Annotated in this window: 102 protein-coding genes, 5 tRNA genes, 2 pseudogenes and 1 riboswitch (1 of these 110 running past the window's edge); of the genes and pseudogenes, 62 read left to right on the top strand and 47 right to left on the bottom strand. The window is 65.3% G+C overall.

Annotated features, from left to right (window positions below; translation table 11 throughout):
* Nucleotides 1-231: hypothetical protein (locus Mspo_RS19700; protein WP_210252807.1), on the top strand; the 231-nt coding region annotated here is incomplete at its 5' end.
* Between the two features lie 30 nt (nt 232-261).
* On the opposite strand, the gene Mspo_RS04745 is transcribed toward Mspo_RS19700, so the two are convergent.
* The 5 genes from Mspo_RS04745 to Mspo_RS04725 form a co-directional block, all read right to left on the bottom strand.
* Nucleotides 262-3,435, bottom strand: a complete 3,174-nt coding sequence (locus Mspo_RS04745; protein ID WP_244613136.1) for an efflux RND transporter permease subunit — start codon at nt 3,433-3,435, stop codon at nt 262-264.
* Nucleotides 3,432-4,973, bottom strand: a complete 1,542-nt coding sequence (locus Mspo_RS04740) for an efflux RND transporter periplasmic adaptor subunit (RefSeq protein ID WP_159727317.1) — start codon at nt 4,971-4,973, stop codon at nt 3,432-3,434. Before Mspo_RS04740 ends, Mspo_RS04745 begins: the two co-directional genes overlap by 4 nt.
* A gap of 100 nt (nt 4,974-5,073) precedes the next feature.
* Complete coding sequence (locus Mspo_RS04735; RefSeq protein ID WP_159727315.1) at nt 5,074-5,400, bottom strand: hypothetical protein; 327 nt, start codon at nt 5,398-5,400, stop codon at nt 5,074-5,076.
* Between the two features lie 78 nt (nt 5,401-5,478).
* Nucleotides 5,479-5,555 (bottom strand) — tRNA-Arg (locus Mspo_RS04730).
* Nucleotides 5,556-5,648: 93 nt separating this feature from the next.
* Complete coding sequence (locus Mspo_RS04725) at nt 5,649-6,263, bottom strand: PilZ domain-containing protein (protein ID WP_244613134.1); 615 nt, start codon at nt 6,261-6,263, stop codon at nt 5,649-5,651.
* Between the two features lie 246 nt (nt 6,264-6,509).
* On the opposite strand from Mspo_RS04725, the gene crcB reads away from it, so the two are divergent.
* The 24 genes from crcB to Mspo_RS04605 all read left to right on the top strand — a co-directional run bounded on the left by crcB (nt 6,510) and on the right by Mspo_RS04605 (nt 29,004).
* Entirely contained in the window at nt 6,510-6,893 is a 384-nt protein-coding gene (gene crcB, locus Mspo_RS04720; RefSeq protein ID WP_159727313.1) for a fluoride efflux transporter CrcB, read from the top strand.
* A 35-nt stretch (nt 6,894-6,928) separates the two neighbouring features.
* Nucleotides 6,929-7,987 carry an RluA family pseudouridine synthase gene (locus Mspo_RS04715; protein WP_159727353.1) on the top strand — a complete coding sequence of 353 codons (1,059 nt, stop codon included), beginning with the start codon at nt 6,929-6,931 and terminating at the stop codon, nt 7,985-7,987.
* Nucleotides 7,988-8,016: 29 nt separating this feature from the next.
* Nucleotides 8,017-8,835: an ATP12 family chaperone protein gene (locus tag Mspo_RS04710; RefSeq protein ID WP_159727311.1), complete on the top strand. Its 819-nt coding sequence runs from the start codon at nt 8,017-8,019 to the stop codon at nt 8,833-8,835.
* A gap of 198 nt (nt 8,836-9,033) precedes the next feature.
* The gene (locus tag Mspo_RS04705; protein ID WP_159727309.1) at nt 9,034-9,399 is read left to right on the top strand and encodes an NADH-quinone oxidoreductase subunit A; all 366 of its coding nucleotides are present in this window, start codon (nt 9,034-9,036) and stop codon (nt 9,397-9,399) included.
* Entirely contained in the window at nt 9,390-9,986 is a 597-nt protein-coding gene (locus Mspo_RS04700; protein WP_159727308.1) for an NADH-quinone oxidoreductase subunit B family protein, read from the top strand. The genes Mspo_RS04705 and Mspo_RS04700 overlap by 10 nt, the downstream gene beginning before the upstream one ends.
* Nucleotides 9,987-10,085: 99 nt before the next feature.
* The gene (locus tag Mspo_RS04695) at nt 10,086-10,688 is read left to right on the top strand and encodes an NADH-quinone oxidoreductase subunit C (protein ID WP_159727306.1); all 603 of its coding nucleotides are present in this window, start codon (nt 10,086-10,088) and stop codon (nt 10,686-10,688) included.
* Nucleotides 10,689-10,761: 73 nt separating this feature from the next.
* Nucleotides 10,762-11,952 (top strand): NADH-quinone oxidoreductase subunit D, encoded by a 1,191-nt coding sequence (locus Mspo_RS04690; protein ID WP_159727304.1) that lies wholly within the window; start codon nt 10,762-10,764, stop codon nt 11,950-11,952.
* A complete protein-coding gene (nuoE, locus tag Mspo_RS04685; RefSeq protein ID WP_159727302.1) occupies nt 11,953-12,579 on the top strand; it encodes an NADH-quinone oxidoreductase subunit NuoE in 627 nt (208 codons plus the stop codon).
* 7 nt (nt 12,580-12,586) lie between these two features.
* Nucleotides 12,587-13,891: an NADH-quinone oxidoreductase subunit NuoF gene (nuoF, locus tag Mspo_RS04680; protein ID WP_159727300.1), complete on the top strand. Its 1,305-nt coding sequence runs from the start codon at nt 12,587-12,589 to the stop codon at nt 13,889-13,891.
* A 6-nt stretch (nt 13,892-13,897) separates the two neighbouring features.
* On the top strand, nt 13,898-14,209 hold the full coding sequence (locus Mspo_RS04675) for a hypothetical protein (protein WP_159727298.1): 312 nt from the start codon (nt 13,898-13,900) through the stop codon (nt 14,207-14,209).
* A complete protein-coding gene (gene nuoG / locus Mspo_RS04670; RefSeq protein WP_159727296.1) occupies nt 14,206-16,269 on the top strand; it encodes an NADH-quinone oxidoreductase subunit NuoG in 2,064 nt (687 codons plus the stop codon). Before Mspo_RS04675 ends, nuoG begins: the two co-directional genes overlap by 4 nt.
* 10 nt (nt 16,270-16,279) lie before the next feature.
* Nucleotides 16,280-17,299: an NADH-quinone oxidoreductase subunit NuoH gene (gene nuoH / locus Mspo_RS04665; RefSeq protein ID WP_159727294.1), complete on the top strand. Its 1,020-nt coding sequence runs from the start codon at nt 16,280-16,282 to the stop codon at nt 17,297-17,299.
* Between the two features lie 12 nt (nt 17,300-17,311).
* The gene (gene nuoI / locus Mspo_RS04660) at nt 17,312-17,800 is read left to right on the top strand and encodes an NADH-quinone oxidoreductase subunit NuoI (protein WP_024879553.1); all 489 of its coding nucleotides are present in this window, start codon (nt 17,312-17,314) and stop codon (nt 17,798-17,800) included.
* 49 nt (nt 17,801-17,849) lie between these two features.
* Nucleotides 17,850-18,452 carry an NADH-quinone oxidoreductase subunit J gene (locus tag Mspo_RS04655; RefSeq protein WP_159727292.1) on the top strand — a complete coding sequence of 201 codons (603 nt, stop codon included), beginning with the start codon at nt 17,850-17,852 and terminating at the stop codon, nt 18,450-18,452.
* Nucleotides 18,453-18,464: 12 nt separating this feature from the next.
* Nucleotides 18,465-18,773, top strand: coding sequence for an NADH-quinone oxidoreductase subunit NuoK (gene nuoK / locus Mspo_RS04650; RefSeq protein WP_159727290.1), 309 nt, complete (start codon nt 18,465-18,467; stop codon nt 18,771-18,773).
* Between the two features lie 6 nt (nt 18,774-18,779).
* Nucleotides 18,780-20,822: an NADH-quinone oxidoreductase subunit L gene (nuoL, locus tag Mspo_RS04645; RefSeq protein WP_159727288.1), complete on the top strand. Its 2,043-nt coding sequence runs from the start codon at nt 18,780-18,782 to the stop codon at nt 20,820-20,822.
* On the top strand, nt 20,822-22,333 hold the full coding sequence (locus Mspo_RS04640) for an NADH-quinone oxidoreductase subunit M (RefSeq protein ID WP_159727286.1): 1,512 nt from the start codon (nt 20,822-20,824) through the stop codon (nt 22,331-22,333). The genes nuoL and Mspo_RS04640 overlap by 1 nt, the downstream gene beginning before the upstream one ends.
* Nucleotides 22,334-22,346: 13 nt before the next feature.
* On the top strand, nt 22,347-23,780 hold the full coding sequence (gene nuoN / locus Mspo_RS04635; protein WP_159727284.1) for an NADH-quinone oxidoreductase subunit NuoN: 1,434 nt from the start codon (nt 22,347-22,349) through the stop codon (nt 23,778-23,780).
* 7 nt (nt 23,781-23,787) lie between these two features.
* Nucleotides 23,788-24,597 (top strand): biotin--[acetyl-CoA-carboxylase] ligase, encoded by an 810-nt coding sequence (locus Mspo_RS04630; protein ID WP_159727282.1) that lies wholly within the window; start codon nt 23,788-23,790, stop codon nt 24,595-24,597.
* On the top strand, nt 24,594-26,264 hold the full coding sequence (locus Mspo_RS04625) for a ribonuclease J (RefSeq protein WP_159727280.1): 1,671 nt from the start codon (nt 24,594-24,596) through the stop codon (nt 26,262-26,264). Before Mspo_RS04630 ends, Mspo_RS04625 begins: the two co-directional genes overlap by 4 nt.
* Before the next feature lie 206 nt (nt 26,265-26,470).
* Entirely contained in the window at nt 26,471-26,875 is a 405-nt protein-coding gene (gene mce / locus Mspo_RS04620; RefSeq protein WP_159727278.1) for a methylmalonyl-CoA epimerase, read from the top strand.
* 40 nt (nt 26,876-26,915) lie between these two features.
* Nucleotides 26,916-27,149, top strand: a complete 234-nt coding sequence (locus tag Mspo_RS04615; RefSeq protein WP_159727276.1) for a DUF1467 family protein — start codon at nt 26,916-26,918, stop codon at nt 27,147-27,149.
* Nucleotides 27,150-27,265: 116 nt separating this feature from the next.
* Nucleotides 27,266-27,341, top strand: a tRNA-Lys gene (locus tag Mspo_RS04610).
* A gap of 451 nt (nt 27,342-27,792) precedes the next feature.
* Entirely contained in the window at nt 27,793-29,004 is a 1,212-nt protein-coding gene (locus tag Mspo_RS04605) for an outer membrane protein (RefSeq protein ID WP_159727274.1), read from the top strand.
* Between the two features lie 169 nt (nt 29,005-29,173).
* Here the strand turns inward: Mspo_RS04605 and Mspo_RS04600 are convergent, their stop codons facing one another.
* Nucleotides 29,174-30,130 carry a GDP-L-fucose synthase gene (locus Mspo_RS04600; protein WP_159727272.1) on the bottom strand — a complete coding sequence of 319 codons (957 nt, stop codon included), beginning with the start codon at nt 30,128-30,130 and terminating at the stop codon, nt 29,174-29,176.
* Nucleotides 30,131-30,622: 492 nt separating this feature from the next.
* Here Mspo_RS04600 and Mspo_RS04595 point away from each other — a divergent pair, with 492 nt between their 5' ends.
* Nucleotides 30,623-31,960 carry an exopolysaccharide biosynthesis polyprenyl glycosylphosphotransferase gene (locus Mspo_RS04595; protein WP_244613133.1) on the top strand — a complete coding sequence of 446 codons (1,338 nt, stop codon included), beginning with the start codon at nt 30,623-30,625 and terminating at the stop codon, nt 31,958-31,960.
* 87 nt (nt 31,961-32,047) lie between these two features.
* Here the strand turns inward: Mspo_RS04595 and Mspo_RS04590 are convergent, their stop codons facing one another.
* Nucleotides 32,048-32,320: a hypothetical protein gene (locus Mspo_RS04590; protein ID WP_159727270.1), complete on the bottom strand. Its 273-nt coding sequence runs from the start codon at nt 32,318-32,320 to the stop codon at nt 32,048-32,050.
* Nucleotides 32,321-32,704: 384 nt separating this feature from the next.
* On the opposite strand from Mspo_RS04590, the gene Mspo_RS04585 reads away from it, so the two are divergent.
* The 10 genes from Mspo_RS04585 to Mspo_RS04540 all read left to right on the top strand — a co-directional run bounded on the left by Mspo_RS04585 (nt 32,705) and on the right by Mspo_RS04540 (nt 47,095).
* Nucleotides 32,705-33,274, top strand: a complete 570-nt coding sequence (locus tag Mspo_RS04585) for a hypothetical protein (RefSeq protein WP_159727268.1) — start codon at nt 32,705-32,707, stop codon at nt 33,272-33,274.
* A 193-nt stretch (nt 33,275-33,467) separates the two neighbouring features.
* A complete protein-coding gene (locus tag Mspo_RS04580) occupies nt 33,468-34,802 on the top strand; it encodes a tetratricopeptide repeat protein (protein WP_159727266.1) in 1,335 nt (444 codons plus the stop codon).
* 6 nt (nt 34,803-34,808) lie between these two features.
* Nucleotides 34,809-36,227, top strand: a complete 1,419-nt coding sequence (locus tag Mspo_RS04575) for a FecR domain-containing protein (RefSeq protein WP_159727264.1) — start codon at nt 34,809-34,811, stop codon at nt 36,225-36,227.
* Between the two features lie 388 nt (nt 36,228-36,615).
* On the top strand, nt 36,616-37,023 hold the full coding sequence (locus Mspo_RS04570) for a biopolymer transporter ExbD (protein ID WP_159727262.1): 408 nt from the start codon (nt 36,616-36,618) through the stop codon (nt 37,021-37,023).
* On the top strand, nt 37,023-37,718 hold the full coding sequence (locus tag Mspo_RS04565) for a hypothetical protein (protein ID WP_159727260.1): 696 nt from the start codon (nt 37,023-37,025) through the stop codon (nt 37,716-37,718). Before Mspo_RS04570 ends, Mspo_RS04565 begins: the two co-directional genes overlap by 1 nt.
* Nucleotides 37,719-37,737: 19 nt before the next feature.
* Nucleotides 37,738-40,215 carry a TonB-dependent receptor gene (locus Mspo_RS04560; protein ID WP_159727258.1) on the top strand — a complete coding sequence of 826 codons (2,478 nt, stop codon included), beginning with the start codon at nt 37,738-37,740 and terminating at the stop codon, nt 40,213-40,215.
* Between the two features lie 2 nt (nt 40,216-40,217).
* On the top strand, nt 40,218-40,829 hold the full coding sequence (locus Mspo_RS04555; protein WP_159727256.1) for a MotA/TolQ/ExbB proton channel family protein: 612 nt from the start codon (nt 40,218-40,220) through the stop codon (nt 40,827-40,829).
* A gap of 47 nt (nt 40,830-40,876) precedes the next feature.
* Nucleotides 40,877-42,790, top strand: a complete 1,914-nt coding sequence (locus tag Mspo_RS04550) for a bifunctional 2',3'-cyclic-nucleotide 2'-phosphodiesterase/3'-nucleotidase (protein WP_159727254.1) — start codon at nt 40,877-40,879, stop codon at nt 42,788-42,790.
* Between the two features lie 504 nt (nt 42,791-43,294).
* Entirely contained in the window at nt 43,295-45,610 is a 2,316-nt protein-coding gene (locus Mspo_RS04545; RefSeq protein WP_159727252.1) for a DUF1549 and DUF1553 domain-containing protein, read from the top strand.
* A gap of 36 nt (nt 45,611-45,646) precedes the next feature.
* Nucleotides 45,647-47,095, top strand: a complete 1,449-nt coding sequence (locus tag Mspo_RS04540) for a DUF1501 domain-containing protein (RefSeq protein ID WP_201281625.1) — start codon at nt 45,647-45,649, stop codon at nt 47,093-47,095.
* A 159-nt stretch (nt 47,096-47,254) separates the two neighbouring features.
* On the opposite strand, the gene Mspo_RS04535 is transcribed toward Mspo_RS04540, so the two are convergent.
* From Mspo_RS04535 to Mspo_RS04520, 4 genes are all read right to left on the bottom strand, one after another.
* A complete protein-coding gene (locus tag Mspo_RS04535; RefSeq protein WP_159727250.1) occupies nt 47,255-48,151 on the bottom strand; it encodes an S-adenosyl-l-methionine hydroxide adenosyltransferase family protein in 897 nt (298 codons plus the stop codon).
* A gap of 182 nt (nt 48,152-48,333) precedes the next feature.
* On the bottom strand, nt 48,334-48,861 hold the full coding sequence (locus Mspo_RS04530; protein WP_159727248.1) for a c-type cytochrome: 528 nt from the start codon (nt 48,859-48,861) through the stop codon (nt 48,334-48,336).
* Nucleotides 48,848-50,122, bottom strand: a complete 1,275-nt coding sequence (gene soxC, locus Mspo_RS04525) for a sulfite dehydrogenase (RefSeq protein ID WP_159727246.1) — start codon at nt 50,120-50,122, stop codon at nt 48,848-48,850. The genes Mspo_RS04530 and soxC overlap by 14 nt, the downstream gene beginning before the upstream one ends.
* A gap of 12 nt (nt 50,123-50,134) precedes the next feature.
* The gene (locus Mspo_RS04520) at nt 50,135-51,061 is read right to left on the bottom strand and encodes an MBL fold metallo-hydrolase (protein WP_159727244.1); all 927 of its coding nucleotides are present in this window, start codon (nt 51,059-51,061) and stop codon (nt 50,135-50,137) included.
* 288 nt (nt 51,062-51,349) lie between these two features.
* Here Mspo_RS04520 and minC point away from each other — a divergent pair, with 288 nt between their 5' ends.
* Genes minC through minE form a run of 3 tightly spaced genes read left to right on the top strand, consistent with a single transcriptional unit; the run spans nt 51,350 to nt 53,241 of the window.
* Nucleotides 51,350-52,132, top strand: a complete 783-nt coding sequence (gene minC / locus Mspo_RS04515; RefSeq protein WP_159727242.1) for a septum site-determining protein MinC — start codon at nt 51,350-51,352, stop codon at nt 52,130-52,132.
* 15 nt (nt 52,133-52,147) lie between these two features.
* Nucleotides 52,148-52,963 carry a septum site-determining protein MinD gene (gene minD / locus Mspo_RS04510; protein ID WP_159727240.1) on the top strand — a complete coding sequence of 272 codons (816 nt, stop codon included), beginning with the start codon at nt 52,148-52,150 and terminating at the stop codon, nt 52,961-52,963.
* Nucleotides 52,960-53,241 (top strand): cell division topological specificity factor MinE, encoded by a 282-nt coding sequence (gene minE, locus Mspo_RS04505; protein ID WP_159727238.1) that lies wholly within the window; start codon nt 52,960-52,962, stop codon nt 53,239-53,241. The genes minD and minE overlap by 4 nt, the downstream gene beginning before the upstream one ends.
* Before the next feature lie 16 nt (nt 53,242-53,257).
* On the opposite strand, the gene Mspo_RS04500 is transcribed toward minE, so the two are convergent.
* Nucleotides 53,258-54,307 carry an AI-2E family transporter gene (locus Mspo_RS04500; RefSeq protein ID WP_159727236.1) on the bottom strand — a complete coding sequence of 350 codons (1,050 nt, stop codon included), beginning with the start codon at nt 54,305-54,307 and terminating at the stop codon, nt 53,258-53,260.
* 191 nt (nt 54,308-54,498) lie between these two features.
* On the opposite strand from Mspo_RS04500, the pseudogene Mspo_RS04495 reads away from it, so the two are divergent.
* Nucleotides 54,499-54,825: pseudogene (locus Mspo_RS04495) on the top strand (helix-turn-helix domain-containing protein); the annotation flags it as partial.
* An 8-nt stretch (nt 54,826-54,833) separates the two neighbouring features.
* On the opposite strand, the gene Mspo_RS04490 reads toward Mspo_RS04495, so the two are convergent.
* The 8 genes from Mspo_RS04490 to hemP form a co-directional block, all read right to left on the bottom strand.
* Nucleotides 54,834-55,550, bottom strand: a complete 717-nt coding sequence (locus Mspo_RS04490; RefSeq protein WP_201281624.1) for an HpcH/HpaI aldolase/citrate lyase family protein — start codon at nt 55,548-55,550, stop codon at nt 54,834-54,836.
* Nucleotides 55,551-55,605: 55 nt separating this feature from the next.
* On the bottom strand, nt 55,606-56,838 hold the full coding sequence (locus Mspo_RS04485) for a type III PLP-dependent enzyme (protein ID WP_159727232.1): 1,233 nt from the start codon (nt 56,836-56,838) through the stop codon (nt 55,606-55,608).
* Nucleotides 56,829-58,649 carry an IucA/IucC family siderophore biosynthesis protein gene (locus Mspo_RS04480; RefSeq protein ID WP_159727230.1) on the bottom strand — a complete coding sequence of 607 codons (1,821 nt, stop codon included), beginning with the start codon at nt 58,647-58,649 and terminating at the stop codon, nt 56,829-56,831. The genes Mspo_RS04485 and Mspo_RS04480 overlap by 10 nt, the downstream gene beginning before the upstream one ends.
* Complete coding sequence (locus tag Mspo_RS04475) at nt 58,639-59,826, bottom strand: MFS transporter (protein WP_159727228.1); 1,188 nt, start codon at nt 59,824-59,826, stop codon at nt 58,639-58,641. The genes Mspo_RS04480 and Mspo_RS04475 overlap by 11 nt, the downstream gene beginning before the upstream one ends.
* On the bottom strand, nt 59,823-61,616 hold the full coding sequence (locus tag Mspo_RS04470) for an IucA/IucC family protein (RefSeq protein ID WP_159727226.1): 1,794 nt from the start codon (nt 61,614-61,616) through the stop codon (nt 59,823-59,825). Before Mspo_RS04470 ends, Mspo_RS04475 begins: the two co-directional genes overlap by 4 nt.
* A complete protein-coding gene (locus tag Mspo_RS04465; protein WP_159727224.1) occupies nt 61,613-62,812 on the bottom strand; it encodes an ATP-grasp domain-containing protein in 1,200 nt (399 codons plus the stop codon). The genes Mspo_RS04470 and Mspo_RS04465 overlap by 4 nt, the downstream gene beginning before the upstream one ends.
* Before the next feature lie 13 nt (nt 62,813-62,825).
* Nucleotides 62,826-64,904 (bottom strand): TonB-dependent siderophore receptor, encoded by a 2,079-nt coding sequence (locus tag Mspo_RS04460; protein ID WP_201281623.1) that lies wholly within the window; start codon nt 64,902-64,904, stop codon nt 62,826-62,828.
* Nucleotides 64,905-65,360: 456 nt separating this feature from the next.
* Nucleotides 65,361-65,558, bottom strand: coding sequence for a hemin uptake protein HemP (hemP, locus tag Mspo_RS04455; RefSeq protein WP_159727222.1), 198 nt, complete (start codon nt 65,556-65,558; stop codon nt 65,361-65,363).
* Between the two features lie 344 nt (nt 65,559-65,902).
* A riboswitch (cobalamin riboswitch) is annotated at nt 65,903-66,105 on the top strand.
* A 113-nt stretch (nt 66,106-66,218) separates the two neighbouring features.
* On the opposite strand from hemP, the gene Mspo_RS04450 reads away from it, so the two are divergent.
* Nucleotides 66,219-68,570: a TonB-dependent receptor gene (locus tag Mspo_RS04450; RefSeq protein ID WP_159727220.1), complete on the top strand. Its 2,352-nt coding sequence runs from the start codon at nt 66,219-66,221 to the stop codon at nt 68,568-68,570.
* Nucleotides 68,571-68,718: 148 nt separating this feature from the next.
* Here Mspo_RS04450 and Mspo_RS04445 read toward each other — a convergent pair whose 3' ends face one another.
* Both Mspo_RS04445 and Mspo_RS04440 read right to left on the bottom strand, forming a co-directional pair.
* Nucleotides 68,719-69,123 (bottom strand): hypothetical protein, encoded by a 405-nt coding sequence (locus Mspo_RS04445; protein WP_244613131.1) that lies wholly within the window; start codon nt 69,121-69,123, stop codon nt 68,719-68,721.
* A 59-nt stretch (nt 69,124-69,182) separates the two neighbouring features.
* Nucleotides 69,183-71,657 carry a TonB-dependent receptor gene (locus Mspo_RS04440; protein ID WP_159727218.1) on the bottom strand — a complete coding sequence of 825 codons (2,475 nt, stop codon included), beginning with the start codon at nt 71,655-71,657 and terminating at the stop codon, nt 69,183-69,185.
* A gap of 107 nt (nt 71,658-71,764) precedes the next feature.
* Here Mspo_RS04440 and Mspo_RS20255 point away from each other — a divergent pair.
* Nucleotides 71,765-71,890, top strand: a pseudogene (locus tag Mspo_RS20255) (sigma factor-like helix-turn-helix DNA-binding protein); the annotation flags it as partial.
* Nucleotides 71,891-71,989: 99 nt separating this feature from the next.
* Here the strand turns inward: Mspo_RS20255 and Mspo_RS04430 are convergent.
* The 6 genes from Mspo_RS04430 to asnB all read right to left on the bottom strand — a co-directional run bounded on the left by Mspo_RS04430 (nt 71,990) and on the right by asnB (nt 78,566).
* Nucleotides 71,990-73,105 carry a hypothetical protein gene (locus Mspo_RS04430; protein WP_159727216.1) on the bottom strand — a complete coding sequence of 372 codons (1,116 nt, stop codon included), beginning with the start codon at nt 73,103-73,105 and terminating at the stop codon, nt 71,990-71,992.
* Nucleotides 73,102-73,737, bottom strand: coding sequence for a HemK family protein methyltransferase (locus Mspo_RS04425; protein WP_244613128.1), 636 nt, complete (start codon nt 73,735-73,737; stop codon nt 73,102-73,104). The genes Mspo_RS04430 and Mspo_RS04425 overlap by 4 nt, the downstream gene beginning before the upstream one ends.
* 108 nt (nt 73,738-73,845) lie before the next feature.
* Complete coding sequence (nadE, locus tag Mspo_RS04420; RefSeq protein ID WP_201281626.1) at nt 73,846-74,841, bottom strand: NAD(+) synthase; 996 nt, start codon at nt 74,839-74,841, stop codon at nt 73,846-73,848.
* The gene (locus Mspo_RS04415) at nt 74,823-76,337 is read right to left on the bottom strand and encodes a class I adenylate-forming enzyme family protein (RefSeq protein ID WP_159727212.1); all 1,515 of its coding nucleotides are present in this window, start codon (nt 76,335-76,337) and stop codon (nt 74,823-74,825) included. Before Mspo_RS04415 ends, nadE begins: the two co-directional genes overlap by 19 nt.
* A 16-nt stretch (nt 76,338-76,353) precedes the next feature.
* A complete protein-coding gene (locus tag Mspo_RS04410; RefSeq protein WP_159727210.1) occupies nt 76,354-76,614 on the bottom strand; it encodes an acyl carrier protein in 261 nt (86 codons plus the stop codon).
* Between the two features lie 17 nt (nt 76,615-76,631).
* Complete coding sequence (gene asnB, locus Mspo_RS04405; protein ID WP_159727208.1) at nt 76,632-78,566, bottom strand: asparagine synthase (glutamine-hydrolyzing); 1,935 nt, start codon at nt 78,564-78,566, stop codon at nt 76,632-76,634.
* Between asnB and Mspo_RS19565 the strand changes: the two genes are divergently transcribed.
* The gene (locus Mspo_RS19565) at nt 78,522-78,809 is read left to right on the top strand and encodes a hypothetical protein (RefSeq protein WP_201281627.1); all 288 of its coding nucleotides are present in this window, start codon (nt 78,522-78,524) and stop codon (nt 78,807-78,809) included. The genes asnB and Mspo_RS19565 overlap by 45 nt on opposite strands.
* Nucleotides 78,810-78,890: 81 nt before the next feature.
* On the opposite strand, the gene Mspo_RS04400 is transcribed toward Mspo_RS19565, so the two are convergent.
* The 8 genes from Mspo_RS04400 to miaA form a co-directional block, all read right to left on the bottom strand.
* Nucleotides 78,891-78,966, bottom strand: a tRNA-Phe gene (locus Mspo_RS04400).
* 230 nt (nt 78,967-79,196) lie between these two features.
* On the bottom strand, nt 79,197-79,625 hold the full coding sequence (locus Mspo_RS04395) for a DUF1178 family protein (RefSeq protein WP_159727206.1): 429 nt from the start codon (nt 79,623-79,625) through the stop codon (nt 79,197-79,199).
* Nucleotides 79,622-79,894, bottom strand: a complete 273-nt coding sequence (grxC, locus tag Mspo_RS04390; protein ID WP_159727204.1) for a glutaredoxin 3 — start codon at nt 79,892-79,894, stop codon at nt 79,622-79,624. Before grxC ends, Mspo_RS04395 begins: the two co-directional genes overlap by 4 nt.
* Before the next feature lie 67 nt (nt 79,895-79,961).
* Nucleotides 79,962-80,777 carry a ComF family protein gene (locus Mspo_RS04385; RefSeq protein WP_159727202.1) on the bottom strand — a complete coding sequence of 272 codons (816 nt, stop codon included), beginning with the start codon at nt 80,775-80,777 and terminating at the stop codon, nt 79,962-79,964.
* 12 nt (nt 80,778-80,789) lie between these two features.
* Entirely contained in the window at nt 80,790-81,362 is a 573-nt protein-coding gene (locus Mspo_RS04380; RefSeq protein WP_159727200.1) for a pyridoxamine 5'-phosphate oxidase family protein, read from the bottom strand.
* Between the two features lie 58 nt (nt 81,363-81,420).
* A complete protein-coding gene (locus tag Mspo_RS04375) occupies nt 81,421-82,563 on the bottom strand; it encodes a GTP-binding protein (RefSeq protein WP_159727198.1) in 1,143 nt (380 codons plus the stop codon).
* The gene (locus Mspo_RS04370; RefSeq protein ID WP_159727196.1) at nt 82,560-84,008 is read right to left on the bottom strand and encodes a D-alanyl-D-alanine carboxypeptidase family protein; all 1,449 of its coding nucleotides are present in this window, start codon (nt 84,006-84,008) and stop codon (nt 82,560-82,562) included. The genes Mspo_RS04375 and Mspo_RS04370 overlap by 4 nt, the downstream gene beginning before the upstream one ends.
* Before the next feature lie 214 nt (nt 84,009-84,222).
* Entirely contained in the window at nt 84,223-85,173 is a 951-nt protein-coding gene (gene miaA, locus Mspo_RS04365; RefSeq protein WP_159727194.1) for a tRNA (adenosine(37)-N6)-dimethylallyltransferase MiaA, read from the bottom strand.
* A 29-nt stretch (nt 85,174-85,202) separates the two neighbouring features.
* Between miaA and serB the strand changes: the two genes are divergently transcribed.
* Nucleotides 85,203-86,102: a phosphoserine phosphatase SerB gene (gene serB / locus Mspo_RS04360; RefSeq protein WP_159727192.1), complete on the top strand. Its 900-nt coding sequence runs from the start codon at nt 85,203-85,205 to the stop codon at nt 86,100-86,102.
* A gap of 72 nt (nt 86,103-86,174) precedes the next feature.
* Here the strand turns inward: serB and Mspo_RS04355 are convergent, their stop codons facing one another.
* The 4 genes from Mspo_RS04355 to hflK all read right to left on the bottom strand — a co-directional run bounded on the left by Mspo_RS04355 (nt 86,175) and on the right by hflK (nt 91,218).
* Nucleotides 86,175-87,341 carry a DUF3611 family protein gene (locus Mspo_RS04355; protein WP_159727190.1) on the bottom strand — a complete coding sequence of 389 codons (1,167 nt, stop codon included), beginning with the start codon at nt 87,339-87,341 and terminating at the stop codon, nt 86,175-86,177.
* Between the two features lie 135 nt (nt 87,342-87,476).
* Nucleotides 87,477-88,982 (bottom strand): Do family serine endopeptidase, encoded by a 1,506-nt coding sequence (locus Mspo_RS04350; RefSeq protein ID WP_159727188.1) that lies wholly within the window; start codon nt 88,980-88,982, stop codon nt 87,477-87,479.
* Nucleotides 88,983-89,170: 188 nt separating this feature from the next.
* Complete coding sequence (gene hflC, locus Mspo_RS04345) at nt 89,171-90,091, bottom strand: protease modulator HflC (RefSeq protein WP_159727186.1); 921 nt, start codon at nt 90,089-90,091, stop codon at nt 89,171-89,173.
* Nucleotides 90,088-91,218, bottom strand: coding sequence for an FtsH protease activity modulator HflK (gene hflK, locus Mspo_RS04340; RefSeq protein WP_159727185.1), 1,131 nt, complete (start codon nt 91,216-91,218; stop codon nt 90,088-90,090). The genes hflC and hflK overlap by 4 nt, the downstream gene beginning before the upstream one ends.
* Nucleotides 91,219-91,659: 441 nt before the next feature.
* On the opposite strand from hflK, the gene Mspo_RS04335 reads away from it, so the two are divergent.
* The 10 genes from Mspo_RS04335 (at nt 91,660) to Mspo_RS04290 (ending at nt 99,752) form a co-directional block, all read left to right on the top strand.
* Nucleotides 91,660-92,865: a site-specific integrase gene (locus Mspo_RS04335; protein WP_159727184.1), complete on the top strand. Its 1,206-nt coding sequence runs from the start codon at nt 91,660-91,662 to the stop codon at nt 92,863-92,865.
* Complete coding sequence (locus tag Mspo_RS04330) at nt 92,865-93,335, top strand: hypothetical protein (RefSeq protein WP_159727183.1); 471 nt, start codon at nt 92,865-92,867, stop codon at nt 93,333-93,335. Before Mspo_RS04335 ends, Mspo_RS04330 begins: the two co-directional genes overlap by 1 nt.
* Before the next feature lie 83 nt (nt 93,336-93,418).
* Complete coding sequence (locus Mspo_RS04325; protein ID WP_159727182.1) at nt 93,419-93,646, top strand: AlpA family transcriptional regulator; 228 nt, start codon at nt 93,419-93,421, stop codon at nt 93,644-93,646.
* Nucleotides 93,643-93,813 (top strand): hypothetical protein, encoded by a 171-nt coding sequence (locus tag Mspo_RS04320; protein WP_159727181.1) that lies wholly within the window; start codon nt 93,643-93,645, stop codon nt 93,811-93,813. The genes Mspo_RS04325 and Mspo_RS04320 overlap by 4 nt, the downstream gene beginning before the upstream one ends.
* A 744-nt stretch (nt 93,814-94,557) precedes the next feature.
* Complete coding sequence (locus Mspo_RS04315; RefSeq protein WP_159727179.1) at nt 94,558-94,728, top strand: hypothetical protein; 171 nt, start codon at nt 94,558-94,560, stop codon at nt 94,726-94,728.
* 686 nt (nt 94,729-95,414) lie between these two features.
* Nucleotides 95,415-96,935: a terminase large subunit gene (locus tag Mspo_RS04310; protein ID WP_306344937.1), complete on the top strand. Its 1,521-nt coding sequence runs from the start codon at nt 95,415-95,417 to the stop codon at nt 96,933-96,935.
* Complete coding sequence (locus Mspo_RS20250) at nt 96,830-97,231, top strand: HNH endonuclease (RefSeq protein ID WP_368854804.1); 402 nt, start codon at nt 96,830-96,832, stop codon at nt 97,229-97,231. Before Mspo_RS04310 ends, Mspo_RS20250 begins: the two co-directional genes overlap by 106 nt.
* Nucleotides 97,231-98,688 (top strand): phage major capsid protein, encoded by a 1,458-nt coding sequence (locus Mspo_RS04300; RefSeq protein WP_159727175.1) that lies wholly within the window; start codon nt 97,231-97,233, stop codon nt 98,686-98,688. Before Mspo_RS20250 ends, Mspo_RS04300 begins: the two co-directional genes overlap by 1 nt.
* Nucleotides 98,685-99,080: a hypothetical protein gene (locus Mspo_RS04295; protein WP_159727173.1), complete on the top strand. Its 396-nt coding sequence runs from the start codon at nt 98,685-98,687 to the stop codon at nt 99,078-99,080. The genes Mspo_RS04300 and Mspo_RS04295 overlap by 4 nt, the downstream gene beginning before the upstream one ends.
* Nucleotides 99,081-99,092: 12 nt before the next feature.
* Nucleotides 99,093-99,752, top strand: a complete 660-nt coding sequence (locus Mspo_RS04290) for a hypothetical protein (RefSeq protein ID WP_159727171.1) — start codon at nt 99,093-99,095, stop codon at nt 99,750-99,752.
* Between the two features lie 328 nt (nt 99,753-100,080).
* Here the strand turns inward: Mspo_RS04290 and Mspo_RS04285 are convergent.
* Nucleotides 100,081-100,174 (bottom strand) — tRNA-Ser (locus Mspo_RS04285).
* Nucleotides 100,175-100,379: 205 nt separating this feature from the next.
* Between Mspo_RS04285 and Mspo_RS20065 the strand changes: the two genes are divergently transcribed.
* Nucleotides 100,380-100,502, top strand: a complete 123-nt coding sequence (locus Mspo_RS20065) for a hypothetical protein (protein WP_256366343.1) — start codon at nt 100,380-100,382, stop codon at nt 100,500-100,502.
* A 15-nt stretch (nt 100,503-100,517) separates the two neighbouring features.
* Nucleotides 100,518-101,363: an outer membrane protein gene (locus tag Mspo_RS04280; protein WP_201281621.1), complete on the top strand. Its 846-nt coding sequence runs from the start codon at nt 100,518-100,520 to the stop codon at nt 101,361-101,363.
* Between the two features lie 239 nt (nt 101,364-101,602).
* Here Mspo_RS04280 and Mspo_RS04275 read toward each other — a convergent pair whose 3' ends face one another.
* Together Mspo_RS04275 and Mspo_RS04270 are read right to left on the bottom strand one after the other, a co-directional pair.
* Nucleotides 101,603-102,856, bottom strand: coding sequence for a glycosyltransferase family 1 protein (locus Mspo_RS04275; protein WP_159727167.1), 1,254 nt, complete (start codon nt 102,854-102,856; stop codon nt 101,603-101,605).
* Between the two features lie 20 nt (nt 102,857-102,876).
* A complete protein-coding gene (locus Mspo_RS04270; RefSeq protein WP_159727165.1) occupies nt 102,877-104,796 on the bottom strand; it encodes a glycosyltransferase in 1,920 nt (639 codons plus the stop codon).
* Nucleotides 104,797-104,952: 156 nt separating this feature from the next.
* Between Mspo_RS04270 and Mspo_RS04265 the strand changes: the two genes are divergently transcribed.
* Entirely contained in the window at nt 104,953-105,489 is a 537-nt protein-coding gene (locus tag Mspo_RS04265; RefSeq protein ID WP_159727341.1) for an AAA family ATPase, read from the top strand.
* Here Mspo_RS04265 and Mspo_RS04260 read toward each other — a convergent pair.
* Nucleotides 105,486-105,764, bottom strand: coding sequence for a hypothetical protein (locus Mspo_RS04260; protein WP_159727163.1), 279 nt, complete (start codon nt 105,762-105,764; stop codon nt 105,486-105,488). The two genes, Mspo_RS04265 and Mspo_RS04260, sit on opposite strands and share 4 nt — an antisense overlap.
* 112 nt (nt 105,765-105,876) lie before the next feature.
* Nucleotides 105,877-106,503 carry a hypothetical protein gene (locus Mspo_RS04255; RefSeq protein ID WP_159727161.1) on the bottom strand — a complete coding sequence of 209 codons (627 nt, stop codon included), beginning with the start codon at nt 106,501-106,503 and terminating at the stop codon, nt 105,877-105,879.
* 353 nt (nt 106,504-106,856) lie between these two features.
* Here Mspo_RS04255 and Mspo_RS04250 point away from each other — a divergent pair, with 353 nt between their 5' ends.
* Nucleotides 106,857-107,096, top strand: a complete 240-nt coding sequence (locus Mspo_RS04250) for a hypothetical protein (protein ID WP_159727159.1) — start codon at nt 106,857-106,859, stop codon at nt 107,094-107,096.
* 66 nt (nt 107,097-107,162) lie between these two features.
* Here the strand turns inward: Mspo_RS04250 and Mspo_RS04245 are convergent.
* Nucleotides 107,163-107,238, bottom strand: a tRNA-Ala gene (locus tag Mspo_RS04245).
* Nucleotides 107,239-107,420: 182 nt separating this feature from the next.
* Here Mspo_RS04245 and Mspo_RS04240 point away from each other — a divergent pair.
* Genes Mspo_RS04240 through Mspo_RS04230 form a run of 3 tightly spaced genes read left to right on the top strand, consistent with a single transcriptional unit; the run spans nt 107,421 to nt 109,107 of the window.
* Complete coding sequence (locus Mspo_RS04240) at nt 107,421-107,711, top strand: YggT family protein (protein ID WP_159727339.1); 291 nt, start codon at nt 107,421-107,423, stop codon at nt 107,709-107,711.
* A 1-nt stretch (nt 107,712) separates the two neighbouring features.
* A complete protein-coding gene (locus Mspo_RS04235; RefSeq protein WP_159727157.1) occupies nt 107,713-108,051 on the top strand; it encodes a DUF167 family protein in 339 nt (112 codons plus the stop codon).
* Between the two features lie 3 nt (nt 108,052-108,054).
* On the top strand, nt 108,055-109,107 hold the full coding sequence (locus tag Mspo_RS04230; RefSeq protein WP_159727155.1) for a MaoC family dehydratase: 1,053 nt from the start codon (nt 108,055-108,057) through the stop codon (nt 109,105-109,107).
* A 58-nt stretch (nt 109,108-109,165) separates the two neighbouring features.
* Here the strand turns inward: Mspo_RS04230 and Mspo_RS04225 are convergent, their stop codons facing one another.
* Complete coding sequence (locus Mspo_RS04225) at nt 109,166-109,366, bottom strand: CsbD family protein (RefSeq protein WP_159727153.1); 201 nt, start codon at nt 109,364-109,366, stop codon at nt 109,166-109,168.
* A 150-nt stretch (nt 109,367-109,516) separates the two neighbouring features.
* Between Mspo_RS04225 and Mspo_RS04220 the strand changes: the two genes are divergently transcribed.
* Nucleotides 109,517-110,187: the start of a S10 family peptidase gene (locus tag Mspo_RS04220; RefSeq protein WP_159727151.1), read on the top strand. 838 nt of this gene lie beyond the right edge of the window; only the first 671 of its 1,509 coding nucleotides appear in the window; it begins with the start codon at nt 109,517-109,519; the stop codon falls past the right edge of the window.

The raw sequence follows: 110,187 nt of genomic DNA, 5'->3' as shown, positions 1-110,187 counted from the left end.
GCGCATGACCGCCGCCTGGGACGACGACTTCCTCGCAAGTCTCGTCGCCGCCTGAAATCCTTCACCCGATTCCCCTGTGGCTGCGTCGCCTCGAGCTGCAAGGGCGTCGTCATTGAGGGCGTCGTCATTCCCGGCAGGCCGACGGCCCGACCGGGAATCCAGATCAACGACAAGAAGGCTCCGCCTGTTGCTCGAGATTCTCGATCGCTGCTGTGCGAGCGTCGGGAATGACGCTCCTTCCAAATGAGCGGACGCCGCCGACTAATCTGGCCGCAATTCGTCCGCCGACGGCGCGCTCGAGCCCGCGCTCGCAGCGGCGCGCCGCCGCGAGCGAGAGGTCTCCTGCGCCAGCGCATAGATCGCCGGAATGACGATGAGCGTCAGCACCGTCGAGGAGGCCATGCCGCCGATCATCGGCGCGGCGATGCGTTGCATCACCTCCGAGCCCGCGCCCGAGCTCCAGAGGATCGGCAGCAGGCCCGCGATGATGGCTGTGACCGTCATCATCTTCGGGCGCACGCGCTCGACCGCGCCGCGCATGATCGCCTCATGCAGATCGGCGCGCGTGAAGGGGCGGCCCTGCGCGGCGCGCTCGGCGGCGATCTCCTCGCGGGCCTGATCGAGATAGATGAGCATGACGACGCCGGTCTCGGCGGCGACGCCGGCGAGCGCGATGAAGCCGACCGTCGCCGCGACCGACATGTCGAAGCCCGAGAGCCACATCATCCAAACGCCGCCGACGAGCGCGAAGGGCAGCGAGGCCATGACGATCAAGGTTTCCGTCAAGCGGCGGAAATTGAGATAGAGCAGCAGGAAGATGATCGCGAGCGTCAGCGGCGCGACGATGGCGAGGCGCGCTTTGGCGCGCTCCATATATTCGAACTGGCCGCTCCAGGTCACATAGGCGCCGGCGGGAAATTCGATCGATTGCGCGACGGCTTTCTGCGCCTCCTCGACATAGCCGCCGAGATCGCGGTCGCGCACATCGACGAAGACATAGACCGCGAGCTGGCCGTTCTCGGTGCGAATCGAGGTCGGGCCGCGCATGAGATCGATTCTCGCGACCTCGCCCAGCGGCACGGCGCCGCCGCGCGGCAGCGGCACGAGAACCTCATGCGCGATCGCCTGCGGGTCGGAGCGGAAGTCGCGCGGATAGCGTATGGTGACGCCGTAGCGCTCGCGGCCTTCGACGGTCGTCGTGATCGTCTCGCCGCCGAGCGCGGTGGCGATCACCTCCTGCACGTCGCCGATCATGAGATTATAGCGGGCGAGCGCCGCATGATCGGGGACGATGTCCAGGAAATAGCCGCCATTGACGCGCTCCGCATAGGCGCTGGCCGTGCCGGGAACGCGCTTCAGCACGGTCTCGACGCGGCGGGCGAGCTCTTCCATCTGCGTGAGGTCGCGGCCGAAGATCTTCACGCCGATCGGCGTTCTTATGCCCGTCGCGAGCATGTCGATGCGCGCCTTGATCGGCATCGTCCACGCGTTGGAGACGCCGGGAAACTGCAGGGCCGCGTCCATTTCCGCGATGAGCCTGTCGGTCGTCATGCCGGGCCGCCACGACTCCCTCGGCTTCAGCGTGACGACCGTCTCGAACATTTCGAGCGGCGCCGGATCGGTCGCCGTGGCCGCGCGGCCGGCTTTGCCATAGGTCGATTGCACCTCGGGGAAGGATTTGATGATGCGGTCCTGCGTCTGCAGCAGCTCCGCCGCCTTGGTCACGGAGAGTCCGGGCAGAGTCGTCGGCATATAGAGAAGCGCGCCTTCGTCGAGCCGGGGCATGAACTCGCTTCCCAAGCGGCGCGCCGGAGAGATCGTCGCGACGAGCGCGGCGATGGCGAGGAGAATGGTCGCGGTCTTCGCCTTCAGCACCAGAGCGATGATCGGCCGATAGAGGAATATCAGCGCGCGATTGACCGGATTTTTCGCCTCCGGCGCGATCTTGCCGCGCACGAAGACGACCATCAGCGCCGGCACGAGCGTCACCGAGAGGAGCGCCGCCGCCGCCATTGCGAAGGTTTTCGTATAGGCGAGCGGCGCGAACAGGCGCCCTTCCTGCGCCTCGAGCGTGAAGATCGGCAGGAAGGACACTGTGATGACCAGCAGGCTGAAGAACAGCGCCGGCCCGACCTCCGTCGCGGCCTCGATCAATATGTCCACGCGGGGCTTTTCCGGCGGAGCCCGCTCGAGATGCTTGTGCGCGTTCTCGATCATCACGATCGCGGCGTCGACCATGGCGCCTATGGCGATGGCGACGCCGCCTAAGCTCATTATGTCGGAGCCGAGGCCGATCGCCTTCATCGCCGCAAAGGCGACGAGCACGCCGACGGGCAGCATGAGCACGGCGACGAGCGCGCTGCGCAGATGCATGAGAAACAGCGCGCAGACGAGGGCGACGATGACGCTCTCCTCGACGAGCGTGCGGCGCAGCGTCTCGATCGCCGCATGGATGAGCTGCGAGCGATCGTAGACGGTGGCGATCTCCAACCCTTTCGGCAGCGCCGAGGCGAGGCGGGCGAGCGCCGCCTTCACATTATCGATCACGTCGAGCGCATTGGCGTGATAGCGCTGCAAGGCTATGCCGCTCGCGACCTCGCCCTCGCCGTCGAGCTCGGCCACGCCGCGCCGCTCGTCCGGCCCGAGCTCGACGCGGGCGACGTCGCGCAGCAGCAGGGGCGCGCCATTGTCGGCGCGCAGGCCGATATGCTCTATGTCGGCGGCGCTCTTCAGATAGCCGCGACCGCGAACGATGAACTCGAACTCGGAGAGCTCGATGGTTCGCCCGCCGACGTCGGCGTTGCTGGCGCGGATCGCCTCGCGCAGCTGCTTCAAGGAGACGCCGAGGCCGCGCAGCCGATTGGGATCGACGATAACGTTGTACTGTTTGACGAAGCCGCCGACGCTCGCGATCTCGGCCACGCCTTCCGCCTTGGAGAGGCCGTAGCGCAGCGTCCAATCCTGGATCGAGCGCAGCTCGGCGAGGGTCATTTCCTTGGCGACGAGCGCATATTGATAGACCCAGCCGACGCCGGTGGCGTCGGGGCCGAGAGTCGGCGTCACGCCCTGGGGAAGCTTCTTGGACGCCGCATTCAAATATTCGAGCACGCGCGAGCGCGCCCAATAGATGTCGACGCCATCCTCGAAAATGACATAGACGAAGGAGACGCCGAAGAAGGAGAAGCCGCGCACGACCTTGGAGCGCGGCACGGTCAGCATCGCGCTGGTGAGCGGATAGGTGACCTGATCCTCGACGACTTGCGGCGCCTGCCCCGGATATTCGGTGTAGACGATGGCCTGAACGTCGGAGAGATCGGGAAGCGCGTCGAGCGGCAGCGTTCGCAGCGCATAGACGCCGGCGGCGATCGCAAAGCCGGCGCCGATGAAGACGAGCATGAGATTGCGCGCCGACCAGGCGATGAGACGGCCGATCATCGCGCCGTCTCCGTCCCCTCGAGCGCATGAAGCGCGGACTTCAGATTGCTTTCCGCATCGATCAGGAAATTGGCCGCGGTCACGACGCGGTCCGTTTCGTCGAGGCCGCTCTTGACCTCGACGAAGCCTTCGCCGCGCCGGCCGAGCGTCACCTCGCGCGGCTCGAAGCGTCCGTCGCCTTTGTCGAGGAGCACGAGCGAGCGTTTGCCGGTCTCGATCACCGCGCTCTCGGGCGCGGCGACGAGCTCGTCCTTGTTGTCGGCGAGGATTTCGGCGTCGACGAACATGTCCGGCCGCAAGGCGAGATCGGCGTTGGCGAGCTCGACGCGCACGCGCGCGGTGCGGGTCTCGCGATTGATCTGCGGATAGACGACGGTCACATCGCCGGCGAAGACTCGGTTCGGAAGGCCGCGCGCGGTGATGCGGGCGCTCTGGCCGACGCGCAGGCGCGCATAGTCCTGCTCGGAGACGTCGGCGAGGACCCAGACCACCGAGAGATCGGCGATGCGGAAGAGCGCCTGCCCCGGCTCGGCCTTCATTCCGTCGACAGCGTTGCGCTCGAGAATGACGCCGCCGCGGGGCGCGGGCCAGGAGATGTTCGTCGGCACGCGCTGCTGGCGCGATATTTCGGCGATGAATTCCGGCGGCGCATTCAGTGTCTCGAGCCTGCGGCGCGCGCCTTCGAGCAGCGCCGGGTCATTGGCGCGCCGGCCCGAGAAAGTGAGATAATCCGCCGCGGCGGCGGCGATCGCCGGCGAGTAGAGGCGCAGGAGCGGCTGGCCCTTGTCGACGCGCGCGCCGGTCGTCGCGTCGAAGACCTTCTCGATGAAGGCCTCGGAGCGCGTCGCCACCACGGCGACGCGCCGCTCGTCGACCTGCACGACGCCGGGAACGCGTATCTTGGCGGCGAGCGCGCGGCGCCGCACGGGCTCCGAGCGCACGCCCGTTCGCTGGATTTTTCCCGGCGCTATGCGCACCGAGCCGTCCTCGTCGCCGGCCTCGCCCTCATAGACGGGCATGTAGTCCATGCCCATCGAATCCTTCTTCGGCGTCGCGGACACGTCCGGCAGGCCCATCGGATTGCGATAATAGAGAATGCGTTTCGCCGGCGCCGGCGCCGGCGGCCGCGCGGAGAGCTCGGGGAGGATCGCGCGCAGATCGGCGGGCCGCGCCGGCAGATAATCCATCCCCATGCCGTCCTTGCGCGGGACGAGCGAGATGTCGGCGCCGCCCATCGGATCGCGATAGAAGAGCGGCTCCTCGCGGGAGGGCGTCGGCGCAGGGAGCCTGCCGAGGAGCGGCGCGATCTGCGATCGTCGCACGGGCAGAAAATCCATCCCCATGCCGTCCTTTTTGGGATGGCGCGAGAGTTCCGGGCCGTCCATCGGGTCGCGATAGAAGAGAATGGGATCGTCCATCTCCATGCGTTCCGGCGGATGGTCCGGTTGGACGGCGTCGGAAGGGGACGTGTGAAACATGGTCGCGGTCACGCTCGCGGCGAGCGCGAGCGCGCCGACGAAGGGTGCATAGGGAGGCATGGAATCGGTCTCCGGCCGCTTCTCGCGGCGAATCGCTTTGAAAGTCGCTGGAAAAATTCGCGGCGCCCGCGCGAGCGGGAGGCCGGCGGCGAAGGCGGCTTCAGGCGATCGGAGGTCGAAGATCGGGCGGGGCGATCAGGCCGGCGAGATCGGCGTCGCTCGGCGGCGCGATGGGCGCGCAGGCGAGGCGCGTCCGAAAGGGGCTCGCGGCTTCGGGCGGAGCGGGCGCGGCCTGCATCTGCGCGCAGAAAAGGGCGGCGCAGTCATCCGCAGCCAGCGAGGCGTTGCCGCCGCCTGACTTATGGCAGTCCTCCATGGCCGCCGCGCTCATCCCCTCGCAAGAATGGCGCTCGCGCGCGGTCGGTCCGCCGAGGAGGAGCGAGGCCAGAGCGAGCAGGGACAGCATATTGCGGAGCAGGCGAAGCATGGCCTCTTCCAACTGGCGCGCCGGTTCGAACTTCGTTCGAACCCTCTTTGCATAAGGGCGGCCCATTCCCGGAGGGAATGGCGCGCCCGAGAGGATTCGAACCTCTGACCTCTGCCTTCGGAGGGCAGCGCTCTATCCAGCTGAGCTACGGGCGCGTGGGTCCTGCATCTTCACTATCGCAACCCGGCTGCGCCTGCAATCGGGGTCGAGCGGCTTTCGGGCTTTTCGCCCATTGTCTCGTCGCGCGTTCAGAGTTCTATGTCCTCGTCGAAAATCTCGAGCGGCAACAGGCGGCGGAAGCGGACGGCGAAACCGTCCTCGGTCTGGCGGATGACCTCCGCCTGAGTTCGCTTCCCGATCGTGACTTTTTCGCCGGGCGGAACCCGCACTTCGGTGCGCAGCGACGCGCCGCTGCGCGACAGATCGAGAATTTCGCAGGGCAAAATGACCTGCGCCACGGTGAAGGTCGTGAAGCGCTGCTTGGGACGAAGCCGCTCATGGGAGCGGTATTGCGCGCCGTTCGGCGCGAAATGACGCGTCAGCCAGGCGAATTGCATCGCGACATGGGCGCGCGGCCGATCCGATAGCTCGAGGTCCAGAGTGAAACCGCCGTCGAAGCGACGAATCACGGAGCCTTCGAAACAGCCCCAACGGTCGAGATCGAGGGTGACCTTGTCGCCCACCGTGGGGCGAAAATCGCTGCGCAGCGCGACGATCTCCGACGACATGTCGATGGTGCGGCAGGGATAGCGGCGCTGGTCGGGCGGCAAGAAGAAACGACCGTCGAATCGCGGCTCGGCCACGGTCTCGGCCGCGAGGCGCTCCTCCTCCTCCTGCTTCAGGCGCAGATCAGATCGTCTCACGGCCGTCGCTCCACATGCGCGGCGCCCGCCAGTCCCGCATGGACCGGAGCGCTGACGAGTTTCGGCCGCTGCACGACCGGTAAAAGATTTAGCAATCTCAACAGGTTCAACGTGGCGGCGCGCGCGCCGTCACGTAGAGGTTACACGTTTTACTGCCGATACGTAAATCCGGCTTGAATCGAAGCGCCGCAATTGGCGCGATCGCGCTTCGTGACGCGGGAGCCCGCTTGCGCTAGAAGGCGATCCATGCGCGCGCTTGTTCTCATCTTTCTCGGGGCCGGATTGGGCGGACTCCTCAGGCATTTCGTCAATATCTGGTGCCAGCGCTGGCTCGGCGCGCAACTGCCCTGGGGCATTTTCATCATCAATGTCACCGGCTCTCTCGCCATGGGGCTGGCGGCCGGCTATTTCGCCTTCAAGGCGGGGACGGGGTGGTCGCAGTCGATGCGCCTGTTCGTGACCACTGGCGTGCTCGGCGGCTATACGACTTTCTCCGCTTTCTCGCTCGACGCCGTCACTCTGATCGAGCGGGGCGATCCGCTCTGGGCCGGGCTCTATGTCGGCGGTTCCGTCGGCCTCTCCATAAGCGCGCTCTTCCTCGGACTCTTCATCGTGAGGACGCTGACGTGAGCGCGACCGGGACGCCGGCGCCGCAATCGACGCCCGTGCAGACGCTGACCGTCGAGGCGGACGAGGCGGGGCTGAGGCTCGACCGCTGGTTCAAGCGGCGCTTTCCCTCGCTCGCTCTGTCGCATCTCGCCAAAATCTGCCGCAAGGGAGAGGTGCGCGTCGACGGCAAGCGGGCCGATACGTCGACAAGGCTCGAGCAGAATCAGAAGGTTCGCGTGCCGCCGCTCAAGCTGGAGACGATCGCGGCGCCGGCGGTCCTGCGGGCGCGGCCGGAAGACGCCCGCGCGCTCGCCGAGATGACTTTGTTCGAGGACGCGCATCTCATCGTGCTGAACAAGCCCTATGGCCTCGCCGTCCAAGGCGGCTCGGGCATGAAGCGGCATATAGACGGTATGCTCGCATCGCTGGCCGAGGGCGACAAGCGGCCGGTGCTGGTGCATCGGCTCGACCGCGACACGTCCGGCGTGCTGCTCATCGCCAAGAATCGGCGCACGGCGGCGGAGCTCGGGGAGATCTTCCGCTCGCGCCAGGCGCAGAAGATCTATTGGGCGCTGGTCGAAGGGGTTCCGAAGCCGGCGCAGGGCCGCGTGTCGCTCTATCTCGCCAAAGGCGCGGATATGGGCGAGGATCGCTCTCGCCGCGGGGCGGGCGAGCGTCGCGCGGGCGACGCCGACGCGCGCGAGAAGATGCGCGTCGTCCGGCATGGCGAAGAGGGGGCGCAGCATTCGCTGACCTATTACGCCATCGTCGACAAGGCGGCGCCGCGCTGTTCCTGGCTGTCGATGAAGCCCCTGACCGGGCGCACGCATCAGCTCCGCGCCCATGCGGAGGCGATCGGCTGCCCGATCTTCGGCGACCCGAAATATGGGCACAGGCCCGAGGACGAGGCGCGACGCCGCGATCCCATGCGCGCCATGCCGGCCGAGCTCGAGGTGAAGCTCCATCTTCTGGCGCGGCGGTTGATTCTGCCGCATCCCAAGGGCGGCGCGCTCGACGTCACCGCGCCGTTGCCGCCGCATATGCAGAAGAGCTGGGATTTCTTCGGCTTCGACGCGGGGCAGGACGACCCCATATTGGCGGCGCCGGACGCTTGACGCGCCCCCGCGCCCGAGGAGACCGCCCCATGTCCTCAGATAGCGAAAATCTCGCCGACGGCCTGTTCGTCACCAATGCGGAGCGCAATCCGTTGCGCATAGCGGCGCAATCCGCGCGGACGGAGGCGCCGAAACGATTCTACCGCTCCGCCGGAGTGGGCGAGGCCGATGGCGGTTACGCCGTGCTGCTCGATGGACGGACGGTCAAGACGCCGGCGCGGCGCATTCTGGCGACGCCGTCCTCGCCGCTGACGGGGGCTATCGCGGCGGAGTGGGAGGCGCAGGGCGAAAGGCTCGACCCTTCGTCCATGCCTTTGACGAAACTCGTCAATTCGGCGATCGACGGGGTCGCGGACCGGCTCGATGAGGTCGCCGCCGACATCGCCAAATATGCGGGCTCGGACCTCGTGAGCTATCGCGCCGAGGAGCCTGCGGGCCTTGCCGCCGCGCAGGCCGACGCCTGGGACCCGTTGCTCGCCTTCGCCAGGGAGCGGCTCGGCGCCGAGCTCGCCGCGACGGCGGGCGTGATGTTTCTCGCGCAGGCGCCAGAGGCGACGGTCGCGGTCGCCGAGGCGGTGCGCGCCTATGCGGGGGAGGGGGCGGGGGCGCCTTTCCGCCTCGCGGCGCTCCATTCGATGACGACGCTGACGGGCTCCTGCCTCATCGCCCTTGCGGTGGCGCTCGGCCGAATGGACGTCGAAGCCGCTTGGGCCGCCGCCCATGTCGACGAAGATTATCAGATGAGAGCCTGGGGCGCGGACGCCGAGGCGATGGAGCGCCGGGCGCGGCGATTCGAGGAGATGAAAGCCGCGGCCAAGATCGCCGAATTCTTCGGCGGCGCCGCCTGATTCACGGGCGCCGGCGCGCAATTTCTCGTCGCGCCCGGGCGCCCGTAAGGCTCGCCGGCCCAATCCCTTCGGTAAAGAGGCGCTCGGCTCTTGCTTTGACCTATACGCTGGGTTACGGAACGCGCGGTCAGACGGCGCCCGGGGCTCTCCGCCCCGCGACACAACGCGCCGCCCCCGCCGCAAACGTCGGACATCGCCATGCCGAGCCTGCTCGAACAATATTTGCCGCTCGTGATCTTCGTCGCCCTCGCGGCGATCATCGCCGGCGCGCTGCTCGTCCTCCCCTTCCTGGTCGCCTTCAAGGCGCCGGATCCGGAGAAGCTCTCCGCCTATGAGTGCGGCTTCAATCCTTTCGGCGACGCGCGCATGAAATTCGACGTGCGCTTCTATCTCGTCGCGCTGCTCTTCATCGTCTTCGACCTCGAGGTCGCCTTCCTCTTTCCCTGGGCCGTCGCCTTCAAGGAGGCGGGCAGCTTCGGCTTCTGGTCGATGATGTTCTTCCTCGGCGTGCTGACCGTCGGCTTCGTCTATGAATGGCGCAAGGGAGCGCTCGAATGGGATTGATCACTCGCCAGAGCCAGACGCAGATTCCGACCCTCGTGGCGCCCTCCGCCAAGGGTCTCGTCGATCCGCGCACCGGCAAGCCGGTGGGCGCGGACGATCCCTTCTATCTCGGCCTCAATGACGAGCTCGCCGACAAGGGCTTTCTCGTCACCGCGACCGACGATCTCATCAATTGGGCCCGCACCGGCTCGCTGATGTGGATGACCTTCGGGCTCGCTTGCTGCGCGGTGGAGATGATCCAAGCGGCGATGCCGCGTTACGATCTCGAGCGCTTCGGCTTCGCGCCGCGCGCCAGCCCGCGCCAGTCGGACGTCATCATCATCGCCGGCACGCTGACCAATAAAATGGCCCCGGCGCTGCGCAAGGTCTACGATCAGATGCCGGAGCCGCGCTACGTCATCTCCATGGGCTCCTGCGCCAATGGCGGCGGCTATTACCATTACTCCTATTCTGTGGTGCGCGGCTGCGATCGAATCATTCCGGTCGACATTTATGTCCCGGGTTGTCCGCCTTCGGCCGAGGCGCTGGTCTATGGCGTTCTGCTCCTGCAGAAGAAGATCCGCCGCAGCGGCACGATCGAACGGTGATGTGATCGCGCTGTTTCGAAGAGAGCGCGCAAAAACGAAGAATGCGATGCGAGCCGCCGCGCGATGAGCCGTCGGTTTCTCATGACGCGAGGGTGAGACATGAGTGCGGAACTCGAAAAGCTCGGCGAGAAGGTCGCCGCGGCCCTTCCGGGCGTGGTGAAAGGCCTTGAGATCGCCTATGGCGAGCTCACCGTGGATGTGGAGCGCTCGCGGTGGCTGGATGTCGCCCGCGTGCTGCGCGACCATCCCGAATTCCTCTTCGTCAGCTTCACCGACATCACCGCGGTCGACTATCCAGAGCGCGACCAGCGTTTCGACGTGGTGCTGCATCTCCTCTCGCCTAAGCATAATCAGCGCATCCGCGTGAAGACGCAGACCGACGAAGACACGCCGGTCGCCTCCTTGACGAGCCTCTATCCGGGGGCGGACTGGTTCGAGCGCGAGACTTACGACCTCTTCGGCGTGCTGTTCGACGGCCATCCGGATCTGCGCCGCATCATGACCGATTACGGCTTCGACGGTCATCCGCTGCGTAAGGATTTCCCCATGTCCGGCTATGTCGAGGTGCGCTACGACGACGAGCGCAAGCGCGTCGTCTATGAGCCGCTGAACCTCACACAGGAATACCGGAAGTTCGATTTTCTATCGCCGTGGGAGGGGGTGGAATATGAGCTGCCCGGCGATGAAAAGGCGAGCAAGTGAGAGCGCCCGTCATGAACATCGGCGCTTCTGCTGATTCTCGCCATTCGCTCTTCCTCCGCCTGGGACTGTCACGATGAACGACCAGAGCCTCCGCAACTTCAACCTCAACTTCGGTCCGCAGCATCCGGCGGCGCATGGCGTGCTGCGCCTGATCCTCGAGCTCGACGGCGAGGTGGTCGAGCGCTGCGATCCGCATGTCGGCTTTCTGCATCGCGGCACCGAGAAGCTGATGGAGGCGCGCACCTTCCTGCAGAACGTGCCCTATTTCGATCGGCTCGACTATTGCTCGCCGATGAATCAGGAGCACGCCTTCTGTCTCGGCATAGAGCAATTGCTCGGTGTCGAGGTTCCGCGCCGCGGCCAGCTCATCCGCGTGCTCTACGCCGAGATCGGCCGTCTTCTCTCGCATCTCCTCAACGTCACCTCGCAGGCGATGGACGTCGGTGCGCTGACGCCGCCGCTCTGGGGCTATGAGGAGCGCGAGAAGCTCATGGTGTTCTATGAGCGTGCGAGCGGCGCGCGCATGCACGCCAATTATTTCCGCCCTGGCGGCGTCGCCCGCGATCTGCCGGACCGGCTGGTCGAGGATATCGGCGCTTTCTGCGACCCGTTCCTGAAGCTCTGCGATGATCTCGAAGAGCTGTTCATCGGCAACCGCATCTTCAAGCAGCGCAATGCCGACATCGGCGTCATCTCGCTCGAGGACGCCTGGAAGTTCGGTTTCTCCGGCGTGATGGTGCGCGGCTCCGGCGCGCCTTGGGATTTGCGCAAGGCGCGTCCCTACGACTGCTATGAGGAGATGGAGTTCGACATTCCCGTCGGCAAGAACGGCGACTGCTACGACCGCGCCGTCATCCGCATGGAGGAGATGCGCCAGTCGACCTACATCATGAAGCAATGCGTCGAAAAGCTTTTGAAGGCCGAAAACCGCGGCCCGGTGGCGACGGTGAACAATAAGATTTGTTCGCCGCCCCGCGCGGAGATGAAGCGCTCCATGGAGGCGCTCATCCATCACTTCAAGCTCTATACGGAAGGCTTCAAAGTGCCGGCCGGCGAGGTCTATGCGGCGGTCGAGGCGCCCAAGGGCGAGTTCGGCGTCTATCTGGTCTCCGACGGCGGCGACAAGCCCTATCGCTGCAAGATCAGAGCGCCGGGCTTCGCGCATCTGCAGGCCATGGATTTTCTCTGCAAGGACCATTTGCTCGCCGACGTCTCGGCGATCCTGGGTTCGCTCGATATCGTCTTCGGGGAGGTCGATCGCTAAATGTCCATACGTCGTCTCGCCGAACAGCAGCCCGAAAGCTTCGAGTTCACGCCCGAGAACAAGGCGTGGCTCGAGGGGCAAATCGCCAAATACCCAGACGGCCGTCAGGCCTCCATGGTGGTGCCGGCCTTGTGGCAGGCGCAGAAGCAGAATGACTATTGGCTGCCGCAGAAAGCGATCGAGAAGGTCGCGGATTTGCTCGGCATGCCCTACATTCGCGTGCTCGAGATCGCGACCTTCTATACGATGTTCAATCTCGAGCCGGTCGGGAAATACTACGTCCAGCTCTGCGGCACGACGCCCTGCATGTTGCGCGGCTCGGACGAGCTGATCGCCGTGCTGGAGCGCCGCGTCGGCCCGCAGCGTCATGTGACCGCGGACGGGCTGTTCTCCTGGCTCGAGGTCGAATGCCTCGGCGCCTGCTGCAATGCGCCCATGGTGCAGATCAACGACGATTATTATGAAGATTTGACGGCCGAGAATTTCGAGAAGCTGCTCGATGATCTCGCCGCCGGCCGGCCGGTGAAGACCGGCTCGCAGACGGGCCGCGTCTCCTCGGAGCCGGAAGGCGGACTGACGAGCCTGACCTCCTTCTATGGCGACGGCGCCAAAGCGCAGGCGGAGTGAACTAGAAATGCTCGCCGATAAAGATCGCATTTTCACGAACCTCTATGGCATAGGCGACAAGAGCCTCGCCGGAGCGCGCTCGCGCGGCGCCTGGGACAACACCAAGGCGCTGCTCGCGCTCGGCCGCGACAAGATCATTCAGGAGATGAAGGATTCGGGGCTGCGCGGACGCGGCGGCGCCGGCTTCTCCACCGGCCTCAAATGGTCCTTCATGCCCAAGACGCCCGATCCGGCGCGTCCCTCCTATCTCGTCATCAACGCCGACGAGTCGGAGCCCGGCACCTGCAAGGATCGCGAGATCATGCGCAACGATCCGCAGACGCTGATCGAGGGCGCGCTGATCGCTTCCTTCGCCATGGGCGCGCACGCCTCCTACATTTACGTGCGCGGCGAGTTCATCGCCGAGCGCGTCGCGCTGCAGAAGGCGATCGACGAGGCCTATGAGGCGCGGCTCATCGGCAAGGACAATATTCACGGCTATCCCTTCGACCTCTACGTGCATCACGGCGCCGGCGCCTATATCTGCGGCGAGGAGACGGCGCTGATCGAGAGCCTCGAGGGCAAGAAGGGAATGCCGCGCCTGAAGCCGCCGTTCCCGGCCAATGTCGGCCTCTATGGCTGCCCGACCACCGTCAACAATGTCGAATCCATCGCCGTCGCGCCGACCATTCTGCGCCGTGGCGCGAGCTGGTTCGCCGGCATCGGCAAGCCCAATAATACGGGCACCAAGCTCTTCTCCATTTCCGGCCATGTGAACAAGCCGTGCAATGTGGAAGAGGCGATGTCCATTCCCTTCCGCGAGCTCGTCGACCGCCATTGCGGCGGCGTGCGCGGCGGCTCGGACAATCTGCTCGCCGTCATTCCCGGCGGCTCCTCGGTGCGGCTCGTGCCTGCGGATCAGATCATCGACTGTCCGATGGATTTCGACAGCCTCGTCAAGCTCGGCTCCGGCCTCGGCACGGCGGCGGTCATCGTCATGGACAAATCGACCGACATCATTCGCGCCATCGCCCGCATCTCTTATTTCTACAAGCATGAGAGCTGCGGCCAATGCACGCCCTGCCGCGAGGGCACGGGCTGGATGTGGCGCGTCGTCACCCGCATGGCGGAAGGCCGCGCCCATAAGCGCGAGATCGACATGCTGTTCGACGTGTCGAAACAGATCGAGGGTCACACGATCTGCGCGCTCGGCGATGCGGCGGCCTGGCCGATCCAGGGCCTCATCAATCATTTCCGTGGGGAGATAGAGAAGCGCATCGACCGCTATGCGGCCAATCCGCATCCCGATCCGGTGCGCGTGGCGGCGGAGTAGAGATCGATGGCCGAGCCGGAGACTCTCGTTCTGGAGCTGCTTCGCGAGATGCGCGCCGACATTCGGAGCATTCGGGAGGAGCTGAGCGAGCTGCGGGAGGGCCAGCGCGGGATCAAGGAAGATATTCGAGGGCTGCGCGTCGTTCAGGACAGTCACACGCTGAAGCTCGACTTTCTGGAGGATCGCGGCGAAATGCTGCGCGAGTCGACGATGACTGCTCTTGGTTTCGCGGTCGACGCGAGCGAGCGGAAGAAGAAGATCGAGACGCAGATCGCCGATTTGCGCGAGCGCGTCGAGAGGTTGGAGAAGGCCAAGTGACCAGAATTCTCGTCGATGGCGTCGAGGTCGACGTTCCGGCCGAATATACGCTGCTGCAGGCCTGCGAGGAGGCCGGCGCCGAGGTGCCGCGCTTCTGCTTCCACGAGCGTCTGTCGATCGCCGGCAATTGCCGCATGTGTCTCGTCGAGGTGAAGGGCGGCCCGCCCAAGCCGCAGGCTTCCTGCGCCGTCGCCGTGAAGGATCTGCGTCCCGGCCCGGACGGCGCGCCGCCGGAAGTCTTCACCAAATCGCCCATGGTGAAGAAGGCGCGCGAAGGCGTGATGGAGTTTCTGCTCGTCAACCATCCGCTCGACTGTCCGATCTGCGATCAGGGCGGCGAATGCGACTTGCAGGATCAGGCGCTCGCCTTCGGCGGCGACAGCTCCCGCTATTCCGAGAACAAGCGCGCGGTCGAGGACAAATATATCGGGCCGCTCGTCAAGACGGCGATGAACCGCTGCATTCATTGCACACGCTGCGTGCGCTTCACGGCGGAGATCGCCGGCACCAGCGACATGGGCGCGATCGGCCGCGGCGAGGATATGGAGATCACCACCTATCTGCAGACGGCGATGACCTCCGAGCTGCAGGGCAATGTGACCGATCTCTGTCCCGTCGGCGCGCTGCTTCCCAAGCCGCAGAATTTCCGCGCGCGTCCGTGGGAATATCAGAAGACCGAGACGATCGACGTGCAGGACGCGCTGGGTTCCGCGATCCGCGTCGACGCGCGCGGCCGCGAGGTGATCCGCATCCTGCCGCGCCTCAACGAGGCGGTGAACGAGGAGTGGATCTCGGACAAGACCCGTCAGATCGTCGACGGCCTGAAGGCGCAGCGTCTCGACCGTCCCTATATTCGCGAGAACGGCCGCTTGCGCCCGGCCTCCTGGCAGGAGGCGCTCGCCGCCGTCGCCGCCAAGGCGAAGGCGACGCCGGCGGAAAAGATCGGCGCGCTGGTCGGCGATCTCGCCGCGCTCGAGGAAATCTTCGCGCTGAAGCTCCTCGTCGAGGGGCTGGGCAGCGTCCATCTCGACGCGCGCCAGGACGGGGCCAAGCTCGATCCGCGCTTCGGCCGCGCTTCTTATCTCTTCAACGCCACGATCGCGGGCGTCGATGAAGCGGATTCGCTGCTCGTCATCGGCTCCAATCCGCGCAAGGAAGCGCCCGTGCTCAATGCGCGCATCCGCAAGCGTTGGCTGAAGGGCGATTTTCCCATCTCGGTCATCGGCGAGAGGGCCGATCTCACTTACGGCTACGACTATCTCGGCGCCGGACCGGACGCGCTGGCGCGCTTCATCGAGAGCGCGCCGACCGGCGCGTCGAAGCGCATCGTGCTGATCGGGCAGGGCGCGCTGACGCGCGCCGACGGCCGCGCCATTCTGGCGCTCGCCGCCCAGGCCGCGAAGAAGCATGGCGGTCTCTCCGAGGGCTGGAACGGCTTCAGCGTGCTGCATACGGCGGCGTCGCGCGTCGGCGCGCTCGATCTCGGTTTCACGCCGGGGCAGGGCGGCCTCGAGGCGGCGGACATCGCCAAGGCCGGCGCGCTCGAGCTCGTCTTCAATCTCGGCGCGGACGAGATCGCGGTCGAGCCCGGCGCCTTCGTCGTCTATATCGGCACCCATGGCGACAAGGGCGCGCATCGCGCCGACGTCATCCTGCCGGGCGCGGCCTATACGGAAAAATTCGGGCTCTATGTGAATACGGAAGGCCGTGTGCAGGAGGCGCTGCGCGCCGCCTTCCCGCCGGGCGACGCGCGCGAGGATTGGGCGATCCTGCGCGCTCTCTCCGGCGCCCTCGGCGCGCCTCTGCCCTTCGATTCGCAAAAGCAGCTGCGCGCCAAGCTCGGCGAGGCGCATCCGCATCTTCTGCGGCTCGACCAGATCACGCCGGCCTCGGCCGCCGATCTCGAGGCGGTGGCGCTGCAGCCGGCGACGGCTTGGAAGGATGATTTCGTCCCCGCGATCGCCGATTTCTATCTCACCAATCCGATCGCGCGCGCCTCCGCCACAATGGCGGAATGTTCGGCGCTGACGCAGGGCCGTCTCAGCCGAGCGGCGGAATAGGAGCAAGGACGTGATCGACGGCTGGCTGCTGAACCTTCTCCTGATCATCGTGAAGAGCGTCGTTCTCACCGTCGCTCTGCTGATCTACCTCGCTTATGCGATCTACATCGACCGCAAGGTCTGGGCCGCCGTGCAGCTGCGCCGCGGTCCCAATGTCGTCGGACCCTGGGGCCTGCTCCAGAGCTTCGCCGACATGCTCAAATTCGTGCTCAAGGAGCCGGTGATCCCCGACACGGCGAACAAGGGCGTGTTTCTGCTCGCGCCCTTCGTCACGGCGATGCTCGCGGTCGCGGCCTGGGCGGTGATCCCGGTCGCCGACGGCTGGGCGGTCGCCGATCTCAATGTCGGCATTCTCTATATTTTCGCCATCTCCTCGCTCGGCGTCTATGGCATCATCATGGGCGGATGGGCGTCCAACTCGAAATATCCCTTCCTGTCGGCGCTGCGCTCGGCGGCGCAGATGGTGTCCTACGAGGTCTCGATCGGCTTCGTCATCATCACCGTTCTGCTCTGCGCCGGCTCGCTCAATCTCACCGAGATCGTGCGCGCGCAGGATACGCAATATGGAATTCTCGGCTGGTATTGGCTGCGCCTGCTGCCGATGTTCGTCATCTTCTTCATTTCGGCTCTGGCCGAGACGAACCGTCCGCCTTTCGATCTCGTCGAGGCGGAGTCGGAGCTCGTCGCGGGCTTCATGATCGAATATTCGGCGACGCCCTACATGCTGTTCATGCTCGGCGAATATGTCGCCATCCTGACCATGTGCGCGCTGCTGACGATCCTCTTCTTCGGCGGCTGGCTGCCGCCGGCGAATATCGCGCCGCTCACACTGGTGCCGGGCGCGGTGTGGTTCGTGTTGAAGGTGACCTTCTTCTTCTTCTTCTTCGCCATGGTGAAGGCCTTCGTGCCGCGCTATCGCTACGACCAGCTCATGCGGCTCGGCTGGAAGGTCTTCCTGCCCATCTCGCTCGTCATGGTCATCCTCGTCGCGGCCGTGCTGCAATTCGCCGGCTCGGCGGGCGCGAATTAAGGGAGTGACGTCATGAAGCTCGACCAAGCAGCGAAGTCGCTCTTTCTGACCGAGTTCATCGCCGCCTTCTTCCTGTCGATGCGCTACTTCTTCAAGCCGAAGGCGACGCTGAACTATCCGCATGAGAAGAACCCGATCTCCCCGCGCTTCCGCGGCGAGCATGCGCTGCGTCGCTATCCCAACGGCGAGGAGCGCTGCATCGCCTGCAAGCTCTGCGAAGCGATCTGCCCGGCGCAGGCGATCACCATCGAAGCGGGCCCGCGCCGCAATGACGGCACGCGCCGCACGACGCGCTACGACATCGACATGGTGAAATGCATCTATTGCGGCTTCTGTCAGGAGGCCTGCCCGGTGGACGCCATCGTCGAGGGCCCGAACCAGGAGTTCGCCGTCGAGACGCGCGAGGAGCTCTACTACAATAAGGAGCGCCTGCTCGAGAATGGCGCGCGCTGGGAGCGCGAGATCGCCCGCAACATCGCGCTCGACGCTCCCTATCGCTGAGAACGAACGAGAGCCAAACGCAACGAGACGCTCGAGAGAGGACGACAAAGTGGCTGTGGCATTCTTCTATCTTTTCTCGGCGGTGCTGATCGCATCGGCTTTCGCGGTGATCGTCTCGCGCAATCCGGTCCATTCGGTGCTCTATCTCATCCTCGCCTTCGTCAATGGCGCCGGGTTGTTCCTGCTCGCCGGGGCCGAATTCCTCGCCATGATCCTCGTCGTCGTCTATGTCGGCGCGGTCGCCGTGCTCTTCCTTTTCGTGGTGATGATGCTCGACGTCGACTTCGCCGAGCTGCGCCAGGGCTTCACCAAATATCTGCCGATCGGCGCGGCCGTCGGCGCGGTGGTGCTCGGCGAGCTCGGCCTCGTCGCGCTCGGCTGGCAGAGCGCGCCCGGCGCGAAGGAGGCGGCCGCCGCGCCCATCGCGGCGGGGGTCTCCAATACGGCGGCGCTCGGCCAGCTGCTCTACACCAAATATTTCCTGTTCTTCCAGGCTTCGGCCCTGGTGCTGCTCACCGCCATGATCGGCGCGATCGTGCTGACGCTGCATCACCGGCCCGGCGTCAAGCGGCAGAAGATCGAGGAGCAGAACGCGCGCACGCGCGACAATGTCATCGAGATCAAGAAAGTGCCCTCGCGGGCGGGCGTCTGAGGGAAAGCAGCAATGGTCGTCGGCCTCACCCATTATCTCGTCGTCGCGGCGATCCTGTTCACGCTCGGCGTCGCGGGCATCATCCTCAACCGCAAGAACATCATCATCATCTTGATGTCGGTCGAATTGATCCTGCTCTCGGTCAACATCAATCTCGTGGCCTTCTCGGCCTCGCTCGGCGATCTGACCGGACAGGTCTTCGCTTTGTTCATCCTCACGGTGGCGGCGGCGGAGGCGGCCATCGGCCTCGCCATTCTCGTCACCTATTTCCGCAACCGCGGCACCATCGCGGTCGAGGACATCAACTCTCTGAAGGGCTGAGCGCCGATGATCCAAGCAATCGTCTTCCTGCCGCTCATCGGCTTTCTCGTCGCGGGTATTCTCGGGGGGCGCATCGGCGCGCGCGGCTCCGAGCTCGTGACGACGACGCTTTTGTTCATCGCCTGCGGCTTCTCCTGGATCGTGTTTTTCGATGTGGGGCTCGGCCATGGCCACGCCAGCACGGCTGTGCTCGGCAATTGGTTCGCTTCGGGCAAGCTCAGCGTCGATTGGGCGCTGCGCGTCGACACGCTGACGGCGGTGATGCTGATCGTCGTCACCACCGTCTCGGCGCTCGTGCATTTCTATTCGATCGGCTATATGCATGAAGATCCGGACCGTCCGCGCTTCTTCGGCTATCTGTCGCTCTTCACCTTCGCCATGCTGACGCTGGTGACGGCCGACAATCTCGTCCAGATGTTCTTCGGCTGGGAGGGCGTCGGCCTCGCGTCCTACCTCCTCATCGGCTTCTGGTATCAGAAGCCTTCGGCCAACGCGGCCGCCATCAAGGCCTTCGTCGTCAACCGCGTCGGCGACTTCGGCTTCGCGCTCGGCATCTTCCTCGTCTTCCAGCTCACGCAGTCGGTCGGCTTCGAGCAGGTCTTCGCCGCCGTTCCCGGCATCGCCGGGCATAAGATCCATGTGTTCGGCGCCGATTTCGACGCGCTGACGCTCGCGACCTTCCTGCTGTTCACCGGCGCCATGGGCAAATCCGCGCAATTCCTGCTGCACACCTGGCTGCCGGACGCGATGGAGGGCCCGACGCCGGTCTCCGCGCTCATCCACGCCGCCACCATGGTGACTGCCGGCGTCTTCATGGTCGCGCGCCTGTCGCCGATCTTCGAATATGCGCCCGACACGCTCGCCTTCGTCACGCTCATCGGCGCGATCACCGCTTTTTTTGCGGCGACGATCGGCCTGGTGCAGAACGACATCAAGCGAGTCATCGCCTATTCGACCTGCTCGCAGCTCGGCTATATGTTCGTGGCCGAAGGCGTCGGCGCCTATTCGCTCGGCGTGTTCCACCTCTTCACCCACGCCTTCTTCAAGGCGCTGCTGTTCCTCGGCGCGGGCTCGGTCATCCATGCGATGCATCACGAGCAGGACATGCGCAACATGGGCGGGCTGTGGAACAAGATTCCCTTCACCTTCGCCATGATGACGATCGGGACTCTCGCGCTGACCGGCGTCGGTATTCCGGGGACGGAGCTCGGCTTCGCCGGCTTCTTCTCCAAGGACGCGATCATCGAGGCCGCCTTCGCCGCGGGCGAGCATCGCAGCGTCGCCTATCTGGCCTTCGTCTCGACTGTCGTCGCGGCGGGCCTTACTTCCTTCTATTCCTGGCGTCTCGTCTTCATGACTTTCTTCGGCAAGGCGAAGGAGGTTCATGGCGACGCCCATGCGGCCCATGACCACGACGATCACGCGCATGCTGACGCCCATGGCGACGATCATGCTCACGACTCGCATGGCCACGGCCATCATGCGCCGCACGAATCGCCGCTCGTCATGCTGATCCCGCTCGCCGTGCTAGCGGCAGGAGCGGTGGTCGCGGGCGCCGTGTTCATGGGAGACTTCGCCGGCCACGCCTATGACGAGTTCTGGAAGGGCGCGCTGTTCACCGGCCACGAGAACCACATTCTGCACGCGATGCATGAAATCCCGCATTGGGTCTCCTATGCCGCGACGGTGATGATGATCCTCGGCTTCCTCGTCGCGCTGTTCGTCTATCAGCTCGCGCCGGGCACGGCGCAGAAGATCGCTCAGGCCTTCCCGCGGCTCTATCGCTTCCTGCTCAACAAATGGTATTTCGACGAGCTCTATGACGCGATCTTCGTGCGGCCGGCCTTCGCGCTCGGAAGGCTGCTGTGGAAGGGCGGCGATGGCCGCATCATCGACGGGCTCGGCCCCGACGGCGTCGCCGCCCGCGTCGTCGACGGCGCGCGCCTCGCGGTGAAGCTTCAGACCGGCTATGTCTATCACTACGCCTTCGCCATGCTGATCGGCGTCGCGGCGGTCGTCACCTGGTTCGTCGCGGGAGGTCTGCGCTGATGTTCGGTTTCGGCATTCTCACGGGCCTGACCTTTCTGCCGCTCGTCGGCGCGGCCTTCATCCTCACCTTGAAAGGCGAGAGCGAGGCGACGCTGCGCAACGCCAAATGGGCGGCGCTGCTGACGACGATCGTCGTCTTCCTGCTCTCGCTGGTCGCCTGGGGTCGCTTCGACACGGCGAGCGCGGCTTTTCAGCTCGTCGAGCAGAAGGCGTGGTTCGGCTCCGGTCTCACCTACAAGCTCGGCGTCGACGGCTTCTCCATGCCCTTCGTCCTGCTGACGACCTTTCTGACGCCCTTCGCCATTCTCGCCTCCTGGGACTCGGTGAAGTTCCGGCTGAAGGAATATCTCGTCGCCTTCCTCGTGCTCGAGACGCTGATGATCGGCGTGTTCTGCGCGCTCGATCTCGTGCTCTTCTATCTCTTCTTCGAGGGCGGCCTCATTCCGATGTTCCTCATCATCGGCATTTGGGGCGGCAAAAGGCGCGTCTATGCGAGCTTCAAATTCTTCCTCTATACGCTCGCCGGCTCGCTGCTGATGCTGATCGCCATATTGGCGATCTATGGCAAGACCGGCACGACCGACATCGCCACTCTGCTCGAGACGCAGTTCCCGCCCGCCATGCAGACCTGGCTCTGGCTCGCCTTCTTCGCCTCCTTCGCGGTGAAGATGCCCATGTGGCCGGTCCATACCTGGCTGCCCGACGCCCATGTCGAGGCGCCGACCGCGGGCTCCGTGATCCTCGCCGCCATCCTGCTGAAAATGGGCGGCTATGGATTTATCCGCTTCTCGCTGCCCATGTTCCCGGACGCCTCGGCCGATTTCGCGGCGCTCGTCTATGCGCTCTCCGTCATCGCCGTCATCTACACCTCGCTCGTCGCGCTGGTGCAGGAGGACATAAAGAAGCTCATCGCCTATTCCTCGGTCGCGCATATGGGCTTCGTCACCATGGGACTGTTCACGCTGACGCCTCAGGGCGTGCAGGGCGCGATGTTCCTGATGATCTCGCACGGCTTCGTTTCCGGCGCGCTGTTCCTCTGCGTCGGCGTGATCTACGACCGCATGCACACGCGCGAGGTCGCGGCCTATGGCGGCCTCGTCAATCGTATGCCGCTCTACGCCGTCACCTTCATGATCTTCACCATGGCGAATGTCGGCCTGCCGGGGACCTCCGGCTTCGTCGGCGAATTCCTGACGCTCGCCGGCGCCTTCGTCGCCAACAGCTGGGTGGCGTTGTTCGCGACGTCGGGCGTCGTCCTGTCGGCGGCCTATGCGCTCTATCTCTATCGCCGCGTCGTGTTCGGTCCGCTCGACAAGCCGGCGCTGCAATCGATCGCCGATCTCTCGCCGCGCGAGCTGCTGATTTTCGCGCCGCTCATCGCGCTCACCATCTATTACGGCGTGCGGCCGGGGCCGATCCTCGAGGCGTCCGCGGCTTCCGTCGCCAATCTCCTGCAATCTCACACGGCCCTGGCCAATGCGGCGAAAATCGTCGCCCAGGCCGCTCAATGATCGGTCGCTGACGATGTCGTTCTCAACCGCGCTCGCGCATCACTTCCTGCCGGAAACCATCCTCGTCCTCGGCGTTCTGGCGCTGATCCTCATCGGCGCCTGGCGCGGCACGCGGGCCTACGGCCTCGTCAACGAGCTCGCCGCGGGGTTGATCGGCCTCGCCATTCTGGCGCTGTTCTTCGGCCAGACGTCGCAAGCCTCGCTGTTCGAAGGGGCCTTCGTCGACGACGCCTTCGCGCGTTTCATGAAGGTGCTGACGCTCATCGGCTCGCTGGTGACGATCTTGATGTCGCGCGACTATCTGCAGCGCGCGCGTCTCGGCAACTTCGAATTCCCGGCGCTCGTGCTGCTCTCGACGATCGGCATGTTGCTGCTCGTGTCCGCCGACAATCTCATCGCCCTCTATCTCGGCCTCGAGCTGATGTCGCTCGCGCTCTATGTGGCGGCCGCTTTCGATCGCGACGACGCCCGCGCCTCGGAAGCCGGCCTCAAATATTTCGTGCTCGGCGCTCTCTCCTCCGGCATGCTGCTCTACGGCGCCTCGCTGCTCTATGGCTTCGCCGGCACGATCTCCTTCGACGGCGTCGCCAAGTCCATCACCGGAGCGCCGCCGCTCGGCGTCATTTTCGGCCTCGTCTTCGTGCTCGCCGGTCTCGCCTTCAAAATGTCGGCGGCTCCCTTCCATATGTGGACGCCCGACGTCTATGAGGGCGCGCCGACGCCGGTCACCGCCTTTTTCGCCTCGGCGCCGAAAATGGCGGCCGTCGCGATCACCGCGCGCATCGTCGTCACCGCCTTTCCGGGCATTGTCGCGCAATGGCAGCAGATCGTGATCTTCATCGCCGTCGCCTCGATGCTGCTCGGCGCCTTCGCGGCGATCGGCCAGACGAACATCAAGCGACTGATGGCCTATTCCTCGATCGGCCATATGGGCTTCGCTCTGGTCGGGCTCGCGGCCGGCAATGAGGCGGGCGTGCGCGGCGTCGCCATCTATCTCGCCATCTATCTGGTGATGACGCTCGGCGCCTTCGCCGCCATTCTGCAGATGCGCGTCGAGGGCCGCCCGGTCGAGAAGATCGCCGATCTCTCAGGCCTCTCGCGCAACAATGGAACCGCGGCTTTCTTCCTGGCGATGCTGATGTTCTCGCTCGCCGGCGTGCCGCCGCTCGCCGGTTTCTTCGCGAAATACTACGTCTTCCTCGCGGCGGTGGACGCCGGTCTCTATGCGCTCGCCATACTCGGCGTTCTGGCGAGCGCGATCTCGGCTTTCTACTATCTGCGCGTCGTCAAGGTCATCTATTTCGACGATCCGGCTCCGGCCTTCGATCATTCGCCGCTGTCGCTGCGCGCGGTGCTCGCGGCGTCGACGCTGTTCCTCCTCGGCTTCTGGCTCTATCCGGCGCCGGTGGTGGAAGCAGCGACGGCCGCTGCGAAATCCCTGTTCTGATCCGCGGATGGGGCAAGTGAAGCTCGGGGAGCGCGCGCGCTCGCATGGCGTTCGTCTCGAGATTTACGACGAAATCGACTCGACGAACGACGAGGCCAAGCGCCGGGCGGAGGCGGGCGACATGGGGCCGTTGTGGGTCGTCGCCGCCCGCCAGACCAAAGGCCGCGGCCGGCTCGGACGCAGCTGGAGCTCGCTCGAAGGCAATCTCCATGCGAGCCTGCTGATCTTCGATTTCGGGCCGGCGGCTCTCGCGCCGCAACTCGGCTTCGTGGCCGGGCTCGCGACGATCGGCGCGCTGATCGAAGCGACTGGCGCGTCCGAACGTCTCGCGCTCAAATGGCCGAATGACGTGCTGCTCGATGGCGAAAAGCTCGCGGGCGTGCTGCTCGAGGGGACGCAGCCGGGCGGCCCGGGCGCGCCCTTCGGCTGCGTCATCGGCATAGGCGTGAATTGCGTCGCCGCGCCTGGCGATCTCGCTGCGCCGGCGAGCGATTTGTCGCGCCTCGGCGGCTCCGGCCTCGATGCTGGCGCGATCTTTGCTCTGCTTTCGGACAAAATGGTGGAGACGCTGGCGCTCTGGGCGGGCGGCTCCGGATTTGCGGCTTTGCGCGCGCGCTGGCTCTCCCATGCGGCGGGGCTCGGCGGCGCGATCGAGGCGCGGCTCGCGCGCGAGACCGTTTCAGGTATCTTCGAGACGATCGACGGCGACGGCCGCCTCATTATTTCGACCCGCAGCGGCCGTCGCGCCATCGAAGCGGGAGACATCTTCCTGCCGGCCCTCGCGGCGGCCCGGCCCGAGCCGGAGCGGCGTCAATGAATGAGGAGACCAACGAATTCGTCTTTGCGCCGCTCGGCGGCCTGGGCGAGATCGGCATGAACGCGGCGCTCTACGGCTTCGGCCCGCCGAAGGCGCGGCAATGGCTGATGGTCGATTGCGGCCTCGCCTTTCCCGGACCTGAGCTGCCGGGCGTCGATCTGCTGATGCCGGATGTGTCTTTCGTGGAGAAGATCCGCCGCGATCTCGTGGGGCTGGTCATCACCCATGCTCATGAGGACCACATCGGCGCTTTGTCCTTTTTGTGGCCGAAGCTGCGCTGCCCGGTCTACGCCACCCGTTTCGCGGCGGGGCTCCTCGAGGCGCGCCGGCTGCAGGAGCCCGGCGCGCCGGATGTGAAGGTCGTCACAGTGGCGACCGGCCAGCGCCTCGACATCGGTCCCTTCGATGTCGAATTCGTCGCCGTGGCCCATTCGATTCCCGAGGCCAATGCGCTGGCGATCCGCACGCCGCTCGGCCTCGCCATCCACACGGGCGATTGGAAGATCGATCCCGAGCCCGGCGTCGGCCATCGCATCGACGCCGCTCGGCTGCGGGCGCTCGGCGACGATGGCGTCGACGCGCTCATCTGCGATTCGACCAATATTCTGCGGGAGGGCGACAGTTTCTCCGAGAGCGACGTGGCGCAGACGTTGCGCCGGCTCGTCGGCGCGGCGACAGGGCGGGTGTTGGTGACGACATTCGCCTCCAATGTCGCCCGCATCCGCGCCGTCGCCGAAGCGGCGCAGGCGGCCGGCCGCAGCGTCGTCATCGCCGGCCGCGCCATGGAGCGGGTCATTCAGGTCTCGCGCGAATGCGGTTTTCTGGACGGCCTGCCACCCTTTCTGTCTCTGGACATGTTCTCGGCGCTGCCGCGCGGGAAAATCGTCGTGCTGGCGACGGGCAGCCAGGGCGAGCCGCGCGCGGCGATGGCGCGCGTCGCGGAGAAGGAGCACCCGGTCATCAAGCTGGCCGCGGGCGACACGGTGATCTTCTCGTCGCGCGCCATTCCCGGCAATACACGGGAGGTGCATCGGGTCGTCAACAAGCTCTGCGACCAGGGCGTCGAAGTGATCACGGATCACGACCATCTCGTCCATTGCTCCGGCCATCCTCGGCGGGGCGAGGTGGCCCAGCTCTATGATTGGGTGCGGCCGCGCATATCGGTGCCGGCGCATGGCGAGGGACATCATCTCTCCGTCCACGCCGCCTTCGCCAAGGCGCGCGGAGTGGAGCAGACGATCGGCGCGCGCAACGGCGATATCGTGCGCCTCTTCCCCGGCGATCCCGCCGTCGTCGGCAAGGCCCCGACCGGACGCCTTCTCAAGGACGGCGACGTGCTGATCTCCGAAACCGACGGCGCCGTGCGGGAGCGGGCGCGGCTCGGCTTCGCGGGCGTCGTCTCTCTGGCGCTCGCCATCGACAAGCGCGGCGATCTCGTCGGCGATCCCGATGTGCTGATGTCGGGCCTGCCGAAAAAGGGCCGCGACGGCGAGGATATGGGCGAGGTGGTGGATGACGCCATCTTCCGCACCTTCGACAATCTCCCGCGTCAAAAGCGGCGGGATGTCGACGCCGCGGCGACCGCGGTCGAGCGCGCCGTGCGGGCGAGCGTCAACGCCGTCTGGGGCAAGAAGCCACAGGTTCACGTATTGATCATCGAGGCGTGATGACGCATCTAGAGCAGATTCGATCCTTTTGGATCGAATCTGCTCTAGGGTCTTTCCGTGTTTCGACGCGTTTCCGGACGCCGAACCGGCGTCCACTTCGGCTGGAAACGCTCTAATTCGTCGTTTGGAGCGAATTCTGGTCGCTCGAACGATTCCGTTCGAGCGGAAAGCGCTCTAGGTTTCTGGAAAGAGTTCAGGAAAACGTCATGATCGGACGCTTGAATCATGTGGCGATCGCCGTCTCGGACCTCGCGGCGGCGACGGCGACCTATAGAAACACGCTGGGCGCGAAGGTCTCCGAGCCCGAGGCCATTCCCGAGCATGGCGTCACGGTCGTCTTCGTCGAGCTCCCCAACACCAAGATCGAGCTGCTGGAGCCGCTCGGCGAAGCCTCCCCGATCGCCGGCTTCGTCGCGAAGAATCCGTCGGGCGGCATTCACCACCTCTGCTACGAGGTCGACGATATTTTGACGGCGCGCGACCGGCTGAAGGCCTCCGGCGCGCGCGTGCTGGGCGACGGCGAGCCGAAGATCGGCGCGCATGGCAAGCCGGTGCTGTTCCTGCATCCGAAGGATTTCAACGGGGCCCTGGTCGAGCTCGAGCAGGCCTGACCTTCGGCCGCGGACGGCATGATCTCGAGGAGCGTGGACATTGCCATTCCAGACGCCGCTCGCCATTGCGATCTATCTCACCATCTGGTGGATCGTGCTGTTCGCGATCCTGCCCTTCGGCGTTCGCTCCTCGGAAGAGGAGGGCGACACGCCGACGGGCGGCGATCCAGGCGCGCCCGTTGCGCCGAAGCTCTGGATCAAAGCCGTCGTCACGACATTCGTTTCCACGATCCTGTTCGCGCTCTTCGTGCTTTATGTGAAGTGGATGGGATAGAGGAACGATCCTGCCGAGGCGGGGTTGACCGGTGGGTCGGCAACTTGTAGGGGTCCAACGCCAGGGTCGTGACGATCCGCCGGGCGCAGCCCTGCGGCGAATTGCGACTTTCGAGCGAGCGCGTAGCTCAGTCGGTAGAGCATCTGACTTTTAATCAGAGGGTCATGGGTTCGAGTCCCATCGCGCTCACCAAGGAAATCAATAGCTCATTCTGCTATTGGCAAGGCGGGGGCCAGAGTCTAGCGCCTCGTGTCGCCATGGGTGTGGAAATCGCCGCCTCGACCCGTCTCGGCCGTTGGTGAGCTGGCGCGGCGAAGGCATTCGTCCAAGCCACTGGACAGCTCGGCGTGATTCTCTTCGACTGCGCGACGCAGTCCTTCTTACGGCTATGGAGTTTATTGCGCTCGATGCGAGCGCCAGATGAAAGCGCAACCATATTACGGATTGTTAACCGTGTCTGGCTCGTTCTTTTGTCCGAAAGCGCCGCGATGGCGGGCTCGCCCGTCCGATACAACGCCCCCCCCCGACTCCTTCTCCGCTTCCCGCCTATCCCATTGGCGAACAGTTGCGTGAGCGCGGGCGAAAAGACGACGTGACCGGCTCCGTTGGCGGGCGATCATATAGTGGCCGAACATTCGCGCCGATGGTCAGCAAAGATGGCGTCGTGGCGCCGCACCCCTTTGCCCCTCCGCCGAGCTGGACGGGATTCTATGTCGGCGCGATCCTCGGAACCGGGTGGGCGAAATTCCGGCTTTCCGATAAATGGTCGAATTTCGATGGCGTCGGCATGTTCGGCGCGAGTGTCGGCGCGACGGCCGGCTTCGACTATCAATTCGCGCCGTCGATCGTCGCGGGGATCGCCGTCGACGGCAATGTCAACTCTACTGCGGCGAAGGCGAGCTCTTCCGGCGAAACGACGTTCAGAGAGGCCCCCTCTTGGGCGTTGCGCGGGAGGCTCGGTACTCTCATGTCAGACGACACGCTCGTTTATGTCACGGCCGGCGTCTCGGAAGTGTTCACCAGTTTGAGCCTCCCGAACAATGCGCCGGGCGGCGGCGATGCGCGATACGTCGGCGGCGTGTTCGGAGCGGGTGTCGAGACTCGATTGGCGAGCGATCTCTATGGCCGGGTCGAATATCTCCATGGCGTTTATAGCAAGCGAAGCTTCGACGGCGGCCTCTATGACGCTCGGCCGGACACTGGAATCGCGCGCGTCGCTCTAATCTTCAGGCCGTCCGAGTTGGACGGGCGAGACACGCCGTTCGCCTCCACTGGCGTGAGGACGTCGCTGTTGCGTGAGTGCTGGACCGGCGCACATATCGGCGCTCATGGCGGCGTGGCCTGGGCCAGCACGAAGCTTTCCGCCCCGAACGGTTCGGCCGATGGCGTCGGCGGCGTGGGCGGCGGCGGGGGCGTGCTGCTCGGTTACGATTATCAATATGGCCGGTCGGTCTTCGGCCTCGAAATCGACGGCGGCGCGGGCGGCGCGAAATCGACCGCGAGCAGCGCGTTTCCGCTGTTCTGCGCCAGCGCGCTAATCGCCTACGATTGGGATTATTCCATCCGGGCGCGCGCGGGCCGCTTGTTCGGCGATACGCTCTTGTTCGGAACGGCAGGATGGACGCAGACCTATGGGCGTCTCGCGACGGCGGGTTTTTTCGGTATCGGCGCGTCGCACGCTTTCGCCGGCTTTCAGCTCGGCGGCGGCATGGAAACGATGCTGACAGAGCACGTCGGCGCTCGCCTCGAATATCTCCACAGCTTCTATGACAAATACGCCGCCGTGCTCGGATCGGCGATCGATGCGCGGCCGACAACCGGAAAGTCCCGCGCGGCCGTCATCTATAAATTCTGACGGCGCGCACGAGTTTGGCTGGCGTTGTCATGTCGTGACGCAGAGCGCACGCTACGCCAGTGTGGCGACGGCGCGTCTATCGCGCGATGGGCGATCTCGTCAGAAGAGTCTTTCCCTATTTCATTGGACAATTAGATCAGTCTCCGATCCAGAAGGATCGGAGACTGATCTAACTGGCCGTCGCCAATTCCGGCTCCCGAGACGCCTCGTTATTGGCGAGGAACCAGCGGTAGGCTCCTGCAATTCCATCTTCGAGCGATATCTCGGGCGCCCATCCGAGCGCTCGCAGGCGACTGGAGTCCATGATTTTGCGAGGCGTTCCATCTGGCTTCGCGGTGTCGAAGACGAGACGACCGACATAGCCGACGGCGCGCTGAACGGTCTCCGCCAATTCGCGAATGGAGATTTCCGAGCCCGCCCCACAATTGATGTGCTCGTATCCGTCGTAATTGTCGAGACAGAAGACGACGCCGCGCGCGAGATCGTCGACATGCAGGAATTCGCGAAGCGGCGTTCCCGTACCCCATACCACGACCTCCGAGCGTCCCATCTTCTTCGCTTCATGAAACTTGCGAATGAGGGCGGGAAGCACATGGCTCGTCTGAAGATCGAAATTATCGTTCGGGCCATAGAGGTTGCAAGGCATCACCGAAATATAGCGGCGGTTATATTGCTTTCGATAGGCTTGGCAGAGCTTGATGCCGGCGATCTTGGCGACGGCATACCATTCGTTGGTCGGCTCCAGAGGCCCGGTGAGAAGCGCATCCTCTCGAATGGGCTGCGGCGCGAACTTCGGATAGATGCAGGACGAGCCAAGGAAAACGAGCCGGTCCACATCGGCGGCGTGGGCGGAATGAATGATGTTCGTCTCGATCGCCAGATTGTCGTAGATGAAATCGGCTGGATAAGTATCGTTGGCGTAGATGCCGCCGACTTTCGCCGCCGCAAAGAGGATCGCGTCGGGCCTATTCTGCTTCAGCCAGACTTCGACCGCGATCTGGTTGCGAAGATCGACGACGGAACGATCCGCCTTGAGGACGTGATCGCCGCGCGCTTCGAGATATCGCGTCAGCGCCGATCCGACCATGCCCCGATGTCCGGCCACCCAAATTCGGCGATTGCTCATGTGCAAGAACCACTTCAAAGAAACGACGCTACGGCCCGCGCTATTACGTGGCCGGCGCCATGAATAATACAGATCTATTGCACAGCGCAATCGAAAACCGAGTGTTGCGAGCGACGTCCGCGCGACTCGGTCAATGCGCCGAGCGACTGGTCCGTAACGGTGAACGCCGCGCGGGCTGCATGCGACCGATGGCGTGTTGCGAATCGATCGCGGAACGTCGGGGCGCGTCGCGCCGGCCGCCGATACGAAAGACGGGGCTTTGCGGCGCCGTTAGACCGACGCTGCTTTGCGCCGATGCGGTAAACGCGAGTCGCCGGCCGTCGTCAGAGGCTTGCTTTAACGAAAAGTTTAGATAAAATTACTCGAGTTATATTTTTGGGGTTGATGAGTATGGGGTTGGATTTTTGCGACGTGCGGGATGTCGCCTGGCCGCGCCGATCGACGCGCAAGTCGACTAGAGTTTCTCCGTATAATTTCGCCGCTGGATTCCTGGTGTTCGACACAGTCGCGATCGTCGCGGTCGGGTTCGCATGTGTCGGCCTTGTCGGGCCGACGAGTCCGGCGTCCGCCTGGTCCCTGCCGGAATGGCAGATTTGGGCGATGATTTTCGTCGCTGTCCTGCAACTCGGATTGGCGCATATCTTCGAGGTCTATCGAATATCGACCGTCTTGGACCGCCGACATGTGCTGCGGCGCGCTTTCTTGTCTTTCATGTGCGCTTTCGCTTTCATGATCTGCATCGCCGCGGCGACGAAATCCGCGGAGAGCTATTCCCGGCTCTGGTTCTTCACCTGGGCTGGGATCTGCGTCATCCTCGCCGTCGCCGTGCGGGGAGTGGTGTTGACGCGCTTGCGGCGGTCGCTCGCCGAGAGAGCGTTCGTCTATCGCGCTCTGTCGGTCGGCGTATTCTGCGAGCCGCTGCGTCCGCGCGAGATCGAGCGCCAGACCCGCGATGAGGAGTTCGTCGTCGGACAAGCCGAATTCGACGATCTGGGGGAGCTCGCCGAATTATCGGACCGGATCGTTCAGGATGAGATCGACCATGTGTATCTCGCGGCTCCTTGGGACAAAATTCCAACGGTTCTGCGCAATCTCGATCTGCTACGGCATCTGTCGGCCCGAGTGTTCGTTCTGCCCGCCGATCGTCGCATTCTCAACAATGTTGTCGGCGTCGCCAAATTCGGCGGTCGCGTCTCCTTCTGCGGCATGGAAGAGCCGATTCACGGTTGGAGCCTATGGTTCAAGCGGCTCGAGGACCTTATTCTCGCGAGCTGCGCTCTGGTCCTTCTCGCGCCTTTGATGGCGCTGACGGCTCTCGCGATCAAGATCGACACGCAAGGTCCGGTCTTCTTCCGGCAAAGTCGCGTCGGCTTCAATGGCCGAATATTCGAGTTGTGGAAGTTCCGCTCCATGTTCGTCGAGAAAACCGATCCGCACGCTTCGATTCAAACCAGCCGAGCCGATCCGAGAGTGACGCGCGTCGGGCGCTGGATCCGGCGTCTGAGCATCGATGAGTTGCCTCAATTGTTCAATGTGATCCAGGGCGACATGTCGATCGTCGGCCCGCGTCCGCACGCTTTGTCGACGAAGACCGAGGGTCGAAATCTCGAGGAGCTCGTCGACTACTATGCCGTGCGCCACAGGGTGAAGCCGGGAATGACGGGCTGGGCGCAGGTTCATGGGTTTCGCGGCGAGCTCGACACTCTGGACAAGCTCCGGAACCGGGTGGATTACGATCTCTATTACATCTATAATTGGACGTTGTGGCTGGACGTCGGCATCATATTTCGAACCATGACGATGGTGCTTCACGATTCTCGAGCATATTGACCGTCAGAGGCGCACGGCCGGTGCGATAATGCGCCGCGACCTGCGGCGGCGCGAGGGCGGCGGGCTCTGGAGCCGTCTCGGCGCCGGTCAGAATTCTCTGATCGAATCCTTGATGACCACGACGCCGACCGCCTTGTCGGCGTCCATGCCGCTCGACAGTCGATGCGGACCGAGATGGTCTTTGCTGTCGGGATATCGGTTCAGCATCACCAGCTCGATCATCGGCGCGCCGCAATCATAGAGACTGTCCTCCTCGCCATGGACCATGACGCGCGCCGCGGCGGGAAGCTTTTGTAGCTCCTCGATCAGATCGCCGACCGTCTTCGGGCGATTTCGGGTGAATTCGGGCGCATCGGCCAATTCCGCTCTCCTCTCGCGCTTACGCCGCCGTCGTCTGCGGCGTCGAGCGGCTCATGCAAGAAACGGGGCGCGTGCGATCCCGCGGGTTTCGGCGCAGGACGCTCGCGCGATGAAAAAAGGCCGCCCTTTCAATGGGCGGCAAGGGCCTTCACCGTCGCGTTCGAGGCCGGCTGTGTATTGAAGCATTGGCGCGCGACGATATCTGTGATTCTGGCGCTCTGCCGAAGTCCGGCCAGGCGTCGGGAATGACGGCATTGTTTCCGCTCGTCGACTTCCACATTCAGCCGAGCCGGCGCATCGACGCGGCCCGATCGCCAGCGACGATCCGTATCGCGCGATCTGCCGAACGACACGATCGAATCCGAGAGACGAGGAGACAGGCACATGGGGTCCGGCGACGAGATCAGCGAAGTTCGCGAAGCGGTCGGCGTGTTCGACACCGCCGAGACGCTCCAGGAGGCGATCGACGATTTGCAGGTGTCCGGCTTCGACCTCGCGGACATAAGCCTGATGGCGAGCGAACATGCGGTCGAGGAAAAGCTCGGTCATGTCTACCGTAAGGCCGCGGATCTCGAGGATAATGTCGATGTTCCCCGCGCGGCCTACATCTCGCCAGAGTCGATAGGCGAGGCCCAGGGCGCGCTGGTCGGCGGTCTCGGCTATATCGGCGCGATCGGCGCCGCCGGGCTCATTTTCGCCAGCGGGGGGACGATGGCGGCCGCGCTCGCCGCCGCGGCGATCGCCGGCGGCGGCGGCGGCCTCATCGGCGCCTTGTTCGCCAAGTTGATCGGCGAACATCATGCGCAATATCTGCAAGAACAACTCGATCGCGGCGGGATTTTGCTTTGGGCGCGCACGCGGGACGAAGTTCATGAGAAGCGCGCCGTCGCGATACTCACGAAGCATTCCGGCCGCGATGTGCATGTCCACGGCGTGCCCGACGCGCCGACGTGACGGCGTTCTGCGCTCGACAAACGCTCGCGTCTTCGGCCGACTGGGGTTTTGCTTCGAAATATCGGCGCCATGGAGCTTGCCTGCGCGCTTTGTCGGCGTCGCGAGCTTGACGGCGTCTCGAAAAAGTCGGATTTAAGCAAAGGTACGGACATCGATTGGAAACTTTGCGGCTTGCACGTCGGGACTCGGGTCGGTGAAAGAGAAAAAAATCAGCGCGCTGGCCCTTGCTGCCTGGGTCCTGTTCGGGACGGCGGGCGCCTCGGCGCAATCCGAGCCGAATGCCGAGCTCGAGCGTCTGGCCGCTCATGTCCGGACCCATCCGAGCGATTACGAGCAGACCTACGCCTATATTCGGCTCGCGACCGAGTTGCATGACGAAGCGGCGATCGGCGCGCTCGAGCGGCTTCTCATGTACAATCCCGAACTCGGGCGCGCGCGCGAACAGCTGGGCTTCCTCTACGCCCGGATCGGAGCTTACCAGAGCGCCGTGTTCAATCTGCGCGCCGCGCTGAAATCGCCCGATCTCGACGCCGCGCAGAAGGCGCGGATCGAGGCGCAGCTTCCCGATCTGGAGATGCAGACGAAAGCCAGCCGCTTTTCGGGGAGCCTGCAGATCGGCGTGAGGACGCAGTCCAACGCGGCCTATTTGCCCTCGAGCGGTCTCTATGATGTCGGCGGCGTGCAGACGCTGGGCGGGGTGACGGGACGTCAATCCGACGCCAACACATTCGAGCATGCGCAGATCACGCATGACTATGATCTTCAGAACCAGCGCGGCGATGTGATCGAAACGCGAGGACTGGCCTATGCGACGCAGCAATTCGCGCTGCCGCAATATAATGTCGCTTTGTTCTCCGTCTCGGTCGGGCCGCGCCTGGGCCTCGCGGAAATCGCCCCCGGCCTCACGGTGAAACCCTATGTCGCCGGCTCGGCTTCGCTCGTCGGCAATCTGAACTATCTCAACACCGGCAGCGCCGGCGTCAGCCTGAGACAGACCTTCGGCGGCCGGCTGGTGTTGGAGCCGGGCTTCGAATGGACGCGGCTCTGGGTCAATTCGGCTTCGTCGCCCGGAAGCAACACGCAAACGGTGGCGACGATCGCGACCGGCGACGTGTTCACCGGCTCGCTCGGCGGCAGTCTGCGCATTTTCGACAATATCCGGCTCGAAGGACGCGCCGCCTTCTCGCGCGCCGAGGCCTATGTCGCGACGCAGGCGACGAGTCAATTCGATGTGCAGGCGATGTTGCGCGTGGAGGTCGATCCTCCGCTCGCCGAGATGCCGCGGCGCTGGACCATCGCGCCTTATGCGCGCTTCACGCAGATCGCTTTCGACATCGCTAATCCCGTGCTCGACCCTTTCCGCGCGAGGCGCGACGACGCCTGGGTCTATGGCCTCGCGCTGGACGCGCCCATCACGGCGCAATTGGGAGTTTCGGGCCATCTCGAATTCCTGCGCAACGATTCGAATATTTCGAGCTTCAAAATGCAGAACGTCTCTTTGACGTTCGGGCCGACCGCGAGGTTCTAGGAGGCTATGCGAAATCTGCCCTCCGTCGCGCTGCTCGCGCTCTTTTGCCTCGGCGCGCCGGACCTCCGCGCCGATGTCGTCGGCAATGTCGGGGCGGTCAACCAGTCGGCGCAGGGAACGCCGCCCGGCGGCGCGCCCAAGGGACTGGCGCTCGGCGCCGGCGTCGTCGACCGCGAGCGGATCGAGACCAAGGCTGACGGCAGAGCGCAGATCGTCTTTCTCGACAAATCGACGCTCGGCGTCGGGGCCAACAGCTCGGTGACGATCGACCGTTTCGTCTACGACGCCGCGGCAGGCGCCGGCAAGCAGAGCCTGTCGATCACCAAGGGGGCGCTGCGTTTCATCGGGGGCGAGGTGAGCCATGGCGCCGGCATGGAAATCAAGACGCCCTCGGCGACGATCGGCGTGCGCGGCGGCATGGTGCTGGTCCGCGTCGGCGGCGCCGAATGCGGCGACATCGCGCGGCCGCCGGGCGGATGCGATCAGATCATCCTGCTGAACGGCGCCGCCGCCATCGTCACGGCGAAGGGTCGAAGGCAAGTGTTGACCCGGCCGGGCTTTGGCGTGTCGGTCGGCTCGGAAGGCGGAGACATTTCCGATCCCGCGCCGGCGGGAGAGGGGGCGATCGAAGGATTCGACCGGCAATTTGCCAGCCTGCCGGGCCAGACGGGCGGCGTGAGCGCCGCAGCCCTGCCGAATGGCGCGCAAGCGCTCGCGCGTCTCGGCAATATACGCGCGCCCGACCGCAATCCTTGGGCCGGACTCGGGGCGATCGGCGCTCATTGGGGCGGCGCCGGAATAGCGCAGAGCCGCGCCCAGACGAATAATCAGACGGTCGCGACGCAGACGCAGCAGACGCTCGCGGCGGTCGTCGCGGCGCGGGACGCCGTCGCGTCGGACCATGGATCGGCTTATTCCGGAATCGCCGTCGATCTCTCCAATCCCGTTAGCGGCGCCGTGGGCGCGCTGTTCTCGCATGGGTTTTGCGTATGGAGCTGCGTGACGCCGACGATCGTCTCGCAGAGCATTTCGGGCGCCGCTTCGAGCATCACGCTCCAAGCGACTTTCCCCGGATACGGCTATTTCCTGATTACCCTGGCCGTGAACGCCGAGAGCATCCATTACACGGCGGGGCAGAATTCCGCGACCTTCAGCGGGGCGATCCCTGCGACAGTCGTCTATTACCCCGTAGGCGGAGGCGCCGCGCAGACCAATACCTATAATCTGGTGGTCAGCGAAAATCTGAACTGGTCCGGCGTGGCGTCGGGGAATGGCGCTCCGACGTCATTCAGCATCAACGGCAGCGACACGCTCAATTTCGTCAATGCGTCAGGCATCGTTCTCGATCCGCCGGCCACCTCGACGAGCTCCTTCTTCAGCCTGCCGAACGGCTTCACCGAGAGCTTCAGCTTCTCTTATCCATGAGCCGATGTGGGCTCGCATTCGGACGCCGATCCACCGACGGCGTTTCCGAGCCCTCGCGCGCGCAATCGTGAGCCCGTAAAAGCGGCGCGAATTGAGCTGCCGGATTATCTATTGTCGATCCGCGGCGTCAGCCTCTCGATCGGCTCGAGCGAGCCGATCGATCGTCGTCGAGCCTGACGCGAGCGCGGACTCGATTTCTCGGCGCCTGTGGCAAAAGCGCAACAATCGATACTTACGTGCCTATCCCTAGGCAATGTTGAGTTCGCGTTCGAATAAGGCGGAAAAACGTCGGATTTATGAATTTTAGGAGACTACTACAGTCATCAATATGAATCAGACACTCTCCTATGGGTAGTTCGAAGTCGATTTCTACCTAGGGGATTTGTCGATGCGGAATTGGCCGGAGCGCCGCGAAAGACACGCGCGCATCGAAATCATTCCGATGATCGACGTGATGATGTTCCTGCTGGTCTTCTTCGTATTGATCAGCATCAATGTGCTTCCGGCGCTCGGGCTCAAAGTCACGCCGCCGAGCTCTGCTCATCCGGACAAGGTCGTCGAGCGCACACGTGTGACGATCGGCATCGATCGCGCCGGCGAGACCTATCTCGACGGCAAGCCGATCCCGCTCGCCGAGCTCGCCGAGCGCCTGCGCGGTCTGTCCACCGAGGACAAGCCGCTCGCCGTGGTCATCAGCGGCGACGAAGGCGCGGAACTTCAAAATCTCGTCTCCGTTCTGGACGCGCTGAAGGCGGCGAAGGTCGCGAGCGCCTCCATCGTCACGAGGCCGAAATAGTGCGGCCGGGACAAGCGATGGACCGGCTCGATGTCGCGAGCAACGCCGCCGGCCTCGCCGGGGCTTTGACGCTGCTCGCTCTGGCGCTGACGATGGCGCCTCGAACGACTCTGGTCTCGCCGGCCGATCCAGGCGCGCAGACGACGGAGATCGCGCTCGATCTGCCTGTCGAGGCGGAAGCGTCCGAGCTCCCGCCGCCCGAGCCGCTGCAGGAAACGCCGATCGAAGCGCCGCAGCCGGAAGTCCTGGAGGACACGCCGCCGCCGAGCGACGCGCCCGCGCCCGTCGCCGCACGACCGAAGCCGCAAAAGCCCGAAAAGCCGAAAACCGAAGAACGTCCGCGCAGGGAGCGCAGCGACTACTCCAAGGCCGACTCGAAACGAGAAGCGCGCGAGAAGCCGGCCGCCGCGCGGCGGGGCGAAGCCGCCGCGGCCGAGCGAGCGTCCCGCGCTTCCGGCAATGTCTCCGCCTTTCGCGCCTGTCTCGCCGGAGCGCCCTATCCGACGTCCAAGGACGCGCGGCTGCAGAAGCCGTCGGGCTCCGTCGGCATAGCGGTCTCGGGCGGCGCGGCCTCCGTCACCCGCAGTTCAGGTTCCGCCATCCTCGACGCCGCGGCGCGTTCGCGCGCCATCGCCTGCGCTTCCGCCGCGGGCGGGGGCGCGCTCAGCGGCGTCGTCGTCTTCCACCCGAGATAGTCGCAACAGAGGTCTTCCGATGAAGTTCCGTGTCCTTACGCTCGCCCTGCTCGCCGGCGCCTCGACGCCGACTCTCGCCGTCGCGCAATCGGCGCCGCCGCCACAAAAGCCCGCGCATGACAGCCGCTCGCAGAGCGGCCTCACCGCAGCGCCGACGGATTTCGGCCGCGTGGACATTTACGGCAATGGCGCCGCGGAGCCGGCGCCGGACGGCGTCACGCGCAATGATCTCGGCGGCGGTTTCATGATCGAGGAGGAGGCGGTCAAATCGCGCTCCACGGTGACGCGCGACGCCATCGCGAAAATGTCGCCGACCGCCAACCCCTATCAGCTCATCAACATGCTGCCGGGCGTCAACGTAGCGAGCCCGGACAATTCCGGCCTCAATGGCGGCAACATCACCATACGCGGCTTCAACAGCGATCAGATCGGCCTCACCATCGAAGGCATGCCGGTCAACGACTCCGGCAATTACGCGCTGTTCCCGCAGGAATATCTCGACAGCGAGAACATAGAGCAGATCTCCATCGCGCAAGGTTCGCCCGATCTCGACAGCCCCCATATCGGCGCCTCGGGCGGCGTCATCAACATCTATATGCGCGACCCCTCGAAGCGCCGCAGCGGCTTCGTCGATTTCTCCTACGGCATGCATAATCTCGGCAGAGAGTTCGCGCGTGTCGAGACCGGCCAGATCGGCGATTTCCGTTCCTATCTGTCCTATTCGCATTACAGCGAGAATCACTGGGTCGGCCCCGGCGCGAACAACCGGCACAATGTCGAGTTCAAAGGCGTATGGGAGCCGGGCCAAGGCAATCGCGTCAGCCTGTCGGTGATCTACAATGACGCGCTGAACAATTTCTATCAGAACCCGACGCTCGGCTCCTACAATGTGCTGGGCGAGAAATCCGCGGGCTTCAATTCCGCGCTTCCCCTGAGCTTCTTTGCTCCCCCCGCGGCCTCGCCGCCGGCGAGCTGGAACCGCACCGCCAATCAAGCGGGCCTCTATTACAAGCTGCGCATCAATCCGTTCAAGAACCTCATCGTCAGCGCGCCGTCGACCTTCGCCATCGACAGCAACATCACTTATGACGCCATCCCCTATTTCTGGTACGGCTATGGCAATGGCGGCGGCACGGCCAGCGCGACGGAGAATAACTTCTTCTATGGTCGCTTCAACGTCGGCGCGGCGGATTACAATGGCAATGGCGCGGTGATCGCCAATGATCGCGGCCTCCTCTACAACCCTTCCGTCACCGAGACGCTGCGGCCCGGCCTCATCAACAAGCTCACTTTCGAATTCGAAAATCACAAGCTGCAATTGGGCTACTGGTTCGAATACGCCGACCACCGTCAGACCGCGCCCTATGCGTTTCTCAATGCGAGCGGCGGCGTCGTCGATCCCTATCTCGATTCCGGCGCGATCTCGCTGCCCGGCGTCGGAACGCTGCAGCGTCGCGACCAGCTCACGCAGACCGTCACCAATATGGGCTTCGTCGGCGATAATTGGTCGCTGCTCGACGACAAGCTCTCGATCGAATCGGGCGTGAAAATCGCCTCGATCCATCGCTCCGTCTATAATTTCCTGCCCGGCGTCACGCCGCTCGTCACGCAGAGCGATCTCGTCGCTCTGCCGCAGGCCGGCTTCCGCTATCGCTTCTTCGACGATCATCAGATCTACGCCTCGGTCGGCACATCGTTCAAAGCGACGTCCAATTTCGCGCTGGCCGACTTCGCCTCGAACTCCAACGGCCGCATCACGCCCTTCAATCGGCTCGCGCCCGAGCAGAGCGTCACGGTCGAGGTCGGCCATCGCTACCAGGGCAAGGATTTCGCCACGGCGCTCGCGCTCTATGGCGCGCGTTACGTCAACCGCCAGGTCTCGACCTTCGCGATCTTCCCCGGCTCCACCGCGTCGCAATCGACGACGATCAACTCCGGCGCGGTCGAGCTCTGGGGCGTCTCCTTCGAGGCGGGAACGCGGCGCATCTATAATTTCCGTCCCTATGTGTCGGCCAATTATCTGCAGACGCGCCTGCTCGACGACCTGTCCACGACGGCGGCGGCGCCGGTCGGCGCGGGCGTTCCCTCGGTCGCGGACATTCTTCCGACGAAGGGCAAGCACCTGCCGCGCGCGCCGCAATGGACGGGCGCCTTGGGCCTCGACTATGACGACGATCATCTGTTCGGCAATTTCGGCTTCAAGGTCATCAGCAGGCAATATTCGACGCTCACCAATGACGAGTCGATCCCGGCCTATGGCCGGCTCGACGCGGCGATCGGCTATCGCTTCGACGACATCGCATTCGGCAAGCGTCCGGAGCTGCGCGTGAATTTCTACAATATCACCAGCACCCATTCGCTTTCGGGCATTAACGGCGTCCAGGCCAATGCCCTGCCGACGATCGGCCGCTACGGCAGAGTCATACCGACCAGCGCGCCCACCTATTACGTCGGCCAGGGCTTCTCGGCGACAGCGACCTTCTCCATGGGGTTCTGACCATGCCGATCGATCACGCTTTCTTTCACGAGATCTGCATCGACATACTCTATGCATGTCTCGTTCTGCTCGCCTTCGTGCTCATCGAGCGGCTCGTCTATTACGCTTTGCTGACGTTGCGCTCTCGCAGGATCAGCGCCGCGATCGAAGCCCATGCGCTCGGAACCTCGACGACGCCGAAGCCTTTCGGCGCCGACGAGCTGAGCCGCAGCTTCGCCGAATATGTCGCCGCGCAGAACGAGCCCGGCTGCACGCGCGCCCGCGTCGAGGATCTCTCCTCGGCGCTGTTCATCCGCGTCGACGCCAAGGTCAGCGCGCGCCTGTGGATTCTCGACACCATCGTCACCGCGGCGCCGCTGCTCGGCCTGCTCGGCACCATCCTCGGCATCATGGACACGTTCAACGCTCTGTCGTCGGGCGGCGTTTCCGATCCGGCGGCGGTGAGCCGCGGCATCGCCGCCGCGCTCGTCGCCACGGCGGTCGGCATCGGCACGGCGCTGGTCGGACTCATCGCGCATAATCTTCTGCATCGCCAAGCGGACGTCATCATCGACGGCTTCAAGAGCGTGTTGCTCGCCGCGACGCGCGACCGGCTGCCGGCCGCGGCCGAATAGGACCGCCGAAGCCCGAGAGAGAAAGCACGAGAGGGGGGGAACGGCCTATGTCGATCACGCGACGCGAGCTACTCGTCGGCGGCGCCGCGCTCGCCGCGGGCTTTCCGACCATTGCGCGCGCCGCGCCGCGCGTCGATCTGCGCCTGCTGGAGACCTCAGACCTGCACATGTTCGTGCTGGACTGGGACTATTATCACGCGCGTCCCGACCCGACCGTCGGGCTGAACAGAATCGCGAGCCTCGTCGCGACGGCGCGCACGCAAGCGCAAAATGCGTTGCTCTTCGACAATGGCGATCTTCTTCAGGGCAGCCCGCTCGGCGATTATGTGGCGCGCGACGGCGGGCTCGCCCCGGGGGCGTCGCATCCGATGTTCCGTGCGATGAATCGCATGGGCTATGACGCGGCGACGCCGGGCAATCACGAATTCAACTTCGGATTGGCGTTCCTGGAGCGCGCGCTCGCAGGCGCCGCCTTCCCTTATGTCGGCGCCAATATCGAACGCGCCGACGGCGCGGCCTTTCTGCCGCCCTTCCATGTTCTCACGCGGGAGTTCCTGGATGACGGCGGCGTTTCGCGCAAGCTGCGGATCGGCGTCATCGGCTTCGCGCCGCCGCAGATCATGATCTGGGACAAAGCCCATCTCGATGGCCGCCTGCGCTGTGGCGACATGGTCGCCGCGGCGCGTCGATATGTGCCCATTCTGCGCGCGCAATGCGATGTTCTGGTCGCGCTCTGCCATTCCGGGATCGACGCCCGCGCCGCGGCCGGCGCCGAGAACGCCTGTCTTCAGATCGCCGCCATTCCCGGCGTCGACGCGATCATGATGGGGCACGCCCATCGCGTTTTTCCCGGACCCGATTACGCCGGCGTCGAGGGCGTCGACGCCGAGCGCGGGACGCTCGCGGGGATTCCGGCGGTGATGCCGGGGTTCTGGGGCAGCCATCTCGGCGTCGTCGATCTCACGCTGGCGCGGGACGGGGACCGTTGGACCATCGACCGATTCGAGACGGAAGCGCGGCCGATCTACAAGCGGGAGGCCGGAAAAATCGTCGCGCTCGCCGACGCCGATCCCACCTTCGCGACAATCGTCGCGCCGGAGCACGAAGCGACGCGACGCTGGGTCGACGAGCCGATCGGCGAGATCGCGAGGCCGCTCTTTTCCTATTTCGTCTGGATCGGGATCGATCCAGTCGGCGCGCTCGTCAATGCGGCGCAGATCGCCTATGCGCGCCCGCTGCTCGAAGGCACGCCACATGCGAAGCTTCCGCTGCTGTCCGCCGTCGCGCCGTTTCGCGCGGGCTACACGCCCGACGCCTATATCGATCTCGACGCCGGCGCCGTGGCGCTGCGTCATGTCGCCGACATCTACCCCTATCCCAACACGCTCGTCGCCGTGCGCGTGACCGGCGCGCAGCTGCGTGAATGGCTGGAATGCGCGGCGCGTGTATTCCTGCGCGTCGATCGCGATGCGGCGGGACCGCAGCTTCTGATCGATCGCCGCACGCCTTCCTATCATTTCGACGTCATCGCCGGCCTCGATTACCGCATCGACGTCTCGGCGCCGGCGCGCTACGATTCGAACGGCAGTCTCCTGTCCTCCGACGCCGCGCGCATCGTCGATCTGCGTCACGACGGCCGCGCGATCGACCCTGCGCAGGAGTTCATCGTCGTGACGAACAATTACCGCGCCGACGGCGGCGGAAAATTTCCCGGTCTCGATGGACGAAATATCGTGCTGCGCGCGCCGGACTCCAATCGCGACGCCATCGAGCGCTTCCTGCGCCGGGGCGGCGCCATCCCCGATGCGAGGCCTTGGTCCTTCGCCCCGCTCGGCCGGCGCGTGACTGTCGCCTTCGATGCTGCGCCGGCGGCCACCCGCCGTCTTGCCGAGGCCTCCGGCCTGCGCGCCACGACGCGCGAGGAGGCGGGCTACGCGCGCTACGAATACGATCTTACCTGAAGCGCCAGGGGCGCCGCGGCTCAAACGAAGGCCGCTTCGAGAACATCGACGCCGGCGGCGCCAGCGCGCAGCGTCCGAGCCGAAATCATTGCGCCAACAGACCAGAATTTCTCGTCGAAGGCGTAACAGCCGGGATCCATTCGAGCCTATGCTCCTTGGGCGATGAGAAGCGGAACTGCCGCGATCGACACAAAAATCGATTTTATAGGTCGATAACATTGATATAACGCGACTAAGCAAGCAACTGTCCCGCGCATTCCATCGCCGCGTCGGCAAGCGGGCATCGTCGGCAGATTCTCCAAAAATGGCCTTTATATTGGCTTTATGCCGATCTTTTTTCTGAAGATCGAAAACCGCGTCGCGCATGAACGCGGCTCGGGGCAGCGAAAGCGGACTTGCTATAATCATAGTTATATAGTAGGAAATTAATAGGTCGGAGCCGGCGCGGCCATCATTGGTCCAAGGCCAAATCGGCGCCCGTTCTCTACCGCTGGGGACGTCTTGATGAAAAAGTCTTTGAAACGAGTGATCTTGGCGCTGTCGCTCGGCGCCTCCTGGCACGCCATCGCCGTCGCGGAAGACGTCAAGCCGACGGAGTCGCCCGCGCGATCTTCCAGCAGTTCGCGCCCGCACTGGGCCTATCAGCCTGTGCGCCGCCCGGAGATCCCGGAGGTCGCGCATAAATTATGGGCGCGTTCGCCGATCGACGCATTCATTCTGGCGAAGATTGAAGCCGCCAAGCTCGCTCCCTCGCCGGACGCCGATCGCGCCGCCTTCATTCGCCGCGCGACATTGGACGTTTGGGGCCTCATACCCGAACCCGAGGATGTCGCGGCTTTCGTGAACGACGCCGCGCCGGACGCCTATGAGAAGCTCGTCGACAGGCTGCTCGCTTCGCCCCGTTACGGCGAGCGGCAGGCGCGCCGCTGGCTCGATCTCGCGCGCTATGCGGACAGCGCGGGCTTCCAGGGCGATGTGACGCGGCCCAATTTCTTCCGCTATCGCGACTATGTCGTCGACGCCTTCAACCAGGACAAGCCCTATTCGCGCTTCATCCAGGAGCAGATCGCCGCCGACGAGATCGCGCCCGGCGATCAGAAGGCGCTGGTCGCGACCGGCTTCCTCGCGAGCTATACGGATAATCCCAACGCCCGCGACCTCCTCGGCAGAAAATATCAGATCACGACGGATATCGCCGATACGATCGGCACGGCGATTCTCGGCGCGACGATCGGCTGCGCTCGCTGCCACAATCACAAGTCGGACAAGATCACCCAGAAGGACTATTTCTCTTTCCAGGCCTTTTTCGCCAATACCGCCTTCGATGAGAAAATTCCTTCCGCCAAAGGCGAGCAGGAGCTCCAATACGAGAAGGCGCTCGCCAAATACGAGACGGCGGCGAAGGATATTCTCGACAAGCAGAAGGCGATCATCGAGCAGATCCGGGAGAAAGCCACCTCTTTTTACAAAGAGCGCTACAATCCAGATGGTCGCGCGTCGATCTTCAAGCCGAAGAGCGAGTGGAATGCGCTCGACCGATGGGTGAATTATCGCGTCGACACGGTCGCCGACCAACAGGCTCTGGCGAATTATCTGCGCGAGGTCGCAAATGACACGCAGAACCCGGACCACTCGCCGGAAGTTGTCGCGAGATGGAACGAATATCGGAAGCTGACGGATGAATTGAAGAAATTCGAGAAGCTGAAGCCGGCGCGCGGGGCGAACACATTCACCGCGGCGACCGAGCTCGGACATTCGGACTCTCCGCCGACCTATGTCTTGTTCGGCGGAAATCGCGAACGTCCGCTCGATGAAGTGCAGCCGGCCTTCCCGGAGGCTTTCGCGAATAGCGAGACGCCGGCCATCGCGCCGACCGCCACCTCGTCCGGCCGGCGCGCCGCGCTCGCGAATTGGCTCGTCGGCCCGACCAATCCTCTGACGGCGCGCGTCTTCGTGAATCGCGTGTGGAACGAATATTTCGGCAAGGGGATCGTCGGCACCGTCAGCGATTTCGGCAAGGCCGGCGACAAGCCGACCAATCCAGAGCTGCTCGACTATCTCGCCGATTATTTCGTGCATGGCGGCTGGAGCATAAAGAAGCTGCATCGCCAGATTCTCTTGTCGAGCGTCTATCGGCAATCGTCGGCGCATCGCGAGGATGTCGCGGCCGCCGATCCGGAGAACAAGCTGCTCGCCGTCTTTCCGCGCAAGCGCCTCGACGCGGAGCAGATTCGCGATTCCTTCCTGCTCGCCTCGGGACGTCTCGAATCGGCGATCGGCGGCCCCGCCGTGTTTCCGCCGCTGCCCGCCAATCTCAATGTCGGCCCGGCCTGGGAGGCGTCGAGCGATCCGCATGAGATCAATCGGCGCAGCCTCTATATCTTCGCGCGGCGCAGCGTTCCCTATCCGCTGCTCGAGACCTTCGACCTCAACAACACGCAACAGGCGCACAGCAAGCGCGACGTCACCACCACGCCGCTGCAGGCGCTCACTCTCGTCAACAATGACCTCGTGTTCCAATGGTCTCAGACGCTCGCCGGCCGCGTGATCCGCGAAGCCGGAGCGGACGAGGGCGCGCGCATCGATCGGCTCTATCAGATTTTGTTCGCCCGCGATCCCGACGCCTATGAGAGATCGATCCTGAAAGACTTCCTCGACGAGCATGAGAAGCTGATTGCGAGCAGAGCGTCGGACGGGAAGTTCTCGATCGCCGTTCCGATCGGCAGGGATGTCGAGACGACCGATCCTATTCGCGCTTCGGCCTTCGTCGATCTCGTCCATACGGTCGCCAATTCCAACGAGTTCATCTACCGCTTCTAAAAAAATCGTGACTTTTGCGAGGAAAGGACTGTCATCATGAGCAAGACGCGTCGAGAATGGCTGGTCAACGCCGGATATGGCTTCGGCGGATTGGCGCTGAATGGCTTCATGCCCGGCGGCGGCGTATTTTCGGTTCCGCTCGCGCAAGCCGCGGCGACCTTCGTCGATCCGCTCGCCAAGAAGGAGCCGCATTTCGCGGCCAAGGTGAAATCGGTCATCTGGCTGCATATGGACGGAGCGCCGAGCACGCTCGACCTCTATGATTACAAGCCCGTGCTCGTCCGCCTCGCCGGTCAGGAGGTTCCGGAGTCCTTCCTCAAAGGTCTCCAGGTCACGACCTCCGGCGGCGCCGGCAAGCTCTTCGCATCCAAGCGAACGTGGAAGCAACATGGTCAGAGCGGCGCCTGGTTCTCCGACCTTCTGCCCAATCTCGCCGAGCACGGCGACAAGATCACTTTCATCAAATCGAGCGTCACGGTCGGCGCGACGCATGACATTTCGATCCTCAAGCTCAACACCGGCGATGTGACTCCCGGCCGTCCGTCGCTCGGCGCCTGGATCACTTATGCGCTCGGCTCGGCCAATCCGGATCTGCCGCCTTACGTCGTGCTCTATAGCGGCAAGCGGGAGCCGCGCGGCGGCTCGGTGAATTGGAGCTCCGGCTTCCTGCCGGCGGTCTTTCAGGGCACGGCCTTCCGTCCCGGCGCTTCGCCTATTCTCAATCTCGACAAGCCGGAGCTCGTCGCGGCCGCCCAGCAGCGCGACAATCTCGATCTGCTGCGCAAGCTCAACGAGCACAAATCCTCCGAGCTTCCCGCAGACACCGAGCTTCAGGCGCGCACACGCTCCTATGAGCTCGCCTATCGCATGGAGACATCGGCGCCGGAGGCGGTCGATCTCGGCAAGGAAACCGCGGCCACCAAGGCGCTCTACGGCCTCGACAATGACGCCACCAAGGACTACGGCACGGCGCTGCTGCGCGCGCGTCGTCTGGTCGAACGCGGCGTGCGCTTCATTCAAGTCGTCTCCGGTCCCGTCGACAGCATCAATGAGGACAACAAGAATTGGGACGCGCATCGCAAGCTCGAGGAGAATCATGCCGCCAATACGCGCGCGGTCGACAAGCCGATCGCGGGTCTCCTCGCCGATCTCGCGGCGCGTGGGTTGCTGGATGAGACGCTCGTCGTGTGGACGTCGGAGTTCGGCCGCACTTCCTACGGCCAGAGCGGCGATGGCCGCGACCATAATCCCTGGGGCTATACGCAATGGCTCGCGGGCGGGGGGCTCAAGCACGGCCTCACCTATGGCGCCACCGACGAGATCGGCCTCAAGACGGTCGAGAATCCGGTCGACACTTATGATCTCCATGCGACCGTGCTTCAGTTGCTCGGCCTCGATCATTTGAAGACGGTCTATCTGCGCGCCGGTCGCGCCGAGCGCCCGACGGTCGTCTATGGAAAGGTCGTCGGCGACCTCCTCGCTTGATGGCGATTGGCGATCGAAAGCGATAAGGCGCCCGACCGTCTCCTGGTCGGGCGTCTCGAAACGTCACAGCGCCGGACGCCGACATGCGTCCGGCGTTTCTTTTGTGGCGCTGTCAGTTCCCATCGAGCGCATTCGGACATGATTTGTCCGAATGCGCTCCTAGGGTTCGCGCGCGAGGTCGATCGTCCAGTCGGGGCCGGATTCGACGCCATAGCTCTTGGCGAAATCCGCGAGATTGAGCGCGACGGCCATGTCGAAGAGGCTGTTGACATAGACGAGCGGCCGCCCCTGTGGCGCATCGCCGAAAGTGCGCCGATAGGGCGCGACGAGATCGGCGACGAGCCGATCGCCATGACGGATTCGCACTCGGACATTGTCGCCGAGCGCGACCTTCAATTCATCGAACAGGGCTTTCGGAATGTTCGACCAGACATTCCCGAAATGCGCGTCGAGCACGGGAATAACGCCGACGACCGCATCGCCTCGGCGTTCGGCGGCGCGATAGGGAATGGCGATCAGCGCCTCCGGCGACAGCTTGCGTCCGATCTGCTCGAAGGATTGAACGCCCGCGGCCAGTCGCGCGCCGGCGTAGACGAAAATGTCGCGGCCGTGAAAAGTGTGCGACTCTTCGGAGCCGGGCCTGCGGTTCACGCTCTCGTCGATCTCGCGCAGCTCCTTCACGCCCTCGCGCTCGGCGACGAATGTGAGCAGCCCATTATTGGGCGCGAAAAAAAAGCGCCCGCTCAGCGTCTCCAGCGCGATGGCGAGCCTCCCCGTTCCGACTCCCGGATCGACGACGGCGACGAACACCGATCCTTTCGGCCAATAGGGCTCGGCCTGATAGAGACGATAGGCGCCGGCGAAAATGCTTCCCGGGTCGTCATGGCTGAGGTCGGCGACCAGCAGATCCTGCAAGATGGAATAGGCGACCCCCTTCATCGCCGCGACGGCGCCGTCCGCCGTCCCGAAATCCGTGAACAGCACGAGCGGCGCGCGCGCCATGGCGACGCCGCAGGAGAGGCAGAAAAGCAGAGCGAGGGCGATCGAGCGATACATGGATTTTGCTCTTCCTGTCGGAGGGCCGAACCACTCGATCCGGGGCCCTTATTCGCGCGAGGCCGTAGCACGCGGCGCGCTTGGCGAAGAGGCGCGTCTTCCGAAGCCATTCGCATGTCCATCGAAACTGCCGGGGAGCGCCGAAATGCGGCGACTCTGTAGACCACAATCGCCGCCGTCGCTCACTTTCCGGGCGTGTAGAGCGTGAAGCCGCCGCGGTTCGGCATTTCGATCTTCGGCAGAGTCTGCGCATTCACGACGACGTCTTCGCCGACGATCCCGTTGAGATGCAGAAGATAGGCGGTCACGGCGTAGACCTCCTCATCGGTCAGCGATTTGGGCGCGTCGAAGGGCATGGCCCGCCGCACATAGTCGAACACGGTGGTGGCGTAGGGCCAATAGCTGCCGATGGTCTTCACCGCCGCCTGCCCGCCCTTCAGCGTGCCGAAGCCGCCAACGAGGCGATCATTGGGCTTGCCTTCGCCCTTCTCGCCATGGCATCCGATGCAGCGGGCTTCATAAACGAGCCTGCCTTGGCGCGCCGCGCCGGCGCCGGGCGGCAGGCCGACGCCGTCCGGGCCGACGCTGATGTCGAAGAGGGCGATCTCGCCGGCGCTCGCCGCGCGTCCGAGGGCCGGCCCCTCGGCGCGCGCTTGCGCGCCCGCGAGAGCGACCAGCAGCGCCGCGGCGATCGCCTCACGCATAGACATGCGAAACCTCGCCGCCGGGCGCGACGCCCCAACTCGTGATCGCGTTGAAATGATAGAGCGCGCGGGGGCCGCGCCGCGCGAGCAGCGAGTCGCGCGTCGGCTGCACATTGCCGGTCTCGTCTGTGGCCCGGCTCTGCAGCACGGCGGGGCCGCCGCTCCAGCGCCAGGGGAGACGGAAGCGCGTCAGAGCCTTGGAGAGCACAGGCTCCTGCAAATGCGCTTCCGCCCAGCTGCGCCCGCCGTCGGCGGAGACTTCGACCTTGACGATGCGGCCCGCGCCGGACCAGGCGAGGCCGGAAATTTCATAGAGGCCCAATTCTCGCGGCGCCGCATCGGGAGAGGGCTGGGTGATGGCGGATTTCGCCTCCATCGGAAAGACGAATTGCAACGCGGTTCCGTCCGGTTGCAGCAGCGTATATTTCGACGTCTCGTCCTTGGTCATCGCCGGCGCGGCGACGAGCTTCAGCCGACGCAGCCATTTGACCTGCATATTGCCCTCATATCCCGGCAGCAGCAGCCGCATAGGATAGCCGTTGGAGGGGCGAATGCGCTCGCCATTCTGGTAGAGAGCGATCAGCGCGTCGTCCATCGCCTTGGCGAGCGGAACGCTGCGGCTCATGCTGGCCGCATCGCCGCCTTCGGCGAGTACGAAGCGCGCTGCGGAATCGACGCCGACCTCGTCGAGAAGCGTCGACAGGCGCACGCCGGTCCATTCGGCGCAGGAGAGGAGGCCGTGCAGCGTCTGCACATTCGCCTTGACGGGTTCAGGCTGATTGAGCGCCGCGCTATTGCCTCCGCATTCGATGAAAGCGATGCGCGACTCCATCGGATAGCGCGCGAGGCTCTCCAACGAGAAGACGAGCGGACGCGCGACGAGCCCATGGATCAGCAGACGATGCTTGTCCGGATCGATGTCGGGCACGCCGCTGTGGCTGCGCTCGAAATGCAGACCGTTCGGCGTGATCACGCCGTGAAGGCGATGCAGAGGCGTGCGCGCCGCGCCGGCGCCGGGCGCGTTCGGCGGACTGGCGTAGGCGCGCGCCACGGAGGCCTCGAAGCGCGAGGGTTGGCCATAGGCGGTGAATGGCGACCCCGGCCCCGTCATCCAGGGCTCGACGGCCAGCGACTCGGCGAAGGCCGATCCGCTCGTCGCGGCGCCGGCCAGCGCCCCGGCGCCGGCGATGAACGCTCTTCGGTGGAGGAGGCCGGCGCCAGCCGCCTCTTCTTCATTGGGCCGATCCGCCCGCTGTCGACGCTTCATTGCTCTCGACCGTCAGCGCGCGGCCGTCTTGGTCTTGGCCGCCTTGACCTCGGCGTAGAGCCATTTGACGAAGCGTTCGGAGGTCTGTTCCGCGTTCGGCGCTTTGGAGTCGAATTCCGCGGTCGGCTTGGCGGCGATCGTCTCTTCGAGCGTCTTGCCCTGGTCGATGAGCCCCGCCACCTTGTCGCGCACGGCGACGATCAGATCGCGCTGGGCGATGAGCGCGTTGCGGTCGACGATCGCTCCATGGCCGGGGACCACCTTGGTGTTGGGGCCCGCGCGGCCGATCGTGGCGCCGAGACCGTCGATGATTCCGGCGAGCGTGCCGCCATTGTCGAGATCGACGACCGGATAGCCCGTGCTGCGGAAATAATCGCCGACCGCGAGAATGTCGTGCTCGGGAAAATAGACGAGCGTGTCGCCGTCGGTATGGGCGTTGCGGATCGGGATCAGGCGCACATGCTCGCCATTGAGATGGATGGTGACTTGATTGTCATAGGTCACCACCGGCAGAGCCTGGGCGGCGGCGGGCTTGCCCGGCGTTCCGTCCGGGGCCGGGTTCGGATTTTGGAGACGCGCGCGCAGCTGGTCGCGGGCGAAGACGAGCGCGCCGAGCTTGGCGAAATTCTCATTGCCGCCGACATGGTCGCCATGCACATGGGTGTCGACGAGGAAGCGGATCGGCTTGTCCGAAACCCTCTTGATCGCTTCGACGACCTTGTCGGTGAGGGGGGCGAATTGGGAATCGACGAGCAGCACGCCTTCGGGGCCGGTCAGCACGCTGATCGCGCCGCCTTGGCCCTCGAGAACATAGAAATCATCGGCGAGCCGGGTCGTCTTGATCTCGACCTTGCCGAAGTCGGGGCGCTGTTGCGCAACCGCCGCGAAAGCGAAAACGCTCGCAACGAGGGCGAGGGAGGTGCGGGCGACTTTGCGCATCGGCTGATCTCCATAAATCTAGTAATAAACTAGTAAAATAGATATATCCTCGAGGGCGTAGCGCGGACAAGCGCTTTTTTCCGTCGGGATGGTTTTTCTCCTCGACGAGATCGAGACCGCGCGGGAGTGAGGCGGCCCGACCCGACTTACGCGCTCGCATTCGTGTCGGCGCCGGGCGCCCATGCAAACTTTCTCGAAGCCGAAGGCGCCGCATTTACCTTTAAGTAATTTAACGCATTGTTAACCATGTCGACGTGAAATGAGGCCGCATCTCGAGCGAGTCCGACGTTGACACACACTTCCACTCACATTCGTTTTCGCGGCCGATCCTTTCCGGTGCTGGCGCTCGAGCCGGAGGCGCCGATCGCCGGATGGTTCGAGCGGATCGACGCCTGCCTCGAACGCTCTCCCGCATTCTTCTCGCGTAAGGCGATCGTCATCGACGTCGCCAAGCTCGGCCTCGATCGCGACAGTGTGGCGGAGCTCGTCGATCAGCTTTCCGGGCGCGGCGTCCGCATCATGGGATTGACCGGCGTCGAACCCTCCTGGGCTTGCGACGAGCTGCCGCCGATTCTCACCAATGGCCGCTCCATCTCCCCCGATATTGTCGCCGCGGGCGACGAGGAGGTCGCGCCACTGACGCCGGGCGAGCGGGCGGCTTTCGAGGAGATCGCGCAGACGCTCGGCGGCGGGGGCGGGAACGCCGAAGAGCAGCTCGTCGATCCGGTCCCGGAGAGAAACGCCTCTCCGCTCGTCGTGGAAACGCCGGTGCGCTCGGGTCAATCGATCTTTCATCCGGACGGCGACGTGATCGTGATCGGCTCGGTCTCCTCGGGCGCCGATGTCGTCGCCGGCGGCTCCGTCCATGTCTATGGAACCGTGCGCGGGCGCATCATGGCCGGCGCCTATGGCGAAACGCGCGCACGCATCTTCTGCCGCCGCCTGGAGGCGGAGCTTCTCGCCGTCGGCGGTTACTACATGACCGCCGATGAAATTCGAGACGAGGTGCGCGGCCGAGCGGTCCACGCCCGGCTCGAGGACGAAACGATCAAAATAACCAAGCTCGACTGAGAGGGACGGTAAAAAATGCCCAAAATATTGGTCGTCACTTCCGGCAAGGGCGGCGTCGGCAAGACGACGTCGACCGCGGCGCTCGGCGCGGCGCTCGCTCAGTCGAACCACAAGGTCGCCGTCGTGGACTTCGACGTCGGTCTGCGCAATCTCGATCTCGTCATGGGCGCCGAGCGGCGGGTCGTCTATGATCTCATCAATGTCGCGCAGGGCGACGCCAAGCTGCATCAGGCGCTCATTCGCGACAAGCGGCTCGACAATCTCTATCTGCTCGCGGCCTCCCAGACCAGGGACAAGGACGCTCTGACCGAAGACGGCGTGCGCCGCGTCATCGACGAATTGCGCGAGCGCTTCGACTGGATCGTCTGCGACAGCCCGGCCGGCATAGAGCGCGGCGCGACGCTCGCCATGCGCTTCGCCGATGTGGCCGTCGTCGTCGCCAATCCGGAAGTCTCTTCCGTGCGCGATTCCGACCGCATCATCGGACTTCTCGACGCCAAGACCGAGATCGCCGAGAATGGCGGACGCATGGAGAAGCATCTGCTGCTGACGCGCTACGACGCGGGCCGCGCGGCGCGCGGCGAGATGCTGAACGTCGAGGATGTGCTGGAAATTCTGTCGATCCCGCTGCTCGGCGTCATTCCCGAGAGCGAAGAGGTTCTGCGCGCCTCGAATGTCGGGACGCCTGTCACGCTTCACAGTGGCGTGAGCGCGCCGTCGCGCGCTTACGCCGATGCGGCGCGACGCCTGTGCGGCGTGGAGGTGCCGATGGAGATCCCGTCAGACAAGAAAGGACTTCTCGTCAGGCTCTTTGGTCGGAGGGCGGCATGAAACTCTTCGATTTCTTCAATCGCCGAGGATCCGCTCCGGTCGCCCGCGAGCGCCTGCAAATCCTTCTCGCGCATGAGCGCGCGTCGGTCTCCAATTCCAATCTCGTCGCGCTCTTGCACAGGGAAGTGCTCGCCGCGGTCTCCAAACATATCGAGATCGACCCGGAGAAAGTGGAGATCAAGCTGCGAGAAGGCGACAAAGTGTCTCTGCTCGAGATCGACATCGAGATCTCGACGAGCGCCTCGGCGCGCGGCGGGCTTTCCGACGCGGCGGCGTGAGGCGCCGCTGCGGGGGTCAGCGCTCCGCTTCGGGAGCTTTTGCTTCCAGCCATTCCCGCCAGACGGCGAGCAGCACGGCGAGAATGAGCGGGCCGAGAAACAATCCGACGAAGCCGAAGGTGAGCAGGCCGCCCATCACGCCGAGAAAGACGATGACGAGTGGAATATCGGCGGCGCTGCTGATCAGCAGCGGCTTGAGAATATTATCGGTCGGATTGACGATGAGCGCGCCCCAGGCGAGCAATCCCAGTCCGGCCCCGATCCGATCGGAGAGAAGCAGCCAGACGCCGACCGGTCCCCAGATCGCCACGGTTCCGACGAAGGGGATCAGCGCGGTCAGCGCCGTCAGCGCGCCGAGCAGAACGGGCGGCCCGGCGCCGATGAACGCATAGCCGAGGCCGGCGATGAACCCTTGCGCCAGCGCGCTGACGATCAGGCCTGAAACCACGGCGTTCGACGTCGTCTCGACCGCTCGGAAATATTGATCCGCCGTTTCCCCCACGACCTTGCGCATTCCGGCGCGGATCTGCTCGAGCATGAGGTCGCCGTCGCGATAGAAGAAGAACAATGCGATCGCCGTGACCCCGAATTGCGCGACGCTGCGGCCGACCGCGCCGACGATTCCCGCGAGCTGCCGCATCCAGGGCTCCAGCCATTCGTTGAGCTGCTGCTTGCGCAGCTCTGGATTGTTCACGACGTCGTTCAATGCGTCGTTCAGCAGAGCGCCGATCACCGGCAGGCGCCTGATCGTCTCGGGCAGGACAAGCGGCTCGTCGGCGTATTTCGTCGAGAGGTCGCGATAGGCGCCGACCAGTTCGCTCTGCAGATCGACCAGCAGCAGTGACACCGGAACGACGATGAGGACGATCAACAGGATCGTCGTGATCGCGGCGGCGAGATTGCGCCGCTGTCCGCAGAGGCGAAGACTGCGGCGATAGGCGGCGTCGGTCGCGTGCGCGAGAATGGCGGCCCAGGCGAGCGGCGCCCAGAACGGGCTGATGACGACGGCGCCCAGCCCGATCATGCCGGCGAGCAGGATCAAACCGAAAATTTGTCGATTTTGCATGTCGCCTCCGTGCTGCGTTCGGACGTGTCGAAGCTCTCGCAATAAATCGGATCGTGATGGTGTCGTCGGTTCTGATGCGAACGGCCGGGCAGGAGGCGACGGGCGGGTGCGTAAGCCTTGAAAAATCAAATAGTTGATTGCTGTCGCCGCTGGCGATGTTATGCAGTTTGCGCCGCACCCGCAAGGGACCTGTCCTGCAAGTCGCCCGGCGCGCCGGGCTCAGCCGTCCGGCGGTCTGGCGCTGGCGGCAGCGTTATGCCGAAGAAGGCGTCGACGGCCTGTTGCGCGACAAGACCCGCAAGCGGACGGGCCGCGCCATGGCGAAGATCGGGGGGATTTCGCTGCGGAACGGTGCGGCGCCTCTGGGAGGAGCATCGGCCCCAGCCGCATCGCATCCGCGCGTTCAAGCGTTCGAACGATCTGAAATTCGCGGAGAAGATTTAAACCCTCCGGCTCACGCCGTCGTCGTCTCCATCGACGAGAAGAGCCAGATCCACGCGCTGGACCGCAGGCAGCCCGCTACACATTATGCGCGTCTCGTCCCCGCCCGCTGGCGCAATCCTGCGACGTGGGCCTTCAGGGCTCGAAAGGCCACGCCCCTGTCGTCGCCGATCAGGAACGTGTGAACACCCCGTTCCAGCCAGGCCTCGAGCTGGCCGTCCACGCGCGGCACGGCGCAAAACGGCACGCCGGCCGCCCGGCAGCGCGCCGCGACATGAGCCACGGCGGCCAAGACGTCGGGATGCTGGGCTTGCGCCGGCGCGCCATAAGATTGCGACAGATCGATCGCTCCCTCGATCACGAGATCGATGCCGGGGACCGCGACGATGTCGTCGATCGCCCCCACGCCCTCGCGGTCCTCGATCATCACCGCCACGAGGATCTCGGCGTTGGCGAGCGCGAAGTAATCGGGGAGGGCCGAGCTGCCGAAGCCGGTCGTGCGCCCGCCGGAGATTCCGCGCTCGCCGAACGGATGGTAGCGGCTGGCGCGCACGGCCGTCCGCGCCTCGTCGGCATTGCGCACATGCGGGATGACCACGCCCTGCGCGCCGGCGTCGAGCGCGCGCAGGATGGCGTCCGGGGCCGCGCCAGGCATGCGCACCAATGGGGTCACCCGTGAGCACTCGGCGGCGCGGATCAGATTCTCGAGCGTCTCCGGGTTCGGAGCCGCGTGCTCCTGATCGATGACGACGAAGTCGTAGCCCGCATAACCCAGCATTTCGACGAGCAGCGGCGCCGGCACCGAATTGATGAGGCCGAAAAGCGGCCGCTCCGCCGCGCCGAGCGCGGATTTGAATTCATTCCGCCGCAACATCGAGCGCCTCCTGCGTCGGGAGAAAAATATGATCGGGATGCGGATGGCGCAGGAAATCATGGTGAGAGATGTGCCACGCATAGGCGCCGGCGTAAGGGAACAGCAGAAGGTCGCCGAGCCGAACGCGATCGACCATCGCCTCGCTCGCCAGAACGTCTTTGGGCGTGCAGAGTTGGCCGACCACTGTCACCGGCTCCGCCGCCGCCTCCAAGCGCGGGTAGGGACGCGCCCAGCCATCCACCGGCAGCACGCGAAAGGGATGGCTGTGGCCTTGGGCGTAGGGAGTGCGGAAATGATGGGTTCCGCCGCGTCCCACGACGAATGTGCGCCCGAACGTGCGCTTGATGTCCAAAACCTCCATTGCGTAGACGCCGCAGGCCGCCGCGACATAGCGACCCGGCTCGAAGCGTATGCGCCAGTCTTCCATTCGGTTGCGTTCGACGACGCGGCGAAGGCCGCGCGCGAATGTTTCCCAGTCGAACTGACGCGCCGGATCGCGGTAGTTGACTCCCATGCCGCCGCCGAGATTCACATCGTCGATCTCGAGAGCGTAGCGTTCGCGCCAGTCCCGCACGGCGCGCAAGCAGGTCTCGACGAGCTCGAGGCGCTTCGCCGCCTCGAGCTGCCCCGACATCAGATGAAGGTGGAAACCCGCGAGCCGCAGCTCCGGGCGGTCGCGAAGCCAGGCCAGGCAATCCGGCAGGAGCGAAACGTCGATGCCGAAAGGCGTGGCGCGCCCTCCCATTGCGAGCGGCGCGTCGGGCATCGCGGGCAAGGGCAGGTTGATCCGCAGAAGGATCGCCTGCGCGAGGCCGCGCCGACGAGCGAAATAGGCGAGGCGCTCGAGCTCGCTCCGACTCTCGACATGGACTCGCTCCACTCCCATGGCGAGCGCCGCCTCGAGCTCGGCGTCGGTCTTGCCGGGGCCGCCGAACACGAGCGGCGCATGGGGGAAGCGCCCGCGCACAAAGGCGAGCTCGCCGCCGGACGCGACCTCGAATCCTGCGACCACGTGATGCAAAGCTTCCAGAACGGGGGCTTCCGAATTGGCCTTCACGGCGTAGAATAATTCGCAATTCGGCGGCAGGCTCGCGACGAGGCGGCGCGCGTGCCGGCGCAGCGCCTCGAGATCGTAGATATAGCCGCACCACGGGCCATCGGCCGCGGCTTTGGCGCCGAGCGCGGCCGCGCTCAGCCGGTCCCAGCTCACATCCATGACGCCGGCTCCTGAACGAAAGGATTGGCGAGCGGCGCATAGCCGAAGAGCCGGTCGGCCTGCTTGGCGACGCGGCCGAGGAGGTTGGTTTTCGCCGGCAGCGGCGCGCCCGCGAGAAATTCCGCGAGGCGTTCGCGCGATCCCGCGGAGCCGTAATGGGCCTGGTAGCGTTTCAATTCGTGATGCAGAATGCGCCACAATCGTTCCCCGAGCGCGTGATCGCCTGCGGCGAGACACTCGACCGCTTCGCCGATCTGGTTGACGAAGAGGCAATAGGCGACGCGGCTCCACCCGCGTTGCTCGTCATATGAAAGAGCCTCGCGGGCGCGCGGAGAAAGATGCGCGATCGCCGCCCGATCGAAGCGACCCTCGATGAGCTTCACGCCCTCGAAGTCGCGCAACACGATCTGCGACGGCCAGCCGTCCCGCACGGCGACCAACGTGTTCTGCAAATGAGGTTCGAACACGACGCCATGCGCGAAGAGGGCGTGGAGAACGGGCGGCGCGAGGCGCTCGACATAGGCGGCGAACCATGCCTCGGCCGCCGCCGCATAGGACATGCGCTCGCGAAGGGCGATGTCGCGGCACAAGTCGCAGGCGCGTTGGACCCCCGCGTCGATGTCGGCGAACAGCGCGGCCGCCAGGAGCGGAGCCGCGCCCTCGGCCGCGATCCCCTGCACGCCGTCCCTCAAGATGAGGCCGAAGGTCTCGTTGACCGCCGTGCGCCCGTCGGCCGCCGCTTCCGGCAGATCCACGGTGAGGAAGGCCGGCTCCTCCAGCACGCGCAAATCGGGAAACGCCTCGGCGAAACGCGGTTGGATCTCGCGCCAGAGGCGAGTCACCTCGACCGCTCCGTCGAGCTCGTAATGCGCGTTCTTGCGCAGGCAATTGGTGATGCGGACATGCAGCGACAGCTTGAAGAAGAATGGGTTGGTCGGATGGAACAGCGTCCGCAGCGACGAGGTCGGGATATATTCCGGCCCCAATGGACCGAGGTCGCGGATCGCGCCTTGCTCGATCGCTCGCCGCACCGCGGGCTGACCGAGCGCGTGGCGGCCCTGCCAGGGATGCGTGGGAACGAGGGCCCATTCCGGCCCCACCTCCACTGGGGCGTGAGCGGCCACGGCGGCGTCGGCGCTCGACGAGAGAAGAGAGCGCTGAAGCAGCCGGTCGCGGCGCACGGCGAACCAGCGCAACGGGAAGCGGACGCGCAGCTCGGGCGAGTAGAGGCGGCGATCCTCCTCGCTGAATCCTTGCCTGCTCTTCGGCGCGGGATGGAAGGAGTGACCGACGAGGAGGGCCTGCTCGGATTCCGCGTATAGCGCGAGCGGATCGCCGGCTTCCGGCGGCCGGCTCCTCTGCGTCAGTATGGCGGCCACCGTCTCGACGCTGTCGCCTATTTGCGTCGAGAGTTCGTCGTTGACCGGGACGCCTTCACGCAAGGACAGCTCGCGCAGCAGCAGAGCGGCGAATTCCCGCCAGTCGAGCGGCGCCCAGGCGCGTCCTTCGGTCCGGACAAAGAGCGCCGAGCGCAATCGCAAGCGGGCGAGGGGGAGCGGACGATCGACGGCGGCGACGAGGCGCGCCTTCGCGTGCGGCAGAACGAGGTGCAGGGCCGGTCCGCCGAGGAGCGCCGCTTTCAGAGCCAAAGGCCAGTCGTTCTGTTCGAAGGGCGAGCCGAAGCTCGCATGTCCCTCGCGAAAGGCGAGCTCGCGGCAATAGCAGTTGAGCAAGGTCTGAAGAGCGTGCAGACCCGCTTCCGCGTGAACGGTCGGAGCTCGCGACCTCGCGCGCGCTGTGTCAACGATCATGACGCAATTTCTCCAAGCGAAAGAAGTCTCGATGGACGGCGCCGGAGCCAGCCCAAAGAACGGCCGCCGCCGACAGGGTGAGGGCGAGCGCCCCGGCGAGCAGGGGAGCGCCGTTTCCGAACGCGTCCGCGGCGAAGCCGGCGACCACGCCGGCTCCGACGCCGCCCCATTTCGAGGCGCTGTCGAGCCAGCCGAAGACGCGGCCGGCGTTTGCGGCGCCGGCGATTTCGGCGACGGCGCCATGCAAGCCGATAAATCCGGCCGTCATCGCGAGGCCCATGACCACTCGCCAAAGGCAAAGCGTGGTCGGGCCGCCCGAGAACGCCTGGCCCGCGAGGCTCGCGGCGAACAGCAGAAAGGCGGCGGCGAGCGTCGACCGCGGGCTCCTGCGCGCGAGACGAAGGCCGAGCGGGGCGGCGCTCACGAGGTAGACGAGATGCGGCAGGCCGAACAGAACGCCCGCGAGAGCCGGCGAGCCGCCGCCGAGCCGAGCCTGCGCGAAGGGCACGAAATAGGGGAAGGTCACCACCGTGCCGAAGGCGAAGGCGAACTGGAGCGCAGCGAGGCGGCGCAGCGCCGGGGCGATGTCGATCGTCCTGTCCTCGGCGGCTTTCGGCGGCGGCGCTTCCGACGAGGGCAGGCATCCCACGACGAGGGCCGCGCCCAAGGGCAGCAGAGCGAGATAGCGATAGAGCTCGATCGGCGAATCGGCCGCCATGAACGCGCCGAGCGCCGCCGGAGCGATCACCATCGCAGCTCGCGCCGAGCCCTGCAGGAGCGTCAGCGTGCGCGCCAGGCCCTGGCCCTGGAGCACGGTGGCGAGATAGGCGTTCGAGGCGGCGAATGTGCCGCCGAACAGGCCCTGGAAGGCGAGCGCCGCGAGAAACATCGGCGCGCTCTCGGCGAAGCCCGCCAGGAGGAAGCTCGCCGATAGCCCGAGCTGCGCGCGCAAGAGCAACGCTTTCTTGCCGAAGCGATCGGCGAGCGCTCCCCACCACGGACCGCTCAACGCCGTCATGAGGGGCGGCAGAACATAGGCGAAACCGGCGAGATAGCTCGCATCGCTGTGCAGCGACCGGCTGAAGATGAGCGGAAAGAACGGCGGCATGCCGAGCGCGGCGAAAGCGGCGGTGAAATGGCCGATGGCCACTGCGGCCGACAGGGCGCGGCCGCTCATGGCCGCCTCGAGAAATTCGGCGCCGTCGCGCCGTAGAACTTGTTCACGTCGGTCGATCCCGTCTGCGCCTTGCTTTCCAATGTGGCGGCGCGGAGCAAGAGCTTCAGCGGCAGGCGGTCGGCCTCGAGCAGAGCCCGACGCGCGAGAGCGACATCGTCGCCTTCGGCGGCGAGCCGGTCGAGAACCTTCGCCACGGCTCGGCTCAACCGCTCATAGAGCGCCTCGCGGTCGGCGCGTCCGACATCGGCCAGAGCTTCCACCAGAACAGCAATGTTGAGCTGGAGCGTGATGGTGATGAACATCTGCGCGAGCGGCGTCTCGTCGGCGACGATGATGCGCGCGTCGCGAATGGCGTCGATGCGATGAGCGAGGTCCGGCCGGCGGGCGCTCAGGGCGCGCCCATGCACCCGCGCGGCGTCGTTGTCCTTGAGCAGCAGGCGCAGCGGCTCCGTGGACGAGAACACGACGAGCGAATTCTGCTGATTCGACTCGAGCGCCACGCCGTAACGAACCCACAATGTCAGATGCAGGCGCAAGGTCAGGTCGAGATAGTCGTCGAACAGGGCGGTAAGATCGCCGCCGTAGAACCGTTCGGCCAGCTCCTCGACGACGAGCCGCCCATCCGCAGCCGGGGCGGCCAACGCCGCCACGGGAGCGACCTCCTCGTCGCGAAGAGAGCTCGGGTAGCGCCGTAAAATGAAGCCGAGGAAGGTCTGGCCGGCGACCGTGGCGCCGACGTCCTCGTCCGTGAGCAGAAGCCGTGACGCGAGTTCCGGCGTATCGGCGACGATCGCGGCCAATATCTTCTGCATCGCGGCGCCGTCGGCGATGGTCGAGGGCTTGATCGTGCGCAGATTGCGCGCGCCGAGGGTGCGCATGGCGAGCGGCAGCTTGATATGCTGCGCGGGGCAGGCGAGAGGCGCCACGGTGCGCACAGAGAGGGTCGGCGTAACTTCGAGCCGAGGCGCCGGCGCCTTCACGACGGAGCTGGCCAAGCCGCTCTCGGCGAGAAACACGTCGAGGCCCTTGTCCCATAGCGCCGGATGAACGGGCAGCAGCACGCGATCCCGACCCTGTTCTTCATCGAGACCGACATCGGCGAAGCTCGGGCGAATGTCGCCCGGAAGCTCGCCGCCGTCGTAGAGGGCGCGCGGGACAGCCAGCCACCGCAGAGCGAAGACCGGTTGGAATTCCGGCGCGTAGGCGCGCAAGTCGGCGGCCGAGAAGCCGAGCTTGGCGCGCGCCGTCGGATAGAACGGGTGGTCGTGAAAAGAGGCGAGCCGATCGTGCCGCAGCAGGCTGCGCGCCCACGCGGGCCAGTCCGCCGCCGCTTCGACGGGCGAGGAGAACGAACGGGCGCGTTCGGCGTCGCAAAGGGCGCCATGCTCCTGGGCGAGGAGGCACTCCTCTGCGAATGCAGCATGGAGGCTTCGGCTTTCCTCATCGAGCCCGTCGCGAAACCGCTCCAGGATTTCGGCAAGGGAATGTAAGGCGACGGCGTCCTGCCCCGCGATCCAGACCGCCGGCAGCGCGCGCACGCGCCAATCCTGCATGAATTGGCAGGGCTCCACCGCGAGCCACAGGCCGAGATCGCCCATTCGAAGCCAAAGCCCTTCCAAAAGATCGGGGGCGAGCGACGACGCGAAGGGCGTCTCGCTTCCCGAAAACACCCGCCCTCGGCTGACGCAGGAGCGAATGTCTTCGCGCAGGAAGGCGTCGAGCACGCGCCGGCAGAGATAGGCCGGCGCTGTCGATGTGACGCGTCCGCCGGTTTGCGCATGGGCGTTCACGAGCGGATCTCCCAGCCGAGCCGCGTCCCGGCGGCCGCCATCGCAGCGGCGAGGCTCGCGGAATCCGGCGCGCTGGCGCTCAGGACGCCGAGGTAGTCCTTGTTGGAGTTCGTGACGGACACCCTGTCGCCGGATCGGCGCAACGCCCGGTAGCTCAATCGAACGCCGTTTTTGGTTTCAGCGAACTCGTCGGGCGCGGCGATCAGCTCGCCGGCTCTATCGGCGACGACGTAGCGCATCGCGGCCGCCCGGCTCGGGAGATCGAGCTTTGGCAGCGGCTCGCCGAGATGCAGCCGCAGAATGGTCTCGAACAGCGGGAAGCCCAAGGCTTCCTCGAGCAGGAACTCCCGCTGATCGCCCACAGTGCGGTAATTGATCTCTATGAGCCGTGGTCCTGCCTCCGTGAGCACGAATTCCGTGTGGCAGGAGCCGAAGCCTACGCCGAACGCCTCGATCTGGCGGAGCACGGACGCGTTCTGCTCGGCTGTGAGCCAGTCGCCCCACTCGGCTTCGAGCTCGACAAAGTGTGGCGGCTCGGCCAGCGTCACGCGAAAACCGCCGATGGCCCGGATATTGGTCCCGTCCCCGAGCGTCTCCAGCGTGTGGAGGCCGCCGCTGACATATTCCTCGATCAGCAAGGCGCGTCCCGGCTGCTCGAGCCACACGGCGCGGCAGTAGTCCTCGAGCTCTCGCGCGTTCTCGACCAATCGCACGAGCTGACTGCCGACGCCTTCACGTGGCTTGACGACGCAGGGAAACGGCGTATTCGTCGCCCCGCTCACATCCGACTCGCTTGAGAGAACCGCGTGCCACAGAGCGTGCGCGCCCTGCGCAGCCGCGAAGCGGCGCATTTCCGCCTTGTTCTTGGCGCGATAGGCGACGCGCCAATCTTTCCCGGGCAGCCCGAAATATTGTGCGGCGATGGCGGCGCTCGTCTGCAAATGGTCGCTGTTCGAGAAGACGGCGTCGGCGCGGAGATCGCTGATCCTCTCGATGACGGCGACCGGGTTGAACACGTCGCAAGCGAAGATTTCGTCCGGATACGCCGGCAGGCCGGGCCGGCCGAAATGTTTCCGGTGCGCGTCGGCATGATCGGTGAGCAGCGTCACCGACAGGCCGAGCCGCTTCGCCGCCGGCAGGAAACCCTCGTTCACCGACGCCGTCGGGACGTGCGCGAGCAGGATCAGGTCGGACATCTGCGGCCCTCCGTCAGAACTCGGCTTTCAGGCTGATCAGGAAGGAGCGGCCGGGACCCGGCACGCGGCCGACGGGACTCGTGTCGACCCCGCGGAAGTAATAGTCCTGATCGAAGATGTTGTTGATTGTCGCCGCCATGACGATGCGGCTCGGCAATCCCGGCTCGGCGAACTCCAGCTCCTTGGTGAGCTGCATGTTCCAAAGCCAGTAGCCGGGGATTTTTCCGACCGTGCCGGTCACATCCTCTGCCACCGTGTTGGCGGCGTCGGTGAAAGCGGCGCTCTGGTAATAGCCGGTCACGCCGAGATCGTAGCCGTCGATCGTATAACCGCCGCGCAGGCTGATCTGGTGCGGCGACGCGAAGGGAACTTCCTTGCCGGCGAAAACGCCCGAGCGCTGTCGGGCGTCGACATAGGTATAGCCGGCCTTGAACGAGACGCCCGGCAGCAGCTGCTCCGGCCGCCAGCCCGCCTCCAGCTCGACGCCATTGTGCTCGGTCGCGCCGAGATTGCGGAAGAGCTGGGTGGTGCGATCGAACTCGATCTGGTTCGTGAAATCGATGCGGAAGCCGGTGACGGTGGCTTCCACCTCCGGCAGCGGCGTCAGGCGCACGCCCGCCTCGTAGTTCCACGCCACCTCGGCGCCGACCACGCCGCCGCGCGTCACCTGCGCCACTTGCGGCGGCCGCAGAGAACGGTGGGCGTTGGCGAAGGCGAACAACCAGTCGGTCGCCTCGACGCCCACGTCGACGCCCGGCAGCCACTCCGTTGCGACGTTGCGAAATGATTGTCCTGTGAGAGAGAGGCGGTCGCGGTAGACCGTGCCGACATGCTCGTAGCGCACGCCCGGCGTGATCTTCAGCCGGCCTTCGAAAAAGCCGAGCGTATCGCTGGCGTAGCCGGCGAAGGCGTCGGTGTCGAAGCGCCAGTCGCGCTGGCGCGCGGTTCGGCCGGTCTTCAAGGTGAGCCGGTCGACGACGAAGTCCACGTCCTCGAGCACGTAGCGGCCGCCGAGTATGAGCTTGTGAGACACGGGACCGGTGTCGAGCAGCAGCGTGTAGCGCGGCTCCGTGCCGAAAACATGGAAGTCGCGTGGGCTGGTCGAGACCGTCGTCGGCCGGAGGGCGGGATCGAACGGCTCCGAGAAGGTGAAGGCGCGATCGCTGATGTGGCCGAAGCTCGTCCAAGTGAACTCGCCATCGTCGAAGAAATGCGAGTAGTTCAGCGAGCCGCGCCAGGTGTCGCCGGCAAAGGCGTCGAAGGGACGCTGCGACCGAGTGCGGTCCCGCTGGTAGGCGAGCGGCGTGAGGGCCCCGGGCAGATCGGCTCTGGCGCTATAGTATTGCAGGCTTCCCTTGATCTCGTCGCGGTCGCTGACGAGCCAATGGCTGTTCAAAAGCAGATTGTAGGCCCTTGTCGCCGAATGCGCGCGCCAGGAATTGCCGGCGAGGGCGTTGAACTGCAACTGCCACCCGAACTCGGGGGTGACGAAACCTCCGGTTTGCACATATGAGTCGGTCAGAACATTGCCGGTGTCGCCTCCGATGGTCAGTCGCTCGCGCGCGACGAAGGTCGGCTTTGCGGGAATGGGCTTGGTGATCATATTGATCACGCCCCCCACATTGTTGGGGCCGTAATGGACTGCGGCGCCGCCGCGCACCACATCGATGCGATCGATGGTCTCCATCGTCACCGGGAACAGCGAGAGGCCCGTGCCGGTGTAAGGTCCGAGCGCCAGCGGAATTCCGTCCACCAGCACCTGGGCGCGTTCGCTGCGCGCCGGGTTGAGGCCGCGCACGCCGATATTGGGCAGGAGGCCCGTGCCGGTCTCGTCTTGCACGCGCACGCCCGGAACTTGGCGCAGGGCGTCCTCGATGTTGCGCGCGCCGCTGCGGCGCAATTCCTTCTTTCCGAGCACGGTGCGGGCGCCGGGATAGGTCTTCACCGCCTTTTCGGTTTCGTCGCCGAGCCAACCATTGACCTCGATCGTCGGCAGCGCTTCTTGCGCACGAGAAGGGAGAGCGACAGACGCCGCCGCGAGCAACAACAATGGTGCGACGCCGCGCGGCGCCGTGCAAGACGAGCGATGCATGAAATTCGAGCCCTCCAGCCTTCTTAGAACTCGCTGGCTGGCTCGGCCCGAAACGGCCTGGCTGGCTCGCCTGTTTCTCTGCGCCTACCCAGGCGCGTTTCTAGAATTTGTACTGGCTCAGCTCGAGCTATTCAAGAACATCTGCGCAGGAGCAATTTAAAACATTTCCATGATACTATTTTACAATATCTCCAAGGAAACGTCATATGGATTGACAATCGAGTATTGCTTGCTAACGCCATCTATTTATCTGACGGGCGAAGCAAAACAGGGGGCGAGCGGCTCCGTCAGAGCTCGCTTCCCGCCCCCTCCTTTCCCTGATCGGACGCTCATCCGAGAAGCCTTCGCGAGTTCGCGGGGCTGTCTTGCTCGACGCGGAACGCCGAGCAGCCTTCGCCTTTCGGCGCCTCGCCAGCCGCGCAGCGAAATCCATGCAACATGCGCGTATTCGGATTCTCACTTCGTCAGAATGAGCTTGTTATTCGCCGTGATGCGCAGGCGGTAACGCGCGCCCGCGTGGAGAAGCGTCACTTCTCGGCTCGCTCCCACGAGATCGCGCACATCGACCTCACGAGTCGCCGGATTGGCGAGCCGCTCGGCTTGCGCGCCGAGGACAATTCGATTTTGGAATCTGCTCGTTTGTTGGTCCGCCATTGGCGACGATCCGTTTCCTGCCTCGTCGAAAACATCGACAAAGCAATCAACGCAGTCAACATTGACGGCATCTGATTGGAAGCTTTGCAAGCTGACTATGCTGGAAACATTTCAATGTGATTGTCGCACGATGTTCTTGATCGGCGAAATTTCGGCCATTAAGAACCTATCGGCCGACGACCTAGAGAACGCGTGCGAAGGGCGCGGGACACAGCGAGCCAGCGAGGCCATGAAGTGATCCGCGAGTTCAAGCAATATGTCAATCGAACAGATAAAGAAGTCAAAGGATTCGTCGTGCTGCCGAGAAGCTATCGACAAGCCTTGACTTTATGCCTGTCTCATATGATGCTTGTGATCGAGATGGTTCCCTCTAGGGATCAAAAGGGAACGCGGTGCGCGCTCTTGCGAGCGTAATGCCGCGGCTGCCCCCGCAACTGTAAGCGGTTAGCCGAGACCGATTGAGCCACTGGGGCGCACGCTCCCGGGAAGGCGGTCTTCGTGCCTCAACCCGCGAGCCAGGAGACCTGCCATCATTCGTGGTCACGCGCGAGAGCGTCGGGCGGGGTGCCCCGGCGCGGCCGAAAGCTGTCGCTCGACGCATGTGCGCCGGACGGGCTCAGACCTTCGCAGTGACGGTCCACGTTGCAGCGAGCCCGCTTTATGCCGCCGAGATTCGCCCGAGGAGCCGAGAACGGCTCGATCACTCGTTCCCGCCGCCTTTTTTATCTTTCGCAAAGTGTCTGCGCAATCGCGCTGCTCGCCGTCGCGTCGCCCCTCTCGGCGCGAGCCCAGGAAGCCCTCCCGGAGATCGAAATCGGGGCGGACGCTCCGCGCTCGACGTCCGCCGCCCTCCCGTCATCGCACACGACGGCGCCCGACCAGGCCCGAAATTCGGACGAGGCGGCGAGCGTCAGAACTTTCACAGGCGCCGAGGTCAACGCCACGCTGTTCACCCGTCCCGGCGAGGCGTTGGAGGTCGTCCCGGGGCTGATCGTCTCGCAGCACAGCGGCGAAGGAAAGGCGAACCAATATTTTCTGCGCGGCTTCAATCTCGATCACGGCGCCGATCTGGCTCTCCATCTCGACGGCATGCCTCTCAACATGCGAACGCATGGACACGCCCAGGGCTATGCCGACGCCAATTTCCTGATCCCGGAACTCTTGTCTTCCGTCGTCGCGAGCAAGGGCCCCTATTTCGCGGACGACGGCGACTTCGCCTCCGCAGGCTCCCTGCATCTGCAATATGTCGACAGGCTCGACAAGGGGTCGTGGTCCGTGACGGGCGGTAGCTTCGGCTATGGACGCGCGCTGAGCGCCAGATCTTTCGACGTGAACGGCGCGGACCTGCTGACCGCCGTGGAGACGAGCGTCTACGACGGTCCTTGGACACGCCCCGACGAGGTGCGAAAGATCAATGGCGTCATGCGCTGGAGCCGAGGGTCGCAAGACAATGGCGTCTCCATCACCGGCATGGCCTACGCCAATCGCTGGTATTCCACCGATCAGATTCCTCAGCGCGCGGTTCTCGGCGGCGCCCTTCCGCTATGGGGCGACGTCGATCGGACCGATGGCGGCGACACGACCCGATTCAGCCTCTCGACCCGCTGGAGCGAGACGGACGGCAATCGCGCGTCGCGCGTCGAGGCCTATGTCGTGCGCACGACGCTCGATCTCTACAACAATTTTACATATTTCCTCGGTCATCCCGACATAGGCGATCAATTTCGACAGTTCGACCGTCGCTCGCTCTTGGGCGTCAATGCAGTCCACAAGGTCGCATATGAGATCGCACAGTTTCCAGTCGAGACGCGCGTCGGTTTTCAGGGACGCTATGACGACATACGGCTCGGGTTGCAGGAGACCGCGCAAAGGCGACCCTATGACGCTATTCGCAACGATCATGTCAATGAAGGCAGTTTCGCCTTCTGGACAGACAGCACACTGTTCTGGACGCCCTGGCTGCGATCGACGGCCGGCGTCCGCGTCGATTATGTCCATGCCGACGTGACGTCACTACAGACGCTGTTCGACGCGCCTCGCGTGTCGGACAGCGCCGGTAACATCGTGGGCATTCTGTCGGGTCCCTTCAACAGCGGCTCCAAAGGCGCCGCCGTCGTCAGCCCCAAGGCCGGACTGGTGCTCGGCCCCTTCCATAAGACCGAGTTCTTCCTGAACTTCGGCGAGGGATTCCATTCCACCGACTCGAGAGGAACGGTCCAGAACTTCGACACGACCGCGCTCTCGGACACGGACGGTTTCGCCCAGGTCGCGCGCATTCCGCTGCTCGTGAAATCGCGAGGCGCGGAAATCGGAGCGCGCACCCGGATCATCGATGGCCTCGCCTCGTCCATCAGCCTTTGGTGGCTCGACTTCGACTCGGAAAACCAGTTCGTCGGCGACACCGGAACCACGACCTTCGGTCGTCCGAGCCGTCGGTATGGGCTCGAGATCGCCAACCATTACGCGCCTGTCCCGTGGTTGCATTTCGAAGGCGACGTCGCGCTGACGCATGCGCGTTTCCGCGGCGTCGACCAACTGCAAACGCTCGCCTGGCTCGATCTGGTCGCGCCTGGCGCCCTCGGATACGGAGCCTTTCTCGGCAACGCGCCCGGCAATTATCTGACCAATGCGCCGAACATCATCGCCTCTCTCGGGCTCGAGGTCGGCGAAAGCTCCGGTTGGTTCGCGGCGCTGAAATACCGCTATCTCGGCGTTCGCCCTCTGACCGAGGACGGCTCTTTCAAATCGCCGGCGACGGGCGTCTTGAACCTGCGCATCGGCTATCGGTTCGAAAACGGCTGGCGAATTCAGGCCGACGCCTTCAACGTCACGAACTCGCGCTCGGATCAGATCACTTACGCCTACGGATCTCTGCTGCCGGCCGACGCCCTCTATGGGCTGTGCGCGGGCGGCGTCGCTCCTGGCGCCGTCTGCTCTGTCGGAGTCATGGACCGTCACTTCAAGCCGGTCGAGCCGCCGGCCGTGCGCGTCACCGTCGGAGGGACATTCTGACGCACGCTTCCCTCCCTCCGCGCGATCGGCGAAACTTATGTCCCGGCGTGGGCTTGCTGGGCGAGCGTCGCATCGAAGTAGCGGCTGTGATCCTCGGCGATTTTTGCTCGCCCAGAATGTCGCCGAGCAGCGCGGCGTGACATCCGACTTAGAACTCGAATCCCACTTTCCCGAGCACGGTGCGCGGCGCGCCGGGGAAGTAGACGCCGTTGGCGGAGGTCTGCTGATAGATCGGCGTGATGATGAATTCCTCTATGCGCAGATCGCCGCCGATCGTCGAAATCCAATAGGGCGCGTTCGGCAATTGCCGGCCCTTCACGCGCGTCGACCAATAGGTCGCGGCCGACGCGCCGGGCAGCAGAGGCAGGTCCTCGGCGAATTCGGCGCGCTGATAGCCGATCGAGGCGAAAAGATCGATGCTCTCGAGCGGCGAATAATGAGCGATCGCCTGCGCGCACGAATCCTCCAGAGTTCGCCAAGTCGAATCAAATTTCAGCCGATTCGGCCTCTGAAAGATTTGGTATTGCCGACAGGATCCAAAATCCGGGTCCATTTCAGAATCTTCGGCGACGAGATTCATGTCATCAGGAAGGCTGCCGACGACGCAGCCCGTCAGATCGTGAATCTGAGCGTTCCTCCAATCAAGCGCGGAAAGCGGTAGAAATTCGAGGTCGCCGGCGCCGTCGCCGTGCCGGGATCGATCGCCGTCGCCCCGGTGTTCAGAATCGGCCGCTGATCGGTCAAATTCTTCACCCAGACATTGAGGCTCACCCGTTCGTCATCGGTGCGAACGCCGAAACCGAGATTGGTGATGGCGTAGGCGGGCTGCCAATAGGTGAAGACCGCGTCCGGATTGGTCGCCTGCGTCTTGTTCTGCCAAGCGACGTTCACATAGGCGAAGCCGGTGAGCGGCTGGTTCCACCAATTGCCCTCGCCCTCGAACAGCCGGCCGAGCTTGATCTCATAATTGGCGCCGATGTTGAATTGGAAAGTCGGCACGGCGTTGAAGCGCGTGTCGCTGCGGCTGACCTTCGCCGGCGATCGGAGGCCTGCGAAGGGACCTGTCGTCGCGATCCTCGTCCAGGTCCAGGCGGCGTCGACCGGCGCATCGTCGAAATCGATCCAGCGCGCCTCGATGACCGCGCCCGAGTAATTGAGCCAGAAGCCCTCGAAGGCGTTCCAGCGGCCGTCGAACTCGAAGCCGCGCAGGCGCGCATGCGGGGCGACGCCGAGATAGGTCTGCCGAACCGGCACGCCATTGCCGTCCAGGTTTGAGGCGTCGACGAAGTTCGTCTGGAAATTATAGATGTCGTTCCAATAGAAATTGCCATTGAGAACGAACCTGCCGTCATCCCAGACCGTCTTGATTCCCGCCTCATAGTCCCAGGATGTCTCCGGCTCGGTGACGACCGGCTGGAACTTCTGGAACGCGCCGCCGACGAAGATCGCCTGGGCGGCCGTGTTGACGGCCCCGGCCTTCTCACCACGGCCGACCAGGCCATAGACCGTCACATTCTCTGTGACCTTGTACTGCGGATTGAAGATGCCGGTGAGCGCGTTGAGCGTCGACTTGCGCCCGCCGGTATCGAATATGCGCTGCCCGCCGCCGGCGACGATGGCCGCCTGCTGCTCCGCGAGCGTTCCATTGCCCGGGACCGCGGTGAACCAGCTGAAGTCGGAGCCGGATCGCACCTCCCAGCTATCGCGTAGGCCGACGGTCAGACTCAGCCGATCGTCGACATGATATGTGGCGTTGCCGTAGGCTGCGATCTGCAGGTCGCGCGCCTTGCCGTCTCGGTTGTTGCGCATGTCGCGCAGCAGGTGGACATCGTTGAACCAGCGGGCCGCGTCGGCGCCGAAGATCGTGTTGGAGCGGTTCCAGACATAATCGTAGAAGCCGAACAGCCCGACCTGCCATTCGAGCGGCTGGTCGCGCGGCGAGGTGAGCCGGAACTCCTGTGAGAACTGGTCGACATAGGTGTCCGAGGCGCCCTTGCTGATCTCGGTCAGATTATTGCCCTGCGAATTGCGCGGCAGCAGGCGGAAGTTTCCATAGGCGCTGATCGAGGTGAAGACATTCTCGCCGATATTGTAGTTCAGCTCGTTCGAGACGATGTGGAGACGCTGATCGAGCGTGCCCTGATCGGTGTTGGCGGGCCGGTAGGGATCGAGGGTGAGCGCCGACCGGCCGAGCCGCGCCTGGAGGTTCTGCGCATAGCTGCGGGCGGGACGCGTTCCGTTCCAAAATAGCTGGAAGGTGTCGGCGTAAGGGCCGCTCGCATTGTTGTTATATTCGTGGGACTGAGAAATATTGAAGATCAAGCGGTTGCTGAAATCGTCTCCGACATAGAGCAGCTGGCCGCGCGCGCCCCATCGATTATTGTCGAGATAGGTCGCGCCCGACACCTGATCGTTGATCCATCCGTCGCCACGATCGTAATAGGCGGCGATACGGTAGGCGAGCTTGTCGTCGATGATCGATCCGGTCTTGTTCACCTGCTGGAGCACATGCGAATAACTGCTGAACTGGGTCTCGAAGGTCGTCTTACGTTGGAAGGACGGCAATTGCGTGCGGACGACGAAGCTGCCGACGGTCGTATTCTTGCCGCCCGCCGTTCCCTGCGGCCCGAGGGCGATTTCGGCGGATTCGATGTCGATGAAATTGGCCCATTGGAAGCCCACATGCTTCAGGAACACATTGTCGACCATGAAGCCGGTGTCGAATTCCGCGCCGTCGCCGGTTCCCGCTCCGGCGCTGACGCCGCGAATGGCGGGACGCGCGGTTCTCGGATTTCCCGAGCCGGGATTGTAGTTCGGAATTTTCTGGGCGAAGTCCTCGAGGCGGTACAATTGCTCGCGCTGAGCCGTCTTCGGATCGATGACAACGATGGGGCGTGGAATTTCTTGGACCTGAACCTTTCGCTTCGACAGCTCGCCCGGCTCGCTCCCTTCTCTGCCGCTGACGATCACGTCTTGTACGTGGACGTCCTGGGCGCGAGCCGCGCCTGAGCTTGTCGCAGATGCGACCCCGCTCAGAATCGATAATGATAGGAGCCTCTTTTGCCAACGCGCCGCGCCATCCGACATCTGTTTAACTCCACATAATCCATCTATATAGTAGATTACGTAAGTTATAACCGAGCGCAAGCTCAAATTTCAGGGTTGCCGCATACGTGTGATCGGGGCAGGTCGAGATCACGCTCGCCCGGCTTCATCCCTCGCGCCGCACGATTTTTCTTCTCGAGCGCGTGGATGGAATGAGCTATCCGGAAATCGCCGAGCGCCTCTGCATTTCATTGCGGACGGCCAATCGCAACATGGCCGAGGCTCGGACTATCCGTGTCGACATCTCGATCGCCAGGAAGACATGCGTGATCGCTGGCAATCGGGCTCGGCCTGGGTTTGCACAGCGCCCGGTCCTATACGAAGACGCCGTTGACGAGCCGCGACCAGCTTTCGCCGGCGAAGCCGTTGACGAAGGCGCGTCCCGTAGAAAGAGCCTCGGCGACGGCAGGATCGCGGGTGTAGGCGGCGGTGACCGAATGCGGGATGAAAGCGACCCGACGCATGATCAGCGCCGACATCAGCGCCGGCTGGCTGCGCCCGGCTATTCCCACCGCTCCCCGTCGCGCGGCGTCGCCGATGAGATGATCGAGCACAATTCCTTCCTTGCCCGGAGCCGCCAGCACCTGTAGCACGCGCGCAATGTCGTCCGGCCGGACGTAATATAAAAAGGCTCCCGCCGGCTCTCCGCTGCGCGACGTCACCTCGGCCAGCACAGGCGCGCCGTGAACGGACTCCGACATCGCGTCGCGCAATTGCGCGTCGACGATGATCTTGCTCCACGTCGGCGCGAGCTCATAGTGCGCGGTCGATCGGCGCAGCGCGCGCGCAAAGCCGTCGGCGTCGATCTCCGTCAGTCGATAGCCTCCGGCGAGCGGCGTCTTCGGGTGAAAGCCGGACCACTCCGATGTGATGACGCCGCGGCGCCGCCAATAGAGCGCGTCCAGCCCCCGCATCATCGGATCGAGAAGCCTGACCGCCGGAAAGCGCCGCGCCGCGAGCGCGGTCGCGAATCCGGCGGGACGCAGCGCTCGCAGCCAGGTCAAGCTGTAGGATGGCAGCGAATCGCCGCCGAGCTGCGTCCACATCTTCAGCGATATGTCGTTCACCGTCTCCGAGAATGACACCTCCTGCGGCCCTGCGACGAACCGCTTCAAAAGCCGCGCGCCGGCCAAGGGCGCAGCGGAGCGATCGGCCACCATCAGAGAGCCGCAGAAGGCGGCGGTCAGCTCTCGGGCGCCGAATCGCATCGGAAGCGTATGCACGCCAATGAAGCCATTCACGCGGCCGTCGTCGTCCACATGGACGAGTGGGCGAATCTCGGGATGCGCCCAGGGCCCCTCGAAATAGAAATCGCGTAGATAATCGGCGAGAGACGGAGGCGCGGCGCGCTTTGGATCGCGGAATATGCGCTGAAAGAGCGATGCGACGACCGGGACGTCTGAAGCGTCGATCGGGCGGACCTCGCTCATCGCGTCACCAGACGTCCGCGCAGCGTCGCGGCGGCGACGCGCGGCCGGCCCCCTTCGTCGGGCAGGAAAACAATATCCTCGAAGCTGCGGGCGCGCGCGAACAGAAGCTCGACCTGCCGTTCCTGGCCGGCGCCGAATTCGAACAGAAGCCGACCGCCCGGCGTGAGGAAGGCCGGCGCGTCGGAAATCAGTCGTTGGTGGATGGACAATCCGTACGGGCCGCCATCGAATGCTTCGCGGGGCTCGTCGAGGAGGAGATGTGAGGCTTCGCTGTCGAGCCGCGCGCTGGAGATATAGGGCGGGTTGGCGACGATCATGTCGAAGGGACCATCTCGACGGTCGTTCGCGAGGGCCGAAAACAGATCGCCCTCACGCACGACAACGCGATCGGAAACGCGCAGCCGCGCCATGTTGCGGCGCGCGAGGGCCGTCGCCGCGGCGCTGATGTCGGCCGCGACGACGCGCGAAGCCGGCGCGGCGAGCGCGATGATCGCCGCGAGATTGCCGCAACCGCAGCACAGATCCGCGACTCGCGCCGCCTGGTCGAGCCGCTCCAACGCCGCTCGCGCCAACAGCTCTGTCTCGGGACGCGGAATGAGCACGCCCGGAGCCCATTCGAGCTCCAGACCCATGAAGCGGCGCAGTTTCGTTCGGCTTTCGCTCCGCGGCTCCGCTTCGTCCCCGGATCCATGGCCGAGCGCCGCTTTCTTCATCGAAATCATGCGAAAACATCCATCGGCTCAGCCGATCTCCTCGACAGGCTCGACGAGGAGCGGCGGTGAATGCAGGTGGCGCGTCGCCCGCCTCTTGGCGGAGATGTCGGCGAAGACGCGGCGCGTCTGGTCTTCTGTCAGCTCCGCCGCCGCCGCGGCTTCGGCGACGCAAATGCCGTGGTTCAGTGCGTGGAGGCAAATGTCCAGACGCGCGTAGGGAAGGGAGAAATAGAATTCCTCCTGCGTCTGAGCGAGCGGAAAGGTGTCGGTCGTCGGCGGCCGGAGGCGGATCGCCTCCGGCACGCCGAGATGAGCGGCGAGCGCATAGACCTGGGATTTGTAGAGATGCGCGATGGGCTTCATATCCGCGGCGCCGTCCCCGTTCTTCACGAAGAAGCCCTGGTCGTATTCCAGCCTGTTGGGCGTGCCGAGCACTGCGTAATTCAGCCGGTCGGCATGATAATATTCGATCTGCTTGCGCGTGCGCTGCTTCATATTCGTCGCCGCGACAATGCCGCGATAGGCCTCCGGCGTCAGGCGGAACCGCGTCTGGAGCCCGTCGGGATTCTCGACGACCAGAGTGGAGATGGCGTAGCCGGTCTCGCCGAGCGTGTCGGCGATCGCCAGCTTGAAGCGCCAGCCCGGCCCGTAATCGGGCGCGATGCTGCGGATGGCGGCGTCGCGGCGGGCGTAGCAGCCGAGCGCAACGAGCGCCGGGCCGATGTCCTCGATCTTTGTCTCCACCCCGAAAGTTTCGGCGACGAGACGCCCCAGCTCCAAGCTCTCGGGATCCGACTCCGCCTCGGGCATGAGGAGACCGAAGACGCGCTCGCGTCCGACAGCCGCCACCGCCAGAGCGAGGCAGACGGAGGAATCGACGCCGCCCGACAGGCCGAGCGTCACCCCGCGCTTGCGTAGCATGACCAGCTGCGATTTCATCGCGCTCGCGATGCGCGCCGCTTCGGCGGCCGCATCGATCGCCAGAGCATCGGCCGAATAGGCGCTCATCGCAGCGTCTCCAATTCGATGCTCGCGAGCCGCCGGCTGACCTTGCCGGTGTCGGTTTTGGGAAGCGCGTCGCGGAAGGCGACGAGCTTGGGCACCATGAAGTCTTCCAGCCGGCGCGCGCAATGGGCGATCAGCGCGCGCGCGTCGAGGGCGGGATCGGAGGCCACCACCAGCGCCGCCACCGCCTCGCCGAGTACGGGATCCTTCACGCCGACGACGACTGCTTCCGAGATTCCGGGACAGGCGTGGAGCGCGGCCTCCACTTCCTTCGGCGCCACCTTCTCGCCGCGGGTCTTGATGATGTCGTCCTTGCGTCCGACGAAATAGAGGAAGCCTTCCGCATCCGCGCGGAAGAGATCGCCGGTCATCAGCGTCGTCGCTCCCGACTGCGGATCGCGCCGGAGCCGTTCGGCGGTCGCGACGGGATCGCCCCAATAGCCCTGCATGACGTGAGGTCCGCGGATCGCCAATTCGCCGATCGCGCCGGGCGGCGCCGGCCGCCCATTCTCGTCGAGAACGAGAGCCTGCGCGCCGGGAATGGCGACGCCGACCGATCCGGGTCGGCGGTCCAGCTCCTCGGGCGGCAGATAGGTGCAGCGCTTGCACTCGGTGAGGCCGTACATGGAAAAGAGCCTCGCGGCGGGAAGAAGAGCGCGCAGCTGCGATATGTGCTCGATCGGCAGCGCGGCGGCCGTGGTGGTGACGAGCCTCACGCTCGGAAGAAAGCCGGGCGCGAGCTCGCGCTGGGCGAGGATCATCGCGGCCATGGTCGGCACGAGGGGCCACACCGTGACCGCCTCCTCGCGGATGCGGGCGAAGGTCGCTTGCGGAAATGCGAAGGACTTCTCGAGGACGAGGGTGGCGCCGACGCGGACGGCCATCAAGAGCTGGTAGAGGCCATAGTCGAAGGCGAGCGGCAGGACGGAGAGAATCACGTCGTCGGCGTCGAGGCCGAGATAGGAAATGATCGAGGACGATGCGGCCTCGACGTTGCGATGCGTCATCATGACGCCCTTCGGCCGGCCGGTGGAGCCCGAGGTGTAGACGAGCAGCGCGAGATCGGCGTCGACGCCGCCATGACGAGGCCGGGCGTCGAAATTTTCGTCCTCGATCGCCGCGCTCCAGCGGAGGACGTCGGGAGGGCGGACGCCGGCGCTGTCGACGGCGGCGCGGGCCACGGCTTCCTGCCGCCCATGGGCGACGATGGCGCGCGCTTCGCAATTGCCGGCGATATAGGCGAGCTTGTCGGATTTGGTCGTCGGATTGATCGGCGAGACCACTGCGCCCGCCCGCAGCACGGCGAAGATCGCGGCCGCGGCCTCGACGCTGTTCTCCATGAAGACGAGCACGCGGTCGCCGCGCGTGACGCCGCGACGGGCGAGCGTCGCGGCGAGACGATCGACCAGCCGGTCGAGGTCGCGATAGCTCAGCCTGGTCGCGCCCGCCGCCACGGCGATCTTTTCCGGCCGCGCCCGCGCCGACTCGGCGAGAAAATCCTCGACGCGCGCCATGTCCCGCTCCCGCCTCTCAGGCCGCCGCGCGGGCGCGCTTGGCGGAGACGAAGGCGACGATGCGGGCGAGGGAGTCGAGGTTCTCCGGCACGATTTCGGCGTCGCTCACCTCGATCCCATAGCGCCGCTCCAGGAACAGGACGAGCTCGAGCACGCCGGTGGAATCGATGACGCCGCTCTCGATGAACGACGCGGTCGCGTCGAGCGGCGTCTCCTCGCCGAACAGGAATGTGTCGATGATGAAAGCGCGTATCTCGTCGGAAATCATGTCGACCATGGGGTGTCTCGTTCAGTTTAGGCCGCGCGGACGATCTTCTTCCCTTCGCCAACGAAAGCCGAATGCCAGAGCTGAGTGGAGACAATGCCGACGAATGCGGCATTGTCGCGGAAACCTGCCAAGCCGTCCCTCGTCCATTTCCCGACGAGGCGGTCGACCATGCCAGGGTCGAAAAGGCCACTGTCGGCGAGGGCCGACGGCGCCAGCGCCCGCCCGACGAGCGCCCGCCCGACGGGGCCGGCGAAAGCTGCGCTTTCCGGCGCGCGATAAGGCTGCTTGGGGCGGGCCGCGATCTCGGCCGGAAGGCGGCCCCGCGCCAGATGTCGCAAAATGTATTTTTCTTTCAATCCTTTGAGTTTTGTCTCCGGCGACAGCCGGGCCGCGAAGTCGATGATGCGGGGATCGAGGAAAGGGTATCGTCCCTCGACGCCATGCGCCATGGCCATCCGGTCGCCTTGCGCCGACAGAATGTAGCCGGGGAGCAGGAAGCGTGTTTCGAGATATTGCGCCTGATGGAGAGGACGCCAGCGCGAGAAGCGCGCCGGCAGACGAGCCGCCATCTCCTCCGCCGCGTCATAGGCGCCGAGCCGGGCCCGCAGATCAGCGGAATAGAAGCGCCGCGCGCCGGCGGTGGAGCGCAGGCGCGGCCGATGCGAGAACAATGGATCGTCGAGCGCCGCGTCGCCGGCGCAGAAGAAGGCGGCGAGCGAGGCCGCCGACTGGGCCCGCAGGCCGGGCAGATAGGGGTAGAGCCGCCGGAACAGCTCGGGCCGCAGCCGGGACGTCGGCTGACGGGCGACGAAGCGGCGCAGCTTCGCCTCCTTGAAAATGTCATAGCCGGCGAAAATCTCGTCGGCGCCTTCTCCGGTCAGCACCGCCTTGACGCCGGCGCGCGCGGCGCATTCCGAGAGAAGGAAGAGCGGCGCCGGCGCTGTGCGCAACATGGGCTGTTCGGCGAAACGGACCGCCTCTGGAAAGGCGGCGGCGATATCCTCCTCGCGGCAGGTCATCACATGATGCCGGCTATGGAGCATCGCCGCCATCTGCGTCTGGAAGGCGCTCTCGTCATGCTCGACGCTGTCGAAGGCCACCGAAAAGGTTTCGAGCCGGTCTCCGGCCATGGGCGCGGCGAAGGCGCTGGCGAGCGACGAATCCAGCCCGCCGGAGAGATAGGCGCCGACCGGCGCGTCGGCGCGCAATCGGAGCCTGACGGCGTCCGCAAAGAGCGCCTCCAGCTCCTCGGCGGCGGCTTTGTCGTTTGACGCCGGCGCCTCGGCGGCGTCGGGGAAGTCGAGCGACCACCAGGCGCGCGTGGACAGGCCGCCTTCGTCGATGATGGCGAGATGTCCAGGCTCCAGCTCGCGAACGCCCGCGAAGGCGGTGTTCGGCGCGATCGGCGCCCAGAGGGTGAATATCTGGTCGAGCGCGACGGGGTCCAATTCCGCTCCGACGCCCGGCGCCGCTAAAAGCGCCTTCACCTCGGACGCGAAATACCAGGCGGCGCCGGAGCGGACGTAGTAGAGCGGACGCACGCCGACGCGGTCTCGGGCCAACAGCATTCTTCGGCGCCGTTCGTCCCAGAGGGCGAATGCAAAATCTCCGTTGAGGAGGGGAAGGCAATCCTCGCCCATCTCATCATAGAGATGCAGGATCACTTCCGTGTCGCTGTCCGTGCGGAACCGCCGCCCTCGCGCTTCCAGCGATCGCCGCAGTTCCAGGTGATTGAAAACTTCGCCGTTGTAAGCGAGCGCGAGCCTCCCCGCGCTGTCCCGCATCGGCTGAGCGCCGCCCGCGCCCCCGACGACCGAGAGCCGAGCGTGACCGAGGCCGGCGCCGTCGGTCACGAAAACGCCTCGACCGTCCGGGCCGCGATGGCGGACGGCTCGCGTCATCCGGGCGAGGAGCGCGTGAGCGTTCTCGACCTGCCCGAGAAATCCAGCAAATCCACACATAACGAAGCTATATCGCCAGCAGAATCATTGATAGATCGTTACTTCTTTCGAGCCAAATCGGCCCATTCGCCGCGATGCTTGCAGCGCAGAAGCTCCGTCGCCTTTCGCCGCGCCGGACGACGCCGTCGACCCGTGCGCGGTGAAGCCGCCGCCTCCTCCTGCATTTTTCGCTCGGCGGCGGCCTCGTTCTCCTTCGACCAGGAGAGGACGCCGATCGAGGTGGAGCAGACGCAAACCAGCTGAACTATGGGGGATTAGTTGGGGGATCAAAAAAAATCGCTATTCGCCCAAGCATTTGATATCTAAAGGCTGAATCTGCGAAAATGGTGCCCAGGGGCGGAATCGAACCACCGACACTGCGATTTTCAGTCGCATGCTCTACCAACTGAGCTACCTGGGCCTGGGCGCCAAGCAGCGCCGAGAGCGGGCTTATAGAAACTGCCGTGGGGCTTGTCCAGACCCCGCAGCGCTTTTGTCGAAACGAATTTCATCGACCGAGCTCGACCTTCGCCTCGGGGCCGCGCGGCGTCGCGACGCGGCGCGGCCGAGCCCCGTCGGCGGCGATCTCGCGCGTCGGAAGTCGATATCGACCACGCCGCGGATAACCGGCATGGTTGACGGGAGGCGAGCTCAGTGGCTCTCTTCCGGCGGGCCTGGAATGGGCGATATTTCTATGCCCTCCTCGAGCAGCGCCTTGGCTTCCTCGAAGCTCGCGCGGCCGCGAATGGCGCGCGCCTCCGCCTCGCCATCGTGAATGCGCCGCGCCTCGTCGGGGAAGCGGGAGCCGACGTCTTCTGTCGACGCCGCGATCTTCTCGCGCAATTCCCGGATCATCGCGCGCAAGGCCGCTTGGCTTTCGTCGAGCAGGGCGGGGGGCCGGCGCGGCTCCTCCGTCCAACGCGCCACATGCGGCGCCATGATCGCCTTGGAGACTTCGGTCGAATGGCAGTAGGGGCAGCTCACGGCCCTTTGCGCCGCCTGTCGGTCGTAGGTTTCGCTGTCGCGGAACCAGCTCTCGAATTCATGGCCTCTCGAGCAGATCAGCCGATAGAGGATCACGGGGTCGGCTCGCCCGCGCGCAGCAGCGGGTCGAGCTCGCCTGCGCCGTCGAGCGCGTAGAGATCGTCGCAGCCGCCGATCGGACGGCCGTCGATGAAGATCTGCGGCACGGTGGTCCGCCCTTCCGCGAGCGCGCTCATCTCGGCGCGCTTTTGCGGATCGCCGTCGACGGCGATCTCCTCATAGGCGACGCCCTTGAGATCGAGCAGCTGCTTGGCGGCGCGGCAATAGGGACAGGTTCTCGTGGTGTAGATGACGATCTGCGGCATGACGATTTCGCGACTCCCTGGCGCGCATATAAGCGGTTCCCGCGTTTTGTTTCAACGCGGGCGCGCTTCAGCTCTGGACGACGACGCGGGCGTAGACGAGCACGTCGACGCGCGCGGCCCGCGCCCGCAGCAAGACGCGGGCCGCCGCATTCACTGTCGCGCCCGAGGTCAGAACATCGTCGACGAGCACGATGTTGCGGCCTTCGATCAGAGGCTTCTTCTCCTCGCGCAGGCGGAAGGCGCCCTGCATATTGGCGGCGCGCTGGCCGCGCGTCAGCCCGACCTGGGGCGGCGTCGGCTTCACCCGCTCCAGCGCCCGCGCCTCCACGGGCACGGCGCTCTCCCGCGAGATCACATGGGCGAGCGCGGCGGATTGGTTGAAGCGCCGCGCGATGAGCCGCGTCCGGTGCAGCGGGATGGGGACGAGGAGATCGGCGTCGCAGAGGAGCTCGGCGCCGGCGCGCGCCATCCAGCGGCCGAGCGGATCGGCGAGCTCCGAGCGGTCGTAATATTTCAGCCTATGGGCGAGACTTCGGGCGCGGTCGCTGTCATAGCGCGCGACGGCGCGCGCGCGCGAGAAGGCCGGCGGATCGGCGGCGGCCTCGAGCGAGATCATGCCGGGGCTGAATTCGCGATCGAAAGGCGTGCCCAGCCGCTCGCAATAGGGCCGCTCGATGAAGCCCATCTCGCCCCAGCAGCGCGGACAGACCGCGCCATGGCTCGCCACCGCTCTGCGGCAGACGAGGCAGATCGGCGGATAGACGACGTCGAGAAGCCGCGCGCCGAAGCCTCCGAGCAGGCCGGCGGCGCGTTCGATCAGACCTCGCTTTGAACGCCGAGCGTCGGGGTTCTCGCCGGCGCGCGCGACAGTCGAGTTCGGCATGAATGCTCCGCCTCACGCCTCGTGGGCGGCGTCGTCCACGAGCAGGCCGGTCGGCAGTCCGTCGATGCTCTCGAGGTTCTTCTCGCGGCGATAGGCGTCGAGCCCGGCCTCGCCCTTGGCGACGGCCCAGCGGTCGAGCGCCTCGCGCTCGCCGGCATAATCGTAGAGCGGCACGGTGAAGCCGCAGGAGCTCTGCGCCGATTCGACGTCGAGCAATATCATCTGCCGCGCGCCCGGCGGCTCCGCTCCGCCGAAAGCCTCATCCAGCAGGCGCCGATAGGCTTCGCCGCCGCGCGCGAGGGCCCGTCCGCGCCCATAGAGGCGCAGGATCAGCGGCGCCCCCTCGAGCGCGCAGAACATGAAGGTGAGGCGCCCGTCGGCGCGCAAATGCGCGGCCGTTTCATTGCCGCTGCCGGTGCGGTCGATATAGACGGCCGTGCGCTCGTCGACGATGCGCAGCGCATCGGCGCTCTTGGGCGAGAGATTGACGCGCGCGCCCGGCGCGGCGGAAGCGACAAAGAAAAGCTTCTGCTTCGCGATGAAGTCGCGATGCTGCGGCTCGATCGAAGCGAAGAATTTGCTCATGGCTCGTGCGCGTTCCTCGCTGGGCGATCCCGGCGCCGACTCTGGTCGCGGCGCCGCCTCAGCCTAGCAGGCCGGCGTTTTTGGGGGCAAGCGGATTGTCGGCGAGCGCGGCGGCGTCCGGCGTGTCCGGCGCCGGAATTCCGGCGACGGCGGCGTAGAGCTTCTCGACGAAGGAGGGGTCGAGGTCATTGACGATGAAGACGAGGCGCGTGCGGCGGTCGGCGTCCGGCCAGGCGGCGAGGCGGTGCGGCGGGTGGAAGACATGCTGCACGCCATGCACGGCGACGGGCCGCTCGCGATCATCGGTGAGGCCGACGATTCCTTTCACGCGCAAGAGATTAGGGCCATGCGCCTGGCGCAGGATCTCGATGAACATGTCGAAGGCCTGGGGCGTCAGCGGCGCGTCGCTGGCGACACAGAAGGCGCGGATATGGGCATCGTGACGATTGACGTCCGGAGCGGCGTGGCCGTGATCGTGATGATGTGACTCATGGGCGGCGGCGACCGCCTCGTCATTGAGCCATTCGGCGACCTGCGGAATCTTGCCGGAGGCGTCATAGAGCCCGCAGTCGAGCAGAGCAGTGGGGCTCGCCTCTCCGGCGAGGAGCCGGCGCGCCGCCGGATTGAGCCGCGCGAGCCGCCGGTCGAGCTCCTCGAATCGCGCGGCGCCCTCCGGAAGGTCGGTCTTGGCGATCACCAGACGATCGGCGATGGCGGCCTGCTTCGCCGCCTCCTCATGCGCGTCCAGCGTCGCCGCGCCATTGACCGCATCGACGAGCGTGACGACGCCGTCGAGCCGATAGCGCAACGTCAGATAAGGATGCGACATGATGGTGTGGAGAATGGGCGCCGGATCGGCGAGCCCGGTCGTCTCCAGCATGAGGCGGCGGAAGGGGCGGATGCGGCCATTGTCCAGCTTGCGCAACGCGTCCTCGAGCGCGGCCACGAGATCGCCGCGGATCGAGCAGCAGATGCAGCCGGAGCTCATGACGATCATGTCGCCTTCGACATTCTCGACGAGCAGATGATCTATGCCGACCTCGCCGAATTCATTGATGAGCACGAGCGTGTCGGCGAGCTCGGGCGCGGCGAGCAGGCGGTTGAGCAGCGTCGTCTTGCCGGCGCCCAGAAAGCCGGTGAGGATCGTCAGAGGAATGGGCGGGGGCGGACGACGCGGCTCGGAACGCTCGGAAAATGTCACTGCTCTATGTCCTGGCGCTTCGGCTCATGGTCGCCGATCGCCCGTTTCTCGCTTTTTGAAGCGGCGTTCTTGGCGGCGGCGTTCTTTGTGGCGACATTCTTGCCCTGCGCGGGCTTGACGGCTTTCGGCGTCGTGGCTCCCGGCGTCGTCTTGGCGGCCTGCTGCGCCTTCTTTTCTTTCGCCGGCTTCTCCTTGGCCTTGGCCGGCGTCTCCTTGGCCAGCGCGGGCGCGGCATGCGCCGTCTGCGGGCGCTTGCGGCCATGGCGCATCGAGAGCGCGTCCGGCGCGGGGCGGCCGATGGGCGAGGCGGCCGCCGCCGCCGGCTCTTGCGCATAGGCGGTGACGGTCGAGGGCGAGCCGACCGGGGAGCCGGGATCGCGCACGCCGGCGACGGGGCCCACATAGCCGGGAAGGCGGCCGAGGAAGACCGGCGTCGGCTCGAAGCGCGGGCGGGGCAGGGCGGCGATCGTCTTGACGTTCACCTGATCGGTCGAGCCGTTCTCGCGCGGAATGGCGACGGTCATGTCCTCGACCTCCGCCATATATTCGGCGTTGGCCTTGCCGCGGTGGCGGCAGACGCTGTCGCGCATGTCGGGCGCCTGGGCGACGCCGAAGGTCGGCAGCGACGTGACGGCGCCGGAGGGCGAGCCGGTCATGAAGGCGCGGTCGAGCAGCGAAGCGGCCTTGGCCGTGCGGGCGGCGGCCGTCGGCGCGCCGAGCACGACGGCGATGAGCTTCTGCCCGCCATGGGTGGCGCTCGCCACGAGATTGTAGCCGGCGGGGCAGGTGAAGCCGGTCTTCATGCCGTCCGCGCCCGGATAGCGGCCGAGCAGGCCATTGTGGGTCGGATGGACCTGACGGCCGAGCTGCATCGCGCCGATGTTGAAGAAGCCGGCGGATTCGGGAAACTCGGTCAGCAGGGCGCGGCCGAGAATGGCGAGATCGCGCGCCGAGGTCACTTGCCGCTCGTCCGGCAGGCCGTTGGGATTGGCCCAATAGGATTCGCGCATGCCGAGCTTGGCCGAGGCGCGGTTCATCTCCTCGGCGAAAGCCTCCACCGAGCCCGAGACGCCCTCGGCGATAGTGACGGCTATGTCATTGGCGGATTTGACCATCAGCATGACGAGCGCATTGCGCAGCGTCACCTCCGAGCCGACCGGAAAGCCCATTTTCGACGGCGCCATGGACAGCGCGCGGGGCGAGACGATCATCGGCGTGTCATATTGGATGCGGCCGGCCCGGACCGCGTCCAGCGCCACATAGACGGTCATCAGCTTGGTCAGCGAAGCGGGATACCAGGATTGCGTCGCCTGCTCTTGCGCCAGCACCTGCCCGCTGGCGACGTCGATGACGACGGAAGGCGCCGCCGCGGCCGCGGACGCCGTGAGGAAAGCGGTGGCGGCGACGATCGATCTCCTCGGGCTCAGTTTCACGCGTCTGTTCATCCGATCGACCTCGAGCTCGGCCAGTATAGCCGCGCTTCGATTTGAGACATAGTCTCGCTCCAAGGACGGCCCGAATATGGGTCGAATGTGGCGTAAACGCGCTCGGCGCCGTTTCGGGACACGGAATGCGGAAGTTATGGACAACGGTTAGTACGCGGCGGCATCAAAATTCGTTCCACCGCTCTCGAAGGCCCGCGCCGGCCTAGAAACGCGTCTAGCCATGGGCGACGAAGCCGGCCGCCGCCTCGACCGCCGCCTCGACCGCCGCCTCGACCGCCGCCTGGGCTTCGCCGGGCGCGATCCAGCGGAAGGAGGGCAGCTGGTGGCGGGCGAAGGTGAGCTGCCGCTTCGCGTAATGGCGTGTGTCGAGCTTTCCGCGCGTCGCCGCCTCTTCGAGCGACAGCTCGCCGCGCAGGAAGCGCAAGAGATGCGGCGCGCCATGCGCGCGCATCGCCGGCAGAGCGGGATCGAGCACGCGCGCGCCGAGCGCCTCCACCTCCTCCAGCGCGCCCTTGCGGAGCATGTCGTCGAAGCGCGCGTCTATGCGCGCATAGAGCTCTTCGCGCGGCGGCGCGAGGAAGAAGGCGCGGCATTCGGATTCCGCGAGCAGCGAGGCCATGCGCGCGCCCTGGAAAGAGGCGAGCGGCTTTCCCGTCGCCTCGAAGACTTCCAGCGCGCGCAAGATTCGTTGCGGATCGCTCGGCCTCAGCTTGGCGGCCGTTTCGGGATCGCGCTCGGCGAGACGCGCGTGCAGATCGGCGGGCGCGCGCCCTCGAGCCTCGGCGCGGATTTTCTCGCGGATGGGGGCGGGGACTTGCGGAATGTCCGAGAGGCCGTAGAGCGCCGCCTTGAAATACATGCCCGTGCCGCCGGCGACGATCGGCGTCACGCCCGCCTCGTCGAGCGTCTCGAGCAGGCGACGAAAATCCTGGAGCCAGAGGCCGACGGAATAATTCACGCAAGCGTCGACATGGCCGAACAGCTCATGGCGGACGCTGCGCTCCTCTTCCGGGGTCGGGCGCGCGGTCAAGACGCGCAGGTCGCGATAGACCTGCATCGAATCGGCGTTGACCACGGCGCCGCCGATCCGCCGCGCCACGGCGAGCGCCAGAGCGGACTTGCCGCTCGCCGTCGGTCCTGCGATGAGAATGGCGCGTCTCGTCATCGGCCCTTCGCAACGACAAATCGAGCGAAATGTCAAAAGCTGCTGTCGAATATGTCGCGACCTTCGTCGCCGGTGCGGACGCTCCGCCGCTGAGCGAAGCGGCTGTTCGGGCCTGGAGCCCTGCGGCGGCCTTCGATTGGCTGGAGGGAGGCGTCGCCGCCGATGCGGTTTTCGCCGGCCGGCCCGAAGCGCTGCCGGAGCTGCGTTTCGCCTTGCAAATGGCGGCGAGCGAGGCCGGCGCCGATGTGATCGTCCAGCCGAAGGCGGGCCGGCGAAAGCGGCTCCTCGTCGCCGACATGGATTCGACGATGATCGGCCAGGAATGCGTCGACGAGCTCGCGGAATTCGCCGGCATTCGCGAGCGCATCGCCAAGATCACCGAAAGGGCGATGCGCGGCGAGCTCGAATTCGAGCCGGCGCTGCGCGAGCGCGTCGCTCTGCTCGCCGGCCTGCCGGTCTCGATCGTCGAGACGATATTGGCCGAGCGCGTGACCTTCACGCCGGGGGCGGCGACCCTGGTCGCGACCATGCGCGCCAATGGCGCCTATGCGGCGCTCGTCTCCGGCGGCTTCACCCTCTTCGCCGACGAGATCGCGGCCGCTCTCGGCTTCGACGAGGCGCGGGCCAATCGCCTGGAGACGCGCGAGGGGCGGATCACGGGAATCGTCCTGCCGCCGATCTCGGGCGCGGCGGCCAAGCGCGAGGCGCTCGAGGAATTGCGGCTGCGGCTCGCGCTGCCCGTCGAGGCCACGCTCGCCGTCGGCGACGGGGCCAATGATCTCGACATGCTCGCGGCGGCAGGGCTCGGCGTCGCCTTTCACGCCAAGCCGAAAGTGGCCGCCGCCGCGGCCGCCCGCGTCGATCGCGCCGATCTTTCCGCTTTGCTCTTCGCGCAGGGCTATCGACGCGCGGATTTCGTGCAGGGCTGACGCCTTTAGAGCGTTTCCAGCCGAAGTGGACGCCGGTTCGGCGTTGGAAACGCGTCAAAAACAAAAGCCTCTCTAGGCGCGGCTCTCCTGCGGGGCCGCGGCGATGGTGAAACGAAAGCGCGTGCGCGACGCTTCGGAGGCGAGCCAGGCGGCGACGCCCGCGCCGATGAAATGCGCCAGCAGCAGCACGAGATTCACCACAAGCACGAAAACGTCGAGCGCGCGAACGATCTTGCCGGGGTCGGTGATGGCGATGCCGGGCGGCTGCGACACCGTCTTGGCGACGAGCAGCGACACGCTGAGCGACAGGCCGACGAAGGACAAGATCACGCCGACGAGGCCGATCAGCAATCCGAGCGAGAGAAACCAGAAGGCCGTGACCTTGTGGACGTCGAGATAATCCGCCCGCGCCACGGAACGCGACGCGCGCGTGTAGAAAAAGGCGAGCGCCGTCGCCGCGCAGAGCAGGAGAAAAGCGAAAAGGCTCCAATAGATCGGTTCGCCATAGCCCGATTGGCCGGGACTGAAGGCGCGGCCGGCGGTCGAGAATTGCAGCAGCACGCCGCTCGCCAGCGCAATGGCGAGCTGCGGCCAGAATTGCAGCCAGCCGAACAGGCGCAACTGCGCGGCGAGACCCTGCGTCGGCGAGGGCTCGACCAGAGCCGGCGCGAGCTTCGCCGATTGGGCCGGCGGGACTGGCCGGAAGCGCGAGAAGCCGCCGAGCGCCAGATAGAGCGCGATCGACGCCGCGAAGACGAGAGCCAGCAGCCGATGGGCGGCGAGCAGCGCCTCCGAGGCGCTCGCCGAGGAAAGGCCGAGCGCGCCGAGCGCCGCGGCGCCGGCCGGCCCGAGACTGTCCGCGAGACGCGGGTCCGCCGCCGTCGAGGCAGGCAGGGGAAAACCGAAGACGTCGAGCGCCGCGCCGCTCCAATAGGCCCAGAGCGCGCCGGTCGCGACCAAGAGAAGCGGCGAGATATGAATCAGCAATTCGAAGAGGGCGGCGGCCGCGCTATGTCCCTTGGACCAGCGCGCCGGCAGGGGCGGCGGCGGCGCGACGAGCCGCAGCATGATCTGCGCGAGCAGCAAGGCGCCGGCGACGGCGCCGAGGGACACATGCAGCGCGAAGGGGAGGCTGCGCAGCGGCCGCTCGGAATAGGCGGCGAGCCATCCGAGCGCCAGGACCAGGACGCCGAGGACGAGAAGCAAGAGGAAATTGGCGCGGGCGACAGTCGGGCGCATGGAATCTCTATCCGGCAATCGAAAACGCCCGCGTCGATCGGCGACGCGGGCGATCTTTTTCGCCAGATAGGGCGCTCTCGCCGAGGCGAAAGCCTGGGCCGGCCCGGCTCCCGGAGGAACCGGGCCGTTCTCGCGTCAGTCGAGCGTCAGCGCGACGAAATGCGTGTCGCCTTGCGAATTGGCGACGATCAGCAGCGCCGATTTCTTGCCGCCGTCCTTGAGCGCCTTCACTTTTTTCACCGCATCGGCGGGATCGGCGATCGGCTCCTGATTGATCTCCAGCAGAATCTCGCCCGGCTGCAGGCGCTTCTCCGCCGCGTCGGAGCGCGGATCGACGCCGGTGATGATGACGCCGGTCTTCACATTCTCCTTGATCTGGAAGCGATTGCGCAGCTCGTCCGAGAGCGAGGAGAGCTCGAGGCCGAGCGCCTTTTGCGCGGCGGTCTTCTCGATGTTCTCGCTCTTGGGCGATTCGTGCGAGGCGAGCTTCTCGCCATCCTCGAGGCGTCCGAGCTTGATCGACTTCGTCTGCTCCTTGCCGTTGCGGACGATGATGACCTCCACATCCTTGCCGACCGGCGTCGCGGCGACGAGCTTGGGCAGATCGCGCGATTCCTTGATCGCCTTGCCGTCGAATTTGACGATGACGTCGCCGGCCTTCAGGCCCGCCGTCTTGGAGGGGCCCTTGTCGTCGACGCCGGCGACGAGCGCGCCGCGCGTGGCGCCGAGGCCGAGATTTTCGGCGATGCCGTCATCGACATTCTGAATGCGCACGCCGAGCCAGCCGCGCCGCGTCTCGCCGAATTTCTGCAGCTGCTCGATGACCGGCTGCACCGTATTGGCGGGCGTCGCGAAGCCGATGCCGACCGAGCCGCCGGAGGGCGAGAGAATCGCGGTGTTGATGCCGATCACCTCGCCGTCGAGATTGAACAGCGGGCCACCCGAATTGCCCTTGTTTATCGAGGCGTCGGTCTGGATGTAATTGTCATAGGGGCCGCTGTCGATATTGCGGTTGCGGGCCGAGACGATGCCGGCCGTCACCGAGCCGCCGAGGCCGAAAGGATTGCCGACGGCGAGCACCCAATCGCCGACGCGGGCCTTGTCGCTGTCGCCTAATTTCACCGCCTTCAGCGGCTTCTCGGGCTTGACCTTGAGCACCGCGACATCGACCTTCTGGTCCTTGCCCAGCACCTCGGCCTTGAGCTTCTGCCCATCCGCGAAGATCACCGTCACCTCGTTGGCGTCGGCGATCACGTGATTATTGGTGATGACGATGCCGGAGGCGTCGATGACGAAGCCGGAGCCGAGCGAGGCCGATTTGCGCTGGCGCGGCAGCTCAGGCGCGCCCTGGCCCTGCTGCTGGCGACGACGCAGGAACTCTTCGAACAATTCGTCGAAAGGCGTCGAGGGCTGGCCGCCCGGGGCGGCGTCCTTGGAGGAACGCTTCTGGTCGACGGTCTGAGTCGCGGAGATGTTGACGACCGCGTCTTGCACCGATGCGGCGAGCTCGGCGAGCGAATCGGGCCCCTTGGCGCGCGCCGGCGTCGCCGCCAGCGGGCCCGCGACCAGCACGCCGACGAGCCCTGCGGCGAGGGCGCGCCTCAGCGCCGTGAAAAGCGAAACGGACGCGGCAGATGTCATACTCTTGCTCTCCTGAGACCGGGCGGCGCCTCGAGCTGCGGCGAAAGCGCGATTTGCGTTTCTTGGCGATCGACGATGCTGCGAAGACTGTCGGACGACTCCGCTCGCACTCTGCCAGCAAAGCGGCGAGAGTTGGGCGTTCGCGTAAATCCTACCTTCTGTACCTTATTTCTATCGCGACCGCGACTCTATTTCTTTTGCAACGGCTGCGGCGCCGGCTCCTCGGCGTTCTTGCCAGCGGAGGGCGTCCCGAAAAATTTGAAGAAGTCCGAGCGCGGGCCGACGAGGAAGCGCGTGTCGCCGGCCTTGAAGGCGGTCTCATAGGCCTGCATCGAGCGGTAGAAGGCGAAGAAATCGGCGTCCTTGCCGAAGGCCTCGGCGAAAATTCGGTTGCGCTCGGCGTCGCCTTCGCCCTTGACCTGATCGGCCCGGCGCTGCGCCTCGGCCTTCAGCACGATCACGTCGCGATCGGCCTTGGCGGTGATCTTCTGCGCCTGCTCGGCGCCTTGCGCGCGATATTCGGCCGCCTCGCGCGCGCGCTCGGTCTGCATTCGGCCGTAGACTTTCTCGGAAATCTGCTGCGGCAGGTCCACGCGGCGGATGCGCGCGTCGACGACGTCGACGCCGAATTTGCGCGCCTCGAGATTGGCCTGCTGGCGGATCTTCACCATGAGCGAGGCGCGCTCGTCGCGCACGATCTGCTGCTGATTCGCCTCGCTCAGCACGCGGCGCACGGCCGAGTTCAGCACCGAGGCGAGCTGATTGTTGGCCCCCGCTATGCCGCCGACGGACTGGTAGAAGCGCAGCGCATCGACGATGCGGTAGCGGATGAAGCTGTCGACCTCGAGCCGCTGATTGTCGGAGGCGAGCACCTCGAGATTGGGGCTCTCGACGTCGAGTATGCGATTGTCGAGGAAGATCACATTCTCGATGAAGGGGAATTTGTAATGCAGGCCGGGCTCGGTGATGAGCCCGCGGCCCGCGACAGGCTCGCCGAAACGCAGCACCAGCGCCTGCTCCGTCTGGCTGACTGTGAACAGGGCGCCGCCCGCCGCGACCAGCGCCACGAGAGCGAGAAGAACGGCGAAGAGACCGAGAGAGCTCCTCACTTGCGGCCTCCTTGCGTAGACGAAAAGCCGGGCAGGGGAAGATAGGGAACGACGGAGCCGCCGCCCGAGACGTTCGGCGCCTCGTCGACGATGACCTTCTCCGCGCCGCCGAGCACGCGCTCCATCGTCTCGAGATAGAGCCGCTGGCGCGTCACCGACGGCGCCCTCTTATATTGCTCGTAGATCTGGTCGAAGCGGGCCGCCTGGCCTTGCGCCTCGGCGACGACCTGCTCGCGATAGGCCTCCGCCTCCTGAATGATTCGCGCAGAAGCGCCGCGCGCCTCCGGCACGACGCTGTTGGCCTTGGCTTCCGCCTCGTTGACGAGGCGCTGCAGGTCCTGCTGCGCGGCGGTCACGTCGCGGAAGGCTCCGATCACCGAGGCGGGCGGATCGACCGAGAGCAGCAGCACCTGCAGCACCAGAACGCCGCTATGATAGTCGTCCAGCACCTTCTGCATGAGCTGCTGGCTGGCCGGCTCGATGAGCTTGCGATCGGCGGTCAGAATCTTCTGAATTTGCGATTGGCCGACGATCTCGCGCATGGCGCTCTCGGCGACCGCCTTCACCGTCGCCGGCGGATTGGCGACATTGAAGGCGTAATCCTCCGGATGGGCGGGATCGATCTGCCAGAAGACGCGGAATTTGACGTCGGCGATGTTCTCGTCGCCGGTGAGCATGAGGCTCTCTTCCGGCGCCTCCGGCGTGAGCGGGCCGCGGCGCGATGCGGCCGGCTGCTCGCGAAAGCCGATGTCGACGGCGTTGCGGTCGGTGACCGCGAGCTTGACCACCGTCCCGATCGGCGACGGCAGATTGTAATTGAGGCCGGCCTGGGTCTTGCCCCGGTATTTTCCGAAGATCAGATTGAGCCCGACCTCATTGGGGCCGACCGTGTAGAAGCCGCTGGCGAGCCAGGCGAGCAGGGTCAGCAGGGCGAGAATGGCGATTCCGCGCCCGCCGAGGCCCGACGGCAGAATCTGCCGCAGCCCCTCCTGTCCGCGGCGCAGCAGCTCTTCGAGATCCGGCGGAACTCCGCCGCCGCCGGACGGGCCGCCGCCCCAGGGACTCTGGCCCCAGGGGCCGTTGTCGTTCGGCTTGCGAGGGCCGCCGCCTTGACTGCTCCAGGGCATGTCGTCTCTTCTGAGAGGTTTTGCGCGCCGAAGGGCGCAACGCCGCTGTTTTATAGGCTTTGCGGGCCCTCAGGGCAATGAGCCGTCGCCGCTGGCCCCACGAAAAAACACGGGAGCGAGGCGCCGGACGAAAAGATCGACTCGGGCTGACGAGACGGCCCGAATCCCCGCTCCCGCCGGAGGAGAAGCCGCCGGTCCCCGGATAGAACACCGGCCCGCCATGTCCTTGCTCGCGCGGATTCGTGTCCTTGCTCGCGCGCCGAGACCTCCGGCGCGGGCCGCCGCCGAATCGTTCGCCTGTGGCGCTCGTGAAGGGGCGGAACTGGCGGAGACGGAGCCCGCCATTCCGCCGTTTTTGCTGTCTTTGTTGCACGTAAGTGATTGATATTTACGAAATGGTCGCTATGGCCGTTGCCGACGTTATGGCAACGGGGCGGCGAAATGGCGCAGAGGTTGCTTTCCGAAACCAGGATTCGAACCCTCACCAAGCCCGGAATTTATTCGGACGGCGACGGGCTTTTTCTGAGGGTCCGCAAGGGTGGCTCCCGTCAATGGTTCTTCATTTTCCGCCGCGGGAACGATCGCCGGGAACTCGGCCTCGGAGGCTATGGACAGGGGACGGCGCCCGTCTCGCTGGCGCTGGCGCGGGAGAAGGCGCAGGCGATTCGGGAGAAGCTGGCCCGCGGCCTCGACCCGACCGCCGATCGGAAGCCGGCGCGCGTCATCACCTTCAAGCACTGCATGGACGAATTGCTCGCGGCGAAGTCGTTGGAATGGAAAAACGACAAGCATCGCGCGCAATGGGAAATGACCCTACGCGAATATGCGAAGCCGCTGCATGACCTCCCCGTCGCCGATATCGCCCTCGGCGACGTGAAGAGCTGTCTTTCGCCGCATTGGGCGGAGCGGCCCGAGACGGCCGACAGGCTGCGGGCTCGGATTCAGGCTGTCATAGACTATGCCATCGCTCACCAATGGCGCACGGCCGGCAATCCGGCGATCTGGCGCGGCTTGCTAGACAAGGTGATGCCGGCGCGCCGGAAGCTCGAGCGCGGACACCACGCGGCGCTCGCCTACGCCTCGGTTCCGGCGATGATGGTCGCGCTGCGTCAGGCGAGCGGCGTCTCGGCGCGCTGCGTCGAGTTCCTGGTCCTGACGGCCGCGCGCGCTGGCGAGGCGCGCGGCGCGACCTTCTCCGAAATCGACACAGAGGCCCGGACGTGGACGGTTCCGGCCGAGCGCATGAAATCGGCGCGCCCGCATGTCGTGCCGCTCAGTGACCGCGCGCTGGCGATCGTCGAGGCCATGCGCCAGCAGGCGACGGGCGAGCTGATCTTCGGCGGCGGCGTCGAGGGTCGGCCGATCTCGGACACGGCGATGACGAAGGCCCTGCGGCTTGCTTCGCCCGACAAGGCGGCGACGCTGCACGGAATGCGCTCCGCATTTCGCGATTGGTGTGGCGATCGGACAGACGCGGCCCGAGAAGTCGCCGAGGCCGCGTTGGCGCATGCTGTTGGCGACAAGGCCGAGCAAGCCTATCGCCGCGAGACGGCCGTGGCGAAGCGGCGCAAGTTGATGGAGGCCTGGGCGTCCCATTGCTCCACCGTTCAGCCCGCGAACGTCATCGCAATCGCGAGGGCGAGCTAATGAGCGACGGCGGCGACGACGATCTGCTGCTCAAGCGGTTCGACATGAACGATCCGACGACGTGGGAATTGGACGAGCCATCGGCTTGGGCGCTTTCGTTCCTGCGTCTGGCCAAGGGCGAGCCGGCCGAGTTCGTGAAACGCCTTCGCGCTGGCGTCGCTCCTCCAGAATTCATCTTGCGGATGCTTGCCGATCTGATCGATATCGACGGCCCAGGTCATGAAGGCGCTCGGCTCGTATTCAAATCAGAAAAGATGAAGAGACAGCGCGACGCTGAGCAACGATATGCTGAATATTTTCATGAAACGATACGGCTCGTCTCGAATGGAGAGCGAGTCGAAGACGCATGGGAAACCGTCGCGAAAAAATATCTAATCTCGGTCGGCCCCGTGAGGGACGCATGGGCGATGTTTGAACGCTTCGATGACCCCATACTTCGAAACTTCTTCAAGGCGAGAGGACTGTCCTAACCCGTTCATGGCTCGGTCGGGTTAGGAGACGCGCGCGATAATATGCGCATAATGGGCAACCGTTCCAATTGAAAGGAGCGGTTATGTCCACCAATGACTTGCCCACTTTAATCAGCCTGAATGAGGCGGCTCGCATGACGAGCCTGTCCCGCACCGCGGTCAATCGCTATAGGGCCGAGGGCCGTTTCCCTCAGTCGGTTTCTGTCGGCTTCAAACGAATCGCCTTCGTCCGCTCCGAAGTTGTCGCCTGGATCGCCGCGCGCATCGCGGAGCGCCCCGCGCAGTCCTCCAAGAAGGAGGCCGCCCGATGATCTCCGATTTGCAACGGATGCGCCGCATCCTCGGCTTGGCAATCGAACTGCTCATCGTCGCGACGGAAATCATCGACGGCGATTCCGACCTCGAAGACGACGATGCGACGCCGGCGGCGACTGACGCGGATTCCGCGTCGCCGGAAGAATCTAGCGACGGTCGCTAAACCGCTCCGGACCAACGGCTGAAGGAAAAAACCAGCGCTTGCTTTCTGTCGGAGAAGGGGAGCAGAAATGACGAAGCCCGGGCCGCTTGCAGGCAGCCCGGGCCTCTGTCGAAGCAACCCCACAACGGTCGCTGCGAATATGCGCTTTATAGCTTTCCTCTCCTTCGATTTCAACAGCGCCGCCGCTGAGCGCGCCCGTCCGCCATGACGGTGACGACGCTCGCCGCATTCGAAGGCCATATATTGCCGACGGCGCTGCGAACGCTCCCCAGTTCTCCCGAGAGCCCGATCCTCCACATGAGGCGAGAAGGCGGTCAGCGATGGCCGCGCGGCGGGGCAGGGGAAAGTTATCCGATGAACTCGCCATCGGACACACAGGACCCCGGCATAGCCGGGACGGCGAACCGACGTTGCTGGATTAGCGCTGTTCGCCCGCCGCCAAGATCGCGAAGCTGCGACCATGGGTTGACCGCTTGACCCCGGCCCGCTCTCCCAAAGGGAGCAATCGCAAATCCAGTTTGCTCTCTCGTCTCTCGACTCACCGAGTTGCCGGCCGAAGTGCGCACTTCGTCCGCAACGGGCGAAGTGTGTCCCCCGCCCCCCGATCTTCCGGTTGCCTGCCGGTAGAGAGAACTGTGGATAACATCGAAGCATGAAGGTTCGCGAGCAACAGACTCGGGAATTTACAGAGCGCGCGGCGGATTGAACGCAGCGTCACGCAAACCGATCGAGAGAGGGATCGCCATGTCGAAGGGAAAAAAGCCGAAGCGCGTCGATTTCGCCGCTGCCCACAACCGCAGCCGGAAGGCGCGCGCGGCGGGGAACTCGCTATCGAACGTCGTCGAACGCATGATGGCCCGCGAAGCTCTGCGCTCCCCGCTGTTGAGGACGACAGAGCCGAAAGCTGAAAGCTGAACGCGACCCCTGTAGCGGCTGGCGCAAAAACGTATCAGCGGGCTCGGCAGGCGATTTCCGCGTGAGCGCGCCGCTTGTCCCGCAGCGCGTAACGGCGTGACGTCACGGAGCGTAACGGAGCGTAACGGCGTGACGTCACGCTTCGTCACGCTGCGGACGGACTGCGGACGCCACTGCGGACGCGACCGCACCAGCCGACCGCCGATTAGCGACAATCGCTGAAACCGCGGATGAAACCGCAAATGCAACCGCGGATGCATCCAAGAATGCAACCGCCTGAAACCGCCCGTGAAACCATGAAACCGCGGATGAAACCGCGGATGAAACCGCCGGGCAATGTCGTCTCAGGCGACACCAGACGACATCGCAGACGACACGCCAGACGACACAGACGACATCCGAGACGACATCGCGCCGCGGATGACTGCGGACGGACTGCGCCCGCGTCCGCACTCACTGCGCCCGCGTCCGCAGTTGCGTCCGCAGTAATCCGCGCGATTTAGCGCTCATCGCTAAACCCCTGCCAGAACGTGCGTGAGCGTTGTTCACGCGCTCTTGAAAGGTGTTCATGAACGTGATTCATGGTCGGGTCGCGCGACGGTCCCAATGCCGGCGAATCAGTTTGGGGGCGCTGACCGGCCAAGGGGTTTTTCTTTCTCTCTCCCGATCTGGAAAAAATTCTGGGGATGTCGATGAGCGCGGAGCGAGCGATTGCCTTCCTCGAGGGGCTGAAAATTCCGGAAGGACCGCACGCTGGAAAGCCGCTGCGGCTGGCCGGATTTCAGCGGCGCTTCGTCGCCGGCGCGCTCGACCCGGCGAATACGGTCGCTTGCCTCGCGATCGCCCGAGGGAACGCGAAGACGGCCCTTTCCGCTGGGCTGGCGCTCGGGGCCGTGATGGGCGAGTGGGATCGCCAGCCCCGCCGCGAAATCGTCTTCGCCGCGCGCAACCGCGATCAGGCTAAAATCGCCTTCAATTTTGTCTGTGGCTATGTCTCCGGGCTCCCGAAGGCGCGGCGCGATCAATTCCAGATTCGGCGCGGCTCGCGGCTCGAGGTGGAATTCGACGGCAATGGCGGCGGCCTGGCGCGCTGCGTCGCGGCTGACGGCCGCTCGATCCTCGGCGGCGCGCCCGTCCTGGCGATCCTGGACGAGCGCGCGGCGTGGGAGAAGGACAAGGGCGACGAACTCGAAAACGGGATTCTCTCCGGCCTCGGCAAGCGCGGCGGCCGCGCGCTGATTATTTCGACCTCGGCGGCCGACGACGCGAACAGCTTTTCGCGATGGCTGGACAATCCACCGTCGGGAACTTTCGTCCAGGAACATCGGCCGGCGCCGGGCCTGCCGGCGGACGATCTGGAAAGCCTCCTCGTCGCCAATCCGGGCGCGCTGGAGGGAATCGGCTCGTCACCCGAATGGTTGCTCGCACAGGCGAGACGCGCCATTGCGCGCGGCGGCTCCGCGCTCTCTTCGTTCCGAAACTTGAATCGAAACGAAAGAGTCGCCGCCGACAATCGCAGCGTCTTGGTGACTGTCGACGAATGGTTGGCCGCCGAAGTCGCGCCCGACACGCTTCCGCCCCGCGAGGGCGAGTGCATTCTTGGTGTCGATCTCGGCGGCTCCCGGTCTATGTCGGCCGCGGCGCTGTTCTGGCCCCGCACGGGACGCCTGGAAGCCGTCGGAACCTTCCCCTGCAATCCTTCACTCTCCGATCGCGGCGCGGCCGATGGCGTTGGCGCGCGCTACTCCGAAATGAAAGAACGCGGCGAGCTGTTCACCATCGGCGAGGCCGTGGTGCCGGCCGGGCCGTGGCTCGCGGCTATCGTGAAGCTCGCCGGCGACGCGACGATCTCGTGCATCGTCGGGGATCGTTTCCGACATGCTGAATTCCTCGAGGCGATGCAGAAGGCGGGGCTCCGCGCGCCGTTCATCGCGCGCGGCATGGGATTCCGGGACGGCTCCGAAGATATCGAGCGATTCCGCGCCGCGCTATTCGAACGCAGGATCAAGGTGGCGCCGTCGCTGTTGCTGCGGAGCGCCTTCGCCGATTGCATCACGCTCATTGATCCGACCGGCAACAACAAGGTCACGAAGAGCCGCTCGTGCGGACGCATCGACGCCGCGTGCGCCGCGATCCTGGCAGTCGCCGAAGGAATGCGCCGCTCCGCGCGCCCGGTGAAACAGGGGAGGCCCGCGCTGTGGGTGTAGCAGGGCGCTCCATATATTCGAGCAAAAGGTGGGAGCGCGCGCGATTTCTCGCGAAGCGTCGCGACAAATTCGCGTGCGTGCAATGCGGCTCGCGCAACAAGCTCGAGGTGCATCACCTCCGACCCGTGCGCGCGGCGCCGGAACTCGCCTTCGATCTCCGCAATCTGAAAACATTGTGTCGCGACTGCCACGAAGTCGAGACCAACAGAGAATTGGGCCGCGTGCCCGACGCCGCGCAAACCGCGTGGAAATCCGCTGTCGCTGAATTGGCGCGGCCTCATAGGAAGGAAAAGTGATGCTCGAATCAGTGAAAATCTCTCGCCGGCAGAGTGAAATCCGGCAGGCGCTCGCCGGCCTCGTCGGCAAGGAGTCGCCGACCGAAGACGAGACGCGCCAGATGGCCGCGCGCGACGCGGAATATCGCGTCAATGAGCAGCGCTTCCGCGCCGCGCTGATCGCCGAAGACACGGAACGCCGCGAGGCCCGCGACGATCTCGAAACCCGCGGCGACCGCGAATATTCCGACCTCGTCTCCCGATTCGAAATGCTTCAGGTCGCGCGTTTCCTCGACGAAGGCCGCGCGCTCTCCGGCCCGACGAATGAAATCGTCACGGAGCTGCGCAATCGCGGCGGCTATCGCGGCGTTCCGGTGCCGTGGGGCGCGCTGGAAATTCGCGCCGGTGAGACGGTCGCGAGCGGCACGCCGAATCCGATGCGAACCGCTCCGATCATCGATCGGCTGTTCGCTCAGTCCGTCGCCGCCCGCATGGGCGCGAGCATGATCTCCATCGACTCGAGCGAGGTAGAATATCCCGTCACGACGTCCAGCGTCGCCGCTGCATGGGCGGCGAGCGAGACGGGCGCCGTCGGCGGCCCGACGGCCTACGCGACAACCGACAAGCCGCTGAAACCGAACAACACGCTCGGCGTGCAGATGAAGATCACGCGCAAGGCCATGAAGCAAACTGGCGACGCGCTGGAACAGGCCGTGCGCCGCGACATGAACGGCGCCATCGGCGAGGCGCTCGACAAGGCGGTGTTTCTCGGCGCCGGCGCGAGCGGCGAGCCGACGGGCGTGCTGGTCGGCTCTTATGGCATCACGTCGACTTCGATCGCCGCTGCGGCTTCGTGGGCTGCGTTCCGCGGCGCGGTGAAGCGCTTCCTCATCGCCAATGCGGCGAGCTCGCCGGCGGACGCGCGGCTGCTGATCCGGCCGGAAGTTTGGGACGCCATGGACGGCACGCTGATTACGAACACCGCCGTGTCTGAAATGGACCGGCTGCTGAAGTCGATTCCGGCGAGCAATGTCGTCATGTCCAGCAACGCGCTCGCTGCGCCGACCGGCGCGCCCCTCGCATCGACGGCGTTGCTCACGACGAACATCGGCGGCGTCCCGCCGATCTATGTCGGCGCGTGGGGTGCAATAGATCTCATAAGAGACCCTTATTCCGACGCAGCGTCTGGCGGCCTTCGTCTGACTGCGCTCGCCACTCTGGACTGCACCGTGAGTCGCCCTGCTCAGCTTTGCCACTTGGCGCAATGGACGCTGCAGCCCGTTGCCGAGCTCGTCGCGGAGGAGGCGAGCGCCAAGCTCGGCGGCAAGGTGACGATCGACCTTACGCGGCCGTTGCAGGCCTATGATGCCGGTGGCCGGGCGCGCGCGCTGGCGACGCTTGTCCAGGCGGCTGCGCAGGCGAAGGAGGCCGGAATAGACATAGGCCCCTTCGCCTCGATCGTGGATTGGGCGGAATGACGCCGGCGGCGGCGCGCGCCGCGCTCGACCGAATGCTGAGTAAGGCGGGGCAGAGCGCCACGCTCGTGAGGCTGTGGGGAACGTCTCGCACGCCCGTCTCTGTCGCGCTGCGCGTGCATATCGTCGTCGACTACAGGCCCGAGCAGATCATCGACGGCTCTGGCCTGCAAATCGGCTTTTCGAAGGCGATCATCTCGACGACGGAGATCAACGCCGCGAGCTGGCCCGGCGTTGCACTGGCTGGCGACAGTGCTCCGCCCGGCGATCCGCGCGTGCCGCGCAAGGGTGACGAGCTCCGGCTCGCGAGCGGCGCGAGGCGCGTCGTCGTCGCAGCGTGGGAGGCTCCGCGCATCCAAGGCGATCTCATTCGCATCGAAATGACCGTGAAATGAGGGGGCGCGCACATGCTCATGAAGACGCCCTCCGCACTGTTGCGGCTGCGATCCGAGACGCGTGTGCGGGTCACGCTCGCCCCCGTCCGCCCGGCGCCGGCGAAGAAGCTCCCCCGCCATCGGCGCGAAGCGATCGTCGACTTGGTGGCCGCCCTGATGCGCTGGGCCGAGCCGACCGCCTTTGCGATTGAAGGGCCGGCGCGGGCGGCGATCCGGGCGCGCCTGTGCGAAGCGGGCTGGAAATGGGGGCGGGCCGACGCAGCGGCGGACGATGCCGTCCAGGCGGCGCTCGCCCGCGTCGGGGCCGAGCGGCCGACATGGAAGCAAGGGCAGCCAGAATGGACGCAAGAGGCCGTCCTGCCGATTGAGCGCGAGCATTGCGTTCGCTGCCGAAAGCCAATTCCCGAGGGATCGTCAAAATTCTGCGGCTCCATCTGCCGCATGGCGGCGAAGGTCGACCGAAACCGCCGGCAGGACAAGGATGAACGCTATGCTAAAGAAAAAATCTACCGAGCTGCCTGGGCTGAAAAGCAGCATCCGCGCGCCTGCAAGATTTGTGGAACAGAATTCAAGCCGAAGCATGTCCGCGAATGGTGTTGCTCGCGGGCCTGTGGCGCAGACGCTCGACGACTTGCAAGACGCGGTGTGCGCGTGGTGTGCGAAGGGCTTTGAACAGAAGCGTTCATATCAAATCTATTGCTGCAAGGCGTGTTGCGTATCTGCCCAATACGATGAGCATCATGGCTGGCGGATGCGCGCTGTCGCCGCGCTGAAGTGCGTGGACTGCGGCTCCCCCATCATCGGCGCGCAGAAGCGGAACAAGGAGCTCTGCGACGCCTGCCGGAGCAAGCATCGGCTCGCGAACCGTAAGGCCAACCGCGAGCGGACGAAGGCGGGGACGAATGGCCGCCGGGGGCGGAACCAGTTCACGGCCTGAGTTATGGCGCCGGCTATGTCGTAACCGAATTTCGCATCTAAACATTTGATTTTATTAAAGTGCTGGCGGAGACGGAGGGATTCGAACCCTCGATAGGGCTTTACAACCCTATAACGGTTTAGCAAACCGCCGCCTTCAGCCTCTCGGCCACGTCTCCGCAACGCGTTCCCGCCGAATCTGTTGTGAGGATCCAGCGTGCGCCAGTTGAGATATGCCAAAGCGGCAAAATATTGGCAAGCGCGCGTGACCCGGCTCGATAATTTTTTGTGGGAGCCTCCGCACTGTTGCGCAATTGACACAGCCTCCCACAAAAACCGTGTCGTCGCGCTGCAATGGCCCCGCCTTTGTTGACGACCCCAGTAATGATCCGTAGCTATTCACCGCAGACAGCGCGCTTCTGTGTGCTGGTTATCGCGGTCGGCGATCGATCGTTCGGGGCCTTCGACGGCTTCGGCGGCGGCGGATCGAAGACCCATCAAATCTAAACTGAGGGCCGTATGATGAAAAAGTCTTTGCTCGCCGCCTCCGCGCTCGCGTTGGCCGTGTCTGCGGGCTCGGCGTTCGCCGCCGACCTGCCTTCGAAGAAGGCGCCCTTGCTGCCGCCGCCGCCTCCGCCGCCGGCGCTGTGGACCGGTTTCTACGTCGGCTTGAACGCCGGCTACACCTGGAGCGACAGCAACGCCGTGACGGTCGGCTCCGGCTCGTTCGCGCCGTTCAATCCGATCGTCGGCATCGCCGGCTCGGGCGTGCTCGCCCCCAACAGCGACGGCTTCATCGGCGGCGGCCAGATCGGCTACAACTATCAGTTCGCCAATAGCTTCGTCGCCGGCCTCGAGGCCGACATCCAGGGCGTCGCGGGCAGCAACAACACCGCGTCTTCGTTCGCCGCTTTCGGTCCGCTGGCTTCGTCGATCAGCGCTTCGAAGTCGATCGACTATCTCGGCACCGTCCGCGGCCGCGTCGGCTATCTGATCACCCCGTCGCTGCTCGTCTACGGCACGGGCGGTCTCGCCTATGGCCAGGCCAATCTGAGCAGCAGCATCTTTCAGACGGTCGGCGGCCTCGTCGGCACCTCGTCGAGCGCCTTCTCCGACACCCGCGTGGGCTGGACGGCCGGCGGCGGCGTCGAGTGGCTGTTCCTGCCGAAGTGGAGCGCCAAGGTCGAATATCTCTATTACGATCTCGGCACCGTCTCGACCTCGAGCGTGATCTCCTTCACGGGCATTCCCGTTCCGGTCGCCGCCACGGCTTCCACGACCCGCTTCAATGGTCATGTGGTCCGCGCTGGCGTGAACTACCACTTCAACCTGTTCTCCCCGGCGGCTCCGGTCGTCGCCAAATACTGATCTGGCCCGCCAGACAGTCGGCTCATGAACAAAAGAGCCCGGCGCATCGCGCCGGGCTTTTTCTTGTTCGTCTCGGTCGGGGCCGCGCCGGCGCCTCTCGTCGCCCTTCCAGGGTCTTTCCGTGTTTCATTGAAACACGGAAAGACCCTAGGCTTTTGTTTTGACGTGTTTCCGGACGCCGAACCGGCGTCCACTTCGGCTGGAAACGCTCTAAATCGAGCCGGGCCGGGCGCGCCGACTCAGAGCGACGCGAGAAAGGCCTCGATCCGCTCGAAGTAGTCTTTCCAATTCGGCGCCTCGAACGTCTGCGCGGCGCGAATCGCGGCGCGACGGCGCGGCGAATCGGCCTCGGTGAAGTCGAGCACGGCGCGTTTCCAGCCGAGGCCGTCGATGGGCGATAGAAACTCCGCCCGCTCCCGCGCGGCTTCACGGAAAACCGGAATATCCGAGACGATCGCCGGCGTTCCGAGCGAGAGCGCCTCGACGACGGGCAGGCCGTAGCCTTCTGCGAAGCTCGGCATCAGCAGCGCATTGGCGTTGGCGATCAGGCGGCGCAGATGCGGCGCGGAAATTCCGTTCGTCCGGCGCACGAAGGGACGAATCGCCTCGCAGCGATTCACCATGTCGACGATCTGCTCGTTCTCCCAGCCGCGCCCGCCGACGAGGACGAGCTTGGGCGCGCGCCGCGCGTCCGCGGCCAGAGCCCGCCAGACATTGAGCAGCGTCAGGTGATTCTTGCGCGGCTCGAGGGTGGAGACGAAAACGAAGTAATCGCGGCGCGCGAGCGCGTCGTCGCGTGTTTCCGACGTGTCCGCGAGCGTCGATGGCGGCGGCTCGACATGGATCGGAACGCGCGCGGCCCCGCGCGCCGCGATCTCTCGCTCGAGGCGCTCGGCGACCGCATGGCTCGTCGTCAGCAGCGCATCGGCGTGGCGCAGAATCGTGTCGATGCGCCTGCGAAAAAGCGGACCATAGCCGGGGCGAAAGAATTCGGGTCGGTCGAGCGGCAGCAGATCATGCACGAAGAAGACGGCGCGCATGTCCGGCCGCCGCGCGAGCCATCGGAACAGCGCGGGGAATTCGCAGGCGTGCTGCGCGATGTTGAGATAGAGCGAAGAGTGCGGAAGCGCGCGCGGCGCGTCATTGGCGAGGCGTAGCGGCGTGCGCCACAGCGATTCGCTCGAGGCCTTGCGCGGCCGCGTGGGCGTCGGCGCGCAATCGGCGGGCGCGGTGCCGAGCAGCCAATCGCGGAGCCGCGTCCATTCCGCCGAATCGTCCGGCGCGGCGGGCGCGACATCGGCGAGGATGCGGGCGAGGCGCGCCGGCGCCAGCACATGCGGGCCGCGAAAGCCGTAATGCGCGCCGCAGGCGAGGCGCGGATGCGCAGCGAAATGGCGGGCGAAAGCGAGATCCAGTCGCCCGATGCCGGCCGCGTTCGCCGCCTCGCCGAGCGAGACGAGATGGGTCGCGTCATAGACGATCGGGCGCGTCATCGGCTTCGGCTCGAACGGGGCTACCAGAGCGCCGGCTGGCGCGCATAGAGCGACAGAGCGGGATGATAAAAAGGATCGTCGCGAATGACGGCGCGCCAGCGGTCGCGGAAATAATCGCGCTCCTTCGCATGGACGCTCATCGGACGGAAGGCGGCCGACCCGCGCGAGGCCGATTCGTAATGCAGCAGACGCGCGCTCGGGACAAAAAGCGATATCCAGCCGCGCTCGCCGAGCCGCAGGCAGAGATCGGTGTCGTTGAATTCGATCGGCAAATGGATATCGTCGAAGCCGCCGACCGCGTCGAATTTGCGCCGCTCCACCGCCATGCAGGCGGCGGTGACGGCGGAGGTCTCATGCGCATGGCCGGAGCGGCCGAGCCAGGACGGCGCCTCGGGCGCGATCAGCGCGCCGAAATGGCCGGCGTCCTGGCCTAGGCCGATGGTGACGCCGGCATGTTGGATGCGGCCGTCCGGAAACAGCAGCAGAGCGCCGACGGCGCCCGTCTGCGGCTCCGCGGCGCGGCGTGAAAGCGTCTCCAGCCAATCGGGGCTGACGACGACCGTGTCATTGTTGAGGAAGACGACGACCTCGCCCGTCGAGGCGCGCACGGCCTCATTGTTGAGGCGTGCGAAATCGAACGGCCCGGGGCGCGAGAGCACGCGCACGCGCGCATCCTTCCTCGCCTCATCGAAAATGGCGAAGGTTTCCGTCTTGCGGCTGCCGTTGTCGACGATGACGAGCTCGAAGGAGGGGTGAGTCGAGAGGCGCAATATGCTCTCGACGCAGGGGCCGAGAAGATCCGGCCGATCGCGCGTCAGCAGGATGATCGAGACGCTCGGCGCGGGCAGGGTCGGCGCAGGGGAGGGCGGCTCGGGGGAGGGCGGCGCGACGATCGCCGCTTCCGACTCCTCGTCCCGGGTGAGAAGCCAGCGGCGCAGATGGGCGATCTCGTTTCGGGCCAGCCGAAACGGCGCCTCGAGCATCGCCTCGCCGATCTCTTGCTCCGCGAGCGTGGAGGCGGCGTAGAAGGCGCAGCGTCCGAGATAGGGACGCGCGGCCGCGAGCGCGGGACTCCAATCGGGTTTGAAGCTCGGCCGAAGCCCGCGCGCCGTGCGCAGCAGCTCGTCCGCATAGATCAGTTTCGTCTGCGGCGCGCGCGCGATCGTCTCGGCGAGGCAGGCGAGCGCATGGTCGGCCAATTCGTCGCCGGCGCGCAGCGACGCGATGAAATCCACTCGGGCGAGCAGGGGGGAAAGCTCCGCTTCGCTGCGCAGAACGCTGACGCGCGGATAGGATTGACGCTCGATCGAGGCGATCGTGCGCGCCGATTGGTCGGGCGTGGCGCCTGCGCCCGAAACGAGAATGGCGAAACGGGGCCCGCTCTTCCACTCGCTGCGCGGGGCGTCGAGCCCTTCTTGCGCGAAGGGGCGCGCGCGTCTCGCGAGCCAATTCTCGAAATCCTCGAGCGGCTCCCAATTGGTCGCCCAATCGAGCGCATTTTCCGCCTCGGCGTGGAAGCCGAACAGAGTGGGAAGAAAAAAGGACCAGAGCTTCGCGCGTTTGCGGCGCCAGACGCGCGCCAGCATCTCGCCGAGGCCGACGGGCCGCACGCTTTCGATTTCGAAGCCGAAGGGGCCGGGCCTGTCGGCCGGACAGACGAGAATCTCGCGCGCGCCCTTGGGCAAGGCGCCGATCCAGACGCCGGCGCCCGCCACCGGACCGGGAAGGATGCGGTCGATGACGCGAGAGGGCGTCACGAAGCGCAGCACGGGGCGGACGGGATCGTCCAGAAGGCTCGCGCGAAAGACGATCTCGACGAAGCGGCTCGCGCCGAAACGGGCTTCGACGCGCAGCCAGGGCTCGTCGGAGAGGGAGAAGAAGCGGCCGTCCCGGACAACGACGTCCTTTCGAGGGGTCAGCGCAATTGCCAGCCGCGTCAAATGCGATCCACCGCTCGAGCTGCGGCGCGCCGTAGCGGCGCGCGCCCAATGGACGTCCTCTTGGGCGACGGGCGCCGGCTTGTCAATGTCGTGGCCGATAGCTATCAGGTCCTCCGGACGCCGCGGCTGACGAATGTCGCCGAAGCGAGGGTCGCCATGCAGCGTTTCGTCGTGATTTCGGGCTGCTCGGGAGGGGGCAAGTCGTGCCTGCTCACCGAGCTCGCGCGCCGAGGATACGCCGTGGTCGAGGAGCCGGGGCGCAGAATCGTCGCCGAGGAGATCGCGGGCGACGGGGCCGCGCTGCCCTGGGTCGATCTCGCGGCTTTCGCGCGGCGCGCCATTCGACTGGCGCTCGAGGACATCGGCAGGGCGAGCGGCGAGACTGGCCGCGTGTTTTTCGACAGGGGACTCGTCGACGCGGCCGTCGCTCTACAGCATGCGACGGGCGAGCCGGCGCTGGCGACGCTCGGCGCGCGGCGTCATTATGATTCCCGCGTGTTCATGACCCCGCCGTGGAAAGAGATCTATGTCGCGGATGCGGAGCGGCGTCACGGCTTCGACGACGCCGTCGCCGAATATGAGCGGCTCGTCGAGGCCTATCCGATGGTCGGCTATCGGCTCGTGATCCTGCCGATGGCGAGCATCGCCGAGCGCGCCGACTTCGTGCTGCGCGCTCTGGAAGCGTCCGGTTAATCGGCCTTGCGCTGCGCCGATCCGTCGCCGTCTTCCCGACGACGAAAGCGCAGAATCGCGCCCGGCGCGCGATTGCGGGCGCTGATGCGGCTGCGGCCGGTGCCGGTGAGCACATAGCGGCCGCGGCTGTCGTCCCAACGCATGAGATCGGCCGCTATGGCGCGCTGGCGCAACGCCATCGTCATAGGGTCTTGAACATAAGGCGGCGCGATGTCGCCATGCGCGTCGACCTTCTTCAAGGCCTCGATCAGTGTGGTTTCCTGAGCGTCCGTCATCGCTCCTCGTATATGACGCCGATCGGGGCGCAGAGCAAGGAGTTTGACGAAAGGGCAAGGCCAAGGTTAGCGGCGTCTTGCGCGCAACGGCGCGCAACGCCGCTGCGTCTTTTCAGCGGGCGGCCTCCGGAAGTCGGCGCTTCCATCTTTCGCCGGCGCGCAGCTCGGTCTTCAGAACATAGCGCAGCTGGATCGGGCGGCGGATGCGGCGGCTCGTCTCGTTTTCCACGGCCTGGGAGACGAAAATAGGCGCGTGGGGCTGCGGCTGCGCCGCGACGACGATCGGCGGCGCGGGCGAGCGATCCTGCGCGGGCTCCGTCGGCGCTGGGCGTCGCGGACGGCGAATCGGCGTCGCCGCGGCCGTGGGCTCCTCGCTCTTCTTCACGCGCGGACGGCCGGGGCCGCGACGAGCCGGCTCGCGAGGCTCGGACGGCGTCGGAGCCTCGGTCTCGAGGAGGCTCGGAAGCACGCGGCCCGTGGCGACCGGCGCCGCGGGGGCCGCGACCTCCACGCTCGCGCTCTTCTTTCCGAAGACGAGATCGGCCGCGCGCATCGCCGCTTCATAGCCGTCGTCATGCGGCGCCTCGCGTTCGGCGGCGCGCGGCGTGAACGCCGCCACGTCCAAAAACGCGGGCTTTGGTTCCGGCGCCGCCTCTTCGAGCGGGGCGAGGCGGCTCGCCGCCGTCTTGGCGGAGCGCGATTTGAATTCCTTCACGAAGGGACGGACGGTGCGGCGCATGGGTCTCCGGCGGCGATGAGGGCGGTAATGACATCCCTCGGGCGATCACTCGCCCGAATCGACTATGTCAACTCCGAGTTTTCCCAGGATGAACGGAATTTCCGAGCGCTGATAGGGTGGGCGAATACTTATCAGATGTCGAGCGGAAATGCCGCGACGGCGACAATTTTGTTACGCTATCGCACGTAGCGATAGACACATCGAGGAACGTCTCTACTTTTTCGTGCGAAATCATGTCGAAGCGGCGGCGCGGCGCTATCGTTCACGTCGCGGCGCGGCGAACGCGATCGGGATTGAAGCCGTCTCGCGCGCCACTAGTTGCATGGCGATATGCGAGAACTCGGGAGCCGACCATGGAGTCCTGCGAACAGCCGCTCGGATCGATGACATTTTGCGAGGCGGTGAGCTGCGTATGGGCCAAGGGCGAGAACGCCGTGAATTCGGTGTTGCACGCGCCCGGCTCTGCGAGCATCGGCGACTGGGCGCTGACGCTCCTCGCGGCGCTCGTTCTCGTCAATCTCGTCATCATGCTGTTCAGAGCCGCCTTTCCGCGACGTCGCTTCGACGAGCACGCTCCGACCCCGAGGGCCTGACGTTCTTTCTGCTCGGAAGGGGTTCTTTCCGCTCGGAAGGTAAGGAGCGGGAGACCGAATGCGGCCTGGTGGAGCTGGGGGGATTCGAACCCCCGACCTCTGCAGTGCGATTGCAGCGCTCTCCCATCTGAGCTACAGCCCCGCTCCGAGGCGCTGGATACTCGGCGCCCATTCGGCTGTCAATCCGCTCCGCGTCGAAATCCTTCCCCCACCTGTAAATGGCCTCCGCCAAACGGCCGCGCCGAAGCTCGGCGCGCGGGGATTGCGGCGGCGACACAGGAAGGATAGAGACGATTGCCGAATTCGACCGTTGGAAAGCGCATCATGCAATATGCCGTGGTCAATCTTCTGTTCACGATCATCGATCTCTATTGGTGGGTCGTCATCGCCATGGCCGTCATGTCATGGCTCATCGCGTTCGACGTGGTGAACACCAGGTCGCGGGCCGTCTATTCGCTGTGGAATGCGCTCAACGCGCTGACCGAGCCGGTGCTGCGGCCGATCCGCAGCGTGCTGCCGAGCCTCGGCGGCTTGGACATTTCGCCCATCATCCTGCTGCTCGCGCTGCAATTCCTGCGCAATCTGGTCGCCGGCCAGCTCGGCAGCCTCGGCTGACATGGCCGAGGCCGCGGGCGACGACGCTTGGAGCGCGCAAGCGGACGGCGTCGCCCTCTGGGTTCGGCTGACGCCCAAAGGCGGCCGCGACGCCATCGAGGGCGTCGAGCGGCTCGCCGACGGCAGGGCCGTGCTCAAGGCGAGGGTCAGGGCGGCGCCAGAGGATGGGCGCGCCAATGAGGCTCTGGTCGAGCTCGTCGCCGAAAGGCTCGGCGCGCCGCGACGCAGCGTGTCGATCGCCGCGGGCCATACGGCGCGGCTGAAAAAACTCTTCATCGCGGGCGATCCCGCACGGCTCCTCGCAGCGCTGGAGAAGACCGGCGCGACAAGAAATGGTTGAGGCATGAGCAAGTCGAAGGTCGGAAACTTCTTCGAAGATTTTTCTCTGGGCCAGGTGATCCGCCACGCCGCGCCGCGCACGGTGACGACCGGCGACGTCGCGCTCTATACGGCGCTCTATCTGCCTCGCTTCGCCGTGCAATCATCGGCGGCCTTCGCCCAGGCCATCGGCTATCGCGAGGCGCCGATCGACGACATTCTCGTGTTTCACCTCGTGCTCGGCAAGACCGTGCCGGATGTGTCGCTCAACGCCATCGCCAATCTCGGCTATGCGGATTTCAAATTCCTCGCTCCCGTCTATCCGGGCGACACGCTGACGGCGACGTCCGAGGTCATCGGCCTGAAAGAGAACTCCAACAAGGAGACAGGCGTCGTCTATGTGCGCTCCACGGGCAAGAATCAGCACGGCGAGACCGTGCTCGACTATGCGCGCTGGGTGATGGTGAAGAAACGCGACAAGGACGCCCCCGTCGGGCCCGAAATCGTGCCGACGCTGCCGAAGTCGGTCGCCCCGGCCGATCTCGGCAAGGCCGTTCCGCCGATAAATGTCGCCGCCTACGACAAGGCGCTCGCCGGCTCGCCCTATTTCTGGGGCGACTATGAAGTCGGCGAGAAGATCGACCACATAGACGGCATGACCGTGGAGGAGGCCGAGCATCAGATCGCCACGCGCCTCTATCAGAACAACTCCAAGGTGCATTTCAACCAATATTACGAGGCGCAGGGCCGGTTCGGAAAGCGCATCATCTATGGCGGGCATGTGATCTCGCTCGCCCGCGCGCTCTCCTTCAATGGTCTCGAGAACGCTTTCCACATCGCCGCCGTCAACGGCGGGCGCCATGTCAATCCGCTGTTTGCGGGCGGCACGGTGTTCGCGTGGTCGCAAGTGCTGGACAAGGCGGAAATCCCGGGCCGCGCGGACATAGGCGCGCTGCGGCTGCGGCTCGTCGCGACCAAGGACCATCCGCCGGCGGATTTTCCGCTGACGACTGCCGAAGGCAAGCCGCATCCGGCCGTGCTGCTCGACCTCGACTATTGGGCCGTGCTGCCGCGCTGACGAAACGGTCGCCGCGACCGGGCGGCCCGGTCGCGGCGTTCCGCAGCGAATTCGTCGCTCAGTGGAGCGTTTTCAGCCAGTTGTCGACGTCTTGGCGGATAGCTTCCTTGCTCTTGCCGTAGCGTTTCTGAAGCTCGCCTTCGAATTGCTCGCGGCTTCCCTGAATCTTCGTCAGATCATCATCGGTCAGATCGCCCCATTTTTCCTTGATCTTACCTTTAATCTGTTTCCAGTTGCCTTCGAGCTGGTTCCATTCCATCTTTTTTCTCCCGTGCTGGGGCGCGTCTATTTTCGAGCGCCGCATAGGGTCCACTTAGAATTCTCGAGACTGCGGATGGTTCCACTGCTCTTCGCCACGCTCGAGCGCAGCGCTATTTATCTAAAAGACGCCGTTCAACGAGAGGCCGACATGATTTCGAAAGCCTGGATTGCGCTCGCGCTGGCGGCGGGTCTCGCCGTCTCCTCGAGCTTCGCCGCCGCTCCTTCGGCCCCCTCCGCGCAGAGGAAGGAGCCGGAGGAATCCGCCGATGTCTCGCAGGGCTTGCCGACGGAGGTCGCGACGACGCATTCGATGTCGATCCGCGGCGAGAAGATCTCGTTTCTCGCCCGCGCCGGCGCGGTGCGGCTGCGGGACGCGCAGAGCGGCGCGCCGAGAGTCGATGTCGCCTTCGTCTCTTACGAGCGTTCCGACGTCGATCCGCAGGCGCGGCCGATCGCTTTCGTCTTCAACGGCGGGCCGGGCGCCGCCTCCGCCTGGCTCGGCCTCGGCGGAATCTCGCCTTGGCGGCTGTCGCTCGGCTCCGGTCCCCTCTCGCCTTCGGCGCCGCCGGTCGTGCTCGACAACGCCGAGAGCTGGCTGCCTTTCGTCGATCTCGTCTTCGTCGATCCGCCGGGAACGGGCTACAGCAAGTTCCTCGCCGACACTGAGGAGGCGAGAAAGCATTTCTTCTCGTCGCAGGGCGACGCCGAAGCGCTCGCGGTCGTCGTGCGCAAATGGCTGGCGACTCACCGGCGCATGGCTTCGCCCAAATTTCTCGTCGGCGAGAGCTATGGCGGGTTTCGCGCGATCGAGCTCGCCCA

Source organism: Methylosinus sp. Ce-a6 (assembly GCF_009811655.1).
GTDB lineage: Bacteria > Pseudomonadota > Alphaproteobacteria > Rhizobiales > Beijerinckiaceae > Methylosinus.
This window is presented reverse-complemented; position numbering and strand designations above follow the sequence as displayed.

Excerpts from the sequence above, each read along its gene's own strand:
- minE (WP_159727238.1), top strand. The coding sequence starts at position 52,960 with ATGAAACTCTTCGATTTCTTCAATCGCCGAGGATCCGCTCCGGTCGCC.
- nuoF (WP_159727300.1), top strand. The coding sequence starts at position 12,587 with ATGCTCGCCGATAAAGATCGCATTTTCACGAACCTCTATGGCATAGGC.
- Mspo_RS04675 (WP_159727298.1), top strand. The coding sequence starts at position 13,898 with ATGGCCGAGCCGGAGACTCTCGTTCTGGAGCTGCTTCGCGAGATGCGC.
- Mspo_RS04445 (WP_244613131.1), bottom strand. The coding sequence starts at position 69,123 with ATGGACCCGGATTTTGGATCCTGTCGGCAATACCAAATCTTTCAGAGG.
- Mspo_RS04555 (WP_159727256.1), top strand. The coding sequence starts at position 40,218 with ATGCCGATCGATCACGCTTTCTTTCACGAGATCTGCATCGACATACTC.
- Mspo_RS04355 (WP_159727190.1), bottom strand. The coding sequence starts at position 87,341 with ATGCGCCCGACTGTCGCCCGCGCCAATTTCCTCTTGCTTCTCGTCCTC.
- Mspo_RS04295 (WP_159727173.1), top strand. The coding sequence starts at position 98,685 with ATGACGCCGGCGGCGGCGCGCGCCGCGCTCGACCGAATGCTGAGTAAG.
- Mspo_RS04475 (WP_159727228.1), bottom strand. The coding sequence starts at position 59,826 with ATGAGCGGCCGCGCCCTGTCGGCCGCAGTGGCCATCGGCCATTTCACC.
- Mspo_RS04225 (WP_159727153.1), bottom strand. The coding sequence starts at position 109,366 with ATGGAATGGAACCAGCTCGAAGGCAACTGGAAACAGATTAAAGGTAAG.
- Mspo_RS04500 (WP_159727236.1), bottom strand. The coding sequence starts at position 54,307 with ATGCAAAATCGACAAATTTTCGGTTTGATCCTGCTCGCCGGCATGATC.
- Mspo_RS04540 (WP_201281625.1), top strand. The coding sequence starts at position 45,647 with ATGAGCAAGACGCGTCGAGAATGGCTGGTCAACGCCGGATATGGCTTC.
- Mspo_RS04695 (WP_159727306.1), top strand. The coding sequence starts at position 10,086 with ATGAGTGCGGAACTCGAAAAGCTCGGCGAGAAGGTCGCCGCGGCCCTT.
- crcB (WP_159727313.1), top strand. The coding sequence starts at position 6,510 with ATGCGCGCGCTTGTTCTCATCTTTCTCGGGGCCGGATTGGGCGGACTC.
- Mspo_RS04630 (WP_159727282.1), top strand. The coding sequence starts at position 23,788 with ATGGGGCAAGTGAAGCTCGGGGAGCGCGCGCGCTCGCATGGCGTTCGT.
- Mspo_RS04480 (WP_159727230.1), bottom strand. The coding sequence starts at position 58,649 with ATGATCGTTGACACAGCGCGCGCGAGGTCGCGAGCTCCGACCGTTCAC.
- asnB (WP_159727208.1), bottom strand. The coding sequence starts at position 78,566 with ATGTGTGGATTTGCTGGATTTCTCGGGCAGGTCGAGAACGCTCACGCG.
- Mspo_RS04535 (WP_159727250.1), bottom strand. The coding sequence starts at position 48,151 with ATGTATCGCTCGATCGCCCTCGCTCTGCTTTTCTGCCTCTCCTGCGGC.
- Mspo_RS04370 (WP_159727196.1), bottom strand. The coding sequence starts at position 84,008 with ATGAACAGACGCGTGAAACTGAGCCCGAGGAGATCGATCGTCGCCGCC.
- serB (WP_159727192.1), top strand. The coding sequence starts at position 85,203 with ATGTCAAAAGCTGCTGTCGAATATGTCGCGACCTTCGTCGCCGGTGCG.
- Mspo_RS20065 (WP_256366343.1), top strand. The coding sequence starts at position 100,380 with ATGATCCGTAGCTATTCACCGCAGACAGCGCGCTTCTGTGTGCTGGTT.
- Mspo_RS04570 (WP_159727262.1), top strand. The coding sequence starts at position 36,616 with ATGCGGAATTGGCCGGAGCGCCGCGAAAGACACGCGCGCATCGAAATC.
- Mspo_RS04325 (WP_159727182.1), top strand. The coding sequence starts at position 93,419 with ATGTCCACCAATGACTTGCCCACTTTAATCAGCCTGAATGAGGCGGCT.
- Mspo_RS04600 (WP_159727272.1), bottom strand. The coding sequence starts at position 30,130 with ATGAGCAATCGCCGAATTTGGGTGGCCGGACATCGGGGCATGGTCGGA.
- Mspo_RS04265 (WP_159727341.1), top strand. The coding sequence starts at position 104,953 with ATGCAGCGTTTCGTCGTGATTTCGGGCTGCTCGGGAGGGGGCAAGTCG.
- Mspo_RS04640 (WP_159727286.1), top strand. The coding sequence starts at position 20,822 with ATGTTCGGTTTCGGCATTCTCACGGGCCTGACCTTTCTGCCGCTCGTC.
- Mspo_RS04690 (WP_159727304.1), top strand. The coding sequence starts at position 10,762 with ATGAACGACCAGAGCCTCCGCAACTTCAACCTCAACTTCGGTCCGCAG.
- soxC (WP_159727246.1), bottom strand. The coding sequence starts at position 50,122 with ATGAAGCGTCGACAGCGGGCGGATCGGCCCAATGAAGAAGAGGCGGCT.
- Mspo_RS04625 (WP_159727280.1), top strand. The coding sequence starts at position 24,594 with ATGAATGAGGAGACCAACGAATTCGTCTTTGCGCCGCTCGGCGGCCTG.
- Mspo_RS04250 (WP_159727159.1), top strand. The coding sequence starts at position 106,857 with ATGGAGTCCTGCGAACAGCCGCTCGGATCGATGACATTTTGCGAGGCG.
- nuoK (WP_159727290.1), top strand. The coding sequence starts at position 18,465 with ATGGTCGTCGGCCTCACCCATTATCTCGTCGTCGCGGCGATCCTGTTC.
- hemP (WP_159727222.1), bottom strand. The coding sequence starts at position 65,558 with ATGGCGGACCAACAAACGAGCAGATTCCAAAATCGAATTGTCCTCGGC.
- Mspo_RS04700 (WP_159727308.1), top strand. The coding sequence starts at position 9,390 with ATGGGATTGATCACTCGCCAGAGCCAGACGCAGATTCCGACCCTCGTG.
- Mspo_RS04740 (WP_159727317.1), bottom strand. The coding sequence starts at position 4,973 with ATGCCTCCCTATGCACCCTTCGTCGGCGCGCTCGCGCTCGCCGCGAGC.
- miaA (WP_159727194.1), bottom strand. The coding sequence starts at position 85,173 with ATGACGAGACGCGCCATTCTCATCGCAGGACCGACGGCGAGCGGCAAG.
- Mspo_RS04530 (WP_159727248.1), bottom strand. The coding sequence starts at position 48,861 with ATGTCTATGCGTGAGGCGATCGCCGCGGCGCTGCTGGTCGCTCTCGCG.
- Mspo_RS04545 (WP_159727252.1), top strand. The coding sequence starts at position 43,295 with ATGAAAAAGTCTTTGAAACGAGTGATCTTGGCGCTGTCGCTCGGCGCC.
- Mspo_RS04255 (WP_159727161.1), bottom strand. The coding sequence starts at position 106,503 with ATGCGCCGCACCGTCCGTCCCTTCGTGAAGGAATTCAAATCGCGCTCC.
- Mspo_RS04260 (WP_159727163.1), bottom strand. The coding sequence starts at position 105,764 with ATGACGGACGCTCAGGAAACCACACTGATCGAGGCCTTGAAGAAGGTC.
- Mspo_RS04735 (WP_159727315.1), bottom strand. The coding sequence starts at position 5,400 with ATGCTTCGCCTGCTCCGCAATATGCTGTCCCTGCTCGCTCTGGCCTCG.
- nuoI (WP_024879553.1), top strand. The coding sequence starts at position 17,312 with ATGAAGCTCGACCAAGCAGCGAAGTCGCTCTTTCTGACCGAGTTCATC.
- Mspo_RS04230 (WP_159727155.1), top strand. The coding sequence starts at position 108,055 with ATGAGCAAGTCGAAGGTCGGAAACTTCTTCGAAGATTTTTCTCTGGGC.
- Mspo_RS04320 (WP_159727181.1), top strand. The coding sequence starts at position 93,643 with ATGATCTCCGATTTGCAACGGATGCGCCGCATCCTCGGCTTGGCAATC.
- Mspo_RS04425 (WP_244613128.1), bottom strand. The coding sequence starts at position 73,737 with ATGGGTCTGGAGCTCGAATGGGCTCCGGGCGTGCTCATTCCGCGTCCC.
- Mspo_RS04430 (WP_159727216.1), bottom strand. The coding sequence starts at position 73,105 with ATGAGCGAGGTCCGCCCGATCGACGCTTCAGACGTCCCGGTCGTCGCA.
- grxC (WP_159727204.1), bottom strand. The coding sequence starts at position 79,894 with ATGCCGCAGATCGTCATCTACACCACGAGAACCTGTCCCTATTGCCGC.
- Mspo_RS04330 (WP_159727183.1), top strand. The coding sequence starts at position 92,865 with ATGAGCGACGGCGGCGACGACGATCTGCTGCTCAAGCGGTTCGACATG.
- Mspo_RS04485 (WP_159727232.1), bottom strand. The coding sequence starts at position 56,838 with ATGGATGTGAGCTGGGACCGGCTGAGCGCGGCCGCGCTCGGCGCCAAA.
- Mspo_RS04280 (WP_201281621.1), top strand. The coding sequence starts at position 100,518 with ATGAAAAAGTCTTTGCTCGCCGCCTCCGCGCTCGCGTTGGCCGTGTCT.
- nuoE (WP_159727302.1), top strand. The coding sequence starts at position 11,953 with ATGTCCATACGTCGTCTCGCCGAACAGCAGCCCGAAAGCTTCGAGTTC.
- Mspo_RS04240 (WP_159727339.1), top strand. The coding sequence starts at position 107,421 with ATGCAATATGCCGTGGTCAATCTTCTGTTCACGATCATCGATCTCTAT.
- Mspo_RS04275 (WP_159727167.1), bottom strand. The coding sequence starts at position 102,856 with ATGACGCGCCCGATCGTCTATGACGCGACCCATCTCGTCTCGCTCGGC.
- Mspo_RS04235 (WP_159727157.1), top strand. The coding sequence starts at position 107,713 with ATGGCCGAGGCCGCGGGCGACGACGCTTGGAGCGCGCAAGCGGACGGC.
- hflK (WP_159727185.1), bottom strand. The coding sequence starts at position 91,218 with ATGCCCTGGAGCAGTCAAGGCGGCGGCCCTCGCAAGCCGAACGACAAC.
- Mspo_RS04710 (WP_159727311.1), top strand. The coding sequence starts at position 8,017 with ATGTCCTCAGATAGCGAAAATCTCGCCGACGGCCTGTTCGTCACCAAT.
- mce (WP_159727278.1), top strand. The coding sequence starts at position 26,471 with ATGATCGGACGCTTGAATCATGTGGCGATCGCCGTCTCGGACCTCGCG.
- minD (WP_159727240.1), top strand. The coding sequence starts at position 52,148 with ATGCCCAAAATATTGGTCGTCACTTCCGGCAAGGGCGGCGTCGGCAAG.
- Mspo_RS04465 (WP_159727224.1), bottom strand. The coding sequence starts at position 62,812 with ATGTCCGACCTGATCCTGCTCGCGCACGTCCCGACGGCGTCGGTGAAC.
- Mspo_RS04315 (WP_159727179.1), top strand. The coding sequence starts at position 94,558 with ATGTCGAAGGGAAAAAAGCCGAAGCGCGTCGATTTCGCCGCTGCCCAC.
- Mspo_RS04410 (WP_159727210.1), bottom strand. The coding sequence starts at position 76,614 with ATGGTCGACATGATTTCCGACGAGATACGCGCTTTCATCATCGACACA.
- nuoL (WP_159727288.1), top strand. The coding sequence starts at position 18,780 with ATGATCCAAGCAATCGTCTTCCTGCCGCTCATCGGCTTTCTCGTCGCG.
- Mspo_RS04300 (WP_159727175.1), top strand. The coding sequence starts at position 97,231 with ATGCTCGAATCAGTGAAAATCTCTCGCCGGCAGAGTGAAATCCGGCAG.
- Mspo_RS04560 (WP_159727258.1), top strand. The coding sequence starts at position 37,738 with ATGAAGTTCCGTGTCCTTACGCTCGCCCTGCTCGCCGGCGCCTCGACG.
- Mspo_RS04290 (WP_159727171.1), top strand. The coding sequence starts at position 99,093 with ATGCTCATGAAGACGCCCTCCGCACTGTTGCGGCTGCGATCCGAGACG.
- Mspo_RS04380 (WP_159727200.1), bottom strand. The coding sequence starts at position 81,362 with ATGAGCAAATTCTTCGCTTCGATCGAGCCGCAGCATCGCGACTTCATC.
- Mspo_RS04520 (WP_159727244.1), bottom strand. The coding sequence starts at position 51,061 with ATGCGCAAAGTCGCCCGCACCTCCCTCGCCCTCGTTGCGAGCGTTTTC.
- Mspo_RS04745 (WP_244613136.1), bottom strand. The coding sequence starts at position 3,435 with ATGATCGGCCGTCTCATCGCCTGGTCGGCGCGCAATCTCATGCTCGTC.
- nuoN (WP_159727284.1), top strand. The coding sequence starts at position 22,347 with ATGTCGTTCTCAACCGCGCTCGCGCATCACTTCCTGCCGGAAACCATC.
- Mspo_RS04310 (WP_306344937.1), top strand. The coding sequence starts at position 95,415 with ATGTCGATGAGCGCGGAGCGAGCGATTGCCTTCCTCGAGGGGCTGAAA.
- Mspo_RS04385 (WP_159727202.1), bottom strand. The coding sequence starts at position 80,777 with ATGCCGAACTCGACTGTCGCGCGCGCCGGCGAGAACCCCGACGCTCGG.
- Mspo_RS04550 (WP_159727254.1), top strand. The coding sequence starts at position 40,877 with ATGTCGATCACGCGACGCGAGCTACTCGTCGGCGGCGCCGCGCTCGCC.
- Mspo_RS04450 (WP_159727220.1), top strand. The coding sequence starts at position 66,219 with ATGCCGCCGAGATTCGCCCGAGGAGCCGAGAACGGCTCGATCACTCGT.
- Mspo_RS04460 (WP_201281623.1), bottom strand. The coding sequence starts at position 64,904 with ATGCATCGCTCGTCTTGCACGGCGCCGCGCGGCGTCGCACCATTGTTG.
- Mspo_RS04335 (WP_159727184.1), top strand. The coding sequence starts at position 91,660 with ATGGCGCAGAGGTTGCTTTCCGAAACCAGGATTCGAACCCTCACCAAG.
- Mspo_RS04440 (WP_159727218.1), bottom strand. The coding sequence starts at position 71,657 with ATGTCGGATGGCGCGGCGCGTTGGCAAAAGAGGCTCCTATCATTATCG.
- Mspo_RS04585 (WP_159727268.1), top strand. The coding sequence starts at position 32,705 with ATGGGGTCCGGCGACGAGATCAGCGAAGTTCGCGAAGCGGTCGGCGTG.
- Mspo_RS04350 (WP_159727188.1), bottom strand. The coding sequence starts at position 88,982 with ATGACATCTGCCGCGTCCGTTTCGCTTTTCACGGCGCTGAGGCGCGCC.
- Mspo_RS04575 (WP_159727264.1), top strand. The coding sequence starts at position 34,809 with ATGCGAAATCTGCCCTCCGTCGCGCTGCTCGCGCTCTTTTGCCTCGGC.
- Mspo_RS04415 (WP_159727212.1), bottom strand. The coding sequence starts at position 76,337 with ATGGCGCGCGTCGAGGATTTTCTCGCCGAGTCGGCGCGGGCGCGGCCG.
- Mspo_RS04605 (WP_159727274.1), top strand. The coding sequence starts at position 27,793 with ATGGTCAGCAAAGATGGCGTCGTGGCGCCGCACCCCTTTGCCCCTCCG.
- Mspo_RS04705 (WP_159727309.1), top strand. The coding sequence starts at position 9,034 with ATGCCGAGCCTGCTCGAACAATATTTGCCGCTCGTGATCTTCGTCGCC.